Origin of the sequence: Pseudoclavibacter endophyticus (assembly GCF_008831085.1) — a bacterium.
In the GTDB taxonomy this organism is placed as follows: domain Bacteria; phylum Actinomycetota; class Actinomycetes; order Actinomycetales; family Microbacteriaceae; genus Pseudoclavibacter; species Pseudoclavibacter endophyticus.
In genome coordinates this window covers 1-115,343 of the sequence record NZ_WBJY01000001.1, presented here as the reverse complement: position 1 = coordinate 115,343, position 115,343 = coordinate 1, and the positions used below count along the sequence as shown (strand labels likewise).

The 115,343-nt window shown below is 68.5% G+C and carries 95 protein-coding genes, 3 tRNA genes and 5 pseudogenes (1 of these 103 running past the window's edge); 48 read left to right on the top strand and 55 right to left on the bottom strand.

Annotated features, from left to right (window positions below; genetic code table 11):
• Positions 1-677, bottom strand: the 5' portion of a protein-coding gene (locus tag F8O04_RS00505) for an NAD-dependent succinate-semialdehyde dehydrogenase (RefSeq protein ID WP_158027375.1). 688 nt of this gene lie to the left of the window's left edge; 677 of the gene's 1,365 nt are visible here — the first part of the coding sequence; it begins with the start codon at positions 675-677; its stop codon lies off the left edge, out of view.
• A gap of 39 nt (positions 678-716) precedes the next feature.
• Positions 717-2,096, bottom strand: a complete 1,380-nt coding sequence (locus F8O04_RS00500; protein WP_158027374.1) for a flavin monoamine oxidase family protein — start codon at positions 2,094-2,096, stop codon at positions 717-719.
• A gap of 235 nt (positions 2,097-2,331) precedes the next feature.
• Between F8O04_RS00500 and F8O04_RS00495 the strand changes: the two genes are divergently transcribed.
• Complete coding sequence (locus tag F8O04_RS00495) at positions 2,332-3,519, top strand: PucR family transcriptional regulator (RefSeq protein WP_158027373.1); 1,188 nt, start codon at positions 2,332-2,334, stop codon at positions 3,517-3,519.
• A gap of 42 nt (positions 3,520-3,561) precedes the next feature.
• On the opposite strand, the gene F8O04_RS00490 is transcribed toward F8O04_RS00495, so the two are convergent.
• Positions 3,562-4,317 carry a TetR/AcrR family transcriptional regulator gene (locus tag F8O04_RS00490; RefSeq protein WP_225734784.1) on the bottom strand — a complete coding sequence of 252 codons (756 nt, stop codon included), beginning with the start codon at positions 4,315-4,317 and terminating at the stop codon, positions 3,562-3,564.
• Positions 4,318-4,380: 63 nt separating this feature from the next.
• Between F8O04_RS00490 and F8O04_RS00485 the strand changes: the two genes are divergently transcribed.
• From F8O04_RS00485 to trhO, 4 genes and pseudogenes are all read left to right on the top strand, one after another.
• Entirely contained in the window at positions 4,381-5,463 is a 1,083-nt protein-coding gene (locus F8O04_RS00485; protein ID WP_158027372.1) for an agmatine deiminase family protein, read from the top strand.
• A complete protein-coding gene (locus tag F8O04_RS00480) occupies positions 5,460-7,187 on the top strand; it encodes an amidase (protein ID WP_158027371.1) in 1,728 nt (575 codons plus the stop codon). Before F8O04_RS00485 ends, F8O04_RS00480 begins: the two co-directional genes overlap by 4 nt.
• Positions 7,188-7,299: 112 nt before the next feature.
• A complete protein-coding gene (locus F8O04_RS00475; RefSeq protein ID WP_158027370.1) occupies positions 7,300-8,931 on the top strand; it encodes an APC family permease in 1,632 nt (543 codons plus the stop codon).
• An 87-nt stretch (positions 8,932-9,018) separates the two neighbouring features.
• Positions 9,019-9,888, top strand: a pseudogene (trhO, locus tag F8O04_RS00470) (oxygen-dependent tRNA uridine(34) hydroxylase TrhO); the annotation flags it as partial.
• 158 nt (positions 9,889-10,046) lie between these two features.
• Here the strand turns inward: trhO and F8O04_RS00465 are convergent.
• The 11 genes from F8O04_RS00465 to F8O04_RS00415 all read right to left on the bottom strand — a co-directional run bounded on the left by F8O04_RS00465 (position 10,047) and on the right by F8O04_RS00415 (position 20,914).
• On the bottom strand, positions 10,047-10,595 hold the full coding sequence (locus tag F8O04_RS00465) for a hypothetical protein (protein ID WP_158027368.1): 549 nt from the start codon (positions 10,593-10,595) through the stop codon (positions 10,047-10,049).
• Positions 10,596-10,731: 136 nt separating this feature from the next.
• Entirely contained in the window at positions 10,732-11,709 is a 978-nt protein-coding gene (locus F8O04_RS00460) for a DMT family transporter (protein WP_158027367.1), read from the bottom strand.
• 117 nt (positions 11,710-11,826) lie between these two features.
• The gene (locus F8O04_RS00455) at positions 11,827-13,341 is read right to left on the bottom strand and encodes an FGGY-family carbohydrate kinase (protein ID WP_225734783.1); all 1,515 of its coding nucleotides are present in this window, start codon (positions 13,339-13,341) and stop codon (positions 11,827-11,829) included.
• Positions 13,342-13,346: 5 nt separating this feature from the next.
• A complete protein-coding gene (locus F8O04_RS00450; protein ID WP_158027366.1) occupies positions 13,347-14,822 on the bottom strand; it encodes an FAD-binding oxidoreductase in 1,476 nt (491 codons plus the stop codon).
• A 118-nt stretch (positions 14,823-14,940) separates the two neighbouring features.
• Positions 14,941-15,738, bottom strand: coding sequence for an SDR family oxidoreductase (locus F8O04_RS00445; protein WP_188726361.1), 798 nt, complete (start codon positions 15,736-15,738; stop codon positions 14,941-14,943).
• A 91-nt stretch (positions 15,739-15,829) separates the two neighbouring features.
• The gene (locus F8O04_RS00440; protein ID WP_158027365.1) at positions 15,830-16,840 is read right to left on the bottom strand and encodes an NAD(P)-dependent oxidoreductase; all 1,011 of its coding nucleotides are present in this window, start codon (positions 16,838-16,840) and stop codon (positions 15,830-15,832) included.
• Positions 16,830-17,363 (bottom strand): formaldehyde-activating enzyme, encoded by a 534-nt coding sequence (gene fae / locus F8O04_RS00435; protein WP_158027364.1) that lies wholly within the window; start codon positions 17,361-17,363, stop codon positions 16,830-16,832. Before fae ends, F8O04_RS00440 begins: the two co-directional genes overlap by 11 nt.
• A complete protein-coding gene (locus F8O04_RS00430; protein WP_158027363.1) occupies positions 17,363-18,286 on the bottom strand; it encodes a glycine betaine ABC transporter substrate-binding protein in 924 nt (307 codons plus the stop codon). Before F8O04_RS00430 ends, fae begins: the two co-directional genes overlap by 1 nt.
• A gap of 65 nt (positions 18,287-18,351) precedes the next feature.
• Positions 18,352-19,158 (bottom strand): ABC transporter permease, encoded by an 807-nt coding sequence (locus F8O04_RS00425; RefSeq protein WP_158027362.1) that lies wholly within the window; start codon positions 19,156-19,158, stop codon positions 18,352-18,354.
• Positions 19,155-20,255, bottom strand: a complete 1,101-nt coding sequence (locus F8O04_RS00420; RefSeq protein WP_158027361.1) for an ABC transporter ATP-binding protein — start codon at positions 20,253-20,255, stop codon at positions 19,155-19,157. The genes F8O04_RS00425 and F8O04_RS00420 overlap by 4 nt, the downstream gene beginning before the upstream one ends.
• On the bottom strand, positions 20,252-20,914 hold the full coding sequence (locus tag F8O04_RS00415; RefSeq protein ID WP_158027360.1) for an ABC transporter permease: 663 nt from the start codon (positions 20,912-20,914) through the stop codon (positions 20,252-20,254). Before F8O04_RS00415 ends, F8O04_RS00420 begins: the two co-directional genes overlap by 4 nt.
• A gap of 129 nt (positions 20,915-21,043) precedes the next feature.
• Between F8O04_RS00415 and F8O04_RS00410 the strand changes: the two genes are divergently transcribed.
• Entirely contained in the window at positions 21,044-21,898 is an 855-nt protein-coding gene (locus tag F8O04_RS00410; RefSeq protein WP_158027359.1) for an IclR family transcriptional regulator, read from the top strand.
• Between the two features lie 62 nt (positions 21,899-21,960).
• Here F8O04_RS00410 and hemL read toward each other — a convergent pair whose 3' ends face one another.
• The 11 genes from hemL to hemE form a co-directional block, all read right to left on the bottom strand.
• Positions 21,961-23,322 (bottom strand): glutamate-1-semialdehyde 2,1-aminomutase, encoded by a 1,362-nt coding sequence (gene hemL / locus F8O04_RS00405; RefSeq protein ID WP_158027358.1) that lies wholly within the window; start codon positions 23,320-23,322, stop codon positions 21,961-21,963.
• Positions 23,323-23,387: 65 nt separating this feature from the next.
• Positions 23,388-24,359: a porphobilinogen synthase gene (gene hemB, locus F8O04_RS00400; protein ID WP_158027357.1), complete on the bottom strand. Its 972-nt coding sequence runs from the start codon at positions 24,357-24,359 to the stop codon at positions 23,388-23,390.
• 4 nt (positions 24,360-24,363) lie between these two features.
• Positions 24,364-25,290 (bottom strand): uroporphyrinogen-III synthase, encoded by a 927-nt coding sequence (locus tag F8O04_RS00395; RefSeq protein WP_158027356.1) that lies wholly within the window; start codon positions 25,288-25,290, stop codon positions 24,364-24,366.
• A gap of 39 nt (positions 25,291-25,329) precedes the next feature.
• On the bottom strand, positions 25,330-26,277 hold the full coding sequence (gene hemC, locus F8O04_RS00390) for a hydroxymethylbilane synthase (RefSeq protein WP_225734782.1): 948 nt from the start codon (positions 26,275-26,277) through the stop codon (positions 25,330-25,332).
• Positions 26,274-27,530, bottom strand: coding sequence for a ferrochelatase (locus F8O04_RS00385; protein WP_158027354.1), 1,257 nt, complete (start codon positions 27,528-27,530; stop codon positions 26,274-26,276). Before F8O04_RS00385 ends, hemC begins: the two co-directional genes overlap by 4 nt.
• Positions 27,530-28,285 carry a hydrogen peroxide-dependent heme synthase gene (gene hemQ / locus F8O04_RS00380; protein ID WP_158027353.1) on the bottom strand — a complete coding sequence of 252 codons (756 nt, stop codon included), beginning with the start codon at positions 28,283-28,285 and terminating at the stop codon, positions 27,530-27,532. The genes F8O04_RS00385 and hemQ overlap by 1 nt, the downstream gene beginning before the upstream one ends.
• Positions 28,286-28,391: 106 nt before the next feature.
• Positions 28,392-28,751, bottom strand: coding sequence for a DUF3618 domain-containing protein (locus F8O04_RS00375; RefSeq protein ID WP_225734781.1), 360 nt, complete (start codon positions 28,749-28,751; stop codon positions 28,392-28,394).
• On the bottom strand, positions 28,744-29,310 hold the full coding sequence (locus F8O04_RS00370; RefSeq protein ID WP_158027352.1) for a phage holin family protein: 567 nt from the start codon (positions 29,308-29,310) through the stop codon (positions 28,744-28,746). Before F8O04_RS00370 ends, F8O04_RS00375 begins: the two co-directional genes overlap by 8 nt.
• Before the next feature lie 38 nt (positions 29,311-29,348).
• Entirely contained in the window at positions 29,349-29,612 is a 264-nt protein-coding gene (locus F8O04_RS00365; RefSeq protein ID WP_158027351.1) for a hypothetical protein, read from the bottom strand.
• Positions 29,613-29,793: 181 nt separating this feature from the next.
• Positions 29,794-31,488, bottom strand: coding sequence for a protoporphyrinogen/coproporphyrinogen oxidase (locus F8O04_RS00360; RefSeq protein WP_188726362.1), 1,695 nt, complete (start codon positions 31,486-31,488; stop codon positions 29,794-29,796).
• A 2-nt stretch (positions 31,489-31,490) separates the two neighbouring features.
• Positions 31,491-32,732 (bottom strand): uroporphyrinogen decarboxylase, encoded by a 1,242-nt coding sequence (gene hemE, locus F8O04_RS00355; RefSeq protein ID WP_158027349.1) that lies wholly within the window; start codon positions 32,730-32,732, stop codon positions 31,491-31,493.
• 93 nt (positions 32,733-32,825) lie between these two features.
• On the opposite strand from hemE, the gene F8O04_RS00350 reads away from it, so the two are divergent.
• The gene (locus F8O04_RS00350; RefSeq protein WP_158027348.1) at positions 32,826-34,268 is read left to right on the top strand and encodes a glutamyl-tRNA reductase; all 1,443 of its coding nucleotides are present in this window, start codon (positions 32,826-32,828) and stop codon (positions 34,266-34,268) included.
• 77 nt (positions 34,269-34,345) lie between these two features.
• On the opposite strand, the gene F8O04_RS00345 is transcribed toward F8O04_RS00350, so the two are convergent.
• Positions 34,346-36,337 carry a M13 family metallopeptidase gene (locus F8O04_RS00345; RefSeq protein ID WP_158027347.1) on the bottom strand — a complete coding sequence of 664 codons (1,992 nt, stop codon included), beginning with the start codon at positions 36,335-36,337 and terminating at the stop codon, positions 34,346-34,348.
• 94 nt (positions 36,338-36,431) lie between these two features.
• On the opposite strand from F8O04_RS00345, the gene F8O04_RS00340 reads away from it, so the two are divergent.
• The gene (locus F8O04_RS00340) at positions 36,432-37,781 is read left to right on the top strand and encodes an MATE family efflux transporter (protein WP_158027346.1); all 1,350 of its coding nucleotides are present in this window, start codon (positions 36,432-36,434) and stop codon (positions 37,779-37,781) included.
• A gap of 83 nt (positions 37,782-37,864) precedes the next feature.
• Here F8O04_RS00340 and F8O04_RS00335 read toward each other — a convergent pair whose 3' ends face one another.
• Both F8O04_RS00335 and F8O04_RS00330 read right to left on the bottom strand, forming a co-directional pair.
• Positions 37,865-38,878: a CNNM domain-containing protein gene (locus tag F8O04_RS00335; RefSeq protein WP_158027345.1), complete on the bottom strand. Its 1,014-nt coding sequence runs from the start codon at positions 38,876-38,878 to the stop codon at positions 37,865-37,867.
• Positions 38,875-40,284, bottom strand: a complete 1,410-nt coding sequence (locus F8O04_RS00330) for a hemolysin family protein (protein WP_158027344.1) — start codon at positions 40,282-40,284, stop codon at positions 38,875-38,877. The genes F8O04_RS00335 and F8O04_RS00330 overlap by 4 nt, the downstream gene beginning before the upstream one ends.
• A gap of 328 nt (positions 40,285-40,612) precedes the next feature.
• Between F8O04_RS00330 and nucS the strand changes: the two genes are divergently transcribed.
• The 3 genes from nucS (at position 40,613) to F8O04_RS00315 (ending at position 42,650) form a co-directional block, all read left to right on the top strand.
• Positions 40,613-41,308, top strand: coding sequence for an endonuclease NucS (gene nucS / locus F8O04_RS00325; RefSeq protein WP_158027343.1), 696 nt, complete (start codon positions 40,613-40,615; stop codon positions 41,306-41,308).
• A 42-nt stretch (positions 41,309-41,350) separates the two neighbouring features.
• Positions 41,351-42,085, top strand: a complete 735-nt coding sequence (locus F8O04_RS00320; protein ID WP_158027342.1) for an HAD hydrolase-like protein — start codon at positions 41,351-41,353, stop codon at positions 42,083-42,085.
• 91 nt (positions 42,086-42,176) lie between these two features.
• Positions 42,177-42,650, top strand: coding sequence for a DUF3224 domain-containing protein (locus tag F8O04_RS00315; RefSeq protein WP_158027341.1), 474 nt, complete (start codon positions 42,177-42,179; stop codon positions 42,648-42,650).
• 88 nt (positions 42,651-42,738) lie between these two features.
• On the opposite strand, the gene F8O04_RS00310 is transcribed toward F8O04_RS00315, so the two are convergent.
• The 3 genes from F8O04_RS00310 to F8O04_RS00300 form a co-directional block, all read right to left on the bottom strand.
• Entirely contained in the window at positions 42,739-43,599 is an 861-nt protein-coding gene (locus F8O04_RS00310) for an HpcH/HpaI aldolase/citrate lyase family protein (protein ID WP_158027340.1), read from the bottom strand.
• Positions 43,596-44,807 (bottom strand): phosphoglycerate dehydrogenase, encoded by a 1,212-nt coding sequence (gene serA, locus F8O04_RS00305; protein ID WP_158027339.1) that lies wholly within the window; start codon positions 44,805-44,807, stop codon positions 43,596-43,598. The genes F8O04_RS00310 and serA overlap by 4 nt, the downstream gene beginning before the upstream one ends.
• 186 nt (positions 44,808-44,993) lie before the next feature.
• Positions 44,994-45,293, bottom strand: a complete 300-nt coding sequence (locus tag F8O04_RS00300) for a hypothetical protein (RefSeq protein ID WP_158027338.1) — start codon at positions 45,291-45,293, stop codon at positions 44,994-44,996.
• 190 nt (positions 45,294-45,483) lie between these two features.
• On the opposite strand from F8O04_RS00300, the gene trxB reads away from it, so the two are divergent.
• From trxB to F8O04_RS00280, 4 genes are all read left to right on the top strand, one after another.
• Entirely contained in the window at positions 45,484-46,587 is a 1,104-nt protein-coding gene (trxB, locus tag F8O04_RS00295; RefSeq protein WP_158027337.1) for a thioredoxin-disulfide reductase, read from the top strand.
• A 49-nt stretch (positions 46,588-46,636) separates the two neighbouring features.
• Positions 46,637-46,957, top strand: a complete 321-nt coding sequence (gene trxA / locus F8O04_RS14695; protein ID WP_188726479.1) for a thioredoxin — start codon at positions 46,637-46,639, stop codon at positions 46,955-46,957.
• 195 nt (positions 46,958-47,152) lie between these two features.
• Positions 47,153-48,469: an aminotransferase-like domain-containing protein gene (locus tag F8O04_RS00285; RefSeq protein ID WP_158027335.1), complete on the top strand. Its 1,317-nt coding sequence runs from the start codon at positions 47,153-47,155 to the stop codon at positions 48,467-48,469.
• A 33-nt stretch (positions 48,470-48,502) separates the two neighbouring features.
• Positions 48,503-49,564: a D-alanine--D-alanine ligase family protein gene (locus F8O04_RS00280; RefSeq protein WP_158027334.1), complete on the top strand. Its 1,062-nt coding sequence runs from the start codon at positions 48,503-48,505 to the stop codon at positions 49,562-49,564.
• Here F8O04_RS00280 and F8O04_RS00275 read toward each other — a convergent pair.
• The 8 genes and pseudogenes from F8O04_RS00275 to rpmH all read right to left on the bottom strand — a co-directional run bounded on the left by F8O04_RS00275 (position 49,561) and on the right by rpmH (position 60,229).
• Entirely contained in the window at positions 49,561-50,790 is a 1,230-nt protein-coding gene (locus F8O04_RS00275; RefSeq protein WP_158027333.1) for a ParB/RepB/Spo0J family partition protein, read from the bottom strand. The genes F8O04_RS00280 and F8O04_RS00275 overlap by 4 nt on opposite strands.
• 1 nt (position 50,791) lies before the next feature.
• Positions 50,792-51,694, bottom strand: coding sequence for a ParA family protein (locus F8O04_RS00270; protein ID WP_318655862.1), 903 nt, complete (start codon positions 51,692-51,694; stop codon positions 50,792-50,794).
• Positions 51,695-51,983: 289 nt separating this feature from the next.
• The gene (gene rsmG, locus F8O04_RS00265; protein WP_158029014.1) at positions 51,984-52,682 is read right to left on the bottom strand and encodes a 16S rRNA (guanine(527)-N(7))-methyltransferase RsmG; all 699 of its coding nucleotides are present in this window, start codon (positions 52,680-52,682) and stop codon (positions 51,984-51,986) included.
• A gap of 4,647 nt (positions 52,683-57,329) precedes the next feature.
• Positions 57,330-57,881: a Jag family protein gene (locus tag F8O04_RS00260; RefSeq protein ID WP_158029013.1), complete on the bottom strand. Its 552-nt coding sequence runs from the start codon at positions 57,879-57,881 to the stop codon at positions 57,330-57,332.
• 525 nt (positions 57,882-58,406) lie between these two features.
• Positions 58,407-59,351, bottom strand: a pseudogene (gene yidC, locus F8O04_RS00255) (membrane protein insertase YidC); the annotation flags it as partial.
• A 19-nt stretch (positions 59,352-59,370) separates the two neighbouring features.
• The gene (yidD, locus tag F8O04_RS00250) at positions 59,371-59,640 is read right to left on the bottom strand and encodes a membrane protein insertion efficiency factor YidD (RefSeq protein WP_225734779.1); all 270 of its coding nucleotides are present in this window, start codon (positions 59,638-59,640) and stop codon (positions 59,371-59,373) included.
• 53 nt (positions 59,641-59,693) lie between these two features.
• A complete protein-coding gene (locus tag F8O04_RS00245) occupies positions 59,694-60,074 on the bottom strand; it encodes a ribonuclease P protein component (protein WP_225734778.1) in 381 nt (126 codons plus the stop codon).
• 17 nt (positions 60,075-60,091) lie between these two features.
• On the bottom strand, positions 60,092-60,229 hold the full coding sequence (gene rpmH / locus F8O04_RS00240) for a 50S ribosomal protein L34 (protein WP_092565554.1): 138 nt from the start codon (positions 60,227-60,229) through the stop codon (positions 60,092-60,094).
• Between the two features lie 326 nt (positions 60,230-60,555).
• Between rpmH and dnaA the strand changes: the two genes are divergently transcribed.
• The 9 genes from dnaA (at position 60,556) to F8O04_RS00195 (ending at position 71,581) form a co-directional block, all read left to right on the top strand.
• Positions 60,556-62,250, top strand: coding sequence for a chromosomal replication initiator protein DnaA (dnaA, locus tag F8O04_RS00235; RefSeq protein WP_404821113.1), 1,695 nt, complete (start codon positions 60,556-60,558; stop codon positions 62,248-62,250).
• Positions 62,251-62,752: 502 nt separating this feature from the next.
• The gene (gene dnaN / locus F8O04_RS00230; RefSeq protein ID WP_158027327.1) at positions 62,753-63,889 is read left to right on the top strand and encodes a DNA polymerase III subunit beta; all 1,137 of its coding nucleotides are present in this window, start codon (positions 62,753-62,755) and stop codon (positions 63,887-63,889) included.
• A 2-nt stretch (positions 63,890-63,891) separates the two neighbouring features.
• The gene (gene recF, locus F8O04_RS00225; protein ID WP_158027326.1) at positions 63,892-65,127 is read left to right on the top strand and encodes a DNA replication/repair protein RecF; all 1,236 of its coding nucleotides are present in this window, start codon (positions 63,892-63,894) and stop codon (positions 65,125-65,127) included.
• Entirely contained in the window at positions 65,124-65,621 is a 498-nt protein-coding gene (locus F8O04_RS00220; RefSeq protein ID WP_158027325.1) for a DUF721 domain-containing protein, read from the top strand. Before recF ends, F8O04_RS00220 begins: the two co-directional genes overlap by 4 nt.
• Before the next feature lie 277 nt (positions 65,622-65,898).
• Positions 65,899-68,004, top strand: a complete 2,106-nt coding sequence (gene gyrB, locus F8O04_RS00215) for a DNA topoisomerase (ATP-hydrolyzing) subunit B (RefSeq protein WP_158029012.1) — start codon at positions 65,899-65,901, stop codon at positions 68,002-68,004.
• 56 nt (positions 68,005-68,060) lie between these two features.
• Positions 68,061-70,757, top strand: a complete 2,697-nt coding sequence (gene gyrA, locus F8O04_RS00210; protein ID WP_158027324.1) for a DNA gyrase subunit A — start codon at positions 68,061-68,063, stop codon at positions 70,755-70,757.
• A 97-nt stretch (positions 70,758-70,854) separates the two neighbouring features.
• Entirely contained in the window at positions 70,855-71,262 is a 408-nt protein-coding gene (locus F8O04_RS00205) for a DUF3566 domain-containing protein (RefSeq protein ID WP_158027323.1), read from the top strand.
• A gap of 55 nt (positions 71,263-71,317) precedes the next feature.
• Positions 71,318-71,391: transfer RNA gene (locus tag F8O04_RS00200), tRNA-Ile, on the top strand.
• Positions 71,392-71,508: 117 nt separating this feature from the next.
• Positions 71,509-71,581: transfer RNA gene (locus tag F8O04_RS00195), tRNA-Ala, on the top strand.
• A 107-nt stretch (positions 71,582-71,688) separates the two neighbouring features.
• Here F8O04_RS00195 and fmdA read toward each other — a convergent pair.
• The 3 genes from fmdA to F8O04_RS00180 all read right to left on the bottom strand — a co-directional run bounded on the left by fmdA (position 71,689) and on the right by F8O04_RS00180 (position 75,034).
• Positions 71,689-73,092 carry a formamidase gene (gene fmdA, locus F8O04_RS00190; protein WP_158027322.1) on the bottom strand — a complete coding sequence of 468 codons (1,404 nt, stop codon included), beginning with the start codon at positions 73,090-73,092 and terminating at the stop codon, positions 71,689-71,691.
• A 197-nt stretch (positions 73,093-73,289) separates the two neighbouring features.
• On the bottom strand, positions 73,290-73,883 hold the full coding sequence (locus F8O04_RS00185; RefSeq protein WP_158027321.1) for a hypothetical protein: 594 nt from the start codon (positions 73,881-73,883) through the stop codon (positions 73,290-73,292).
• An 11-nt stretch (positions 73,884-73,894) separates the two neighbouring features.
• Positions 73,895-75,034, bottom strand: coding sequence for a zinc-dependent alcohol dehydrogenase (locus F8O04_RS00180; RefSeq protein ID WP_158027320.1), 1,140 nt, complete (start codon positions 75,032-75,034; stop codon positions 73,895-73,897).
• A gap of 172 nt (positions 75,035-75,206) precedes the next feature.
• Here F8O04_RS00180 and F8O04_RS00175 point away from each other — a divergent pair, with 172 nt between their 5' ends.
• Positions 75,207-76,349 carry a serine hydrolase domain-containing protein gene (locus F8O04_RS00175; RefSeq protein WP_158027319.1) on the top strand — a complete coding sequence of 381 codons (1,143 nt, stop codon included), beginning with the start codon at positions 75,207-75,209 and terminating at the stop codon, positions 76,347-76,349.
• A gap of 64 nt (positions 76,350-76,413) precedes the next feature.
• Here the strand turns inward: F8O04_RS00175 and F8O04_RS00170 are convergent, their stop codons facing one another.
• Positions 76,414-77,052: a TetR/AcrR family transcriptional regulator gene (locus tag F8O04_RS00170; RefSeq protein ID WP_158027318.1), complete on the bottom strand. Its 639-nt coding sequence runs from the start codon at positions 77,050-77,052 to the stop codon at positions 76,414-76,416.
• A 101-nt stretch (positions 77,053-77,153) separates the two neighbouring features.
• On the opposite strand from F8O04_RS00170, the gene F8O04_RS14690 reads away from it, so the two are divergent.
• The 14 genes and pseudogenes from F8O04_RS14690 to F8O04_RS00115 all read left to right on the top strand — a co-directional run bounded on the left by F8O04_RS14690 (position 77,154) and on the right by F8O04_RS00115 (position 92,697).
• On the top strand, positions 77,154-77,669 hold the full coding sequence (locus F8O04_RS14690; protein WP_188726363.1) for a nuclear transport factor 2 family protein: 516 nt from the start codon (positions 77,154-77,156) through the stop codon (positions 77,667-77,669).
• Positions 77,666-78,868 carry a CaiB/BaiF CoA transferase family protein gene (locus tag F8O04_RS00165; RefSeq protein ID WP_188726364.1) on the top strand — a complete coding sequence of 401 codons (1,203 nt, stop codon included), beginning with the start codon at positions 77,666-77,668 and terminating at the stop codon, positions 78,866-78,868. Before F8O04_RS14690 ends, F8O04_RS00165 begins: the two co-directional genes overlap by 4 nt.
• Positions 78,865-79,998, top strand: a complete 1,134-nt coding sequence (locus F8O04_RS14685) for an NAD-dependent epimerase/dehydratase family protein (RefSeq protein ID WP_188726365.1) — start codon at positions 78,865-78,867, stop codon at positions 79,996-79,998. Before F8O04_RS00165 ends, F8O04_RS14685 begins: the two co-directional genes overlap by 4 nt.
• A 13-nt stretch (positions 79,999-80,011) precedes the next feature.
• Complete coding sequence (locus F8O04_RS00155; protein WP_158027316.1) at positions 80,012-80,857, top strand: hypothetical protein; 846 nt, start codon at positions 80,012-80,014, stop codon at positions 80,855-80,857.
• Between the two features lie 50 nt (positions 80,858-80,907).
• Entirely contained in the window at positions 80,908-82,551 is a 1,644-nt protein-coding gene (locus F8O04_RS00150; protein WP_158027315.1) for a carboxylesterase/lipase family protein, read from the top strand.
• A 64-nt stretch (positions 82,552-82,615) separates the two neighbouring features.
• Positions 82,616-84,196 (top strand): ABC transporter substrate-binding protein, encoded by a 1,581-nt coding sequence (locus F8O04_RS00145; RefSeq protein ID WP_158027314.1) that lies wholly within the window; start codon positions 82,616-82,618, stop codon positions 84,194-84,196.
• A gap of 99 nt (positions 84,197-84,295) precedes the next feature.
• Positions 84,296-85,237, top strand: a complete 942-nt coding sequence (locus F8O04_RS00140; RefSeq protein ID WP_158027313.1) for an ABC transporter permease — start codon at positions 84,296-84,298, stop codon at positions 85,235-85,237.
• Positions 85,234-86,091, top strand: a pseudogene (locus F8O04_RS15330) (ABC transporter permease); the annotation flags it as partial. The gene F8O04_RS00140 and the pseudogene F8O04_RS15330, both read left to right, overlap by 4 nt.
• A 105-nt stretch (positions 86,092-86,196) precedes the next feature.
• A pseudogene (locus tag F8O04_RS15325) lies at positions 86,197-86,724 on the top strand (ATP-binding cassette domain-containing protein); the annotation flags it as partial.
• Between the two features lie 78 nt (positions 86,725-86,802).
• Complete coding sequence (locus tag F8O04_RS15320) at positions 86,803-87,171, top strand: oligopeptide/dipeptide ABC transporter ATP-binding protein (protein ID WP_450091381.1); 369 nt, start codon at positions 86,803-86,805, stop codon at positions 87,169-87,171.
• A complete protein-coding gene (locus tag F8O04_RS00130) occupies positions 87,168-88,043 on the top strand; it encodes an ATP-binding cassette domain-containing protein (protein WP_158027312.1) in 876 nt (291 codons plus the stop codon). The genes F8O04_RS15320 and F8O04_RS00130 overlap by 4 nt, the downstream gene beginning before the upstream one ends.
• A 48-nt stretch (positions 88,044-88,091) precedes the next feature.
• On the top strand, positions 88,092-89,006 hold the full coding sequence (locus F8O04_RS00125) for an NADP-dependent oxidoreductase (RefSeq protein ID WP_308420197.1): 915 nt from the start codon (positions 88,092-88,094) through the stop codon (positions 89,004-89,006).
• Between the two features lie 110 nt (positions 89,007-89,116).
• Positions 89,117-89,911 (top strand): HAD family hydrolase, encoded by a 795-nt coding sequence (locus F8O04_RS00120; RefSeq protein ID WP_225734776.1) that lies wholly within the window; start codon positions 89,117-89,119, stop codon positions 89,909-89,911.
• Positions 89,908-92,697, top strand: a complete 2,790-nt coding sequence (locus F8O04_RS00115; protein ID WP_225734775.1) for a glycoside hydrolase family 65 protein — start codon at positions 89,908-89,910, stop codon at positions 92,695-92,697. The genes F8O04_RS00120 and F8O04_RS00115 overlap by 4 nt, the downstream gene beginning before the upstream one ends.
• Before the next feature lie 22 nt (positions 92,698-92,719).
• Here F8O04_RS00115 and F8O04_RS00110 read toward each other — a convergent pair whose 3' ends face one another.
• The gene (locus F8O04_RS00110; protein WP_225734958.1) at positions 92,720-93,601 is read right to left on the bottom strand and encodes an SDR family oxidoreductase; all 882 of its coding nucleotides are present in this window, start codon (positions 93,599-93,601) and stop codon (positions 92,720-92,722) included.
• Between the two features lie 318 nt (positions 93,602-93,919).
• On the opposite strand from F8O04_RS00110, the gene F8O04_RS00105 reads away from it, so the two are divergent.
• The 4 genes from F8O04_RS00105 to F8O04_RS00090 all read left to right on the top strand — a co-directional run bounded on the left by F8O04_RS00105 (position 93,920) and on the right by F8O04_RS00090 (position 97,289).
• On the top strand, positions 93,920-94,798 hold the full coding sequence (locus F8O04_RS00105; protein WP_158027308.1) for a MetQ/NlpA family ABC transporter substrate-binding protein: 879 nt from the start codon (positions 93,920-93,922) through the stop codon (positions 94,796-94,798).
• Between the two features lie 105 nt (positions 94,799-94,903).
• Positions 94,904-96,052, top strand: a complete 1,149-nt coding sequence (locus F8O04_RS00100; protein ID WP_158027307.1) for a methionine ABC transporter ATP-binding protein — start codon at positions 94,904-94,906, stop codon at positions 96,050-96,052.
• Positions 96,052-96,720, top strand: coding sequence for a methionine ABC transporter permease (locus F8O04_RS00095; RefSeq protein WP_158027306.1), 669 nt, complete (start codon positions 96,052-96,054; stop codon positions 96,718-96,720). Before F8O04_RS00100 ends, F8O04_RS00095 begins: the two co-directional genes overlap by 1 nt.
• A 125-nt stretch (positions 96,721-96,845) precedes the next feature.
• Entirely contained in the window at positions 96,846-97,289 is a 444-nt protein-coding gene (locus tag F8O04_RS00090; protein ID WP_158027305.1) for an NUDIX hydrolase, read from the top strand.
• Between the two features lie 128 nt (positions 97,290-97,417).
• Here F8O04_RS00090 and F8O04_RS14925 read toward each other — a convergent pair whose 3' ends face one another.
• The 3 genes from F8O04_RS14925 to F8O04_RS00080 all read right to left on the bottom strand — a co-directional run bounded on the left by F8O04_RS14925 (position 97,418) and on the right by F8O04_RS00080 (position 100,553).
• Complete coding sequence (locus F8O04_RS14925) at positions 97,418-97,549, bottom strand: putative transporter small subunit (protein WP_225734773.1); 132 nt, start codon at positions 97,547-97,549, stop codon at positions 97,418-97,420.
• A gap of 3 nt (positions 97,550-97,552) precedes the next feature.
• Entirely contained in the window at positions 97,553-99,256 is a 1,704-nt protein-coding gene (locus F8O04_RS00085; protein WP_225734957.1) for a sodium:solute symporter family protein, read from the bottom strand.
• A gap of 643 nt (positions 99,257-99,899) precedes the next feature.
• Positions 99,900-100,553 (bottom strand): DNA/RNA helicase, encoded by a 654-nt coding sequence (locus F8O04_RS00080; protein WP_158027303.1) that lies wholly within the window; start codon positions 100,551-100,553, stop codon positions 99,900-99,902.
• Between the two features lie 189 nt (positions 100,554-100,742).
• Between F8O04_RS00080 and F8O04_RS00075 the strand changes: the two genes are divergently transcribed.
• Entirely contained in the window at positions 100,743-101,291 is a 549-nt protein-coding gene (locus F8O04_RS00075; RefSeq protein WP_158027302.1) for a peptidylprolyl isomerase, read from the top strand.
• A gap of 8 nt (positions 101,292-101,299) precedes the next feature.
• Positions 101,300-102,214, top strand: coding sequence for a rhomboid family intramembrane serine protease (locus tag F8O04_RS00065; RefSeq protein ID WP_188726367.1), 915 nt, complete (start codon positions 101,300-101,302; stop codon positions 102,212-102,214).
• Between the two features lie 207 nt (positions 102,215-102,421).
• On the opposite strand, the pseudogene F8O04_RS15250 reads toward F8O04_RS00065, so the two are convergent.
• From F8O04_RS15250 to F8O04_RS00020, 8 genes and pseudogenes are all read right to left on the bottom strand, one after another.
• Positions 102,422-102,664: pseudogene (locus tag F8O04_RS15250) on the bottom strand (cell division protein CrgA); the annotation flags it as partial.
• Positions 102,665-103,445: 781 nt separating this feature from the next.
• On the bottom strand, positions 103,446-105,197 hold the full coding sequence (pknB, locus tag F8O04_RS00050; RefSeq protein ID WP_225734772.1) for a Stk1 family PASTA domain-containing Ser/Thr kinase: 1,752 nt from the start codon (positions 105,195-105,197) through the stop codon (positions 103,446-103,448).
• A 154-nt stretch (positions 105,198-105,351) separates the two neighbouring features.
• Entirely contained in the window at positions 105,352-107,241 is a 1,890-nt protein-coding gene (locus F8O04_RS00045) for a protein kinase domain-containing protein (protein WP_158027299.1), read from the bottom strand.
• Positions 107,238-108,698: a penicillin-binding transpeptidase domain-containing protein gene (locus tag F8O04_RS00040; RefSeq protein ID WP_158027298.1), complete on the bottom strand. Its 1,461-nt coding sequence runs from the start codon at positions 108,696-108,698 to the stop codon at positions 107,238-107,240. Before F8O04_RS00040 ends, F8O04_RS00045 begins: the two co-directional genes overlap by 4 nt.
• A complete protein-coding gene (locus F8O04_RS00035; RefSeq protein ID WP_158027297.1) occupies positions 108,695-110,101 on the bottom strand; it encodes an FtsW/RodA/SpoVE family cell cycle protein in 1,407 nt (468 codons plus the stop codon). Before F8O04_RS00035 ends, F8O04_RS00040 begins: the two co-directional genes overlap by 4 nt.
• Positions 110,085-111,305 (bottom strand): protein phosphatase 2C domain-containing protein, encoded by a 1,221-nt coding sequence (locus F8O04_RS00030; protein ID WP_308420198.1) that lies wholly within the window; start codon positions 111,303-111,305, stop codon positions 110,085-110,087. The genes F8O04_RS00035 and F8O04_RS00030 overlap by 17 nt, the downstream gene beginning before the upstream one ends.
• Positions 111,306-111,333: 28 nt before the next feature.
• The gene (locus F8O04_RS00025) at positions 111,334-111,894 is read right to left on the bottom strand and encodes an FHA domain-containing protein FhaB/FipA (protein ID WP_158027295.1); all 561 of its coding nucleotides are present in this window, start codon (positions 111,892-111,894) and stop codon (positions 111,334-111,336) included.
• Positions 111,891-112,604, bottom strand: a complete 714-nt coding sequence (locus F8O04_RS00020) for an FhaA domain-containing protein (RefSeq protein WP_158027294.1) — start codon at positions 112,602-112,604, stop codon at positions 111,891-111,893. Before F8O04_RS00020 ends, F8O04_RS00025 begins: the two co-directional genes overlap by 4 nt.
• A gap of 255 nt (positions 112,605-112,859) precedes the next feature.
• Between F8O04_RS00020 and F8O04_RS00015 the strand changes: the two genes are divergently transcribed.
• From F8O04_RS00015 to F8O04_RS00005, 3 genes are all read left to right on the top strand, one after another.
• A tRNA-Leu gene (locus F8O04_RS00015) sits at positions 112,860-112,946 on the top strand.
• Positions 112,947-113,021: 75 nt separating this feature from the next.
• On the top strand, positions 113,022-113,570 hold the full coding sequence (locus tag F8O04_RS00010) for a hypothetical protein (RefSeq protein WP_158027293.1): 549 nt from the start codon (positions 113,022-113,024) through the stop codon (positions 113,568-113,570).
• A gap of 340 nt (positions 113,571-113,910) precedes the next feature.
• Positions 113,911-115,343: choice-of-anchor A family protein (locus F8O04_RS00005; RefSeq protein WP_158027292.1), on the top strand; the 1,433-nt coding region annotated here is incomplete at its 3' end.

Here is a 115,343-nt window from a genome sequence, read left to right as displayed (position 1 = left end):
TTCTTGAGGTTGCGGCCGGCCACCTCGGCGACCGCCGCGCCGGCACGCTCCGAGCCCGTGACCGACACGCCCTGCACGCGCGGGTCGGCGACGATGTCGGCCGCCTGTTCGTTGGTCGCGTACACGTTCTCGTAGGCGCCCTCCGGCAACCCCGCGTCGCGATACATCGCCGCGATGGCCGCCGCCGATTCAGGGCACTGGGGCGCGTGCTTCAGCACGATCGTGTTGCCGACGGCCAGGTTCGGTGCCGCGAACCGGGCCACCTGGTAGTAGGGAAAGTTCCACGGCATGATGCCGAACAGCACCCCGAGGGGGGCGCGGCGCACGACCGCCGTGCCCTCGCCCTGGATCGCAAGCGGCTCGTCGCCCGTGATTTCATCGATGTGGTCGGCGTAGTACTCGGTGATCTCGGCAGCGAAGTCGACCTCGCCCACGGCCGCCTCGAGCGGCTTGCCCATCTCGCGCACGATGATGCGGGCGAGCTCGTCGCGACGCTCGCGGTGCAGCTCGGCGACCCGGCGCAGTCCGGCCGCGCGATCAGCGGGGCTCGTGGCACGCCACTCGGGGAATGCGGCGTGGCTGCGGTTGATGGCGGCGGCGATCTCGGCGTCGGTCGCCGTCGGGTAGTCGCTCACACGCTCGCCGGTGGCGGGATTGGTGACGGCGTAGTCGCTCATTGCATCTCCTTCATGGCACGTTTCCTCGTGGACTCGACCCTAGGCCCGCGGGCCCTGCGCGCCCTTGGCGTCCTGTTCCGCGATCTGCGCGGCGACGAGCCGCCCCATGCGGATCGCGCCGTCGACGTGCTGGTAGCCGGCCCCCGCCATGTCGCTGCACGCGAAGTGGATCGGTCCGATCGGCCGGCGCAGGTCGGCGCCGTACCGCTGCAGGCCACCGAGGTCGAAGCTGGCGGCGTAAGCGCCGCGCGTCCACTCTTCCGCACCCCAGTCGCTCTCGTAGTAGACGACCGGATGCTTTGCCTCGTCGCCGTAGTAGGTCGCGAGTGATTCGAGGATGCTCGTCCTGCGTTCCTCATCCGAGAGCCGGAAGACGTCGTCGGCGTTCTGGTCGGAGACGAAGCCGACGAGGGTGCCGCGCTCGTCGCCGTGGTTCGTGTTGTCGTACGCCTCGTGCACGAGCTGGAACGGGCTGAACGCGGTTCCCGAAAGCCCCGCATCCCGCCAGAACGGCCGCTCGTAGACGGCGTGCACCTTGATGACGAAGCCCATCGAGAGGTGCTGGTGCATCTGCTGGGGGATGCGCGGGAGAGCGGGCTCGAACGAGATGCGGTGGTAGAGCGTCGGCGCGAGGGCGAGGATGGCCCGCTTCGCGCGGACCGTGACGCTGCGGCCATGGGCGACGACGCCGTCATCGCCGTGCTCGAGGCGCAGCACCGGTTGCTCGAGGAAGAGGTCGTCGCCGAGCCGCTCGGCCAGGCGAATCGGCACCTGCTGCAGCCCGCCGATGACGCGCTTGTCGAGGATGAAGTCGGCGTCGACGAGGTGCGTGAAGCTGCCGGCACTCGCCGCCATCAGCAGCGACTGCAGCAGCGAGAACGCGTGCGCGGGCTTCGTGAGCATGGCGGCGCCCGTGAACATCGCGATGTTGGCGAGTGCTTCGGCGTCATCGGTCTGCTGCTCGAGCCACGCCTCCCATGAGATCTTGTCCCACTCGCGGGCATTCGGATGCTCCCAGGGCGCATCGGGGTCGATCTCGGCGACCATCGCGTCGAGCCGTTCGATCAGCTCGTTCATGATTCGCTCGGTCTCGGGGGCCACGGGGAAGATGTCGCCCGTGAACCGGCGTCGCTGACCCGCGGCATCGACGTAGACGCTCTCGCCCTCGCGATAGCGGCTGAACGTCTCGAGGCCGAGCTCGTCGAGGGTCTCGATGAGCGCCGACTGGTCCGGCGAGACCCACTGGCCGCCGATCTCGAGCATCGCGCCCTCGATGTCGTCGGTCCACAGGCGGCCGCCGACACGGTCGCGGGCCTCGAGCACCGCGACGGAGGCGCCGGCCTTCTTCAGCGTGGTCGCAGCCGTCAGGCCGGTCGCTCCGGCCCCGATGATGACGACGTCTCGGACGAGTTCGGTCACGGAGATTCCTTACGTTGGCGCGGCGGACGTGATTCGCACTCGTCGAGCCGATGCGAGCAATCGCGAGAGCGCGACTGTCGTTCACCTGCTCAATAGTTTGCATCCAGGACGCGACGCCCTGCGCCTCCCCCTGCGAGTGATCACAAGGATTCTATGGATGCAGGGCTCGCCGCGCACTCGCCGAGATGTACAGCCCCGCTGCATGATCTGCCAGCATGGACATACGCTTGGCCGCATGAGCGGTTCACATTCGCGCGAGAGCGACGGCGCCGCCAGGGCCGACGACGGCGGCAGGGACGCCTGGACCATCGAGGCGATTCAGGCCGTGACGCGGGCGGCCGGGCGGCCGGGCGGCATCGAGTCGGTGATCGTCGAACTCGCTCGTCGGCTCGGCGCCTGGGTCGCGCTCATCGACGCGACGGGGCGCACGCGCCGCCAGCATCCAGGCGGACTGCCGGCCGACGCCGCGGACGCACTGCGCGACGAAGTCGATGCCGTGCTTCGTCGCGGCGCTCGCGTCGCCACGACGGTCCGCGCGGGTGGGACCCCCGTTTCGCTCCAGACCCTGGGCGACGGGCGACAGCTTCGGGGCGTGCTCGCGATCGCCTCCGACGGGCTCACGCCGGAACAGCGCATGGTCGCGGCCACGGTCGCGGCCATGGCGAGTCTCGCCCTCGCCCGCCGGCATCGGCTCGGGCAGGCCGGCGCGAGGCTCCGCGCCGCCGTCGCCGAACTGCTCACGACACCCGACGCCGAGCTCACGCACCGCGCGGCCCGCGAGCTCCAGGAGTCCCTTCCACCCGCCCCGGTCGCCGTGGCGACGGCACGAGTCGGCACTCGGTCGCCGCATCCGGCGACCGACTGGCTCGACGAGCGAGCCGACGACGCCCCTCAGGCGGTGTTCTTCGCGCGGCTCGGCGAGGAACTCGTGGTCCTGACCGACGCCGCGGAGGCGGGCGCGCTCGACGAGCTCGCCGAGGCGTTCGGGCTCACGGTGGGCGCGGCCGAGGCCGACCGCTACCGCGACCTCGGGCGCGCGCTCGACCGCGCACGGCGTGCGCGCGACGACGCATCCGTGTCGGGCCTGACGGGTGTCGTCCGCGACGGTGCGCCGCATCTCGGCGCACGTACCGACACCGCCGACGTGCTGACCGCGCTCGACGGCGAGCGCGCGCTCGTGCTCGCCCGTCGACAGCTCGCGCCCCTCGTCGAGCACGACGAGGCCCGGGCGACCAGGCTCGTGCCGACGCTGCGCGCCTGGCTCGACGCGGACTGCTCGAACGACGGCACGGCCCGTGCCCTCGGCGTGCACCGCCACACGGTGCGTGCCCGCCTCGACCTCGCGCAGCGACTGCTCGGGCGTGACCTCGGATCGTTCGCGACGCGTGCCGAGCTGTGGGCCGCGTTACGGGCGCTGCCGTAACGGCGCGCGGAGGCCGCCTCGCACGGCCTCGAAGCGGTGCGGCTAGACGCCGCCCCGGTGCAGGAGGCTCGTGAGCGTGCCCTGCGGAGCCTCGACGAGCGCCTCGACCGACCGGGCGAGCAGGAACAGGCGCTGATCGCTCTCCTGCCACGAGACGAGCAGGTGCGCGTTGAGGCCGTCGATCATGCTCAGCACCTGCGCCGCGACGCTCCGCGGATCGGCGCACGCGAACTCGCCCGCCGCGACGCCGCGCTGGATGAGCGTGGTCAGGAACTCGCGCCACGCGTCACTCTGCTCGCGCACCGCCTGCGCGAGCAGCGGATTGCGCGCGCCAAGCGCCCACGCGTGGACCCAGACGAGGTCCACGTCGGCGCGCGTCACGTCGATCGAACCGTCCAAGACTGCGACGAGCGCCTCGGCGACACTCGCGTGCTCGTCGCTGCGCGCGAGCTCCTGCATCTCGGCGAGCTCCACGCTGACGACCGCCGTGAAGGTGGTCGCGACGAGGGCATCCATGCTCTCCGAGTGATGCGCGACGAGGGCGGGCGTCATCCCCGCCCGACCGGCGACAGCACGGAGCGTCACCGCATCGAGGCCCTCCTCTTTGGCGATGGCCTCGGCGGCCAACGCGATCTGGGCCCGGCGCTCGGTCGGCGAGCGGCGCACGCGAGGGACCTTGTTCTCGGCGCCCGACGCGGCACCGGAGGCCCCCGACGAGTCGGCCGAACCCGATCCATCGCTCGTCCGGACCGCCGGGGTCGCCGCCCGTGCTCCTTCGCCGCCGCCGCCTCTTGACACAGCGATTACCGTAGCCCACCATTCTCCTATTGATCACTTGATAAATACCGCAAAGGAGCGCCGATGGCCTGGTTGATGCCTGCAGAGACGGCACCCCAGCGACGCACGTGGATGGCGTTTCCCCGCGAGGGCTTCACGCTCGGCGACACCGACGCCGACCGTCGAGCGGGCTATGAGGCCTGGACGGCCACCGCGCACGCCATCGCCGAGTTCGAGCCCGTCACGATGGTCGTCGACCCGACCGAGCGCGAGCGGGCACGCCGCATGCTCGGCTCGCACATCGAGGTCGTCGAAGCGCCCATCGACGAGTTCTGGATGCGCGACGTCGGCCCCACGTTCGTGCTTGACGACGAGCGACCGGATGCCCTCGGCGCGATCGACTGGACGTTCAACGGCTGGGGTGGCCAGGAATGGGCTGAATGGGGCCGCTCGGCCGGCCTCAAGCGCATCATCGCCGAGGCCGCGGGCGCCACGCTGGTCGCCTCGACGCTCGTGAACGAGGGCGGCGGCATCCACGTCGACGGTGAGGGCACCGTGCTCGCGACGGAGACGGTGCAGCTCGACCCCGGCCGCAACCCAGGCCTGGACAAGGCCGCCATCGAGGCCGAGCTCGTCCGCACGCTCAGGGCGACAACGGTCGTCTGGCTCCCCCGCGGACTCACCCGCGACTACGAGGAGTTCGGCACGCGCGGTCACGTCGACATCGTCGCCACCATCGTCTCGCCGGGCCGCGTGCTGCTGCACGACCAGCGCGACCCCGGGCACCCCGACCACGCCGTGTGTCGCGAGCTGCGCGAGTTCTTCGCCGGCCAGACCGACGCTCGTGGCCGCTCCTTCGAGGTGATCGGCCTGCCGGCCCCGGCGACGCTTCGCGACGACGAGGGCGTCGTCGACTGGAGCTACGTGAACCACCTCGTCGTCAACGGCGGTGTCGTCGCCTGCGGCTTCGGCGAGCCCGACGCCGACGCACGGGCGCGCGACGTGCTCGCCGCCGCCTACCCGGGCCGTGAGGTGACCACGGTCGACGCGCGAGAGATCTTCGCGCGCGGTGGCGGCATTCACTGCATCACACAGCAGCAGCCCTTGACGGTCGCGGAACTCGAGGCGCACGACGGCGGCGCGCCCCTGAGGGGGCCGGGCGCATGATCGAGGTGCACGAGGCGTCGATCGCGGAGCTGCGCGCGGCCCTCGAGGATGGCCGCGCCACCTCCGTCGACCTCACGCGAGCCTATCTGCGCCGGATCGAGGCCTACGACGGGCCCGAGACCGCGACGAGGCTCAATGCCGTCGTGGTCCCGAACCTTGCCGCACTCGACGAGGCCGCGGCCTCGGATGCCCGGCGCGCGACCGGCGAGACGCTGGGCCCGCTCGATGGCATCCCCTACACGGCGAAGGACAGCTACCTCGTTCGGGGCCTCACGGCGGCGGCCGGCAGCCCAGCCTTCGCGGAGCTCGTCGCGCAGCGTGACGCCTTCACGGTCGAGCGCCTCCGCTCGGCCGGCGCGATCTGCCTCGGGCTGACGAACATGCCGCCGATGGCCAACGGCGGCATGCAGCGTGGGCTCTACGGCCGAGCCGAGAGCCCCTACAACGCCGACTACCTCACGTCGGCGTTCGCCTCGGGCTCGTCGAACGGCTCGGGAACCGCGACCGCGGCAAGCTTCGCGGCGTTCGGGCTGAGCGAGGAAACCTGGTCGAGCGGCCGTGCTCCCGCGTCGTGCAACGCGCTGTGTGCCTACACCCCGTCGCGCGGCGTCATCTCGGTGCGCGGCAACTGGCCGCTCGTGCCGACCATGGACGTGGTCGTGCCGACCGCCCGCACCATGGCGGATCTGCTCGAGGTGCTCGACGCCGTGGTCGCCGACGACCCGGAGACCCGCGGCGACTTCTGGCGCGTGCAGCCCTGGGTCGAGCTCCCCGCGGCGAGCGCCGTCCGCCCCGACGTCTACCCAGCCCTCGCGCCCGCGAGCGCCGGCGAGGCGGCCGCCGCGCTGCGCGGAAAGCGCTTCGGCGTCCCCCGCATGTACATAGGCGCCGATCCCGACGCCGGGACCGCCGTCAACCCGGGCATCGGCGGCTCCACGGGGCAGCGCATCGAGACCCGTGAATCGGTCATGGAGCTCTGGCGCCGGGCGCGAGCGGACCTCGAGGCGGCCGGCGCGGAAGTGGTTGAGGTCGAATTCCCGCTCGTCACCAACTATGAGGGCGACCGGCCGGACGCTCCGACCATCGCCACGCGCGGACTCGTGACGCCCGAGTACCTCCAGAGCGAAATCTGGGCGCTCTCGGCCTGGTCATGGGATGACTTCCTCCGCGCCAACGGTGACCCGAAGCTGAACCGGCTTGCCGGCGTCGACGGCAGCCGCATCTTCCCCCACCCCGAGGGGGCCCTGCCCGACCGCTACACGGGCTTCGACGACGACATCGCGGCGTACCCCGCCTACCTCGCCGAGCACCCGATCGACGATCCCCTGAGCATCCCCCACCTCGAAGCCGGGCTGCGCGGGCTGGAGGAGACGCGCCGCATCGACCTCGAACAGTGGCTCGACGAGCTCGGCCTCGACGCCGTGATCTACCCGGCGATGGCCGACATCGGGCCCGCCGACATGGACGTGAACCCCGCATCGGCCGATCTCGGCTGGCGCAACGGCGTGTGGGTCGCAAACGGCAACCTCGCGATCCGCCACCTCGGCGTGCCGACCGTGACGGTGCCAATGGGCACGATGCGCGACATCGGCATGCCCGTCGGGCTCACCTTCGCCGGCCGCGCCTACGACGACGCCGCGCTGCTGCGCCTCGCCGCAGCCTTCGAGGCAACCGGTCACCGACGCACGACACCACCACGCACCCCCGCGCTCGGTGACGCATGACGTCGCACGAGGCATCCGCCACCGACCGACACGCATGGCGACGGGCCGATCCCGGCCCGCCACCGCGCACCGATGCGCGTACCGCCGCGCCAGGGAGCACTGATACCCCACAATGAGCAATCATCCATACGACCTCGCCGGCGGCACGCCCGCGACCCGCACGCTCGACTCCGTGAGCGGCATCAGCAGGAAGGGCCTCCCGCAGGGCCAGGTGGGCGTGCTCGGGGCCCTCGTCATCGGCATCTCGACCTGCGCCCCCGCATACACGCTCACCTCGGCAGTCGGCCCCGCCGCGAGCGAGGTCGGGTTTCAGACCCCCGCGATCTTCCTCGTGGGCTTCCTGCCGATGCTGCTCGTCGCCCTCGGGTACCGGGCCCTCAACACGGTCATGCCCGACTCTGGCACCTCGTTCACCTGGGCGACGCGCGCCTTCGGGCCGTGGATCGGCTGGATCACGGGATGGGGCCTCATCGCCTCGACCGTGCTCGTGCTCTCCAACCTCGCCGGAATCGCGGTCGACTTCCTCTTCGAGACCATCGCGATCGTCTCGAACAATCCCGGCATCTCCGATCTCGCCGGGAACCCGTTCATCAACGTTGCCGTGTGCCTCGGCTTCATGGCGATCGCGACCGTTATCTCGTATCGCGGCCTGACGGCGACGAAGATCTTCCAGTACTTGACGGTCGCGTTCCAGGTCGGCATGCTCGCGTGGTTCTTCATCGCGCTCGTGATGGGCGCCGCCAACCCGGCGAACACCGCCGCGTCGGCGCCGGAGCTCGCGTGGTTCAACCCGTTCGAGGTCGACAGCTTCAGCGCCTTCTCCGCCGGCATCGCCGTGTCGATCTTCGTGTACTGGGGCTGGGACACGGTGCTCACGATGGGCGAGGAGACGAAGCGGTCGAAGGGCAAGCTGTCAGTCGAGAGCAAGGCCGCGACCATCCTCATCCTGCTGCTCGTGACCCTCTACGTCGGCATCGCCGCCGCGACCGTTGCCTATGCGGGGCTCGGCGACACGGGCACCGGCCTCGGCAACCCGGCGATCGCGGAGAACGTGTTCGCGGCCCTCGCGCACCCGGTCATGGGGCCGGCCGCCGCGCTGCTCTCGTCGGCGATCCTCATCAGCGCCATGGCGTCGATCAACTCGACCGCCATCTCACCCGCGCGCACCCTGCTCGCAATGGCCCACTACGGGGCCGTGCCGAAGGGCCTCAAGCGCATCCACCCCAAGTACAAGTCGCCGTCGGCGGCCCTGCTCGCGTCGACGATCGTCGCCTCGGTGTTCTACGCCATCATGCGCTTCATCAGCGAGGATGCGCTGTGGGACACGATCACGGCGCTCAGCCTCATGGTCTGCTTCTACTACGGCATGACCGCGCTCGCGAGCACGTGGTACTTCCGCCGCACCGCCGGGCGCGAAGGCGTGCGCTCAGTGATCATGAAGCTCGTGCTCCCCGGCATCGGCGGCGTCATGCTGCTGATCGTGTTCGTGCAGACGCTCGTCGACAGCATGGACCCGGCCTTCGGCTCGGGCAGCGAGTTCTTCGGCATCGGACTCGTCGGCATCCTCAGCATCGTCGTCTTCGCGGTCGGCATCGTGTTGATGCTCGTGTACTCCCGGATGAAGCCCGCATTCTTCCGCGGCGAGATCCTCGAGCGCACCGATGCGAGCCGTGACGACGCGGCCTATGTCGACCCGCTCGACGAGCAGCCGAAGGGTAAGAGGGGCGGCGCGAAGCCGGAATAGGAACGAGGCGCGCCGCCCCCGCCCCGGGCGAGCCGACGAACGAGGCTCACGAAGAGCGGGGGCGGAGCGCACGACTACGATCGCTGGGTGGCCGTCGCGAAGATCATTCTGTTCTACGTGTTCGCTCCCCTCTCCGACCCGGATGCCGTGCGCCTCTGGCAGCGGGAGGCGTGCGAGCGCGAGGGGCTGCGCGGCCGCATCATCGTGTCGCCGCACGGCGTCAACGGCACCCTCGGGGGCGAGATCGGCGCGCTGAAGCGCTACGTTCGGCGCTTCAAGGGCTACGAGCCGTTCCGCGGCGTCGACATGAAGTGGTCTGACGGCACGGGCCTCGACGCCGAGGGCCGCTCCCTCGACTTTCCGAAGCTCAGCGTGAAGGTGCGCGACGAGCTCGTCACGTTCGGAGCGCCGGGCGAGGTGCGCGTCGACGAGAACGGTGTGGTCGGTGGAGGCCGGCACCTCACGCCGCGCGAGCTGCACGAGCTCGTCGACGAGCGCGGGGATGACGTCGTGTTCTTCGACGGCCGCAACGCCGTCGAGGCCGAGATCGGCCGTTTCTCGGACGCCGTCGTGCCCGACACCGCCACGACTCGCGACTTCATCGACGAGCTCGACTCGGGCCGGTACGACGACCTGAAGGACAAGCCCGTCGTGACGTACTGCACGGGCGGCATCCGCTGCGAAGTGCTGTCGGCGCACATGATCGCGCGCGGTTTCCGCGAGGTGTACCAGCTCGAGGGCGGCATCGTCCGCTACGGCGAGGCGTACGGCAACGAGGGGCTGTGGGAGGGCTCGCTCGCGGTGTTCGACGGCCGCGAGCGCGTCGAGTTCGGCGTGCCGGGCAACGCGGCCACCATCGGACGGTGCCGCGCCTGCGGGGCCGCGACCAGCCGCATCCAGAACTGCGCCGACCCGTCATGCCACGGCCGGCTCGTCGCCTGCGACAACTGCGGCTCCGACGGCGCGCTCGACCCGTCGCTCGACGACGAGCGGCGACGCGCGCTCAGATGCGCCGAGCACTCGGCCGCAGAGACCCAGCGCCGAGCGTCCGGCGCCTCATGCGGCGCCCGCGAAGGCCGACGCCCGGGCCGAGCGACCCCGCGCCCAGCCCCGAACTAGGCCTCGACGCCCCAGGCCAGCTCGCCGATCGTGACCTCCGACAGGCCCGCGTCGCTCTCCGCGAGCATCACGGTGCACCGCGTCGCCGACTCGCCGACCGCGAGCGCCGACAGCTCCTCGTTGAGGCTCAGGCAGCGCTCCGTCGCGGCGTCGTCTGCCCCGAGGCCGACCCCGGCGATGAGGTGCATCGCGAGGGCGTCGCCCCCGTCAGCATCCTTCGCGCCGAGCACGGGCTCGTCGCCGAAGCTCATGACCGGCGTGAACGAAAACCCCTCATCGATCGACCCGTCGACGAGCTCGACCTCGTAGTGCACGAGGTACGGCGTCATGGCCGCCTCTTCCGCGTCGAGGTCGTATCCGGCCAGGAAGTCGCCGGCCTCCTGCTCGACCGCCGTAACGCTGATCGCCAGCGTTGCCGAGGTTGCGTCGTCCGACACCTCGAGTTCCTGCGCCGCTCCGAGCGGCTGGGCGTCCGACGAGCAGCCCGTAAGCAACAGCATGAGGGCAGCGGTGCCGACGATCGCGGCGCTCCGAAGGTTCTTCATTGAGAGGTGTTCACGATTCTGCTCGCAGGTACCGCTCGCGCGGGCGCCGTCGACCGGCATTCCGTCAGATCGTAGCGGCACGCGGACGCGCCGAATCGCCAATCCCGAGCGCCAGGGTCCGGATACGCCCCTCGCCTCAGCGGCGGCCCCAGCGCACCGAAGTGATGACGATCGCGACGAAGGCGAGCGCGAGGCCCACGTAGGTCCACGCGGTGACGGCCGTCGTCGCGAGGGGCAGGGTGAGATCGAGCACGAGCGAGCCGACGAGCTGCCCCGTCACGAGCGCGAGGGCGAGGCGCAGCACGCCGATCGTGCCAACGGCGACGGCTGCGATCGGCACGCCGATGACGCCGGCCACGCCGCCGAGATAGACGTACCAGGGTGCGCCGAACCAGTCGAACGGGCCGGCCACGAGGGCACCGTGCACGGCAAACACGAGCGCAAGCGCCATCGTGCCGATGAAGAAATTGCCCAGGGTGGCCGCGAAGACGTCGGTCTGCACGCGAACGCGACCGTTGAACGCCTGCTGGAACGCGACGAAGAAGCCCGAGATGACGGGCAGGATCAGCAGCCACCACGCGAATCCGCCCTCGAGGCGCCCCGCGACCGACACGAGCACGGCGACCACCACGAGCGCGCCGCCGGCGAGGCGCGGGACGGAGATCCGCTCCACGCCGCCGGCCCCGAAACCGAACCTGTCGGCTGCGAGGCCGCCGATCGTCTGGCCCGCGACGAAGGCGATCGTGAGGATGGCGACGCCGAGCACCGGTGCCACTGTGGCCTGCACGACGACGAAGAGCGCCCCGCTCAGGCCAGCGATCGTGTGCCACCACGCGAGCCGTCCCTGGCGAACGGCCGCGACGATGCGAGGGAGCGCGAGCGCGCGGCGCTTCGATGTCATTGCGGCGAACGCGAGCAGCATGAGCCCGCCGCCGAACGACACGAGCGCCGCCCACGACCAGTCGCCGCTCACGGTCGCGAGCTCGCCGTTCATGCGCGCCTGCACGCCCATGAGCGATCCGCCAAACACGACGGCGGCAGTCCAGACCACCACGGCCACGCGACGCGATCGCGGCGGCGGCGCCGCGGCCTCTGGCGTGTTCGACGTGGTCACCACACGACCCTATGCCCGCGCTGCCGTCCGCGCCCTGGTGACCGCTCGTGACCGCTCCGTCCGGCGCTCGCATCCCGGGCGTTGCGGACGCCCCGCGGGGCCCGGCGCTCGAGTCGCTCACCCGTCGGTCTCGAGCTCCTTGCCCAGGCCCGGGCCTGAACCTCGATGCGCCATGTCGTCGAGCATCCCCCGCACCCCCGCGCGGATCGCGCGGTGGCGGGCCGCGATGTCTCGGTAGGCCTCGACGAGCGCCGGCTCGGGCTCTACGACGTCGGCCACGTGCACCATCGCGTCGACGGCGTCATCCCACGTTTCATGCACGCCGGCGCCGACCGCGGCCGCGATGGCCGCGCCCATGCCGGCGCCGTCGGCGAAGCGGGTGCGGCGCACGGGCACCCCGTAGGTCGCAGCAAGGATGCGCAGCATGAGGTCGGACCGGGCCCCACCGCCCGCGACGATAAGCGCGCGGGGCGTACGTCCGAGCTCGCGCAGCAGCTCGGTCGCCGCATCGGCCGTCGTGAGGGCGAGCGCCTCGAGCACGGATCGATAGAGGTGCCCGCGGCCCTGCGACCCGTCGAAGCCCACCATGGCTCCGCGCCGCCACGGCTCGTCGGGCGGCGCGAGCCAGTCGAGCACCGTCACGAGCCCGCCCGCGCCAGGTGGCGCATCCATCGCCTCCGCGTCGAGCACGCGTTCCCGCTCGCCGTCAGCGCCACCCAAGGGTGCTGCCGTCTCCCCCGCCCGCGGCCCGAGCACGAGGTCGCGGAGCCAGCTGACCGTCCACATGCCCCGGCGCACGCCGGCGCTCTCGTAGTAGGTACCGCCCGGCACCGCGCCGAAGTTGCGCCAGACGCCCTGCACGCGCTGCGGGGCGAAGTCGCGCTCGCCCGGCGTCATCGTCGCCACGTAGGTGCCGAGCGACAGCAGCAACTCGCCGCCGTCGAGGAGACCCGACCCGAGGGCCTCGACCGCCTTGTCGTTCGAGGTCGCGTAGACGGGCAGGCCTTCCGGCAGCCCGCTAGCGGCCGCGGCCGCGGCCGTCACGCGCCCGTGCAGCTCGCCAGGCAGCAAGAGCGGCAACAATTGCTCCCGCCGCAGCCCCTCGCTGGCGATGACCGCGTCGTCGGCGCTCCACCGCCACGCGTCGTGGTCGACGGGCCACCGGCCCTCGGTGTTGCCGGCGGCATCCGTGAGCCGGCCGGTCAGCCGGCCGGCGATGTAGCCGGTCGAGGTCGACACGTAGGCGACCCGGTCGTCGCGGTGCTCGTATGGACGGGCGAGTCGTTCATCCATCCAGCTGATCACCGGCGCCGCGAGCGCGCCGCTCGCATCGAGCAGTACGCGGCAGAAGCGGATCGTGCACAGCCCTGCCGCGACGATGCGCGAGGGATCTCCACCGTACGCCGCCATGGCCTGACGGCACGCGTCGACGATCGAGTCCCAGAGATCGTCGTCCGGATGCTCCACCCGGCCCGGTGCCGGATGCTCCGGCGGGCGCAGGCTCGCCCGACCGCGCGCGACCACGCCGCCCGCGGCATCCACGATCGTGACCTTGGTGCTCTGCGAGCCGTTGTCGATGGAGAGGAGCAGGGGCCCGCCGCTCCCCGAGCCCGCATCGTCCCCGCGCGACACCACGATCACTCGACCGGGTAGATCGTGCCCGCGTTCATGACCCCGTTGGGATCGAATTCCCGCTTGAGCCCAGCCAGGATGCGGTAAGCGCTGCCGTGCTCCTGCTTCGTCCAGGGCGTGCGGTACTTGCCGATGCCGTGGTGATGCACCATCGAGCCGCCGAGCCGGAGCGCCTCGTCGACGATGATCGCGTTGATGGGCTCGTGGTACTCGTGCAGTTCGTCGCGGGGCTCGCAGTTGATGCGGTAGTCGTACACGAAGTACAGGTTCGTGCCCGTCTGGTAGCTGTGCGAGGAATGCGCGCCGAGCAGGAAGAGGTCGTCGGCCCGGGCGAATTCGGTTTGGATGCGCCGCATAACGCACTCGTAGAGCTCGTTGGTGCGCGACCAGTCGATCGCGACCTCGGTTGTGTAGCCGAGGCGCCGGTGCTCGAGCATGTCGCGCCGCTCGGCGTCGATCTTCTCGGGCCCCCAGTTGAGATGGTCGAGCCAGTGCTCGACGTAGGACGGCTCGAGCGCGCGGTGCGGAATTCCCTCGAACACCTCGACGACGCCCTCGGCCGTCGCGTCGGCGAGACGCCTGGGCCCGTCGGCCACGACGACCACGACCGGCTTGCCCTCCGCGACGTCGCTGAAGTGCTGGGCCGCGTCGTCTTCCGAGTACACGCGGCACACGCTCGGCCGGTAGCCGGCTTGCACGACACGGCGCAGGCCCTCGATGCCGTCGGCGAAGCGGTCGACGATGTAACCGAGCGCGCGCCGGTTCTGCGGTTCGTACGGGAACAGCTTGACGGTGACCTCGGTTACGACGCACAGAGCACCCTCGTTGCCGATGACGACATGGCGGATATCGGGGCCGGCCGCACGGCGGGGCACGTTCTTGATGCGCGTGATGCTGCCGTCGGGGAAGACGGCCTCGAGGCCGACGACCATGTCCTCGATGCCCCCGTAGAGCGTCGAGAGCTGGCCGATCGAACGTGTCGCGACGAGCCCGCCGAACTGAGCGAGCGGCTTCGACTGCGGCGAGTGCGCCGTCGTGAGCCCGCGGGCGCGGAGCTCGTCGTCGAGCCGCTGCAGCGGCACCCCGCACTGCACGGTCGCCATCATGTTCTGCTCGTCGATCTCGATGACCCGGTCCATGCGGGAGCAGTCGAGCACGATCGTGTCGTGCGCGGCTGTCTCGAGCCCGCCCTCTGTGCCCGTGCGGCCGGTGCGGGGCACGACGTTGACGCGGTGCCGGTCAGCGAACGTGAGCACGTCGCGCACCTGCTCGGTCGACGCCGCGTAGGCGATGGCAGCGGGGATCGGCCCATCGAAGATGCCGTGGGCGGCCTCGTACTTGTGGAATCGGTCGACGCTCGCCTCGCGGAGGCGCTGTTCGTCGGTGTCGACCTGCTCGGCGCCGAGCAGCTCGGTGAGCCGGTCGACGATGGCGTCGCGGTCGATCGTCGGCGTCGGCCGGGTGAAGGTGGGCACGACCATGTGGTCCTCGTTTCGTTCGCGGTGCGTGGTGATGGCGTGGTGGATGCTGCGGGCACGGATGCCGCGGCTGCGGCCGCGCAGCAAATGCAGCGGCGGAGGCGCGGGACGCGGCGGGAGCTCAGCGCACGAGGTAGCCCCCGTCGACGGTGAGCACCTGGCCCGTGATGTAGTCGGAGGCTCGGCTCGCGAGGAACACGACGGCGCCCATGAGGTCGGCCCGCTCACCCCATCGCCCGGACGGTACGTGCTCGAGGATGCGCCGGCTGGTCTCGGGCTCGGAGCGCGTCGCCGCCGTCAGCGCCGTCTCGAAATAGCCGGGCGCGATGGCGTTGACCTGCACGCCGCACGGGCCGAGCTCGTCGGCATAGGCGCGCGTGAAGCCGACGATGCCGTGCTTCGTCGCGGCGTAGGCGGGCGAGCCGAGACCGCCGAGGAACGAGTAGAGCGACGCGATGTTGATGATCTTGCCCGAGCCGCGGTCGCTCATGTGCTGGGCGGCAAGCCGTCCGAGCTCGAATGCGGCGGTGAGGTTGACGGCGAGCATGCGATCCCATTCGGCGCGCCCGAAGTCGCGCCAGGGTGCCACGACGTTGATGCCGGCCGAGTTGACGAGGACATCGACGCGACCGAAGGCATCCACGGCCCCCGCCATGACCCGTTCGGGCCCGCCGGGCGCCGTCAGATCAGCCAGCATGCCCGCGTGCTCCGCCCCGGCTTCCGCGACGAGCTCGGCCGTCTCGCCCCCGTCGTCGTGGACGCTCGGCACGAACACGTTCGCGCCCGCCGCGGCGAGTGCCAGCGTGAACGCCTGGCCAAGACCGCTGTTGCCGCCGGTCACGATGGCCGTTCGGCCCTCGAGCGAGAAGCTGGCGAGTGAGAAGTCGGTGATCTCCACGCGGTGGTCCTTCTTGGTCATGGGCACGGTCGCGGTTGCCACGATCGTGGGTGCGGTGGGTTCACGGGAGCGGCGCGTGGCCGCGTGACATCGACGCGCGGCCACGCTCCGGTCACGCGGCGACCGGCGTCGGCCCCTGCGGCAGCGCGCCGCTCGGCTGGACCGTGTCGCTCGGCGAGACCGCGCCGCTCGGCGGCATGGGGTCGCTCGGCGGAACGCGTCGCAGCGGGGCGCCGATGAGGTCCTCGTAGAGGCGCATCGGCGTCATTTCGCCTGCCGCATCGCCGTAGGCGGCCCGGGCGCGCCGGTACACCTGCTCGACGAGCGACGAGAGCTCGACCGGCACCCCGACGCTGCGCGCGAGGTCGACCGACAACCCGAGGTCCTTGCAGGCGAGGGCGATCGCGAATCCCTCGTCGTAGTCGCCCGAGTCGAGCACCGACAGCACGTCGCGCTCGACGAAGGCGCTGTTGGCAGGGCTGGCGATGAGCGCCTGGCGCAGCACCTCGAGGTCGACGCCGGCCCGCGCGCCCACGGCCAGCACCTCGGCCGTCGCGACGAGCTGCGAGAACCACAGCTGATTGATGAGCAGCTTGACGGCATAGCCGGCACCGGGGCCGCCCACGTTCAAGATCCGCTGCGGGTCACCCATCGCCTCGAGAACGGGCAGGATGCGCCGGAAGTCGTCTGCGTCCGCCCCGACGAAGATCTGGAGGGTGCCGTTCGCGGCTCCGACGGACATGCCGCTGACGGGGGCGTCGACGATCGTGATGCCGCGTTCGTCCGCGAAGGCCCGCACCTCGTCGGCGACCTCGGGCACCGAGGTCGACATGTCGATCCAGGTGCCTCCGTCGCGGATCCCTTCGAGGATTCCGCCCGGCCCGAGGGCGACGCCGCGGACGATGGGCGGGGTCGGCAACATGGTGATGACGAGGTCACTGCGGGCCGCGACATCGGCGGGCGTTCCGGCCCAGGATGCGCCGGCGGCCAGCAGGGCGGCGCCGGCTTCGGCGCGGGCGTCGGTGACGACGAGGGGGAAGCCGTGGTGCAGCAGGTTGCGGGACATGCCCGCGCCCATGTTGCCGAGTCCGATGAACCCGACCGTCGGGCGGTTAGCGGTCATTCGGGTCGCCTTTCAGAGGTGGTGCCGTGTAGAAGGGGTTGACGGGTGCCTGCCGCGCCTCGACGACGTCTGCGTTTGCGGGAAGCCTCGCCGCACCGGCCTCGATGGCACGGCGTGTGGCCTCTCGGTTGTTGCGGTACACGGTGTCGGCGTCGTCGGCGCCAGGGTTGACCCAGACGGCGGCGATGACGACGTGCGTGTCGGAGGCCTCATCGGGGATGGATCCGCGCGCGAGGGCGTCGGCCACCCCGGCCGCGACGCCCGCCTGCGCGGGCCCCCAGATCAGTTCGCCGTGCCGGTCGTCGATCGGGGCGGACTTCGAGACGAAGAGCGTCAGGGGCTTGACGGGCAGCGACGGGCGTAGCACCGCCACGAACGGCACGTGGCCGGCGCTCGGCGATGCGAGCGCCGTCGCCCAGGCGGTGCCGGCGGCGCCGTCACGCGGCCCGAGGACCGTGTTGATGTGCGCGGCATTCACGCCGTCGCCGATGAAAGACTCGCCGAGTTCGAGCGCGGCCGCCATCAGATGAGCCCCTGCTCGGTGAGCCAGTCGATCGCGACATCTTGTGGGTCTTCGCCCTCGACGTCGACCTGACTGTTGAGCTGCTGCATCACCTCGGTCGTGAGCAGCGGCGCCACGAGTCCGATCACGTCGGCGATCGCGGGGTACTCGTCGAGGGTCGTCTGCTTGAGCGTGAACGAGCCCTGGTAGTTGGGGAAGAACTCGAGGTCGTCCTCGAGCACCGTCAGGCCGAGGCCGGGGATACGCCCGTCCGTCTCGAAGACCTCCCCGAACGTGCAATCGTCACCGGCCGCCGTCGCCGTATAGATGACACCGGTGTCGAGCATCGCCGTGTTGTCGGCGAAGCCGTATGTGTCGCGGAGGCCGGGCCAGCCGTCGTCGCGCGTCGAGAACTCGCTCTCGATGCAGAACGTCTGCTGGTCCTCCGGCAGCGCCGCGACGTCGCTCAGCGTCGTGACACCGAGCTCCTCGGCCGTCTCCGTGAGTGCTGCGAACGCATACGTATTGTTCAGCGGCGCCGGCTCGAGCCAGGCGATGCCGTTCTCGTCGAGGTCGGCCTCGGCGACCGCCTGGTACTGCTCCTCGGCGCCCTGCACTGGCTCGGTCTCGCCGAGGTAGGTGATCCACCCCGTGCCGGTGTACTCCCAGTAGCCCAGGAACTGGTCGTTCTCGAGGGCCTGGCGCACGTTCGTCGATCCGACGAGCTCGATGTTCGCCTCGACGTCGGCGCCGTGCGCGTTGAAGAGCTCCGTGGTGATGTAGGCGAGGACATACTGCTCGGCGAAGTCCTTCGCGCCGATGACGCCCGTGAGTCCTTCGAGCTCATCGCCCTGCGAGCCGCTGGCGGCGCCTCCTCCCGAGCATCCGGTGAGGGCGAGGCCCGAGGCGGCGACGAGCGCGAGCGCGCTCCACGTCTTCTTCATGGTCGTTCCTTTCGGTGGGATGGGCGGATGCGCGGGGGCGCTTCCGCGGTCGGGCGCGTCTGGGGTCAGAGGCCCTTCGGTTTCACGAGCTCCTCGACGAGCCCGGCGAACCAGTCGATGAGCACGGCGATGGCCGCGACGAGGACGGCCCCGACGACCACGACGGGGTAACGCTGGAGCTTGAGGCCGTTGACGATCATGTCGCCGAGGCCGCCGGCATTGATGAACGTCGCGACCGTCGCGACGCCGACGGCGAAGACGAGGGCTGTGCGGAGCCCGGCGATGATGACCGGCGACGCCAGTGGGAGCTCGATGCGCCAGAGGGATTGGCCCGATGTCATGCCCATTCCGCGGGCGGACTCGCGCACGCTCGGCTCGATCTGGTCGAGCCCTGCGACGGTGTTGCGCAGCACTGGCAGGAACGAGTAGGCCACGATACCCACGAGGGCCGTCGTGAAGCCGGTCTGCCATGCGATCGCGAGCAGGATGATGAGACCCACCGCAGGCGTCGCCTGTCCGATGTTCGCGATGGCGCCGACCATTCCGCGGAAGATGCGCGAGGTCGAGCGCGACACCGCGATGCCGATTGGGATCGCGAGCGCCGCGACGAGCGCCGACGCCACGAACGTGAGCACCAGGTGCTCACGCGTGCGGGCGAGCAGGTAATCCCAGTTGAGCGTGCGCTGCTCGATGGAGTCGAGCTCGCGCGACGAGATCCACAGGGCGAGCAGGGCGAGGACGATCACGACGGCGATGAGCGGGGCGAGCCGTCGAAACCACCTGGCGGCTCCCCCGCGCGGCTCGTCGCCGGGCGTCGTGGCGGATAGGTCGACGATGGTCGTCGCCGATTCCGCGACGTGCGTGCCGGTCATAGCCGTGCCTCCGTATCCGGACCGAGCTCACGGGCCTCGTCGCCCGCCGGCGTCGCCCCTCGAACGCCCTGCCCGTCGAGGTACGCGGAGATCGTGTCGAAGTCGATCGCACCGACGGCCCGGCCGTCGCGCGTGACCCGCACGCTCGAGGCGCCCGAGCGGACGAGCATGTCGAGGGCGTCGCGAAGGGTGTCGCGCTGGTCGACCTCGAGCGATGACGTGGCGGTGGTCGCGTCGATCAGGTCGACGTGCGTCAGGTCGACGAGCGCCAGCCGCTTGAGCGCCGTTCCCTTGCCGATGAACGACGAGACGTAGTCGTTCGCCGGTGACGCGAGGATGTTCGAGGGCGTGTCGAACTGCTCGATCTGGCTTCGCTGGCTGAGCACGGCGATCCGATCGCCGAGTTTGATGGCCTCATCAAAGTCGTGGGTCACGAAGATGATCGTCTTGCCGATGTCTTCCTGGAGCCGGAGGAACTCGGCCTGCAGGCTTTCCCGCGTGATCGGGTCGGTCGCGCCGAAGGGCTCGTCCATGAGCATGACGGGCGGGTCGGCTGCCAGCGCCCGCGCGACCCCAACCCGTTGCTGCTGACCGCCGGAGAGCTGCTTGGGGAAGCGCCGCGCGTACACGCCGGGATCGAGATCGACGACGCGCAGCAGCTCATCGACGCGCTCGTCGATCCGTGCCTTCGACCAGCCGAGCAGCTTCGGCACCGTCGCCACGTTCTCGTGGATCGTGAGATGCGGGAAGAGCCCGATCTGCTGGATGACGTAACCGATGTGGCGTCGCAGCTCGTTGGGCTCGAGCGAGAGCACGTCGTGTCCGGCGATGCGGATCGACCCGGAAGTGGGCTCGATGATGCGGTTGATCATCTTCATGGTCGTGGTCTTGCCGCACCCGGACGGACCGACGAACATGACCAGTTCTCCGGGCCTGACGGTCATGCTGAAGTCCTCGACGGCGGGGCGCTCCTGGCCGGGGTACTGCTTGGTGACCCGGTCGAGCTCGATGCCGACGCCGGAGGTCGCGTCGGCGATGGCCCGGATGGCGTCGGTGCCGGACGTCGTGGTGGTCGCACTGCGAGTGGGGGCGTTCATCGAAGTCCCTTTGAGGTCGTGGAGCGGGCGAGGAGCACGAACAGGGCATCGAGCAGCAGGGCGATGACGATGGTCGCGAGCGTGCCGACGAGCGCGAAGTTGAGGGCGTTCTTGGAGCCGAGGGTCGCGAGCCCGCGGAAAATGTAGGTGCCGAGGCCGGGCCCGGCCACGTACGCGGCGATCGCGGCGACGCCGACGGACAGCTGCGTCGCCACGCGCATCCCGGTCAGAATGACGGGCCACGCGATCGGCAACTGCATCGACACCAGGATGCGGGTGCGCGACATCCCGACGCCGCTGGCGGCCTCGAGCACGTGACGAGGAACCTCGCCGAGCCCGACGGCCGTGTTGCGCACGATCGGCAACAAGGCGTAGACCACGAGCGCCACGATGGTCGCGCCCCACCCGAGACCGAGTACGGGGCTGAGCAGCGCCAGCAGGGCGAGCGATGGCACCGTGATGGCGATGGCCGCGGTCGTGACGGCGGCGCTGCGAGCCGCGGGCCGATCCCACACGATCATGCCGAGCCCGATGCCGATGACCGCCGCGATCGCCACGGAGAGCAGTACGACCGCCAGGTGCTCGCCCGCAAGCGTCAGGATCTCCTCCCAGCGCCGGCCGATGAACACGAAGAATCCCTCGACGTCGAAGCCGTCCATGCCGCACCTCACCTCCGATGCGTCGCTCCGCGTCGGTGGGGAGCGCCCGTCGTTCCGACAACGCTACGACCGAGTTTCCATTTTCACAATGGGTGTTGTCACTATGGCAACTTGGGCTAGCGTGTAGTCATGCCCGATACGACTCCCAAGCCCGCGCGGCGAAACGCGTCAGGGCTGGCCCGCGACGTCGAACTGCTCGATGTGCTCGGCTCGCCCGAGTCCCTGCGCGCCGACGGGCTCGGCGTCGTTCGCGTCGCTGAACTCACAGGGCGGGACAAGGCCGTCGTCTCTCGGTCGCTCGCCACTCTCGCCGAGGCGGGCTTCGTCGAGCGCGATCCCGCGACCCAGGCGTACCGCCTTGGTGCCCGCATCTACGCGCTCGCGGCGCACACGCGCGAGGCGCGTCTCACGTCGGCCGCGAGTCCGACGCTCCGGCGCATCGCACGAGAGACGCGCGAGACGGCCAGCCTCAACGTGCTGCGCGGCGGTCACGTGCTCACCGTCATGAGCGAGCTCAGCCCCCACGAGTTCCGGGCGACGGGGTGGGAGGGGGTGACGACCTCGGCCTGGCGCACGCCATCCGGCCGGGCTCTGCTGAGCGATTGGGACGAGATCTCACTGCGGGCGTGGTTCGAAGAGCACGCGGCCGAGTCGCCCGTCATCGGCCGCGCGCATGCAGGGTTGCTGTCGTCGCCGTTCGCCGTGATCGACGAGCCGCCGACGGGCCCCGACCAGGTGCGCGACTACGAGAGCCTGGTCGCGGAGATCACGAGAATCCGTGAGCGCCGCTACGCGCTGTCCGTCGAAGAGCTCGAGCGGGGCATCGTCGCGGCATCGACACCGATCTCCGACTTCTCGGGCGCAGTTGTTGCCGCCATCAACGTCAGCGCCCCGATCTCCCGCCTCGGTTCAGACGCGACCCGGCTCGGGGTTTACATCGCGCGCGTCGGCGCGGAGCTCTCGGCAGCCCTCGGGGCACCCTGACGACGGAACTCCGTCGCGCGGCGTCCTCGCCCCGCCGGGGTCTCAGCGAGGAGGGCGGCCACCTACTCGGGCCGGGGCGCGGCCGCCGCGGCGGCGGCGGCCGCCGGCAGCGCCGACGCGATGCGGTCGAGCGCCGCGTCGTCGTGCGCCGCCGACAGGAACCAGGCTTCGAACACGCTCGGGGGCAGGTTCACGCCGCCCTCGAGCATCGAGCGGAAGAACGCCGGCCAGCGCCACGCCTCCTGGCGCTTCACCTGGGCCTCGTTCGCGGGGCCGCCGTTCGCGCCCGTCCACCCGAGGGCGGCCCCGTCGCCGAAGGCGAACGAGAACAGGTTGCCGACGCGCTGCACGGCATGCGCGACGCCGGCCGCCGCGAAGGCCTCGGTCGTCATCGCGATCACGCGCTCGGCCGCCGCGTCGACGGCAGAATAGGCCGCGGCATCCGCCGAACGGAGCGTCGCCAGGCCGGCCGCGACGGCGACCGGGTTCCCCGACAGCGTGCCCGCCTGATATACGGGGCCCTGCGGTGCGAGGTGCGCCATGATCGAGGCCGACGCGCCGAGGCCCGCGACCGGCATGCCGCCCCCGATGACCTTGCCGAAGGTGAAGATGTCGGCGGCCCAGCGGGCGTCGGCGCCCGCTCGGCCCTGTTCGACCCCCCACCAGCCGGCCGGGCCCGTGCGGAAGCCCGTGAGCACCTCGTCGCACACGAGCAGTGCACCCTGCTCGTGGCAGAGTGCGGCGAGCCCCGCGTTGAACCCCGCTGACGGCGGCACGACGCCCATGTTGGCCGGTGCGGCCTCGGTGATGACGGCGGCGACGCGACCCGGGTGCGACTCGAAGGCCGCGCGCACGGCCTCGAGGTCGTTGTACGGCACCAGGATGGTCTGGGCGGCGACGGCCTCGGGCACGCCGGCCGACCCCGGCAGCGCGAGCGTCGCGAGGCCCGAACCGGCCGAGGCCAGCAGCCCGTCGGAGTGGCCGTGGTAACAGCCCTCGAACTTGATGACGAGGTCGCGCCCCGTCACACCGCGGGCGAGACGAAGCGCGGTCATGGTGGCCTCGGTGCCCGTCGAGACGAGCCGCACCTGCTCGACCGGCCCGACGCGGCCCGCGATCTCGGTAGCGAGCTCGACCTCGCCCGTCGAGGGCGCGCCGAACGACAGGCCTCGCGCCGCCGTCTCGCGGACGGCGTCGATGACGGCGGGATGCGCGTGGCCGAGCAGCATCGGCCCCCATCCGCACACGAGGTCGACGTACTCGTTGCCGTCGATGTCGCGCACATAGGGCCCCGACGCCGACTCGATGAACGGGGGCACCCCGCCGACTGCGCCGTACGCCCGCACGGGCGAGTTCACGCCGCCCGGCGTCACGGCGCAGGCGCGCTCGAACCAGGCCGTCGACTGCGGCTGGGAAAGGGTCATCGTGGCCTCCTCGGTGCGGGCAGGTGTGCGGGTACGCCGGCCCGCGCGGGGCCGGGATGCTGCGCCTACCCCCGCAGCGCGAGCGCCAGTTCGGTCGCGTGGTAGGTCAGCACGGCGTCGGCGCCCGCCCGGCGGATGCCGAGCACGGCCTCGGCGATGGCGGCGTCGCGGTCGATCCAGCCATTGCGTGCGGCGGCCTCCAGCATCGCGTACTCGCCGGACACCTGGTACGCCCACACGGGCACGGGCGAGCTCGCCGCCACGCCCGCGAGCACGTCGAGATAGGGCATTGCCGGCTTGACCATGACGACGTCGGCGCCCTCGGCGAGGTCGAGCGCGGCCTCACGCAGCCCCTCGCGCCCGTTAGCCGGATCGAGCTGGTACGTGCGCCGGTCGCCCTGCAGCTGCGAGTCGACGGCCTCGCGGAACGGCCCGTAGAACGCCGAGGCGTACTTCGCCGAGTACGCCAGGATCGCAATCCCCTGGTGCCCGGCCGCGTCGAGCGCCTCGCGCGCGACCGCGACCTGGCCGTCCATCATGCCCGACATGCCGACGAGCCGGCTTCCGGCCTCGGCCTGCGCGATGGCCATGTCGGCGTACCGCTCGAGTGTCGCGTCGTTGTCGACGTGACCGCGGGCATCCAGCACGCCGCAGTGCCCGTGGTCGGTGAACTCGTCGAGGCACAGATCGGTCTGCACCACGAGTGCATCGCCGACCTCCGCGACGACCGCCGCTGTCGCGACGTTGAGGATGCCGTCGGGATCGGTCGCGCCCGTCCCCATCGCGTCGCGCACGGCCGGCACGCCGAACAGCATGATGCCGCCGACGCCGGCGTCCGCGGCGTCGACGGCCGCTCGGCGCAGCGAATCGAGCGTGTGCTGCACGACCCCTGGCATCGACGAGATCTCGACGGGCGCGCCGATGCCCTCGCGCACGAACGCGGGCAGGATCAGCTCGTTCGGGTGCACGCGCGTCTGGCGCGCAATGGCGCGGAACGCGGGCGTCTGCCGCAGGCGGCGGGGGCGGATCACTGGCATTCGGTCACTCCTTTGCGGCGTCCTGCGCGTCGGTGTCCCCTCGCGCGTCGTCGTCCTCGTCGCCTTCGTCCGCACGGTGCTCGTCCTCGCCGTTCGCCGACTCGGCGTGCGATCGCTCGATTTCCATGAGCTCGCTGATGTCGACCGCGGCGGTCGCGGGCATGGCGCCGCCGAGGGCGAGCCACTCGAGCCCATCGAGGAGGGACGCGACCGTGCGCTGCTGCGCGATCACGTCGATCCGCAGGCCGAGCTCGCGCGCGTCCTTGGCCGTGCGGGGGCCGATCGCGGCCAGCTTCACCTCGGGGGGCAGTGGGCTGAACTGCCCGTGGATCTGCCCGGCCACCGACCCGGAGGTCACGAGGATGCCGCGGATGCGGCCGTGCGAGATGTCGTATCGGATGCTCTCGGCGACGGGAACGCCGACGGTGCGGTAGGCGACGACCGAGTCGACCTGGTGGCCACGGCGGCGCAGTCCCTGGGCGACGACGGGCTTGGCGATCTCGCTGCGCAACCACAGCACCCGGAGCGACGGCATGCCGCGCCGCGCCTCGACCCATTCGCTGAGCATGCCCTTCGCGGAGTTGTCGTGCGTCGGCACGAAGTCGACCCGGTAACCGCCGGCGCCGAGGCCGGCCGCCGTCGTCTCGCCCACCGCTGCGACGAGCGTCGAGTCGGGAATCGTGACGCCGTGGGAGAGGAGCACGTCGACCGCCGTCGCGCTCGTCGCGACGACCCAGTCGTAGGCGCCGGCCTGCAGGCGCTCGAGCGACGCGCTGAGGATGCGCGCGTCTTCCGGAGACGGGTTGGCGAAGTTGATGAGCGGCGCGACGATCGGGAAAGCGCCCCGGGCGTTCACCGCGTCGGCGACGTCATTGCCCCAGGTGCCGCCGCGCGGCACCAGGATCTTCCACCCCTGGAGCGGTTTGATCATCACTCTCCCTGGAAACCCGAAGGCACTCTGCGCTTCACGTTACGCCGATGCGACGAGGTCGGCCGCACCCTGCGCGAGCAGCGCCTCGCTCACCTCGGACGCCAGCGTCACGGCCGCCGCGAGGGCGGCGTTCTCGCCGTCGACGGACCGCGAGGCTGAGGCGGTGAGCACGTTCGAGCCGTCGACGGCATAAACGCTAGCCGAGCACCGCAGTTCACCGTTGGCCAGCCGGGCGGTCGCGCCGACGGGCGCGGCACAACCGGCCTCGAGCGCCGCGAGCACGAGCCGCTCGGCGGTCACGGCCGCCCGCGTCGCGGGGTCGTCGAGGTCTGCGACGCCGGCGATCGCCTCGCCCGCCCGCACCTCGACGGCGAGGCATCCTTGACCCGGCGCGGTCGGCCACTCATCGAGCTCGAACCGCTCCGTGATGACGCCAGCAAGGCCGAGCCGGTCGAGGCCCGCGCACGCGAGCACGACGGCATCGAGCTCGCCATCCGTCACGAAGCGCAGCCGGGTCTCGATGTTGCCGCGAATATCGCGCACGTCGAGGTCCGGGCGCCTCACGCGCAGCTGTGCGGCCCTGCGCGGCGAGCCTGTGCCAACCTTCGCACCGGCGGGCAGCTCCGAGAGCCGAGAGCCTGCGCCACCCCCGGCTGAGCACAGGGCGTCGCGAGCATCCTCGCGCGGCGGGTACGCAGCGATTTCGAGGCCACCCGCCGGCGCCGTCGGCAGGTCCTTCAGCGAGTGCACGGCCACGTCGCATCCGCCTTCGAGCAGCGTGGAGCGCAGCTCGGCGGCGAACACGCCCGTGCCGCCGAGGCTGCTGAGCGAGGCGCGCGAGACATCACCGTGCGTCGTGACCCGCACGAGCTCGGTGTCGCGCCCGGCGAGGTCGCCGAGCCGGTCGGCGACCGTGCTCGTCTGCGCGACGGCGAGCGCGCTGCCCCGCGTGCCGATCCGGATGCTCACGTTCGCGCCGGCGCTCACGGTTGCAGCCCCGCCGTGGCCGGTTTGAACCCGAGACGGACGTTCTCGCAGCATCCGGGCCGGCACACGTCGAACCAGGGGCCGAGCTGCGTCAGTGCGGGGCGCTCCGAGACGGGCACGCCGTCGCGTCGCTCGAGCACGAGGTCGACGAGGCCGGCAACATAGCTCGCGTGCACCCCGGGGGTCGCCGAGCGCCGGAAGGCGAGCCCGGCCTCCGCGGCGGACTGCTTCGCCTCGTTGTCGAGGTCCCAGAGCACCTCCATGTGGTCGGACACGAACCCGATCGGCACGACCACGACGGCGCGGCGGCCGTGCGAGGGCAGGCCCTCGATGACGTCGTTGATGTCGGGCTCGAGCCACGGCTGCGTGGGCGGGCCCGACCGCGACTGATAGACGAGCTGCGAGTTCAGCCGATCCGGCAGGCCGCGGGCGACCACGTCGTCGCGCTCCGCCAGCGACCTGAGCGCCGACACCGCGACGACCTCGGCGACCGCCAGGTGCTGCGCCGCGTACGCTCCGCCCTCGCCGTAGTCGACGTCACGGGCGCCAGAGCGGAGCGCATCGTCGGTCGGCACCGAGTGCGTCGTGAAGAGCACCTCCACGTCGGCGAGCGCCAGCGTCTCGTCAGCCGCGAGGAGACTCGCGAGGTCGTCGCGGAGACCGTCGATGAACGGCGTCACGAAGCCGGGGTGGTCGAAGAACTGCCGCACCTTGTCGACCTGCACGACGCCCTGGAGGCCCGTGTCCTCAAGGGCGTCCGCGAAGTCTTCGCGGTACTGGCGGCACGATGAGTACGACGAGTAGGCGCTCGTCGCCAACGCGATCAGCTTGGTGCACCCCGCGGCGTACGCCTCGTGGAGGGCATCGTTCAGGTAGGGATTCCAGTTGCGATTGCCCCAGAACACGGGCAGGTCGACGCCGCGCCGCGCGAGCTCGGCCTCGAGCGCCATCTTGAGCTCGCGGTTCTGGTCGTTGATGGGGCTGACGCCGCCGTGGTGCCGGTAGTGGACGGCGACCTCTTCGAGGCGCTCGTCCGGGATGCCGCGGCCGCGAGTCACGTTGCGCAGGAAGGGCAACACGTCGTCTTGGCCTTCCGGTCCGCCGAACGACGCCAGCAGGATGCCGTCGTACGCGACCGGCGACTCGATGTGCGGGTCGCCCGACTGCGCGGGCTCGGTGGCCGCGCTCACCAGGGCCCCCGGTTCGAGGGGCGCCGAGGTGGCCGGCGCAGGCTTGATGCCGCGCGGCGACATTACTGCAGGACCTCGATCAGTTCGGCCGAGGTGATGCGGCGGCCCGTATAGAACGGCACTTCTTCGCGCACGTGCAGGCGCGCCTCGGTCTGGCGCAGGTCGCGCATCATGTCGACGAGGTTGATGAGTTCGTCGTCCTCGAGGGCCAGCAGCCATTCGTAGTCGCTGATGCCGAACGACGCGATCGTGTTGGCGAGCGTCGACGTGAACGCGGCCCCCCGCCGGCCGTGGTCGGCCAGCATCGTGCGACGCTCCTCCTCCGGGAGGAGGTACCACTCGTACGAGCGCACGAACGGGTACACCGTGACCCACTGCTTGGGCTCCTTGCCGAGCATGTAGGCCGGCATGTGGCGCGGGTTGAACTCAGCCGCGCGGTGCACGCCGACGGCCTGCCAGGTCGGCACGAGCGGGTGGAAAAGGTCGAGCCGGCGGTACTGCCGAAGGGTCCACTGCAGGTTCTCCGGCGTCTCACCGTGCAGCCACAGCAGCACCTCGCCGTCATGCCGGAACCCGGAGATGTCGTAGATGCCGCGCAGGGTCACCCCGATCTCCGCCGCCTCGGCCGTCACTCCGTCGACCGACTCGATCGCGCGCTCGATGTCGCGCCGAGAGAGCTCGAGGTCGTTGCGGGTGTCTCGACGGAAGACCGCGTACATCGCGTACTGCGTGAGCGGCAGATCACCACCGGCGGGTGCGGCGGTGGCTGCTTCGGCACCGGCGGGGGCGGCGGTGGCTGCGGGATCGCTGTGAGTCATGGCCTTTAGTCTATGAACCTTCCTTGCGGTGGCGCACGTGCGCGAGGCACGGATGCCCCCGATCGAGCATCCGTGCCTGAATCGTTGTCGGCGTCGTCGCGGTCGCTCAGCGCCCCCGACGTGCCAGCACCACTCCGCCGACGAGGGCCCCAGCGAGCGCGAGGACCCCGCCGGCCGCGATGCCGCCCACGAGAAGCGGGTTGTCGTCCCACTGCTTTGCGAGCCTCCGCTTCGTCGCCTCGAGGTACTCCTGCCCGCGCGCGCGGAGGTCGAGCTTGTATTCGAGCGCGTCGAGGGTCTGCGCAAGCTCGTCCCGCACGCGCTCGATGTCGTGGCCCAGATCGCTGTCGCTGCGCGTATCCTTCGCCTTCTCCGGCTTCGGCTCGTCGGCCTTCTCGGATTTCATAGTGCGCGGCGGCAGCACGGGATGCCCGTAGCCGGGAGCCGTCTGCTGACCATTACTCATACCGACCGAGTCCCTTCACGGCGTTGACGTCGCGCTTCACGCTGTCGAGCGTCTCCTCCGGCGTCAGCGGCAGGCTGCGCTTGATCGCTAGGACTCCGAAGAGCACGAGTCCGAGCACGAAGATGAGGAAAACACCGGCGACGATGAGCGCCGAGAGCCACGGGGCGAAGGCCTCGTTGAGGCCGAGGATCGCGGCCGTGACGAGTACCGCCCACATCGTGAGCGCGAAGAAGGCGGCCGCGGCGAGGAGCGCGGCACCGGTGACGAGCTTCTTGCCCTTTGCCGTGAGCTCACGCTTAGCCCGCTCGAGCTCGTCCTTCGCGAGCTGCACGAACAGACGTGGCGTGTCGGCAAGGAGCGTGCCGAGCGACACCCGCTCCTTGGGGTTGCGCCTGCCAGCGAACCCCGGCCTGGGGAACGGCGCGCGCAGTGGCTCGCGGTCCGGATCTGGCGGCGTGTGTCCCGCGGCCGGCCCGCCCGGCGCGGTGTTGCCGCCGGCGGCACCGTACGCGGCCGCGCCGAGGCGGTTGTCGGCTCCTGGCGTCGAATAGTTGCTCATGGGCTCCCTCTCCTCCGCACGCGCGTGGCGTGCCGCGGCTACTTCGCCGATGGCTCGCGCAACGACTTCTTCGAGTCGATGACGCGGTTGGTGAGGTTCTTCACGCCGTCGAGCGCGGCGTCGCCAGCCATCCCGGCGACCGTCTTGAGGCTCTCCTCGGCCTTGCCGACCTGGTGCTGCACGGACGTCGACTCCCAGACGTTCTTTGCCTTCTCGGCGATCTGGTCGTACCGCCTGCGGCCCGCACGCGCCCCCAAGACGTATCCGACGATGAGACCGATGATGAACACGAGCTTCTTCATGACACTCCGATCAGCGATGGTGCGTCCGCCTTGCCCGGACGACGCTTCAAGGCTAGTGCCACGAATCTGTGTGTGACACCGTCGTTGTGCTGGACGTTGCCGGGGGTGCACGCACGTCTCGGCCGACGGGCCTTCTCCTCAGCCATTCCGCTCACGCAGGCCTCTCCCAGTCCCTCGCCGGTCAGGCGGTCTCGCGCGCGGGCCCTTCACTCGACGGGCCCAGCAGTGCCTCGGCGGCGCGCTCGGCCGCGGGTACGACGGTCGCGAGGCCCGTGCCGTCGATCCACGTGCCGGCGACGCCGAAGGCCGGAAGGTCTGCGGCGCGATCGCGCAGTGCGTCGAGTTCGTCGGCGCGACCGATGCGCGCGGCGGGGTACGGGATGCGCCACTCCCGCCGAGCGAGCGCGCGCAGGCGGGTGCGTTCCAGCGGCACGTCGAGCAGCTCCGAGGCGTCACGGAGAGCGAGGTCGGCCAGCTCGTCACCGCCAAGCCCCCTCGTGAGCGGAGCGGCGTCTTCGCGCGCGTCCGCCCCGCTCGCCCGACGCGCGGTCCCGGAGCCGGCAAAAGTGCCTGATCCACCTCCGAATCCGGCCGCGCCCCGCGCCGGGAACACCGCCGCGGCCGAATCGCTCGCCGCGCTCGAACTCGTGCGCCTGGGTCGTCTCGCGACGTGGCGCGGCAGCCCTGATCCGTACGAGAGCCGCAGCACGTGCATGCCGGCCGGCACCCGTTCGGCGAGCCAGTCCCACTTCGCCGTCACGTGCGTGAGCGCCTTTGCAGAGACCTCGCCGGGCGGATCGCCCACGAGCACGCCCGTGCCGCGCGGGAAGGCGTCGAGCTCAGGCGCCTCGACGGCGACGGCGACGACCTCAGCGGGCGTGATCGGTTCGCCGGCGCGCAGCGATTCCGCGCCACCGTCTCCGATGGGCGCCCCCGCCGTCGCCTGATCGGCCGTTCCGACGCGATCGCCCGTCGGGACGCCGAGCCCGTCGACGTCGATACCGTTGGCGGCCGGGTCCACCGTGAGCAGCACGGCGTCGGCGCGGAGCCGGCCACCGTCCGCCAGGTCGATGTTCCACGTGTGATCGAGGCGACGCAGCGACGCGACGCGCGTGCCGGTCCGCACGTCGGCGCCAAGCCGGGAGAGCTCTTCGGCGAGCGCGCCCACGATGCGCCACATGCCGCCGCGGAACCCGCGAACGGCGGCGCCCGGGGGGGCCGCCGAGCGAAGTCCGGCGACGGCGAGCCCGAGCGTGCCCGCCGTGGCGATGGCGTCGGCGAGGCCCGGCGCGATGCGTCGGTGGTCGAGCAGCGCGGGATCGGTCGAGTAGACGCCGCGCGCGACGGGCGCGACGAGCCGGTCGACGACGAGATCGCCCATCCGGACGCGCGCGAGCTCGGCGAGCGACCCGGCCTGCGAGCCGACGTCGGGCGTCAGCATCGCGTCGGCGGCGGCCCTCGCGGCCCCCTCGACGCCGAGCGCAGCGCGCACGTCGGGTGCGCCCGCGTGCGCCGGGATGCCGAGCAGCCCCGTCTTCGGCAGCGGATACGCCTCGCCGTCCGCGTACCCCCACGACCCTCGCGCCAAAGGCTCGACGGTCTCGCCGGCGAGGCCGAGCTCGCCGAGCCAGCGCTCGACCGCGCCGCCGCGGACCGCGAATGCCTCGGCGCCGATGTCGACCACGAGCTCCGGGGCGTTGTCACCGGCACCGCCACCGGTGCCGAGGGTGGCCGCCCGCAGCATCCCACCCACGCGGTCACCCGCCTCGAGCACGACGACCCGTGCGCCCGAGAGCGCCGCGCGCCGCGCCGCCGCGAGCCCGGCGATGCCCCCGCCGACCACGACGAGGTCGGCGCTGTCGGCGCTCGCCGCCACGGTCATTCCTGCCGGTCCGGCTCGGGCGGCGTGCGGCCGTCGAGGCCGTGCACGAACGCGACGAGGCCGGTGAGCACGTCGGGATCGGTCTCGGGCGGCACGCCGTGGCCCAGGTTCACGATGTGGGCGGGCGCCGAGAACCCTCGGCGCACGACGTCGAGCGCGTGCTGCTCGAGCAGCGACTGCCCTGCCCCGAGCGCGGCGGGGTCGATATTGCCCTGCAGCGGCACCTCGCCGCCGAGTCGCCGCGACGCCTCGTCGAGGGGGATGCGGTCGTCGACGCCCTGCACGTCGGCGCCGACCGCGTGCAGGTCGCGCAGGAGTTCGGCCGTGCCCACGCCAAAGTGGATCGTGCGCACCCGCTCGCCCCCGGGGGTGCGCAGCGACCGAACGCGCTCGAGCGCGGCCGCACTCGACGGGCCGACCGACCGACGGTATTGCTCGACGCTCAGCGAGCCCGCCCACGAGTCGAACAGCTGCACGATGCTGGCGCCCGCGCGGACCTGCGCCTCGAGGAAGGCGCCCGACAGCTCGGCGATCGCACCGGCGACGGCGTGCCAGGCCTCGGGGTCGGCACGCATGAGGGCGCGGGCACGGAGGTGGTCTTTGCTCGGGCCGCCCTCGACGATGTACGCGGCGACCGTGAACGGGGCGCCGGCGAAGCCGATGAGCGGCGTCGAGCCGAGCTCGGCGACCGTGAGCGCGACGGCCTCGCTGATGGGCGCGAAGAGCTCGGGAGCGATGCGGTCGCGCACGCGGGCGGCGAAGTCGTGCGCCTCGGCCGAGGTGCGGATGGGGGTGGCGAACACCGGTCCACGCCCCGGCACGATTTCGACCTGCTCGCCGGCAAGCTTGAGGGGCACGACGATGTCCGAGAAGAAGACGGCCCCATCGACGCCGTGCCGCCGCACGGGCTGCAGCGTGATCTCGGCCGCGAGTTCGGGGCGGAGGCACGAGTCGAGCATCGAGACGCCCTCGCGCACGCGACGGTACTCCGGCAGCGAGCGGCCGGCCTGCCGCATGAACCAGATCGGCAAGCGTTCGCTCCGCTCGCCGCGGGCCGCGCGGATCAACGGCGCCTCGGCCGTCGCCCCCGAGGCGAGCGGGTGCGCGAGATCGAGCGGCGCCAGCTCGTGGGCCGGGTGCTCCGGCCGGCTCGGCAGCGCTGCCGCCGATCCGGCTGCGGGAGCGCCGGCGGCTGCGGCGTTGATGGCGGCGGTGTCGTTCCCAGCGGTGTCGAGCATCCGCCCATTCTCGCGCACCCGCCCTCCGATCCGAACGTGTGGCCGATCGGCCGAATCCCACCGACTTCGATGCGTCGTAGAATGGGCCGCATCATGCTGCTGTGTCTGAGTGCGAGCCACCGGAGCGCCGACTTCTCGGTGCTCGAGAAGCTGTCCGCGGCCGACCGAACGTCGGTCGACCGTCTGCTGTCGTCGGTCGACGGCATCGACGGCGGCGTCGTGCTCTCGACCTGCAACCGCTTCGAGCTCTACCTCGAGGTGTCCGACGCCGACGAGCTCATGCCGCGGCTCTACACGGAGCTCTCGCGCGTGCTGGGCGCTCCCGTCGGGACGCTTCGGGATCAACTCGCCGTCGTTCGCGGCGACCACGTGCCCGAATACCTCTTCTCGGTCACGAGCGGACTCGAGTCGGTCGTCGTCGGCGAGGGTGAGATCTCGGGCCAGGTACGTCGGGCCCTCGACGACGCTCGCGGCGCCTCGCTCACCACGTCGCGCCTCGAGCAGCTGTTCCAGCGCGCATCGACCACGTCGCGAAGCGTGAAGCACGGCACCGGCCTGCAGACCGCGGGCCGCTCGCTCGTGCGCCTCGCGCTCGATCTCGCCGAGTCTCAGATCACCGACTGGTCACGCGCACGCGTGCTCCTCGTCGGCACCGGCAACTACGCAGCGGCATCGCTCAAGGCGCTGCGCGATCGCGGCGTGCAGCACGTCGGCACCTATTCGCCCTCCGGCCGCGCCAACCGGTTTGCGGAGCGGCAGGGCGTCGACGCGGTCAGCGACAGCGCCTACCTCGAGGCCGCCGCGAGCGCAGACCTCATCGTGACCTGCTCGAACGTCGAGGAGCCCGTGCTCGACCACGCCGGTATGCAGGCTGCGCGCATGGCACCCGGACGCGCCCTCTCAACGCTGGTCATCGACCTCGGCATGCCCCGGAACGTCGACCCGATGGTCGGCCGGCTCGACGGCGTCGACCTGCTCGACCTCGAGACGATCCGGCGCCACGCGCCGCTCGATGAGCTCACGGCCGCAGACGAGGCCCGCTGCATCGTGGCTCGCGCCGCCGCCGAGTTCCGCGCGAGCGAGGCAGAGGCCGAGGTGCACCACGCCATCACGGCGTTCCGCTCGCACGTCGTCGACATCGCCGAGCGCGAGGTCGAACGGGTCGGCGACCGCCTCGGCGACGAGGGCGCGCTGGCCTTGCGCCGCCTCGCCAACCAGATCCTGCACCAGCCGTCTGCCCGGGCGAAGCAGCTCGCGCGCGAGGGGCGCGGCCAGGAGTTCGTCGACGCCATCGAGCTGCTCTTCGGCGTGACCGTGCCCGAGCTCGAGCCCGGCGCCGCCCAGCGGCCAGAGGCACAGGCCTGTCCCTATCTCGCCTCTCTCGCGGCCACGTCGCACGAGGTGAGCGTCTCGTCGGCAGTTGCATGCGCATCCGGCAGTGTCTGCGCCAGCCACACGAGCGCCGACGATACGGCCATGTCGCTCGCCGGCGGACCGGCGGTCCGCGCCCCGCGCTGCCCGCACGCCGCCGCCTAGCTGGACGGCGCCCCCGCGTAGCCGGACGGCGCCCCCGCGTCGCGCCCCTCCGAAGGCCGTTCCGTGCCCTCCGACAGCTACCAGATGCTGACGCGCTGCTCCGGGTCGAGCCAGAGGGCATCGCCCTCGCGCAGGTCGAACGCCTCGGCGAAGGCGTCCATGTTGCGCACGATCTGGTTGCAGCGGAACTCGGCCGGGGAGTGCGGGTCGACCTGCAGCAGCAGCTTGGCGAACTCGGGGCGCGTCTTCGTGCGCCACGCCTGCCCCCAGGCGTAGAAGAAGCGCTGAGCGCCGGTGAGCCCATCGATCACGGGCGCCTCACCGCCATCGAGTGACGCCTGGTAGGCCTTCCACGCGATGCCGAGCCCGCCGAGGTCGCCGATGTTCTCGCCGATCGTGAACTCGCCGTTGACGGTCGCGCCGTCGGCGCCCTCGGGCGACAGCTCCGAATACTGCTCGATGAGTGAGCCCGTTCGCGCCTCGAAGGCGGCACGGTCCTCGTCGGTCCACCAGTCCACGAGCCGACCGTCACCGTCGCGCTTCGAGCCCTGGTCGTCGAATCCATGCCCGATCTCATGGCCGATGACGGCCCCGATCGCGCCGTAGTTCGCTGCGTCGTCAGCAGTGAGGTCGAAGAACGGGGGCTGCAGGATCGCGGCGGGAAACACGATCTCGTTCTCCCCGGGCGAGTAATACGCGTTCACCATCTGCGGCGGCATGAGCCACTCGTCGCGACGCACGGGACCGCCGAGCTTGCCGTACTCGTAGTCCGCCTCGAACACGCTCGATCGGCGCGCGTTGCCGAAGAGGTCGAGCGGCGACACCTCGAGGTCGCCGTAGTCGCGCCACCGGTCGGGATAGCCGATCTTCGTCACGAATTTCTCGAGCTTGTCGAGCGCACGGCCACGCGTCGCCGGGGTCATCCAGTCGAGCGTGGAAATGGATGCGCGGTACGCCTCGAGCAGATTGCCCACGAGTTCCAGCATTCGGGCCTTGCCCTCGGGGGCGAAGTGGCGCTCGACGTACACCTTTCCGATCGCGTGGGGCACGATCGACTGCGCGTGCGCGACACCGCGCTTCCAGCGCTCCTTCTGCTCCGGCGTGCCCTGCAGGGTCTTGCCGTAGAAGTCGAAGTTCGCGGCAGAGAGCTCCGGGCTCAACAGCGACGCGCTCTGCGCGACGATCTGCCACAGCAGCCAGTCGCGCCACTCGTCGAGCCGGTCGTCGACGAGCAGGCCCGCGACGCCTTCGATGTAACTGGGCTCGCGCACGATCAGCCGGTCGTAGGCGCCGGCCGGCGCGCCCAGCGCCGCGCGCCAGCCCTCGAGGTCGATGCCTCCGAACGGAGCTGCGAACTCGGCCCACGCCCGGGGATTGTGCGTCTTGTTGGCGTCCCGTGTCGTCACGGTGTCCCAGTGATGTGCGGCGATCGCGGTCTCGAGGAGCATGACGCGCTCGGCACGCTCCGCAGGGCTCGTGACGTCGGCGAGCTCGAGCATCCGGCCGATGTGCGCGACGTACTGTTCCCGCAATTCTGCGTACTGCTCTTCGCGGTAGTAGCTCTCGTCGGGCAGGCCGAGGCCGTCTTGCTCGACATAGAGCGCGTACCGCTCGGGGTCGTCGGCGTCGGGATACACGAAACGCGAGGTGAAACCCGCGAGCCCCTGGCGCTCGTGCCGGCCGAGCACGAGCAGCAGCTCGTCGATGCTCGAGACCGCGAGCGCCTGCGCAAGGTCGGGGGCGATCGGGGCGATGCCGAGCGTCGTGAGCCGTTCCTTGTCCATGTAGGCGGCGTAGGCGTCGGCGGCCTTCCTCGTCTCGGTGCCCTCCGGGGCCGAGGCGCCCTCCTCGAGGATCGTCCGCACGGCGACCTCGGCCTCCTCATGCAGCTTCATGAAGGTGCCGTACGACGGCAGCGACGCCGGGATCTCGGTGGTGGCCAGCCACGCCCCGTTGGCGTGGCGGAAGAGGTCATCCTGCGGCCGCACCGCCTCGTCGAACCCCGAGCGATCGATGCCCGAAACCAGCCCTGTCGTGCCCTGCGATGCAGCAGTGTCTTCCCGAGTCATACGCGCCAGCGTATTGGACTCGCGCTGGACGAGCGGGCACAGTGCCGGGGCCTGGGAGTGGCTAGTGTGCAGCTGAGCTGAAGTGGGAGGTCCCGTGTCCGAGCCCGATAAGCGACCGGCGCCGGGCCGGCGCATCCTCTCCCTCGCCGTCCCGGCCCTCGGGGCACTCATCGCAGAACCCCTGTTGTTGCTGACCGACACGGCGCTCGTCGGCCACCTGGGCTCCGAGACGCTCGCCGGTCTCGGCGTGGCCTCGACGGTGCTGCAGACAGCCATCGGTCTCATGGTGTTTCTCGCCTACACCACGACGCCGATCGTCGCGCGCCGGCTCGGGGCGGGCGACACGCCGGGGGCCATTCGCGCGGGCATCGAGGGCATGTGGTTCGGCCTCGGCGTCGGCGTCGTGCTGGCCGCCGCGGGCCTGCCGGCGGGCGAGTGGCTCATCTCCTTCTTCACGGGCGACCCCGCCGCGCGCGCCGAGGCGTGGACGTACCTGCTGATCAGCCTCGCCGGTGTGCCGGCGATGCTCGTGGTGATCGCCGCGACTGGGCTGCTGCGTGGCCTGCAGAACACGCGCACGCCGCTCATCGTGTCGATCGTCGGCGCCGCCGTGAACGCGGGCGCCAACGCGGCGCTCATCTACGCGGCCGGGCTCGGCATCGCCGGCGCGGCCCTCGGCACCGTCGCCGTGCAGTGGGGCATGGCCCTCGTGTACGCGGTCATCGCGGTCCGCGCCGCCCGCGCCAACGAGGTGTCGCTCGCGCCGGGGCTGGGACGGCGCGGCGAGACGCTGCGGGCATCGGGCTGGATGATCCTCCGCACTCTCACGCTCCGCGCATCGCTCGTGACGGTCGTCTGGATGGGCGGACGCATCGGCGTCGACGAGCTCGCCGCGCTGCAGGTGCTCTTCACGCTCTACAACCTCACGGCTTTCGCCCTCGACGCACTCGCGATCGCCGGGCAGGCGCTCGTGGGCCGGGGCCTCGGGGCTGGCGACCGGGATGAGGTGCGGGCCGTCACCACCCGGCTGATTCGATGGGCCGTGGGGTTCGGCGCCCTCCTCGGGTGCGCGTTCCTCGCTGCCTCGCCCGTGCTCGGCCGCGTGTTCACAAGCGACGTGGGCGTGCTCGCCGTGCTGCCGTGGGGCGTCGCAACCCTCGCGCTCACGCTGCCGCTGGCCGGCTACGTCTTCGTGCTCGACGGCATCCTCATCGGGGCCGGGGATGCGCGCTACCTCGCCATCGCCGGCGTCGTGCCGCTCGTCGTTCTCGTCGCCCTCGAAGCGGCCGTAATCGCGCTCGGCTCGGCCCTCGGGTGGAACGGGCCCACCTCCCTCGTCGCACTGTGGGCCGTGTTCGGCGGCGGTTTTCTCGGCACCCGGGCGCTCACGCTCTGGTGGCGATCACGCGGTGACGACTGGATGATCACCGGCGCGACCCGGTGATCCCGGGCGCGAGCCCAAGACGGGCCGTTCCGGCGGGACGCTCTGCACCGTCGCCGCGCTCGCTGCCCGCCGCGCTCGCGGCGTCAGTTGCGTACGGCCGGCGGCAGGACGTGCCTCAGGATGTCGGCGATGGTCACCACTCCGAGCCGGCGCGATTCGCTGGTGATGACCGCGAGTTGCTCGCCGCCCTGCCGCATCCGGGCGAGCGCGTGGTAGGCAGGCGTATCGTCCGCGATCGTCCGCGCGGCACGCGAGAGGCGAAGCGCCGGGGCGTCTGCCGGCTCGAGCAGGGTGTCGCGCACGTGCACGACCCGGGGAACCTGGGCGTCGCCGCCGATGAGCACGCGCATGTGCCCCGAGCGCGCAGCCGCGTGCTGCACGTCGGCGACGGTGCCGTCGACGGATACCGCCGTGAGCTCTCTCCCGTCCGGTACGAGATCGCGCACCGTCAGGCGCGCCAGGTCGATGATCTCTGACAGCTGCAGGCCGAATGACTCCTCGAGCGTGCCGACGGAGGCGGAGTGCTCGACGAGCTGACGGATGGTATCGGCATCCTGCCCGCCCACGGCCGCGCGCTCGACCGGCGTGACGCCGCTCGCCGCGACGAGCCGGTTGGCCATCGCGTTGATCCAGAGCAGGAGCGGCCGGAACACCCACGCCACGGCGCGCGCAGGCTGCGCGATGATCTTGGCGGCGAACTCTGGATGAGCGATCGCCCACGACTTCGGCGCCATCTCGCCGACGACGAGGTGGAGGAACGTCACGAACACCAGCGAGATCCCGAAGGCGGCGCCGTCCGCCAGCCACGGCGGAGCGCCGATCGCGTGGAACACGGGCCCGAGCCACCCGTCGACGGCCGGTTTGGTGACGGCGCCGAGCGCGAAGGTGCACGCGGTGATCCCGAGTTGCGCGACCGCCAGCATGATCGTCAGCTCGTTGATGCCCCGCAGCGCGGCCCTCGCTGAGGCGCTCGACGCGGCCTCGGCCTCGAGGCGGTGTCGTCGCGCACCGAGCAGCGCGAACTCGATGACGACGAAGAAGGCGCTGAGCGCGATCAGGAACACCGTGACCGCCGTTACGAGAAGTGCCTCAGTCATCGCTGGCCCCGTCCATTCCCGTGCCGGTCCGCGATCGGCCGTTCCGGCCCGTCGTGTTGGCCCTCGGCGAGGGTGATCCGCAGGCTGCTGGGCACGTGGTGCTGCACCGCGAGCGCCTCGACGTCGAGACGTCGGTGCTGCGGGCCGGTCAGCGTGGACTCGGACGGGTCCTCCGGCAGCGGCACGCTCGTGCGATCGCCCACATCCAGCAGCGCCCCGAGGTGCGCGATGACCATGCCCGCGACGGTCTCGTAATCACCCTCCGGGAGGGCATGGCCGATCACGCGCGCAGCCTCGTCGACCGCGAGATCCCCGTCGACGATCCAAGTCACCTCGTCAACCGCCTCGGCGAACGGCGCCGGCTGAGGATCGTGCTCGTCAGTGATTTCGCCAACCAGTTCCTCGGCCAGATCCTCGAGGGTCAGGATCCCGGCGAACCCGCCGTATTCGTCGATGACGCACGCGAGCTGATCACCCGTCTCGGCGAACTCGCCCAGAACGGCCGGGAGTGGCATCAGGGTCGGTACGAGCAGCGGCTCCCTCATGATCGATTGCACGGGAGCGTCGTCGGGGTGATGCTCGCGCAGCAGGGACGAGAGTTCGACGACGCCGACGGGCTGCCCACTCGAATCCACCACCGGGTAACGCGAATGCCCGCGGGCCATGCGCTCCCGCACATCGTTGACCGTCGCATCCGCGGGGATCACGTCGACGCGGGCACGCGGGATCGTCGCGTGCTCGACGTCGCGCTCGGGGAACTCGAGCACGCGCTCGATGAGCAGCGAGAGATCGGCCGGGAGATCCCCGCTCTCGCGGGAGTCCGCGATCGCGTGCTTGAGGTCCTCGCGCGTCGCGCTCGTGTCGACGTCATGGATGGGTTCGATCCGCAGCAGCTGCAGAAGTGCGTTGGCCGCGCGATCGAATACCGCGATGAGCCAGCCGAACACCGTGAGGTACACCAGCGTCGAGCGCGCCAGGCTGCGGGCGAGCGGCTCGGGATTCGCGATGGCGAGGTTCTTGGGATAGAGCTCGCCGAAGAGCATCTGCACGACGGTCGCGACAACCAGGGCCAGCACGGTGCCGACCGAGATGCTCACAGCCGGGGGCACGCCGACGTCTCCCAGGAGTTCGCCGAGCGACTCGCCGATCAACGGCTCTGCGACGTAGCCGACCATGAGGCCCGTCACCGTGATCCCCAGCTGCGCGCCGGAAAGCATGAACGACGTCCGACGGGTGACGCGCAGGGCTCGCTCCGCCGCGGCGTCGCCTGCCTTGGCCTGTGCGGAGAGGCGCGTGCGGTTCACCGACATATAGGCGAACTCCTGCGCGACGAAGTACCCGTTCACGGCGATGATCGCGAGGATCGCGATGGCGCCGAGCAAGAGCGTGAGCAGGGCCTCGATCATCGCGTGCCCGCCTCGTGCGATGCGGCCGCGTCATGGCGGCGGAATTCGATCGGGCTCGGACTATGACTCGGGTCGTCGGGTGACGACCCTGGGCTCGCGGACGAGTCCATTTGCGGCTTCACACTCCCGGAGGTGCAGTAGATCCCGCAGCTCGAGTGCGCGGGTGGAATGAGCATAGGCGATTCGAGGGTGAGATGGCCGAGATATCGGCTGGATCCGCTCCGCGACCATCCGGAATGAGAAATCGGCGGGAGTCGGTGCGCACGATCGTGGCCGCCACGGGCCGCTGAGGTGTGTGGAACGGGTGGCGGATCGGTAGGTTGTGCCCGTGAGACTCGTCGTTGCTCAATGCTCTGTCGACTATGCGGGGCGACTCAGCGCCCACCTGCCGGCCGCCAGGCGCCTGCTCATGCTCAAGGCCGACGGGTCGCTGCTCGTGCACTCCGACGGCGGCAGCTACAAGCCGCTCAACTGGATGAGCCCGCCGTGCTCGTTCGAGACGATCGAGCCCGATGAGGCGCAGGCCTCGGTCGGCGTCACCGAGGTGTGGAAGGTGACGCAGCGCAAGACGGGCGATGCCCTGATCGTGCGCATTTTCGAGGTGTTCTCCGACGAGTCGTACGACCTCGGCGTCGACCCCGGCCTCACGAAAGACGGCGTCGAGGCCCACCTGCAGGAGCTGCTCGCCGCGCAGGTCAGTGTCCTGGGCGACGGCCACATGCTGGTTCGCCGCGAGTACCAGACGCCGATCGGTCCCGTCGATCTGCTCGTTCGCGACGCCACGGGGGCGTCCGTTGCCGTCGAGATCAAGCGGCGCGGTGAGATCGACGGCGTCGAGCAGCTCACCCGCTACCTGGAGCTTCTGAACCGCGACCCGCTGCTCGCGCCCGTGCAGGGGGTGTTCGCGGCGCAGGAGATCAAGCCCCAGGCCCGCACCCTCGCGGAAGATCGTGGCATCCGCTGCGTCGTGCTCGACTACGACGAGCTTCGCGGCGTCGACGTCGGTCACACGCGCCTGTTCTGATCGGCCCTGTCGCATCCGTCCCGGTAGGCTGCCCCGGTGACCATGAGCGCGACGCGACCGCAGCCCGCCGCGACCGCGACGACCGCGCTCGTCGACCTGCCACGGGGAACGGGACGGCCCCCGTTCACCGCCGTGCTGTGGGATCTCGACGGCACCATCGTCGATTCGGCCCCGGGCATCATCTCGTCGATTCAGAAGATGCTCGCCGTCCTCGGGCTCGAAGTGCCGCCGTACGACGACCTGGTGAGTTACATCGGCCCGCCCATTCTCGATTCGTTCCGGGAGCACGGTCTCGGGGAGATCGTCGAGCTCGAGTACGCGCTCGGCGTCTACCGCGACATCTACCGCGAGGAGGGTGAGGCCAACAGCCGGGTTTATCCGGGCATGGCCGATGTGATCCGCGCCGTGCACGACGCCGGGATACCCATGTCGACGGCCACGAGCAAGAACCAGGAGTCAGCCGCTCGGGTGCTCGAGCACTTCGGGCTCCATCGCTCATTCGACGCGGTCGTCGGCGCGACGCCCGACGACTCCCGCAGCGCAAAGGCTGACGTCGTCGCCGAAGCGCTCCGTGTGCTGGAGACGCAGGGCCATGACCTCTCCAACGTGATCATGCTCGGGGACCGCTTCTACGACGTCGAGGGCTCGTCCCAGCACGGCGTCCCGTGCGTCTACGTGACGTGGGGCTACGGCACGGTCGGTGAAGAGGCCGGCTCGGTCGCGGTCGTCGACGATCCCGCGCGGCTGCCGGGCCTGCTCGGGCTCGAACCCGCCTGATCCGGCCGCCCGCGTCATCCAGGCCAGTCCGCCCGATCGCGACAGGCGCACCTTCGATGCGGCGCCCGGGTCTGCTCGGTACCCTCAGGGCATGCGCGCGATTGGAAACTTCACGATCGAGACGTGGGATGCGAACGGCCGCGAGGTCGGGGTCGAGACCGGCACGCCGCTCGGCGGAGCGTTCATCGTTCGCGACCTCACGGGGCCGGACATCACGGGGCGTGCGGAGGTGCTCTTCGCGGGGGCGTTCTCCGAGGAGCACGGCTCCGGCACCTACGTCGCCATCGACGCGTTCGACGGCGAGCTGCTCGGCCGCACCGGGACGTGCAACTTCTGGCACGTCAACACCATGACGCGCGGCCGCTCCGGTGCCGACGACGGCATTCTCCGCATCGTCCCGGACTCGGGTACGGGCGGACTAACCGGCATCACCGGCTCCGGCGAGATCCGCGTGGTCAACGGTGAGCACTCGCTCGTGCTCGACATCGCGTTCACCGACGATGACGCGGCCTTCGACGCCGAGGTCGTCGCCGAGTCGGCGGGCGAGCTCGAAGAGCCTCGGTAACCGACACCCGGCCTGGTAACCGGCACCCGGCCTCGCGAGCGGGGCCGTGGGACGACCCTGCCCTCTGATGACTCCCTGGTGCGACCCGCTACGCCTCGACGAGCAGCCCGAAGGCGTCGGCCAGCCGCAGGATCTTACGCGCGCGACCGAGCCGAGGCGGATCGGAGCCGTCGCGGATCTGGCCGCCGGCGGCCTCGAACTCCTCCAGGAACGACTGCGCCCAGAGCACGTCGCTCGCCTGCGGGCAGATCACCTCGTTGATGACGGCGCACTGCTCGACGCGCAGCGCCAGCTTGCCCGTCATGCCGTGCTCGAGGGTCCACTCCGACTGCTCGCGCAGCGTGCGCAAACTCTCGTCGGTCGTCGGGCCGTCGATCGCGCCCGGCAGCCCTGCGGCGCGGGACGCGACCGTGAGGCGGGAGCGCGCGTAGGCCATCGCCTCGCGCGACGCCCACATGCCCGTGTCGCGGCGGAAATCGCCCGATCCGAAGGCGAGGCGGAACGCCCCTTCGGCCTTGGCGATCGCGCCGGCGGCCTCGAGACCTCGGGCCGACTCGACGAGCGGCACGACGGGCACGCGCCCCCCGAGGCGGTGGAACGTGTTCACCACCTGCTCGGGTGTCTCCGCCTTGGCGAGCATGACGCCGCGAAGGCCCCGCGCATCCGCGAGCGCCTCGAGATCATCAGCCCAGAACTCGGTCGTGCAGTCGTTGACGCGCACCCACGCCGAGCCAGTCTCGAGGAAGTCGACGGCATCCTGCCGCGCCTGGGGCTTGCGCGACGTGTCGACCGCATCCTCAATATCGATCAGCACGGCGTCGGCACGCGACTCGGTCGCCGGCGCGAACCGCTCCGGCTTCGTGCCCGGAACGAGCAGCCAGGAACGCGCGTCGGCCGCCGGTACCGAATGGCCCGGCACCGACGTGGCGTGGGCGATAGCGGGGTTCATGCATCCTCCTCGACGGTTCCGATCGTCGAGAGACGAATGGTCTCGGGCAGCGCGAGGATCTCGCGGACGACGCTTCGGGTCAGCCCCGAGACGTCGGTGACCGCGTAGCCGAGGTGGTCGCGCGTGACGTACTGCTGCGCGTCGATGTTGACGCCCTTGCTCCCGAACACCGCGTTGACCTTCACGAGCACGCCGGGCACGTTCTGGTTGAGGTGCAGCAGGCGAACGCCGTGTTCGACGGGCTCGAGCTGCACGGTCGGGAAGTTCACCGACAGGTTGGTCGATCCCGCACCCATGTAGTCGGCGAGCTTGCCGGCGACGAAGTGGCCGATGTCCTTCTGCGCTTCGGCCGTTGAGCCACCGATGTGCGGCGTCAGGATCACGTTCGGGATGCCCTGCAGGACATTGGTGAAGGGGTCGCCCTGCTTCTTGGGCTCGTGCGGGAAGACGTCGACCGCGGCGCCCGCGATGTGGCCGGAGCGGAGCGCATCGGCGAGCGCGTCGAGATCGACGAGGTGCCCGCGGCTCAGGTTGAGGAAGAGCGAGCGCGGCCGCATCTTGGCGAACTGCTCGGCGCCGAACATGCCCGTGTTCGAGGCGCGTCCGTCGACGTGGAGCGTGACGGTCTCGACCGTCTCGAGCAGCTCCTCGAGCGAGTTGCATCGCTGCGCGTTGCCGAGCACGAGGCGGTCGACGATGTCGTAGAAGTACACGCGCATGCCGAGCGACTCGGCGACGACCGACAGCTGCGAGCCGATGTTGCCGTAGCCGACGATGCCGAGGGTGCGGCCGCGCACCTCGTGGGCGCCCGTCGCCGACTTGTCCCAGATGCCGTCGTGCAGCGCGGCGTTCTTCTCGCTCAGCCGGCGCGCCATCATGATGATCTCGCCGATGGCGAGCTCGACGACGCTGCGTGTGTTCGAGTACGGCGCGTTGAAGCACGCGACGGCGTGGTCGCTGGCGGCCGCGAGGTCGATCTGATTCGTACCGATACTGAACGCTCCGACCGCGGCGAGGCCGGGGGCTCCCTCGAAGACCTCGCGGGTGAGCTGGGTCTTCGAGCGAATCCCGAGTACCGAGACCCCGTCGAGCGCCTCGATCAGTTCTGCGGTGTCGAGGGCACCCTTGCGGGTCTCGATCTCGAAGCCGCGAGACCGAAGCAGGGCTTCGGCGTCGGAGTGGATGTTCTCGAGCAGCAGGGCTTTCACTCGCCCAAGTCTATGGGGCCGCGCACCTGCCCCGTGACGGCCCCGGTCGCACTGGCTCAGGACCCCATGGCCGCATTGATGAACGGGAATCGGAGCCGAGCACCGTGACCAGGAGCTCGAACGCGCCGATGGCCGCAGCCGCCGGCGCGACGACCTCCCGCTTTCTCACCCCTTCACCCGCCCGGCCTACTTCAGGCGTTCGACGAAGTCGAGCTGCATGTCGTTCGCGAACTGGGGCACGCCCTCGAAAGCCGCCGCGCGCTCGGGTGAGGCCGCGTACGCGGCGTCGATCGCGTCGAACCGGTCGCGGTCGCCATCGACCGACACGGCCCACACGAACTCCGAGCGCTCGCGGTTCGCCGCGGCGAAAGCGACGGTGAACCCGGCAGCCTCGCGGACCGGCGTCAGCCTCGTCGTGAACCACTCGACGAACTCGTCGAACAGTTCTGGCTTCACCACGTACCGGCGCAACTGCGTTGTTGTCATGGCTCGAAGCGTAGGGCAGGCGAGGTGCGCACCTCCAGCATCCGGTTGCCGGACGCCACCGAGCCCGAGGCCACGCGCAGAAGTCGGCTTTCCGCCCCTCGAAAGCGGTGGGGCCCCTCACGCGACGCCGGTGGGAATACCACATAGGCTCGAGTCGTTGTCGCCCACGTACCGATCTGCTGGAGGATCAATGCGAAACGTCGTCATCGTGGGGTCTGGCCCCGCCGGCTATACGGCCGCCATCTACGCGGCGCGGGCCGGGCTGAAGCCGGTCGTCATCACTTCGAGCGTCGAGGTGGGCGGCGAGCTCATGAACACGACCGATGTCGAGAACTTCCCCGGCTTCCCCGAAGGGATCATGGGCCCCGATCTCATGACCAAGCTGCAGGAGCAGGCGGAGCGGTTCGGCGCCGAGCTCGTCTACGACGACGTCACCGAGCTCCACCTCGACGGCGACGTCAAGCGCGTTGTCACGAGCTACTCGGGCGAATTCGAAGCGATCGCCGTCATTCTCGCAACCGGTTCGGCGTACCGGCGCCTCGGGCTCGATTCGGAGGACCGCCTGTCGGGCCACGGCGTCAGCTGGTGCGCCACCTGTGACGGCGCGTTCTTCCGGGAGCAGCACATCGCCGTCGTGGGCGGCGGCGACTCGGCGATGGAGGAGGCGACGTTCCTGACCCGCTTCGCAGACCGGGTGACGATCATCCACCGGTCCGACAACTACCGGGCATCGACGATCATGCTCGAACGTGCGAAGGCCAATCCCAAGATCGACTGGCACCCGTTCGCGACCGTGGAAGAGATCATCGGCGAAGACAAGGTCTCGTCGCTGCGCCTGCGGGACACGCGTACTGGCGAGGAATCGCAGCTGGATGTCACGGGCGTCTTCATCGCGATCGGCAACGATCCCCGCATCGACCTCGTGCGCGAACAGGTGGCGATCACGCCGGAGGGCACCATCGCCGTCGAAGGCCGGTCGTCGCGCACGAGCCTTCCCGGCGTCTTCGCCTGCGGCGACGTCATCGACCCCACGTACCGCCAGGCCGTCACGGCGGCTGGTACCGGCTGCATCGCGGCCATCGACGCCGAGCACTACCTCGCCTCCGCCCCCGCCGAGCTCCTCGCGAGGGTCGGCGAGCTCGAGGTCGTCGACACGGCCGCTGACGATGACGCGGCGGTCGGCCCTGAGGGCGCCACCGTCGAGTCGTCCACGCCGCAGATCGGCGAGCCCGCGAACGCACCCGCGTTCGCCTTCGAGGCCATCGAGGTCCCCGGCGTCGGCGGGCAGCGCTAACGCCCAGAACATCCACCCCTGTCTGTCCCACCCACGAACGGAGAACACCGTGAGCAACGCCGTCAACGCCACCGCCGCCACGTTCAAAGACGAGATCAACGAGCCCGATAAGGTCGTTCTCGTCGACTTCTGGGCCGCCTGGTGCGGCCCCTGCCGCCAGGTCGCGCCCGTGCTCGACCAGCTGGCCGGCGAGCACGACAACCTCAAGATCGTCAAGGTCGACGTGGATGCCGAACAGCAGCTCGCCATGGAGTACGGCATCACCTCGATTCCGGCCATGAAGGTCTTCAAGGGCGGCGAGCAGGTGACCGAGTTCGTCGGGGCCCGCCCGAAGGCCGTCATTGAGAAGGAGCTCGCCGCGTTCCTCTAGGCCCGCGTTCCTCGAGGTCCGCGCGCGTGCGCGCCCCGGTCGCCGACACCGTCGGGTCGCGGGCGTGGCCGGCACAGATCACCCACCGAAGCCCGGTGCCGTACCCGCGGCATCGGGCTTCGTAGTTGTCCCGGCAGCGAACACCGCGCCCTCAGTCGGCGTACCCTGGCATTTCGACGACACGGAGGACCCCACGTGACATCCGGAGAGCGCGGCCCACAGACCGGCCGCACGTTCGATCCCTGGTACTCGAGCTACGCGGAACGTACCGCGGGCCTCGCGGCGAGCGAGGTCCGGGCACTGTTCGCGGTGGCATCGCGCCCCGAGGTCGTCTCGCTCGCCGGGGGCATGCCGTACGTCAAGGCGCTGCCGGAGGAGCTCATCGACTCGGCGTTCCGGGCCATGATGCGCGAGCACGGCAGCGAAGCCCTGCAGTACGGCGGTGGGCAGGGCATCCCCGAGGTGCGTGAGCAGATCCTGCAAATCATGGCGCTCGAGGGCATCGTCGACGCCTCGCCGGACGACATCGTGACGACGACCGGCTCGCAGCACGCCCTTGATCTCGTCGCCAAACTCTTCCTCGACCCCGGCGATGTCGTGCTCGCCGAGTCGCCGAGCTATGTGGGCGCCATCGGCACGTTCCGCAGCTATCAGGCGCAGATCGTGCACGTCGACCTCGACGACGACGGGCTCATCCCGGAAGCGCTCGAGCAGTCCATCGCCCGTCTGCGGGCGGAGGGCAAGACGCTGAAGTTCCTCTACACGATTCCAAACTTCAACAATCCTGCCGCCGTCACCATGTCGCTCGAGCGACGGGCCCGCGTGCTCGAGATTTGCAAGCGCGAGCACATCCTCATCCTCGAGGACAACCCGTATGGGCTGCTCTACTTCGGCGAGCCCGCACCGCCCGCGATCCGGTCGCTCGACGCCGAGCACGTGATCTACCTGGGCTCGTTCTCAAAGATCCTCTCGCCCGGTCTCCGTGTCGGCTGGGCCCTTGCGCCACACGCCATTCGAGAGAAGCTCATATTGGCGGTCGAATCGTCGATCCTCTCGCCGTCCACGTTCAATCAGTGGGTTGTGACGGAGTACCTCCGGCAGAGCGACTGGCAGCAGCAGATCGCCGGTTTCCGAGCGGTGTACAAAGAGCGCCGGGATGCCATGGACCAGGCGCTCCGCGAGCACCTTCCCCAGCTGTCGTGGACGAGCCCGGACGGCGGGTTCTTCACCTGGCTCCGGCTCACGCCCGAGCTCGACTCGAAGGAGATGCTGCCGCGGGCGGTCACCGAGCTCGTCGCCTACACGCCGGGCACGGCGTTCTATGCGGATGGCCGCGGGCAGCAGGAGATCCGGCTCTCGTTCTGCTACCCCACGCCCGATCGCATCCGCCTCGGCGTTCGCCGCCTGGCGAACGTGATCAACGGCGAGCTCGAGCTCCTCGAAACGTTCGGTACGGCGGCCCGCAGCCGCGGCGAAGACCGCGTGACAATGCCGCCGCCCGACATCAGCTGACCCCGCACCGTGACGACGAAGGAGCCCCAGACCGTGAGCAAGCAGAACCTGCACGTGGTGGTCCTCGCCGGCGGCATTTCGCACGAACGCGATGTGTCGTTGCGGTCGGGACGTCGTGTCACCGACGCGCTGCAACGGGCCGGCATGAGGGTCGAACTCATCGACCCGGATGCCGGCCTCCTCGGCCACCTCGCCGATTCGCGCCCCGATGTGGTCTGGCCGGTACTGCACGGCGCGAGCGGCGAGGATGGTGCGTTGTACTCGCTCCTCCGCGCGATCCGACTGCCCTACGTCGGAGCCAAGCCCGGCGGGGCGAGGCTGGCGTGGGACAAGGGTGCCGCCAAGGTGATGGCGAAACGCGCAGGACTCCGCTCGCCGGAGTCGATCGTCCTCCCGAACACGGTCTTCCGTGAGCTGGGAGCATCCTCGGTCATCGACGCGATCGGCGCCGGCCTGACGCTCCCGGCCGTCGTCAAGCCGCTCGAGGGCGGTTCAGCACAGGGGGTGTCGTTCGTCGAGACCCTTGACGACTTCCGCGGGGCGCTCGTGACGGCGTTGACCTATTTCGACACCGCGCTGATCGAGCGCAAGATCGAAGGCACGGAGGTCATGGTCGGCGTCGTCGACCGCGGTGAGGGACCGTTTGCGATTCCCGCGGTCGAGGTCGTCCCGAACGGTGGCGTGTTCGACTATGGCGCCCGGTACAACGCCGGCGAGACGACGTACTACGCGCCGGCCCGGCTCGACGAGGACGTCGCCACAAAGGTCGCCGCGATGGCCCGTTCTGCGTACGAAACCATCGGCCTGCGCGATCTGGCACGCGTCGACATGATCGTCGACGATGCCGGCGAGCCGTGGTTCATCGAGGCTGACCCCATTCCCGGTCTCACCGAGACGTCGATCGTTCCCCTCGGTATCGAGGCGGCCGGTCTCGACCTGACAGCGGTCTACGCCGATCTCGTGCGCGCCGCGGCGACGCGGGGTCACGTTGAGCAGAACACCGAGACCACAGAGCCGGCATCGACGGCAGCGGTGGATGCTGCCGCGGCGTTGGAGGGCGGCGTTCCGGGGAGTACCGGGGCGCCCGATCGCTAGCGCCGGGTCGGGGGCGCCGGCTCCGCCTCCGTGCGCGGGCCGCCCGCGGGGTCGTCTCCGAGTTCCACAAGGATGCGGTTCAGATCGGCGACCGATGCGAAGTCGACGACGATCTGCCCTTTTGTGCGACGCAGCGTCACTTTCACGCGAGTATTCAGGCGATCGCCGAGCCGCTCGCTGACCTCGTCGAGGTACCCGGTCAGTCCTCCTGCTTGAGGCTTCGTACCCGCCGTCGTCGAGCGCGAGCCTGACTTGCCGGCGGCGGCCTCCGCCGCGCGGACTGACAGATCTTCATTGACGATCTTGTCGGCCAGTTGCGTCATCGCGGCGGGCTCACCGGCGCTGAGGATCGCGCGCGCGTGCCCAGCCGAGAGCACTCCGGCGGCGACTCGCCGCTGCACGTCGATCGGCAGCTTCAGCAGCCGCATGGTGTTGCTGATCTGCGGTCGTGATCGCCCGATGCGCCGCGCGAGCTCCTCCTGCGTGATGCCGAAGTCATCGAGGAGCTGCTGATACGCACTCGCCTCTTCGAGGGGGTTCAGTTCGCTGCGGTGCAGGTTCTCGAGCAACGCGTCGCGAAGCATGTCGTCGTTCGGCGTCTCTTTGAGGATCGCCGGGATACGGTCGAGTCCCGCAGCCTTCGTCGCTCGGAGTCGTCGCTCGCCCATGATGAGCTCGTACTCGGCTTCCCCGACGAGCGGGTGGTCGTCGGGGATCGGACGAACGATGATGGGCTGCAAGACGCCGAACTCCCGTACCGAGTGCGTAAGCTCCTCGAGGGCCTCCTGATCGAATTCGCGTCGCGGCTGCCACGCGTTCGGCACGATGCTCGCCGGCGGGAGGTACACCAACCTCGCTCCGGGCGTCGGGACAAGGCGCTCGTCTTCGCTCGCGGCATTGGGCTGCACGGCAGCCCCGGTCTCGGGGGCGCCCGTCACGGGCATGCCGGTCTCCGGCACGGCTGTCCCAGCGTTGCCCAGACCGGCGTTTGCTCCCTGCGCGGCGCGTCCGGACCCGTCGACGGGAGAGTCGGCCGTGGCCGCCGTGGCCGGCGCCGAAGCACGCCCGTCTCCCGCCTGGGCGGCGTCGCTTTCGGGCACACTCGTCGCCTCCTGGGCAGTTGCGCTGCCGAAGAACACGTCGACCGGCCGTTCTTTCGACTCCGTCCCCGATGGGATGAGCGAGCTGATCCCGCGACCGAGACCCGTACGCTTCTTCGCCGCCATGTCAGCGTGCTCCTCTCGTGCCGATCTCGAGCGCGGCCTCGCGATACGAGATGGCTCCCGAGGAATTGGGGTCGTAGCTGATGACCGTTTGACCGTAGCTCGGTGCCTCGGAGACGCGGATCGAGCGCGGAATCACGGCGCCCAGCGTTTCTGCCGAGAAGTGCTTTCGCACTTCGGCCGCGACCTGCTGCGAGAGGTTGGTGCGGCCGTCGTACATGGTCAACAGGATCGTGGTGAGCCGTAAATCGGGGTTGAGGTGCTCCGAGAGCCGGTTCACGTTCGAGATGAGCTGACTCAGCCCCTCGAGCGCGTAGTACTCACACTGGATTGGGATCAGCACCTCGCGCGCGGCGACGAACGCGTTGACGGTGAGGAGACCCAGTGACGGCGGGCAGTCGATGAAGATGTAGTCGAAACGGTCGACTGACTCATCGACCAGAAGGGCCGCGATGGCACGCCGCAACCGGTACTCGCGGTGATCGACGTTCACGAGCTCGACCTCCGCGCCCGCAAGGTCAAGCGTGGCCGGAACGCCCCACAGCCCCGGGACATCTGGGCTTTCGGAGATCAGTTCGGAGATCGGTTGATCATCGAGGATTGCTTCGTAGATTCCTGCGACGTCACCGCGGTGATCAATACCGAGCGCCGTGGAGGCATTGCCCTGGGGGTCCAGGTCGATGACGAGCACTCGCGCGCCCATTGTGGCCATCGCTGCCGCGACGTTGACCGTGGTGGTCGTCTTCCCGACTCCCCCCTTCTGATTGGAGATGGTGAAGATTCGGGTCTCCGCGGGAAGCGGGAACTCCGCATTGACCAGGCGTTTCTTGCGATCGGTCAGCTGCGAGAGCTCGCGCGCGATTGGCGAATCCTCAATGCTGTCCGTACGAGTACTGTCCGATGACACGCAAGTCCTTTCCGGCCGTTGAACACCCATTCTGCCTGATCTTCGGCCCCAGCGCGCCGAGTACAGCTTCGCTGTGGATGTTCCCTGCGGGCGGCTTTCCCGCAGGCCCCCGACGACGCACCATCGCGACGCGGTGGGTCAATGATGCCACGGGCGGCCTCCTACATGGGCGATGCGCGGCGCGCCGACAACGTCCGCATCGCGCAGCCAGACCGGCAGCGGTCTTCATTGCTGAGGCTGGCGTTTCACGTGGAACGCGGGCAATCGGAGTCGCCCGCAGTCGCCTTCTTCAGCGATCCTCGGTGAGGTCTTGGCTGGCCCCGACCTCCGCGTCGACCAGCGCCCGGACGACCCGAGTTGGCTCGGTGTCGAGTCCTTCGCCGAGTTCCTCGACCCGGACTTCGCTCAGTCGATACTTGCGAATCACCTTGGATGCCTTGTCGATCTCCGTCTCGGCGGCGCGCCCCTTCAAGAGGAGTAGCTCCCCGCCCGCGACCGCCAACGGGGCCGTCAGCGGTATCAATTTGGACATGGCGGATACCGCGCGGGCAGTCACCTGCTGGACCGCGACGTCGTCATGGACGTCTTCCGCACGCGCTCGGAGGATGGTGACGTTCTTCAGCGCCAGCCGCTCCACGACGTCATTGAGCCACGTTGTCCGGCGTTCCATCGGCTCGATCAGCGTGAATGCCACATCCGGCCTCGCGATCGCGAGTGGGATTCCTGGGAGACCGGCACCTGACCCGACATCGGCGACCGACTCTCTGAGGAGTGGAGCGAGAAGTACGGAGTTGACGATGTGTCGCGTCCAGAGCCGGGGATACTCCGATGGTCCAATCAGTCCCCGAAGCTCGCCGTCCTCAGCGAGGTCGGCGGCGAACCGCCGAGCCTGAACGATGTTGTCGCCAAAGAGCTGCGCTGCGATCGGCGGTTCGGCTTCCACGGCGAACGGTTGCTTTCCCGCGCCAGATGATTCGTGATTGCTCATATCGACTGTCCTCCTTTCCAAGTGTTTCACGTGCAACATCCTCCCGCGCACCGTATCCGGCGCGGCAACGCGCCCCACCGGCACGCTGAACGGCACGCCACTGTCACTTCCCGTCAGGACGTAGGGGTCGAGGGGTCGCGTCCGTGGGAGCGTCGCGTCAGCGAGGGGTGGGACCGCGTCATTCGCCGCGCGGCCCTACGCGACGCCATCGAATCTGGGGGCCGTCGAGGCGGGCCACCGTCGTGGCCGGACCGTCGTGGCTCGGCCTCCTCGAGCACAATGTCCACGATGACCGGACACGACCGACCCGACGCACCGCCGACTGGACACCCACAGCCGAGCCATTCGACCCCGCCGTTCACACAGCTCGAGCAGTGCGTGAAGCACGTTGATACCCTCGCGGCTTCGACGCGGCGATAGACCAGCACTGTGCGAGTCGCGTTCCCTCGCATCGTGGCACGAAGCGGCTCGCTCCCGTTTCACGTGGAACACCCGCGCGAACTTCTCGTACGCGGCCTCCTCGTGCTGTTGGCGGCCCTCGCGCCGAGGTACCCTGACCCGTCGCATAGAGGGCAGCGAATTGTCGATCGCTCGTCGATTGAACGGCGCGCTCGCCACCCCTGCGGACCAGACGCTCCACGCGGACCAAGGACCAGGGTCACCCCCAGCGCGCGCCACTTCAAGAGCTGTGCTCCACCGCGGCCTCGCTCAGGAGGGCGATCGCATTGTCGTTGGCTCACTTTTTGATCGGCATGACACCTCACAGGCACGAGCCGCACGGCTTCAGACCGCAACCAGCCGGCATCCCGCCCCGTTGGAGATGATGCTGGAACCTGGTCCTCCGGGATCCTGATACCTGACCGTCCCACCGTTCACCCCCAGCGGCTAACGCAATCCGTGGCGCACTCTCACACTCGTCCGTGGAATGAGTGCACGATGAGGGCACGCCGGCATTCCATCACGATGCGTAATGCCTCCGGAACCGACGCCACGTTCACCATTCGCCACGCTGAATGTTTCACGTGGAACGTGGACGCCACCCCAGTCCAACATCGTCGATCACGCACGTAGGAATCGATTGGCTCTGCCGTCTCCCGTCGTCCGAGGCACCACGGCGCCGCACCCACAGCCACAGCCCCATGTCCAGCGAAACCGGCCGCTACAGTCCGATGGAGAATACGCCGATGCGCCGGAGAGGGAGCACCTGCCTGCCCCGAACCCGCGGCGGAATCCGCCCAGGTGATGGTCCGCCGTGGTCGTTTTTGCTCGGCTTCGCGGCAACTGGGCGGCAGCGACCTGGGAGACGATGTACTGCGCATCGTTGCAATGCGCATCGTTGCGGAGCGCGCGCCGTCTGGTGCCAGTGACGTCATGCCGGTCACTCCGCTGGCGTCGTTCTCCTCCCCAGAAAACGCGGCACGTTACGTTTCACGTGAAACAACCTGTGTCCCCGACCTCTCCATACCCACACGCCTTCATGCAGTCGCCGGATCACGACGATAGGTCCGCCGAGGCGGGGGCAGGCAGAGGGCCAGAGTTGGAGACGCAGTGGCGGAGAAAGAAGAGAGGCTGAGGGAGACGCATGAGGGAATAGCCCAAGGCGGGCGTTGTATCCGTTGTCATCGCCCGAGGCGGCGGCGCGACGAGGCATCTCCGGAGGAGCGACTCGCCCACGGGATTGCGTGCGGGCGACCTCCGCCAGACTTGCCACCAAGAGCCTCCTCACTCGCCTCGAAGTTATCCACATCTCTCCACAGGCGCCGATTCTTCGCGACCACGCACCTACGGCGAGTCACCGTCCGTTTACCTCGCCAGTTCCCCGAAACCACACCTTGACCTGCATTTTCTCAAAGACTCCTCCTCACGTTGAGAAAGCGACGTCCCTCCCGTTCACATTGCATGGATATTCACAACAGCGGCGCGCCTGTGGATATGTCACAGGTCCCGCGGGTGCATGTTTCACGTGAAACGCCTTAACGCGGCCCCGAAGACAGGGAATCTCTCAACGTCACCTGGCCAGTGATCGACACCGCATGCGTCCATCAATCGCTGAACATCCTCCCCATAAGAGACACGTGCGTGACGTCTTGACAGCCCGAAACCCACACACCTATACTCCCTCCGGCTCTCACTGCCCGCAAAGTCGCCCAGGGTGAGACTTGGGTGCGGTGGAGCACCCCGCCTGATCAACCGCGGCACAGCAACCCGAGCCAGGTGGCATGACTGAGAACGGTCCGGAACCGGGAAACCCAAACGCAAGCTCCCCGCCATTCGATCGCCCTGACAGCATGCATGCCCGGCGCCCGTCGACAGCAGTCGGCCCCATACGTTCGTTCACCTCGACCACAGGCCTCCCCGGGGGAGCGAACGTGCAAGCCTGACCCAGCCAAGACTGAGAACGGACAGGAGGAGGCTCATCCCATCCCTCAGCTCCCGTCCACCAAAATCGTCCGCGATCGTCGTCCTGGCTTGCCCTTGGCCAGTTCGGTCACGCCCGCTCGCACCAAGAGCAACCCGTGTACCGGAAACAGCAGGTGCGTCCTCGGTTCGGAGGCGGGATGGGCCCATATCTCCCACCCCACCCGCAGGTGCCGCGTGGTCGCTGCTCCCATCACTCCGGGCCGTCGCAATAACTGGCCTGCCCGGCAGCTACTGAGTTACAACAGTCCCCGTTGCCACCGTTTCACGTGAAACACCGTCACCAGCCGGAGCCCTCCCATCCGTCATTCCGGCGAAATCCCATCCCTTCCTAGGTGATCCGGCCTCGGGAGCGCTGACCAAGGAACCGACGATCTGAACTTCACCATTTGCGCGGCCCGTCATCACCGATTCGAGTTCGCAGGCAAGACTGGACGGGCGAAGCAGGCAACCACACGACCGATCCAGGAGTTGGGAGCGGTCAGTGATCACGTCCCGAGCCAAGAGGACGATGGACCACTCGCCGTGCATCGACCAGACCCCGTTCGACCGGTCGTCCGGTTCGCGAGGACGCGGGAGCAGAGGATCACCAACCGAGCAGGTGTTTGCTCCGTCTCCGCAGTGTCGGGCGGAACGTATCCGAGTGTCCTCGTGCCGACCCACCCCAATACGGCCTTGCATTGCAGCGCGCCGCCCACTGAAGGGCGGATTCGTTCGCACTGACACCGCCGGTCATTGGGGGAGGAGAACCACGTGACGCTTCGCACGGACAGGGGAAAGGTGTGCTCGGAGGGCTCCTGCACGAAGAGGGAGCCCTCCGAGCTCGTCCCGTCCACGCTGCCGCAATGAACCCCGTGCCGCTGACTCGGCGGAGCGCCTGCCCACCGCCCCGAACGGCCCAGTCTGGGAAGCCCGCGTGGGCAATGAGCGCCCACAGTGCCGGTTTCACGTGAAACACCAGCGGGGCCCGATCCCCGCGGGGCCGCCCGGAGCGACCGGCCCAAACTCGCACGACGACGAAGGCCGCCCGGAGTGGCCACACGAAGGAGCAATCCGATCAATCAAGGAATCGGCTCAGCCGCCGCGCGCAGGGCCTCGGGAGCGGGCCGCGCGGCAGGCCGGAGAAGGCGACTCGACGCCAACAGCGAGGGCAACGCACAGACCACCAGCACGCAACCGCGGACACTGACGTCGACGCTCTGAACCCGCCAGTACCGTCGTCCGTACTGCCGTGTGCTTCCCAGCCCGTCGGTGTGACATGACGTCAGTGGCTCCTCGGCCGGGCTCGGTCGCGCCAGCGTCGCCCCGGGCATCCACTGAGAACACACGACAGGGCCACGACAACGGTGGACAACGCCACTGGCTTCAGCTGCCTCGCCAGCATAGGCGCCGAAGGGGCGGCGGGCAGGCCAACGACGCTTCCCCGCACGAGTCCGTGGGCTACACCGTCGGCCACGTCGGCGCCCACATCTTGATGTGGCAAACACGACCGAACGGTGGATGCGGCGGCCACCTCCAGAGAACTTCGCCCTCGCGAGACACATCTGACCTGCAGCCGTTCCACGTGGAACGCTCAGCGGGTGCAGGTGAAACACCGGGCGTTCCACGTGGAACCTCAGGCCGTGATCCTCAGTCGCGCCCGCGGCGTCCACCAAACCTCGACGCATTCACTCCTTGAAGGTCACGAAGTCCATGGGCCTTCACGCGCACCGCCACCATGGACCGGCTGCCGGCTGACGCAGCAGAGCCGCACCTCTCTGACCCGCGCTATCGAGGAGCGTATGGGTGACAGTGCCACACGTCACGAAGTAGCGAACGAATATTCGAGTGCGCGGCGACCTCACGATCGCACAGGGAAAATAACGGGCGTGTGGACCGGGCCACTTCCGCACTTGAAGTCGACCACCCGCCGGCTCCGGCGGACTCCACCTGAACGAACCACCAACGAGCCAGCCGCACATGTCGTGAGATGGCATTCGAGGGACGATCGCACCGAAAATTGACGCCTAACGAGGGATTTTCCGTGAAGAGAGTCGGCGGAGAGCATCACGAGCCGACCGAAACCACTTCACCGCACATGGCTCCACGTGTCGCGCCGCCCAGAATCTCAGGGGAGCGCGCGCCGTGGCCTCGCCCGCGAGGCAACCGCCGATAGCGAAAACATGGCGGGATGAGTCTCGAAGGAATCTTCGCGCAGCACTATGCCCGCTCCGTGTGGTAGCGGCCGACCTACGATACCGCTGGCCGGATGACGGTATGGCGATCGCGCCCCTCGCCCTCCGACTCGGAGACGTACCCGCGTTCGGCCGCGATGTCATGCACCACCTTGCGCTCATACGAGGACATCGGTGGAAGCGCCGCCGAACCTGCTCCGTCCTCAAGGCGCTCGATCGCCCGGTCCACCAGACCGGCCAACTCGCGCTTCCGTGCGTCTCGTGACCCACCGATGTCGAGGATTAGGCGAGAGAACTCGCCGGTCTCCGCCTGCACGGCGAGACGGGTCACCTGCTGCAATGCCTCGACCGCCTCAGGATTCGCCAAACGGTCGAGGCTTGCCGAACCGTCAGCGGTCACGGAGATGTACATGCGGCCATCGCGCTCTTCGATCTCGAGGTCACCGTCGATATCGCTGATGTCGAGCAACTCTTCCAAGAAGTCCGCCGCGATATCGCCCTCGTCTCGAGCCTCCTCAGACCGCTCGGGGGCGACCGTGTCGACCTCATTGTCGGCGATCACATCCGACGCGGCCGGAAGCTCACGCTCCTCGCTCGATGCCCCCATCGGTGCTGGCGCCCCGTCCGAGTGCTCGTCGCCCGTGGTCAAGCTCATCGTTGTCACGACTCCTCAGTTGTGGTGCGAATCCAAGTCACAGGCAGTCTCCCGCGCATCAGGCTACTCGGAACCCGGCTTCACGCCGGATTCGTCAGATCCCGATGGTTTCGTTCGTCCGGAACCCTGCTTTGACGGACCCGAGTTCCCCGTGCTGCCTCCACGGCCGCTCGTCTTGCTGGAACGGGGATTCGACGTTCCCGTCCCGTTCCCTCCGGCCTCCCGGGCTCCGCCCTTGCCCGAGGCAGCCTTGCCCGCGCCCGTACCCGAGGCAGCCTTGCCCGAGGCGGCCTTGCCCGAGGCGGCCTTGCCGGAAGCCGGTCCACCCGCACTCCCCTTGCGGGGCTCGGACTTGCCGGCCGCCGGCTTCGAGTTCGACCCAGACGTCGCCTTTGACCCGGCATCGCCGACAGCTTCGTCCTTCCCGGCTGCACTCGGTGTGGCGGTCGCGTCGGGCTTCTTCCCCGAGCCCGGCGTTTGTTTCTTCGCTCGTGCCTTCGACATGGGCTGGGGACGCTGCGTCGTCGATGGTGTCGGTTCCTGTCCGTTGCCAGACGAGGTGTCATCGCCAGCGTCCGGCTCGACCCACTTCCCCCGCCGCTTCAGCCGCTCCTCGCGGATCTTTGCCGCCTCCGAACCGGGCGTCGGCATGTTGCGGATCGTGATCCACTGCTGGCCGACAGTCCAGAAGTTGGAGATCGTCCAGTACATCATCAGGCCGATCGGGAAGGCGACGCCCGAGACCGCGAAGACAAGCGGCAGCGCGTACAGCAGCATCTGCTGCTGCCGATACATGGGCGACTCCTTCGTCGCAGGCGAGACGTTCTTCGACATGATCTGCCGCTGCATGAAGAACTGTGAGGCCGTCATCACGATGACCAGCACGACGGCAATCACGACGACGATCACGTTGCCCTCGTTGTTGATGAGCGTCGCGCTCAGCGGGGCACCGAAAATGTCGGCGTTGGCGAAGTGGTGAGCGAGCTCGGCGTTCATCATGCCCACGCCGGCCTGATCGCTCTGCGCTTGATTGATGACTCGGAAGAGCGCGAAGAAGATGGGCATCTGCACGAGCATGGGCCAGCAGCTCGACATCGGGTTGGACCCGGTCCGCTGGTAGACCTCCATGGTCTCGCGTCGCATCGCCTCGACCGAGAACTGGTCTTTCTTCCCCTTGTACTTGTCCTGGATCTTCTTGATCTCAGGTGCCGCCTCGAGCATTGACCGCTGAGATTTGATCTGTCGAACCATCAACGGGATCATCGCGGAGCGAACGACGATCACGAGGCCGACCAGCGACAAGATCCACGTCCATCCATCGCCTGGCGGCATGCCGAGCCAGGTCCACAGCGTGTGGAACGCGACCAGGATGAGCTCGATGACCCACTTGATCGGCCACAGGATGGTGTCCAGGAAATCCATGCGGGGTGATGCCTTTCGATCAGGGCTCGGCCACGACGAAACCCAGGCGAGTTCGTCGTGTGCGGGAAGGTGGTGCCTCGGGCACGTCGTCAATCCCACCGCGGGCCCAAGGAACGCACCGCACGAGGCGCTTCGCCGTCAGCCAGCAACCGTGCAGAAGGCCGAAGTCCTGCACAGCCCTTAAAGAGTACGCGGAACAGGTGGGGTGGTAGCGGCACACGTCGCCGTACAGCGGGGAGATGATCGCGCGGTACACGACGAGCAGCGCTATGCCGACGTTGCGTGGCATCAGCAGCAGTGTGCGCCCCGCGTACCCGACCGCGTCAACACGGGGTCGACCGGTCACGAGCGTGGGCCCTGCGAAATGGACCGCACGTCGGAGGGCCTGCGCTCCAACTTGCGCACAGCGCCACCGACACCCGCACGTGCGCATTCACGAAGCTCGCCGAACGACCATGCGGCCGCTTCCGGATGCACGCGATAGACGACGTCCAGACCGTGCGGCCTCTCCTCCAGCAGTTCAAACGAGATTGCCTTCAGCCGGCGACGGAGTCGATTCCGGACAACAGCAACGCCCACCCGCTTCGAGATGATGAATCCGAAACGCGTGGGCGCGCTGGCGTCGCTCGCCTCGGCAACGCTCACGGTGAGACCGCGAACGCCATAGCGCGCCCCGCGCCGCACGAGGTAGCGATAGTCATCGCCGCTCGTGATGCGGTGCACGCGAGCGAGCAACCTGCTTATGCGGAGAGCTTGGCGCGGCCCTTGCGGCGACGCGCAGAGAGGATCGCGCGGCCGGCGCGCGTGCGCATGCGCAGGCGGAAACCGTGCACCTTGGCACGGCGGCGGTTGTTCGGCTGGAACGTACGCTTCGACATGAGAAAACTCCGGAATTGAGGTCAACGCGCCGTCCGCGCGTCCGAGATCGGGTGCCGATGCGGCACAACTGCAACAGAATACCCATCTTCGGAGACCCGGTCAACCTCTTGTGGTGCGGCGACAGAGTATGGATCCTCGCCCACGAAATCGCTGTCACGACGCGCCAAGGGGCCAGAAACAGTTGCGACGCACCCCTGGTCACGGCGTATGCTCTCCGCACTGTGCCGAAATTCTCCCGGTAGTGCACAGTACGGCCTCGTTATCCACACCCCTATGTGGATAACTCTGTGGTCTCCTCAGTACGCTGGAGCACATCCCGAGCCGGATGACCCGGTGCTGCGGCACGGCCGTATCCACGAAGTCCACGACAGCCACCGACCGAGAGAAGCCCGCCGCCATGCCCGAGAGTGTTGAGACGGTCTGGGCCGGTGTCCTCTCGAAGCTCGACGACGATACGCGCATCACCCCCACGCTCCAGGGGTTCTTACGCATCGCCGTTCCCAAGGGCGTCATGGCTGGCACGATCTATCTCGAAGTGCAGAACGACCTCACCCGCTCCATGATCGAGCAGCGCGCGAGGGTTCCACTCACGGAAGCACTCGCAGCGCTGGAGAACGACGATGTGACGTCGTTCGCCGTCACGGTGAACCCCGACGCCGAGCATCCCCGCGCGGCAGAGTCCACCGTTCGCCCCGCCCGCGAGGAGCGTGCCGGCTACGCGAAAACAACACGCTTCGACGCCGACGCTCCCGACTTCGGCGGCGATGTGGCCCCGCGCACACCAGGTGACCACAGCCAGGCGACGGTCCCGCGTGCCGCGCATGGTCAGCATGTTGCGCCACCTGCAGGACCGGATCACCACCCCCGTTCCACTCCCGGCCCTGACCATGCGCCTCGATCGCCGCTCGACGGCACATCCAGGCCCGTCTCCGCATTCGCCTCCCCCTCCGACGCCGACGCCCGCGCCGTGGACGGCGAATCCCGACTCAACCCGAAGTACACGTTCGACAACTTCGTCATCGGGGGCTCGAACCGCTTCGCCCACGCTGCGGCGTTCGCGGTCGCCGAAGCACCCGCCCGGGCCTACAACCCGCTCTTCATCTACGGCGACTCCGGGCTCGGCAAGACCCACCTGTTGCACGCGATCGGGCACTACGCCCAGACGATGTACCCCGGCATCCGGGTTCGATACGTGTCGAGCGAAGAGTTCACCAACGACTTCATCAACGCCATCGCCAACAACATGGCTCAGGCGTTTCACGCCCGCTACCGTTCGATCGACATCCTTCTCATCGACGACATCCAGTTCCTGCAGGGCAAGGACACCACGCAGGAGACGTTCTTCCACACGTTCAACACGCTGCACGAGGCCAACAAGCAGGTCGTCATCACCTCCGACGTCCCCCCGAAGCGACTCACGGGCTTCGAAGACCGGATGCGTTCCCGATTCGAGTGGGGTCTCATCACCGACGTGCAGTCGCCGGATCTCGAGACCCGCATCGCAATCCTCCGAAAGCGCGCGCAGGCGGAAGATCTGACGATGCCGGACGACGCGCTCGAGTTCATCGCTTCACGCATCACCACATCGATCCGTGAGCTCGAAGGCGCACTCATCCGCGTGACCGCCTACGCGAACCTCTATCGCCAACCGATCGACCTCGCGCTCGTCTCGAGCGTCCTTCGCGATCTCAGCGCGGACGACGAGCCCACCGTCGTCGCTCCGGTCGACATCATCCGACACACGGCCGACTACTTTCGACTCACCGAAGACGACCTCTACGGCTCGTCGCGGTCACAGGCCATCGCCACGAGCCGCCAGATCGCAATGTACCTGTGCCGAGAGATGACGAATCTCTCGCTCCCCAAGATCGGGCAGCTGTTCGGCGGCCGCGACCACACAACCGTCATGTATGCGCACCGCAAGATCACCAAGCTGATCACTGAGCGCCGCGACGTGTACAACCAGGTCACCGAGCTGACCACGCGAGTACGGCAGAACGGCAACGGCTCGCACGCCTGAGCGTCACGCGCGCTTGCGGCGCGCAACCGGCGGCCTCGCCGACCCGGGCGAGGGAACGCAAGGCCGTCACCGCGCTCTCATGCCCTCGACCTCACCGTCTCGTGGACGCGCGTCGTCACGCGCCATTGTGCAGCGATCGCCGTCACCGAAGCCGAAGGGAACACTGTGGATAACTTGTGCACTCAACCGGCTCGACGCGCCGGACAAGATGTGGACAACGTCGCCCAGCGTGTGCACCGGCGCATGCCGCCTGGAACGGCGGTGGATAACAGGCCACAGCGGGTCCACCCGCACGACACAACTTCCACGAGTGTGGTTCCCTACTCCCGTCGGCCCCCCGTCGAGTTATCCACACCTTGCACAGCTGTTAAGAAGACGAAGGCTTAAGTTTCTCTCTCATTCAATTCCTCCCCAATGACATGATCGGCCCCCACCGCCCGACGCTGCGCCGCCAAGCACAGGCCCACTAGCATTGGCAGGCACACAACGAGAGGAACTCGCCGTGAAGTTCGTGGTCAACCGTGACGTCTTCAGCGACGCCGTGTCGTTCGTGGTCAAGCTCCTTCCGCAGCGACCGACCCTGCCGATCCTGTCGGGCGTCGTCCTCGAGGCCACGAGCGGAGCGCTCCAGCTGTCGTCATTCGACTACGAGACCTCCAGCCGCACGTCGATCGAAGCCGATATCACCGAAACCGGGGCCGTGCTGGTGCAGGGCAGGCTCCTCGCTGAGATCGCGAACCGTCTCCCGCAGGCGCCGGTGGAGCTCTCTCGTGACGAGCGCGGTGTCGTCATCCGATGCGGCCAGGCGTCGTTCCATTTGCCGATCATGCCGCTCGAAGAGTTCCCATCGCTGCCGGCAATCGAGGGGCAGCAGGGCACCGTGGATGGCGCGTCGTTCGCACAGGCCGTCGCTCAGGTCGCCGTCGCGGCGTCGAAGGAGGATGTCGCCCCCGTCATCACGGGTGTCAACCTCACGCTCGGAGCCGACTCGCTGGGCTTGCTCGCGACCGACCGCTATCGCGTCGCCGTCCGGGAGCTCGAGTGGGAGGGCGGTTTCCAGCAACCGACGACCGCGCTCGTCCCGGCGCGCACGCTTGCGGAGGCCGCGAAGTCGCTCGGTGGAGCAGGCAAGCTGACGTTGACGCACGTCGTCCAGGGCGAGCGCGAGCTCATCGCCTTCAGCTCCGACCACAAGACCGTCACCTCGCTCCTCATCAAGGGCAATTTCCCGGCGGTTGAACGACTGTTCCCGACTGAACTGCCGCACTACGCCGTGCTCCAGACGTCCGAGCTCGTCGACGCCGTCCGCCGAGTGCAGCTCGTGCTCGAACGCGAGGCGGCACTCAGGTTCACGTTCACGCAGGACGGCCTCTCGCTCGAGGCGCTCGGCAGCGAGCAGGCGCAGGCCTCAGAGCAGCTCGATGTGGTGCTCCACGGCGATGACATCGTCGTATCGCTCAAGCCGCAGTTCCTGCTTGACGGAGTACTCGCGATCCACAGCGAGTTCGTCCGAATCGCGTTCACACGCACGGAAAACCCGGGGAAGCCGGGCCCGGTGCTGATGACGGGGCACACCTCGGGCGACCAGGCAAGCGACAGCTACCGATACCTCCTGCAGCCCAACCTGCTCATGCGGTAACGGTGCACGTCGCCCATCTCTGGCTGCGCGATTTCCGGAATTACGCGTCTGCCGAGCTCGTTCTCGATGCCGGCGCGCACGTGTTCGTCGGCTCGAACGGCCAGGGCAAGACGAATCTCATCGAGGCGATCGGATACCTCGCTCATCTGCGTTCGCACCGGGTCTCGAGCGACGCGGCGCTCGTTCGTCGCGGGAGCGAAGCCGCTTTTGTCCGTGCCGAGCTCGCCCATGAGCGCCGCAGGATGCGCATCGACGTTCGCATTGCAAAGTCCGGCGCGAATCGTGCCCACGTGGGTGAACGTACGGTTCGCTCGCGAGAGCTGCCGCAATACCTTACGACCGTGCTGTTCGCCCCGGAGGATCTGTCACTTGTGCGTGGCGATCCAGGGCAGCGCCGTGATTTCCTCGACGCGCTGTTGGCGACCCACTCACCGCGCGTCGGCCGCGTCATCGCCGACTACGATCGCGTGCTCAAGCAGCGCAACTCGCTCCTGCGTTCTGGGCGGTCGGTCCCCTCGAACAAGAGTGGCTCGCAACTGAGCACGCTCGAGGTATGGGATGAGCGGCTCGTCGAGCTCGGCACCGAGATCATCGCGGAACGACTCGTGCTCGTTGAGCAATTGGCCCCGCACCTCACCGAGGCCTACGGAAGACTCGTCGGCGGCGATCACGGGGTCGGTCTCGAACTGCGGGTGACCGCGCTCGGCCAGTCTCCCGTCGCGACGATCGACGACGGCGACACGGATGGCGTCGATGCCGTCGCCGCGGGTGCGATCGAGTACGAGGAGCTCCGTGAGCGCTTCGCGAGCCGACTTCGCGACTCCAGACAGCAGGAACTGGATCGTGGGCAAAGCCTGGTCGGCCCGCACCGCGATGATGCGGTGCTCATGTTGAACGGTCTCCCCGCCCGCACGACCGCGAGCCACGGCGAATCCTGGTCGTTCGCGCTCGCGCTGAAACTTGCTGCGGCGGAACTCGTCCGAGGTGCATCGCGGGCGGGCGATCCCGTCCTGATCCTCGACGACGTGTTCGCGGAGCTCGACACCGGTCGCCGGTCGCGGCTCGCCGACGCTGTAGGCGCGTTCGAGCAGGTATTGATCACGGCCGCGGTGCTCGAGGATGTGCCGCCGGCCTTGCAAGGACGGGTCACGCACATCCACGACGGTGTCATCGGCGGCGAGTCGCCGATGACAGGCGAGCCGCCCGGGGCGGAAGCGGGGCAGGAAGGGTCGGCATGAACGAGCACGTGCGCGTCTACGCCCACTTCAAGACCGTCTTCGGCGGGGCCACGAGTTCGTTTCTGCGGCGTATCGCGCGGGAGCGCGGTGCGGACGGGGACGTCGGCGACGACGCTGAGAGTCAACCCTTCGGAGCGGGCCGCGACCCGGTGACGCTCGCCGCGGCATTCGGCACGGTGCGCCGCACGCTCGGCTGGCAGACGCCGATGGCGCAGGCAGAACTCATGAACGAGTGGAGCGAGCTCGCGGGCGAGGAGACGGCGGCGCACTCGGCGCCGATGTACGTCGACGACGGCACGCTCGTCGTGCAATGCGATTCAACGGCGTGGGCGACCCAGCTCCGTCGGATGCGGAGCGTGCTCCTCGGCGAGATCGCGAAACGGCACCCGGACGCACGCGTTGAAGAGCTTCGGTTCCTGAACCCGGGAGCGCCCTCGTGGAAACGCGGCCGCAGATCGGTTCCTGGGCGCGGTCCGCGCGATACCTACGGCTAGGGAGGGAAAATTATCCACCTGGGGCCAAAACTTCGCTGAAACGGCCGTTTGGCGGCTCTGGGCGCCGCTCAGTTGGTAGCATGGATGCTTGTGCCGATGGTACGCGCGCAACGTCGCGCAATCGGCGCGTTTTCCTGTTCAGACCCGAAGGAGCCGCCGCACGATGACTGATGCACCCGAAGAGCAGGCACCCGATGCCGGTAAGCCGGTCGGCGACACGGCGGGCGCCGCAGGGGACGCGGAGGAACTGCGCGGGGAGCACATCGAAACATCGAGGATGCCGGCGACGCATCGAGTCGAGAACGACTACGGCGCAGGTCAGATCCAGGTGCTCGAAGGCCTCGAGGCCGTCCGGAAACGGCCCGGCATGTACATCGGTTCGACGGGCCCCGACGGCCTGCACCACCTCGTCTACGAAATCGTCGACAACTCGGTCGACGAGGCGCTCGCCGGCTACTGCAGCCTGATCGATGTGCGCCTGCTCGCCGACGGGACCGTGCGCGTGACCGATGACGGCCGCGGCATCCCGGTCGCGACGCATCCCGTCGAAGGCATTTCAACCCTCGAGGTGGTGCTCACGAAGCTCCACGCGGGTGGCAAGTTCGGCGGCGGCGGATACGCCGTCTCGGGCGGGCTTCACGGCGTCGGCTCCTCGGTCGTCAACGCGCTCAGCACCTCGTTCCGCGCTCGCGTGAAACGAGACGGCTACGAGTGGCTCATGGAATTTCGTGATGGCGTGCCGACCGGGCCCATCGAGCGCGGCGAGGCCACCGATGAGACCGGCACCGAGATCACCTTCCAAGCGAATGCCGACATCTTCGACACCGTCGAGTTCGACTACGAGACGCTGCGGACTCGGTTCCAGCAGATGGCGTTCCTCAACCGAGGCCTGCGAATCGACATCGCGGACGAACGCGATCCCGCCGACCTGACATCGGACTCGATCGTGCCGATCACCGAGCTTGACGGCGAAGCTGACCGTCCCGTCATCGCGACGGCCGACGAAGTGGGTGACGGCTCGAGCGACCATGCCGCTCGCACCGAAGGCGAGAAGGCCGCCAGGGACGCCGGGCAACCGAGGCGCCAACACTCGTTCCGGTTCGAACGGGGCCTCGTCGATTACGTGCACCACCTGATCTCGCGCAAGAAGATCCCAACGGTGCACGATGACATCATTGAGATCAACGCGGAAGACACCGAGCGACGCATCTCCCTCGAGCTCGCCATGCAGTGGACGGGCGCGTACACCGAGTCGGTGCACTCGTTCGCCAACACCATCAACACGAAAGAGGGCGGCACGCACCTCGAGGGCTTCCGCGGCGCGCTGACGTCGATCCTGAACCGGTATGCCCGCGAGAAGGGGCTGCTGAAAGAGAAGGACGAGAACCTCACGGGTGAAGACGTGCGCGAGGGCCTCGCCGCGATCCTCTCGGTGAAGCTCGGCGAGCCGCAGTTCGAGGGTCAGACGAAGATGAAGCTCGGCAACACCGAGGCACGCGCCTTTGTGCAGCGCATCGTCGGCCAGCACCTGAGCGACTGGTTCGAACGCAATCCCTCGCAGGCCCGCGAGATCGCGCGCAAGGCCACACAGGCGTCGCAGGCACGCCTTGCCGCTCGGCGTGCACGCGAGCAAACGCGCCGCAAGGGCTTGCTCGAGACCGGCGGCATGCCCGGCAAGCTCAAGGACTGCCAGTCGAAGGATCCAACCATCTCCGAAATCTTCATGGTTGAGGGCGACTCGGCGGGCGGCTCGGCGGTGCAGGGGCGCAACCCGCTCACGCAGGCGATCCTGCCCCTGCGGGGCAAGATCCTCAACGTGGAGAAGGCGCGGCTCGACCGAGCACTGCAGAATGCCGAGATCCAGTCGATGATCACCGCGTTCGGCACGGGCATCGGCGACGACTTCAACGCCGGGAAGGCCAGGTACCACAAGGTCATCCTGATGGCCGACGCCGACGTCGACGGTCAACACATCACCACGCTGCTGCTCACGCTGCTCTTCCGCTACATGAAGGGCCTCATCGAGATGGGGTATGTCTATCTCGCTCAGCCGCCGCTGTACCGCCTGAAGTGGACGAACGCCAACCACGAGTACGTCTACACCGACGCCGAGCGAGATGCTCGCCTCGCGGCGGGGCGAGCGGCCGGGCGACGCATCCCGAGGGAGAACGGCATCCAGCGTTACAAGGGCCTGGGTGAGATGAGCTACCAGGAGCTGTGGGAGACCACGATGGACCCTGAGCACCGCACCCTCTTGCAGGTCAGCATGCCTGACGCCGAGGCGGCCGACGAGGTGTTCGCGACGCTCATGGGCGAAGACGTCGAGTCGCGCCGCACGTTCATCCAGCAGAACGCGCACGACGTGCGCTTCCTCGATATCTAGCCGCCGGCATCCCCAGCGCGCACGATACCTCGCCAACCGACCGCCGAAGGGCGAACATGACTGACGAACCCACGACCGACTCGAGCCCGCGAGCCGCCGACCACGTTGAGAAGGTCGACCTGCAAATTGAAATGCAGCGGTCGTACCTCGACTACGCGATGAGCGTCATCGTCGGGCGCGCGCTGCCGGAGGTGCGCGACGGCCTCAAGCCTGTGCACCGCCGAGTGATCTACGGCATGTACGACGGCGGCTATCGCCCGGACAAGTCGTTCTCGAAGTGCGCGCGCGTCGTCGGCGACGTCATGGGCCAGTTCCACCCGCACGGGGACTCGGCCATCTATGACGCCCTCGTGCGGCTCGTGCAGCCATGGGCCATGCGCTATCCGCTGGCACTCGGCCAGGGCAACTTCGGCTCGGCCGGCAATGACGGGGCCGCGGCGCCCCGGTACACCGAGACGAAGATGGCGCCGCTCGCCCTCGAGATGGTCCGTGACATCGACGAAGACACCGTCGATTTCATGGACAACTACGACGGGCAGACCAAGGAGCCGACCGTGCTCCCGAGCCGGTTCCCCAACCTGCTGGTGAACGGATCAGTGGGAATCGCGGTCGGCATGGCCACGAACATCCCGCCGCACAACCTGCGCGAGGTCGCCGACGGTGCCCTGTGGCACCTTCGCAATCCCGAGGCGCCGCGAGACGAGCTGCTCGTGCAGCTCATGGCCCGCATCAAGGGGCCCGACTTCCCGACGGGCGCTCAGGTGCTCGGCACCCAGGGGATTCAGGATGCGTACCGCACGGGGCGCGGATCCATCACGATGCGCGCGGTCGTGTCGATCGAAGAGATTCAGAACCGCACGTGTCTCGTGGTGACTGAGCTGCCGTATCAGGTCAACCCGGACAACCTGGCTCTCAAGATCGCCGACCTCGTCAAGGAGGGACGCGTACAGGGCATCGCCGACATCCGCGACGAGTCCTCGGGTCGTACCGGACAGCGCCTCGTGATCGTGCTCAAGCGCGACGCGGTCGCGAAAGTCGTGCTCAACAACCTGTACAAGCACACGTCGCTGCAGGAGAACTTCGGCGCGAACATGCTCGCGATCGTCGACGGCGTGCCTCGCACGCTTTCGCTCGACGGGTTCATCACCGCGTGGGTCGCTCACCAGATCGAAGTCATCGTGCGACGCACGCAGTACCGACTGCGCAAGGCACTCGCCGAGGTGCACATCTTGCGCGGCTACCTCAAGGCGCTTGATGCCCTCGACGAGGTCATCGCCCTCATCCGCCGCTCGCCGACGGTCGACGAGGCGCGAAGCGGACTCATGGAGCTGCTCGACGTCGACGAAGACCAGGCCAATGCGATCCTCAGCATGCAGCTGCGCCGCCTCGCCGCGCTCGAGCGGCAGAAGATCATCGACGATGCCGAGCGGCTCGAGACGCTCATCGCCGAGTACGAGGCCATCCTGGCGTCGGAGCCGCAGCAGCGGCAGATCGTCGCTGACGAGCTCACCGAGATCGTCGACCGGTACGGCGACGACCGCCGCACCGAGATCCTCGCCGGCTACGACGGCGGGATGAGCATGGAAGACCTCATCCCCGAGGAAGAGACGGTCGTCACGGTCACGCGCGGCGGGTACATCAAGCGCACGCGGAGCGACAACTACCGGTCGCAGCATCGAGGTGGCAAGGGCGTCAAGGGGGCGCAGCTGCGCGCAGACGACGTGGTCGAGCACTTCTTCGTCACCACGACGCATCACTGGCTGCTGTTCTTCACCAATCACGGACGCGTGTATCGCGCGAAAGCGCACGAACTCGTCGACGCCGGCCGCGACTCGAAGGGGCAGCACATCGCGAACCTGCTCGCGCTGCAGCCGGACGAGCAGGTCGCCCAGATCCTCGACATCTCCGACTACCGGCAGGCCCAGTACCTTGTTCTGGCCACCCGGAACGGACTCGTCAAGAAGACGCCGCTGACGGAGTACGACACGAACCGTCAAGCGGGCATCATCGCCATCAATCTCCGCGACGGCGATGAACTCGTGAGCGCCATGCTCGTCGACCCGACAGACCACATCTTCTGCATCTCGAAGAACGGCATGTCGCTGAACTTTGAGGCCAATGACGACAGTTTGCGGCCGATGGGTCGGGGCACCTCTGGTGTGAAGGGCATGTCGTTCCGCGACGGGGACTATCTGCTCGCCGCCGGGGTGGGGACCTCTCCCGAGACGTTCGTGTTCGTCGTCACCGAGGGCGGGTACGCGAAGCGCACGCGGGTCACCGACTATCGCACGCAGAATCGCGGTGGGCTCGGCATCAAGGTGGCCAAGCTCAACGGCGAACGCGGCGGTCTCGCCGGCGCTCTGCTCGTGCACGAGGAGGACGAGGTCCTCGTCATCATGGCCTCGGGCAAGGTCGTACGCTCGGCCGTTTCCGAGGTGGGGGTCACTGGCCGCGACTCGATGGGTGTCACCTTCGCCCGGCCCGACAAGGGCGACGTCGTGAGCGCCGTCGCGCGCAACCCCGAGCGCGAGCTCCGCGCCGAGAGGGACGACGCCGAGGAGAACGGCAACGGCGGCCCCGAGGCCGGGGGCAACATTTCGCTGGATGCTGCGGCCGAGGCGGCCGAGGGCGGTGCCGAAGCGGGCGAGGCGGCCGAAGCGGGCGAGACGGCCGAAGCCGGCGATGCGGCCGAAAGCGAAGCATCCGACGGCACGCTGGGTGGCGCGCCGAGCGATGCAGCGACCGAGGGATAGGGTCTCTGCGTGACGCAGGTGTGACCCGTCGGCGCGCGTGTGCCAGACTCGACGGGGTCTCCATGCGAGGCCCCATGAGCGCAAGAGGGTGTGATCAATGACAAGCGTTGCTGAGAAGCTCGCCAAGAAGTCGACGCGCAAGACCGCGAGTAAACAGGTTCGCTTGCGGCTCGTGCACGTCGACTTCTGGTCGGCGGTCAAGCTCGCGCTGCTGGTGAGCGCGTGCGGGGTCGTCGTCGCCCTCGTCACCGTTGCGTTGCTGTGGACGGTGCTCGTGCAGACCGGAGTGTTCGACTCGGTCAACAGCCTGCTGAACGACGTGTCGGGCACCGAGACGGTGAGCATTTCGAACTTCGTCGAGTTCGGTCCCCTCATGGTGGCCGTTGCCGTCGTGTCGCTGTTGAACCTCGTGGCGTTCACGGCCCTCACCGCCGTCGCGGCGTTTTTCTACAACCTCTCCGTCAAGATCACGGGCGGCCTCGTCTTCGGCTTCACCAACAGCTGACACGCGGATTTCGCCCGCCGACTGAGGATGCGCTACAGTAGCGGGGTTGTAATTCGGGGCTATAGCTCAGGCGGTTAGAGCGCTTCGCTGATAACGAAGAGGTCCCAGGTTCAAGTCCTGGTAGCCCCACAAGCGCCGGACGGTTCGAACGCAAGATCCGTCGGTGCGTGGTCCCGGGGACGTAGCTCGATTGGCAGAGCACCTGCTGTGCGAGCAGGCTTCCTCAACTCAATATGTGACCCACATGGGGGCTTAACTCAGTTGGTAGAGTGCGACCTTTGCAAGGTCGAAGTCAGGGGTTCGAGTCCCCTAGCCTCCACGTATTCCCTCGTCAGAGCCCGCCGATCTGGAGCCGGGGCGAGACGGTACGTCTCACCGTAGGGACCCGCTCCCGGGCGCGACGTGGGGACCCTGTCGCGATTGGGCTTACGCCCCGCGCCGGCTGAGGAGGTTGCGCAAACTGCCGAAGGCCGCACTGACCGGGCGTGCTGCACGCCCACCGAGGCGCCGGGCAGCCGGTAGCAGCGCGCGCTTTTGCTTGGGCACCGCCCTCAGCACGTCGGCCTCGGGAAGCAGCGAGGCGTCGGCTCGTGGCGGGTGGTCGGTGGTGGAAACCTGGTGTGGACCTGTAGTGCCGGGGCAGATGTCGAAATCGAAGATGTCGGTCGGTAGGTAGAGGGTCGCGCAGGCATTTGGGAAGTCGACCACGCTAGACAGGTGGGCCTCGATCGGGGCCGCGCCCAGCAGCAGGTAGGCCTGCTCCCTGGAGTAGCCGAAGACTGTCAGGTAGTCGACGGCGTGCAAACAGGCCTGTTGGTACGCCAGATACGGGTCGAGGTACCTCTGGCGATCGTCGCTCGTCACGGAGATCCCCGAGAACGAGATCCAGTCCTCGTGGCGCGGCGCCTCAGAACCGGGAACGAAGATTGCGTGACCGTCCACACGGTAGGTCGTCATCCCTCCGGGAATGAGATCGACGTGCAGGTCAACGTATCCGCCCATCTCGATCGCCCCGCAGAGGGTGATCTCCCCGTCGCCCTGTGAGAAGTGCAGGTCTCCCACCGACAGGTTCGCCCCCTCGACAAACACCGGGAAAAACACCCTGCTTCCGCGAGTGAGGTCCTTGATGTCCTGGTTGCCGCCGTTCTCCCGCGGCGGGGTGGTCTGGGCTGCCTCAAGCGCAAGACGGGCCGCGTCCTCGTCCGGCACCGCGCCGAGCAGGGCGCCCTTGGGCAGCGGGGGGAGGGCCAGCGGGGGCACCCGGAGCGGTCGACGGGCTGTCAGTGCGGCCTCCCGCTTGTTCCACCGGGCCAACAACTCGGCCGAGGGCGCGGTGCCCATCACGCCCGGGTGCGGTGCCCCGGCGAAGGACACCCCGGGGATGTGCCGGGAACTGGCCCGACCGTCCTGGAAGTCCCAGATCGCCTTGTAAGCGTCGGGGAAGTGCTCGTGCAGGAAACCGCCACCGTGTCCGGGGGCGAAGATCCCCGTGTAGCCCCACGCCTGGCCGGGAAGGGAGCCGGTCCGAGCGGAATCAGTCGGCCCGACGTCGACGATGTCCACGACCAGCAGGTCCCCAGGTTCGGCCCCTGCCACTCGGAAGGGCCCGGAGAGCTGGTGGCCAGCATGGAACGGGGCAGTGAGCACGTCCTCGGCGGACTCATTGTTGCCGACCGCGCCGTCGAACCAGTCGCGACACTCGACTCGGAACGTCTCTCCCGGCTTCACGGTGGCCACTGGTGGGATGTCCGGATGCCATCGGTTGTGGCCCAGTCGTTCTTGCGCATGGAAGGGCTTCGTCGCATCCAGCGGGAACAGATTCTCCGGCATGCGCACACGGTACGCGGGCTTGCTGGTGATGCAACCCTTGATCGGACGTCATTCTTTGTCTCGGGTGACGTCCATCCCAGCCCGCCTCGACGAACCGTCGAGCGCAGCCGTCGTGATCGTGGAACGGGTGGATCGCGCCCGTCCTGGAATCGCACGCCGGTACCGACAGTCACTGACCCGCTCTCGGCCGGCGCCTTCTAGCTGCGTCGTCGGCGCAATCGCAGTGCTCGGAGCGCGATGACCCCGATGCCGCCCGCGACGAGCCACGGCCACCCGACGATGATCGGGTCGAGCCACTGGTGCCGGACGTCGGACCGGTTGCTGTCGCGCCGTGCGGCGTACCCGTCGTGGGCAGCCTCCGCCTTCACCCCGGTCTCGATGATCGGGTTGTCGGGACGACCTGCGGCGAGCGATTGCACACGGCTCTCCACCACCTCGACCCGGTCGCCTGCCATCAGCAGCAGCCAGTGGGCGGCGCGGGCTTCGCTGAAGCGTGCGTAGGCGAACCGGCGAATAACTCCGGAGAGCCCGTGCAGGGGGGCGGTCGTCCCGAACACGGGCGTCAGCATCTGGTGCTCGATCGAGCGCTCGCGCGGTCGATCCTCGGATTGTCGCTCGGGAAAATCCCAATGGGCACCGGTCGGTATGAACTGCTCCTTCGGGTGCGAGGGCCGGTCCGCCAGATCGAGATCAACGCCCCATCCCGGGATGCGGGCTCGGAGTTCGTCCGGGGACGACGTCGGCGGCGCAGCGGAGGTGTAAACGGGGATCCTGTCGTCGGCAGGGCTCATATCGGCTCCTCTCAGGGGACGATGACCGGCTTGATGCAGCCGTCGAGCTTCGCGGAGAAGACGTGGTAAGCCTCGGCCACGTCCTCGAGTGGGAAGCGGTGGGTCACGATGTCGCTCGGCGTGAGGTGGCCGTTGCGGATGTGTTCGAACAGGCGAGGCCACTGCCGCTTCACCGGGGCCTGGTTCATGCGGAGCGTCAGCCCCTTGTTGAGAGCGTCACCGAACTTCACGGCGCTGAAGATCGGCCCGTAGGCGCCCACGACGGAGACTGTTCCGCCTTTGCGGACCCCGTCGATCGCCCAGTTCAGCGCAACTGGGGAACCACCCTGGAGCTTGAGCTTCGTTGCCGTGACGTGCTGGATGAAGTTGCCGTCGGCCTCGGCGCCGACCGCGTCGATGACCACGTCGGCGCCGAGGCCGTCGGTCGTCCGTTTGAGGTGCACCACGACGTCGTCGAACTCGGTGAAGTTCACGGTCTCGGCGTGGGCGAAACTGCGCGCTTTCTCGAGTCGGTACTCCAGCTGGTCGACAACGATGACGCGGCCGGCGCCCATGAACCATGCCGATTTCGCCGCGTACAGCCCGACCGGCCCGGCACCGAAGACGACGACGGTGTCCCCCTCGACGATCTCGCCGAGCTGCGCGCCGAAATACCCGGTCGCCAGGGCGTCAGTGCACATGAGGGCGTCCTCATCGCCCATCCAGTCCGGGATGACCGAGGGTCCCACGTCAGCGAATGGCACACGCACGAACTCGGCCTGGCCACCGTCGTACCCACCGCAGGTGTGGGAGTACCCGTAGATGCCACCGACGGCGGTCGCGTTGGGATTGACGTTGTGGCAGTTCGAGAAGAGTCCGCGGGAACAGAAGTAGCAGGATCCGCAGTACACATTGAACGGCACCATCACCCGGTCGCCCGGCGAGAGGTTCTGCACCGAGGAGCCCACCTGCTCGACGACGCCGATGAACTCGTGGCCGAAGGTCGTGCCCACCCGGGTATCGGGCATCATGCCGTGGTAGAGGTGGAGGTCCGATCCGCAGATCGCCGCAAGCGTGACCCGGATGATCGCATCGTTGGGATGCTCGATCGCCGGAACGTCCTTGTTCTCCACCTGCACTCTGTACGGACCGCGGTATGTCATGGCTCTCATGGGCCGGCCCTCCGCTCAGCTGCCAAGAGTTCGGTCAACCTAGCACGTGCGTTCGTGCGTGCGTCGATACGGTCGCAGGGCCGTCTCGCTCAGCGCTGCGGGCCCCTGCGCGGCGCCGCGGGAACCACCGTGGCTTCCGCCAGAATGAGCGGGCACAGGCAGGGAGGCCGCAATGTCGCTGACGCGCACGCTCACCGACCGTATCGACGCACTCGTCACCGCATCGGTTGAACGAGGCGAGGCTCCTGGCATCGCTGTTGGGGTCGAAATCGGCGGCGAGACGCATATCGCGGCGGCCGGCGTCCTCTCGATCGATGGGCCGCCGATGGCTCGTGATTCGCTCTTTCGCATCTCGTCGATGACGAAGCCGATCACCGCGACGGTTGTCCTGAGGTTGGTTGAGGAGGGCCTCCTGGGCCTCGACGATCCCGTCGACCGCCTCCTGCCGGAGCTCGCCGATCGCCGAGTGTTGCGCGACCCACGGGGTCCGATTGATGACACCGTTCCGGCCGAGCGCCCCATCCTCGTCCGCGACCTCCTCGACTTCACGTGGGGGTTCGGTCAGCAGGGGGCTCAGTTCGAGGGCGAGCCGTGGCCGATCGTTTCGGCGGCAGGCGAACGCGACCTCGAGACCATCGGCCCGCCGCATCCAGCATCGATGCCCGACCCGGACACCTGGATCGCCCGACTCGGTGAGCTTCCGCTGATGGCGCAGCCGGGCGAGCGCTGGCTCTACCACTCGGGCTCGCAGGTGCTCGGCGTGCTCGCCGCGCGGGCCGCCGGCCGGCCCTTCGACGACGTGCTGCGCTCGCGGGTGCTCGAACCGCTTGGTATGAGCGAGACGTCCTTCTGGACACCGAAGGCCGATCGCCTCCCGACCTCCTACTTCCCATCCGGTGACGACCTGTCCGTCTTCGACCCGCCCGCAGGCGAATGGTCACGTCCGCCGGCGTTCCCCGACGGCGGGGCCGGTCTCCTGTCGACCGTGGACGATTACCTGCGATTCGGCGGGATGCTCCGCCGTGGCGGAGCGCCGATCCTCCACCCAGAGACGGTCGACGTCATGACGAGCAACCACCTGACGCCCGAGCAGCGCGGCCGGGTGTGGCCGGGTGCGGACATCCTCGGTGACGTCGGCTGGGGTTACGGACTCGCCGTGCGTAGTGACGGATCGTACGGGTGGGACGGCGGCCTCGGAACGAGCTGGACGAACCTGCCTGCCCACGATGCGACGGTCGTCATGCTGTCGCAGCGCGGCTTCGACGGCGAGAGCTACCCCTGCGCAGGACTCGTCGACCTCGTGCGCGCTCACTGACCGAGTCGAGCATCGGCGGGCCGCTCGTACCCGCGGCGAAGCCGGCGTTGCGACCCGTCTGCGGCTATTTCGAGCCGAGGGCCTTCCCGGGTGCGATCTGGTTCGCGAGCGTGGCGATCGTTCGTCGATACCGCTCGCGGAATTCGGGGTCGGAACCATGCTGACCGGTGGCACTGCCGACCAGTGCGGGAAAGACGAGTGGCGACAGGGCGATGCCCACGAGTGCGACGTACAACGACTCGGGATCGATCTCAGCGTCCAGGTGTCCGGCCGCCTGCATTCGCCGGATCAGCTCGACGCGCTCGGTCGCCGCCCTGCTTCGTTCCTCTGCGTTGACCCACGAGTCGTCAGCGTCGGCCTTGTCGCTGCGGTCGAACTCGAGGGCCTCCCACTGCAGCAGTCTGGTGCCCAATGGCTGACGTGAGTACGAGTCGAAGAAGATCACCGCCAACTCCTCGAGCGTTGTCGGCGGTGTCGACATCATTTCGCGGAGCTCTGCGGCCCGGCGCCGTGAGACCTCGTGCATAACGGCCCGGAAGAGACCTTCCTTGCTCTGGAAGTAGTGATAGATCATCCGGATGTTCGCGCGGGCGTCGTCCGCGATGGCCTGGACGCGAGCGCCCGCGAACCCACGTTGCGCGAACTCGATGATCGCGCTGTCGAGAATCCGTGCCTCGGTTGAACGCTCTGTTGGGCTGGCCATCGTTCAACGATACGTCAGCTCGCGCCGGCCCTGCGGGTCCACACTTGACGGCGCGTACCGCGGGAAGTAAGTTATGACTTACATCGATTCAAGGGGGAATCTTGACGGAGGAACGAGCACTGCGGCTCGATGCGCTTCTCGCCGAGAACGCGTGCACGAAGCTGGTCATCGAGTTCTGCAACCTGATGGACCAGGGGCGTGTCGCCGACGCGGTCGAGCTGCACACGGACGAGGCCGCCATGGTCGATGCGGTCTCGGGGAAACCGATGGTCGGCAAGACGGCGATGAGAGATCGGCTAGAGCGCGTGCGCTTTTCCTACGAGGGACGCGTCACACTGCACACGCCGACGAACATCCTCGTGACCGCGACCGGCGCCGACCGAGCGACCGGCAGTTTCGTGGCTGCCCTGTACGACCTTGTCGAGGTCGAGGGCGGCCGCGGCATCGGCACCCGCGCGACGGAGCTCCTTGGCTTCGCCAGCGAAGACGTCGAGTTCGAACGCGGGGCCGACGGTGTCTGGAGATTCTCCCACCGCGTCGTTCGCTTTCTCGCGGGGGCGAAGCGCCTGCCGATCGGTCAGCTCCCGGCGGATCTTCCCTTCGGGAAGATCCAGTGACGGACGACATCGCCGGCGTCCAGGTGCAGGCCACCGGCCCGCTCGCAGGGCTCAAGGTGCTCGATCTCGGCGTACTCATCGCGGGCCCACTCGTCGGCGCCTACCTCGGCGACCTCGGCGCCGACGTGGTCAAGGTCGAACGACCGGGTGGTGACCCCTGCCGATTGACGGGCACGAAAGTCGGCGATGTCAGCCTGATCTGGAAGTACATCGGTCGCAACAAGCGCACCATCTCACTGGACTTCGGTGACGACGATGACCGCGAAACCCTGCTCGCGCTCGTGGATGCCGCGGACGTGATCATCGAGAACTTCCGGCCGGGAACGCTCGCGCGCCACGGGCTCGACCTGCCCACGCTGTCCAAGCGCAACCCATCGGCGGTGTGCGTGAGTATCAGCGGATTCGGGCAACACGGTGACTACGCGCAGCGCGCCGGCTTCGGCACCGTCGCCGAGTCGATGGTCGGCTTCGTCAACGTGAATGGGTGGCCCGACGGCCCCCCCACCCTCCCTCCGGTAGCAATGGCAGACAGCGCGGCCGCGATGTCGGCGACCATCGCCGTGCTCGCAGCGCTCTTGAAGCGCGAGAGCTCCGCGACCGGCGACGTGATCGACGTGAGCCTGCTCGAACCGCTCTTCACCTACCTGACGCCGCAGTTCCTCGACTACCAGTTCACCGGCATGGAACCGCAGCGGCACGGGAACCGCCTCGAATTCGCCGCACCGCGCGGTGCCTACCGATGCGGGGACGGCAAGTGGTTCGCCATCTCTGGTGCGACGCCGGCCGGGGCGCGCCGAATCTTCAGCGCGATCGGCCGCGACGACATGAACGAGGACGAGCGGTACCTGACGAACACCGCGAGGGTGCAGCACTACGACGAGATCGACGACATCATCGGGGCCTGGGCCGGCGAGCGCACGCGCGACGAGGCGATCGACGCGCTCGCGGCGACGGGCGCGGCGGTCGGCCCGGTCTACGGCATGTCCGACGTGCTCGAAGACCAGCACTTCGCGCAGCGGCAGGTCTATGTCGATCTCCCCGACGACGATGTCGGCCACCTCAAACTGCCCAACGTGTTCGCCCGGTTCACGAACAGCCCCGCGGCGCACCGTCACGCGGGGCGACCGGAGAATGCCGACGCGACCGCGATCAGGAACTCATGGATCGGTGAGCGATCGACGGAAGGGACTCGCCAATGAGCGCCGGGTCCGTCCTCTTCATCGGCGGCGGGGGCCCCACCGGCCAACCCGTGCTCAACGGGCTTCTGCATCGAGGCTGGAACGTCACGATGCTCAACTCTGGGCGTCGCGAGATCGAGCTCGACGGTGAGGTCGAGCGGATCGCCGCCGACCCGAACTTTCGGGAGCCGATCGAGCAGGCCGTTGCCGGCCGCAGCTTCGACCTCGTCATCGCACAGTATGGACGCCTCCGCCACATCGCCGACGCGCTTGCCGGCCGGACAGAGCGGTTCATCGCACTCGGCGGCATGTTCTACCCCGGCTGGATCGACCCCTCCGCGACGACCCGACCGACAGCCGAGACGGGAAGTGCCAAGGAGTGGCCTATCCAGTACTTCGACGGCGCCGAGCGGCCATCGGAGAGCGTGCCGCTCGAAGCCATCGGCGGGCTGGGCTCGCGCGTCGTTCAGACGGACACGGAGCTCCGGTGGCGACAGCTGCGCGGGGACTTCGCCGTGACCCTGCTGCGATACCCGCGCGTTTACGGGCCTCGACAGCCCGGGGCGGCAGAGTGGAGCATTGTGCGGCGCCTACTCGACGGGCGTGATCGGATCATCCTGCCCGAGGCCGGTCTCGCCGCCCACAGCCTGCTCTACGCCGAGAACGCCGCTCGAATCGTGCTCGCGTGTGTCGACCAGCCCGAGCTCACGTCCGGCCGCGTGTTCAACTGCGCCGACGACGAACCGGTCACGGTGCGCCGATGGGCCTCGATGATCGCGATGGCGATGGGGCGAGACGACGTCGAACTGGTGTCGGCGCCGGCCGACCAGGCGGTTTCGGCGTGGCCGTACGCGCGGTTCCCCACGACGATCGGCCACCACATGCTCGACACCACGGCGCTTGACGCCCTCCGGCTGAGCCTGATCGGTACCCGTACGGGCATCACCCGGACGGTCGACTGGTTCCTCGACGATCCCGAGGAACGAGGGCGCGCCGTTGAGCCGCAACTCAAAGACCCGTTCGACTACGACACGGAAGACGCGATCCTTCGCATCCTCGACCGCGCCCGCGCTGACGTCGCGGCGCTCGGCATCGCGCCTCCCGACATGTCGCATCCCTATTCGCATCCGAAGACGACCACCACCAGCTGAGAAGGAGACAACCATGGCCAGAGACATCGAGGTCGTCGACCCAGAACGCCTCGAGTGGGAAGGCGCTTCGGCGCACCGCTCGGGCGGCGTGCGATTCAAGACGATCTTTACCGGCGAATCGGGCGAACCGGACAACTACTGGTTCACCCTCACCAACGTCGATGAATACTCGACGCCCCGCCACCGCCACAACTTCGACCAGTTGCGCATCATGCTCGACGGTTCGTTCGGGTTCGGCGAACGCGTGCAGCCTGAAGGGTCAGTCGGCTATTTCCCGGCCGGTCAGTACTACCAGCAGAATTCAACCGGCCCGAGTACGCATATCTTCCTTCAGTGCGAGGGTGGGGGGCGCGACCCGTACCTGGCGCCCCAGGCGTCCCGCCAGGCCGCGGCGAAGCTCGCCGAGATCGGAGAGTTCCGCGACGGCCTTTACTATCCGCCGGATGGCAGCGAGCCGAAGGACGGGTTCGAGGCGGTGTGGGAAAGCGTCGTCGGGCGCCCCATTGCGTACTTCGAGCCCCGCGTCGACGAACCCATCATCATGCAGCCGGAGCGCTTCAGGTACGTGGCCGACCCCGATCAGCCGGGCGTGGCCGAGAAGCACCTGGGCACCTTCACCGAGCGACGCCTCGGGGTGTCGATCCTTCGCATCGATGAGGGCAGCACGGCCTCCATCGAGGCGGCTCCAGCGCCTGCCACGCTCTTCTTCGTGCTGAGCGGTACCGGCACGCTCACGCCTGCCGAAGGTGAAGCGCGCGAGCTCGCCGACCGTTATGCGTTCCGGATGCTCCCCGGGGATCGGGCGGTTGTCACGGCCGCAGCGCGCCTGGAGCTCCTCCAGATCAGCCTGCCGCGGTAGCGCGCCCCTCGCGACAGCAATCCAACGCAGCTACTCACCAGGAGACGCACGTGACCGCATCCCACACCATTCCCGCTCCGCCGTTCGCGGGCCCACACGGCGAAACGATGTCGCCGAGCCGCGTGGTGCAGACCACGCACGCGCCCGTGCAAGGGCTCGACGTCGACGGAATCTCGACCTATCGGGGTATCCGCTATGCCGCGCCACCGGTGGGGGAGCTGCGCTTCCGCCCGCCTACTGATCCCGAGCGGACGACCCGCGTACAGGAGTGCCTCGGTTTCGGACCGCCGGCCATGCAGGGCATCGACGGGGCGTGGCTGAGCCCGGACAGCGATTTCGCCCTCTCGCGAATGACGTACGCCTCGTCGGCATCCGATGTGAAGCTGCAGAACGAGGACTGCCTCTACCTGAACGTGTGGACGCCGGGTGCGGACGACGCGCGTCGCCCGGTGCTCGTGTGGCTTCATGGGGGCGGCTTCGCATACGGCGCCGGTTCCGACGCGTTCTTCGACGGCGAGAATCTCGCCCGTCGCGGCGACATCGTCGTGGTCACCCTCAATCACCGACTCAACCTCTTCGGGTTCATGGCCCTGGACGGCGTCGACGACCACTACGCCGACTCGTCGAACGTCGGCATGCAGGATGTCGTGCATGCGCTGCGGTGGGTGCACGACAACATCGCGTCGTTCGGGGGTGACCCCGCCAACGTGACGGTGGGTGGCCAGTCGGGCGGCGGTGGCAAGGTGTCGCACCTCATGGGCATGCCGTCGGCGAAGGGGCTCTACCAGCGTGCCATCGTGCAGAGCGGTGCGGCCCTTCGCGGCATGGAGCACGGCGACATGGTCGACCACACGCGCGCCATCCTTCGGGCGGCCGGCATGGGTGACACGTTCGACCGCAACTGGTTGGAGTCGGTGCCCGCGACGCACCTGCTGCACGCCGCAATCGGCTCGTTCCGTTCGCAGGACCCGGAGCACGAGGCCCGATTCAAGACGGTCAAGGGAATGACGGGTGACCTCGCCGCGCGCCTGCGCACGGCTGTCGACGGCAACGTGCTCCCCGCGCATCCGTTCGATCCGGAAGCGAGTTCGGTCGCCGCCGACGTGCCGCTGCTCATCGGCTGGGTGAAGGATGAATGGACCTTCATGCTCGCGGGTGTCGACCCCGATTTCGTGAGGTCCACGGCGGAGGATGTCGAAGCGGGCGTCGCGCCGATGTACGACGGCCGGGGCCGCGAGCTGCTCGAGCTCGCCAAGGGCCTGTACCCGCACTATTCACCCGGTCACCTCGCGTCGCTCGTGAGCGGCGCCGAGATCTCGTTGCACACGACCTTGCTCGCCGACCGGAAATCGGCACAGCCAGCTGACGTGTTCGCCTACGAACTCGCCTGGGAGACCCCGGTCGGCGATGGCATCTTCCGCACGCCGCACTGCCTCGATCTCCCCCTCGTCTTCGACAACGTCGAGAAGGCGCGCGCGTTCGTGGGCCCCGGCGACGAACCGCAACGCATGGCCGACCAGATGAGCGATGCCTGGGTCGCCTTCATCCGGTCCGGTAGCCCGGGCACGCCCGCACTCCCGTCCTGGCCCGCCTACGAACGCGAGGCTCGCAACACGATGGTGTTCGACCTCGACAGCCGGGTCGTGAGCGACCCGCACGGTGCGCTGCACGAGGTGCTGCGGAACGCCGAGTGACCCCTCCGAATGCCACCGGGCCACGAACCGGTGACAGACCATCGCGCTGCAAAGGAGCACGCACATGCCGAACCCACTCATTGCGCTGAGGCGGGGCGCCGCCATAGGCGCCGTCGCCATACTCACCGCCACGCTTGCCGCGTGCGGTGCACCCGACGAAGCAGGCGGATCGCCGGCGACCGGTGGTGATCTCAACCTGCAGTTCAACGGGTCGCCGGTCAGCCTGAACCCCGCCCTCGCCGCCTCGGGCGGCAGCACGGTGTACACGCACCTCGCCTACGACCCACTCATCTATCTGGACTCGGACGGCGAGTACGTGCCGAGCCTCGCCGAGTCATGGCAGTACACGAATGACGACAACACGACCTTCGAGCTCGTCCTCCGCGACGGTGTCGAGTTCGCGAGCGGCGCCCCCCTCGATGCAGAGGCAGTGAAGGCGTCGATGGAGTACTTCCTCGAAGCCGGCGGCATGATGGTGCCACGCGTCGGCCCCATCGAATCGGTCGAGGCAGTCGCCGACGACACGGTGCACATCCACTACTCGGCACCGTACCCCGACGCGCCCCACTCGCTGACGCAGTACTTCCAGCTCGGCGCGATCATCGGACCGGACGGTCTCGCTGACCCCGACTCGCTGCTGACGACGAGTGACGGCACCGGTCAGTACATCTACGACGCGTCGCGTTCGGTCGTCGATGCCTCGTACGTCTACGAGCGCAATGCCAACTACTGGGCACCGGATGCGCAGATGTTCGACACCGTCACGGTGCACGTGATGGCCGAGCCCAACGCCGTGCTCTCGGCGATCTCGACGGGCCAGATCGACTACGCCATCGGTGACCGTCTCACTGCGTCGGCCGCCGAACAGGCGGGACTCGACGTACTGACCGCGCCGTACTACATCTGGGCCCTGCAGATCCTCGACCGCGACGGGGAGCTGAACCCCGCACTCGGCGATCAGCGTGTGCGGCAGGCGATGCAGATGGCGCTCGATCGAGACGCGATCGTCGACGCGATCGGAACCGAGTTCGCCGTGAAGAACGGCCAGGTCGTGAACGAGGGCGCGCAGGGCTACATCCCCGGCCTCGGTGAAGAGCACGACGTGGAGGCGGCGAAGCAGCTGCTCGCGGAGGCCGGATACCCGGACGGCTTCACGCTCCAGCTCGCGACGACACCGTCGATGGATCCGCAGAGCGTCAACGCCCAGGCGATTGCTTCGAGCCTCGAGCAGATCGGCGTCACCGTGGACATCGTGGTGGAGTCGACCGGCCTGCCACAGATGCTGCAGCGCAGCGAGTCGAAGGAGTTCGAGGCGATGGCCCTGCCCGTCACCGGCACCCACGTCGGTGAGGCGGTCCAGGATCTGAACGGTCGACTCAACCTGAACCCGTGGCAGGTCACCGACCCGGAGGTCACGGAGCTCTACAACGCGTCGCTCACCGCGTCGGAGGACGAGCGTCCCCAGGTATTCGAGCAGCTCAACGAGCGTTGGAACGAGCTCGCTTGGGTGCTTCCCGTCTACGCGCAGCAGCAGCTCTTCTACGTATCGGACGGGGTCACGAACGTCGTGGCGACGGCGGGGAACGCGAATCCTATGCCGGTCGGTCCCGCACCCGAGCACGTCTGGCAGCCGGCAACCGGCTAACACGAGGCACTCCGGAGGCTGGTCGGGCGCGGACGTGCTCGGCCAGCCGCCGGTGATCGGGTCGCGCACGGTGCCGGCTCGCAATGGAAGGGAGCAACGATGCTCACGCTGGTGCTTCGGCGCTTGCTCATGGCGATTCCGCTCTTACTCGTCGTCACGAGCGTCATGTTCGTGCTGACTTCGTTCATTCCGGGCGACCCGGCGCGCATCATTCTCGGCGAGAGCGCGTCTCCCGCCGCCGTCGAGGCGTTGCGAAGTCAACTCGGCCTCGACAAACCGCTCGCACAGCAGTACTTCGAGTGGCTCGCGGGGGTTCTCGGGGGCGATCTCGGAACGTCGATCTACAGCGGCGAGTCGGTCACGAATCTGCTCAACGGGCGCCTCGCGGCGACGGGTTCGCTCATTCTTCTTTCGACGATCGTGGTCTCGGTCATGGGCATCGCGCTTGGTATGGCGAGCGCCGTGAAGGGCGGGCGTCTCGGGCGTCTGCTCGACAGCATCTCGCTCGTGGGGCTCGCCCTGCCCAGCTTCTGGGTCGCCGTCGTCGCGGTCGCTCTGCTCGCCGTCGCCATCCCGCTCTTCCCCGCGACGGGCTATGTGCCGTTCGCCCAGTCGCCGGGAGGTTGGCTGCGGTCGCTCGTGCTGCCCGTTTTCGCACTGAGCCTCGTCGGCACGACGATCGTCGCCAAGCAGGTCCGCGATTCGGCGCTCGACGTGATGGGCAAGGACTATGTCCGCGTGCTGCGTGCCAACGGCATCGCCGAGCGGTCGATCCTGTTCCGTCACGTGCTTCGCAACGCGTCGATACCCGCGGTCACGATGATCGGTCTCGGGGCCATCGCATCGCTCACGGGCACCGTGTTCGTCGAGAACGTGTTCGTCATCCCCGGCCTCGGTCAGACCGCGGTATCGGCGACGCTCACGAAGGACCTGCCGCTCCTGCTCGGTCTCGGACTCTACTTCTCGATCTTCGTCGTCCTCATCAACCTCGCCACCGACCTCGCGTACGGCGTGCTCAACCCCAAGGTGCGTGCTGCATGACCACGTCGACGACCGCGCAAATCACGACGGCGACGCAACGCGACCCGTCGACGGGGCACGCCGGGCGGATGTTCGCGTCCCTGCGACGCAAGCCGCTCGGCGTCGCGGCACTCGCCTACCTCGCCTGCCTGGTCGTGGTGGCGATGTCCGCACCCGTGCTCGCCACCCACAATCCCGTCGGCGCGGATCTGACGGCCGTGCTGCAGGGTCCGTCGTCGGAGCACCTTCTCGGCACCGATGCCCTCGGGCAGGACGTGCTGAGCCGTCTGCTCTTCGGCGCTCGCGACTCGCTGATCGGCGTTGCGCAGGCACTCATCGCGTGGCTCCTCGTGGGCCTGCCGCTCGGCATCGCTGCCGGGTACCTCGGAGGCACGGCCGACCGTGTGATCATGCGCTTCGTCGATATCGTTCTCGCGGTGCCCAGCATCATCGTGACGCTCGCCGCCCTCGCGATCTTCAGCAACAGCATGCCGGCCGCCATGATCACGTTCGGCGCGCTCGGGGCCGCGAGCCTCGCCCGAGTCGCACGCAGCGCGGTGCTCGCCGTGCGCGAAGAGCTCTACATCGACGCCGCCCGCGTCACGGGGCTCCCCACGGTCCTCATCATGGTGCGGCATGTGCTGCCGCGAACCGTCGGGATCGTCATCATTCAGGCATCGCTCTTCTGCGCAATCGCGCTGGGAGTGCAGACCGGCCTCGCGTTCCTCGGATTCGGTCCGCCGCCCCCCGCGCCGACCTGGGGCGGAATGGTCGCCGAGGCCACCACCATGCTGCAACGTCATCCGTGGTTGCTCGTGCCCTCGGGGGCCGCCATCGCCGTGACCACGATGGCGTTCGGTCTGCTCGGCGACGCTCTGAGGGACGCCAATGCCGAGAAGCACGTGGCGGCGCCCACTCCGGCACGTCGGCGCGCGCGGGTGGCCGCGCCGGTCGAAGCGCCGGCCCCGACGGATGACGAGCTGCTCTCGGTTCGCGACCTCACCGTTGCGTTCACGAGCGAAGGGGTGCAGACCACCGTGCTCGATCGCGTGGGATTCGACGTGCGACCAGGCGAGACGGTCGGCCTCGTCGGTGAGTCCGGCAGCGGTAAGAGCCTCACCTCGCTCGCGGTGCTCGGCCTCCTGCCCTCGGGCGCCGAGATCACGGGCGGATCGATTCGCTATCGGGGCACTGAGCTGCCGTCGCTCGGTCCCGAAGAATATCGCCGGATGCGCGGCAGCGAGATCGCGATGATCTCGCAGGAGCCGATGGTCGCCCTCGACCCGTCGTTCCGCATTGGCACGCAGGTGGCCGAGGTCGTGCGAACGCACGACCGATGCTCACGGCGTGAGGGGCGCGAACGCGCCGTCCACCTGCTGGACCAAGTCGGGCTCACGGACCCCGAGGGTGTCGCCCGGAAGTTCCCGCACGAGGTCTCGGGCGGCATGGCCCAGCGCGTCGCGATCGCGCAGGCGCTTGCGGGCCGGCCGAAGCTCCTCATCGCCGACGAGCCGACGACCGCGCTCGACGTCACCGTACAAGCGGGCATCCTCGATCTCCTCGTTCGATTGCAGCGTGCGCACGGCATGTCAGTGCTGTTCATCACCCACGATTGGGGCGTCGTCGCCGACGTGTGCGAGCGCGCCGTGGTGATGTACGCCGGGCAGGTCGTCGAACAGGCGAGCGTCATCGACCTGTTCGAGCGACCCCAGCATCCCTATACCCGCGCGCTCTTGCGATCGAGCCCTCACCATGTCGCCAAGGGCGAGCCGCTGCCGGCGATCGGCGGCACCGTGCCGTCGCCGTCGGCGTGGCCAGAGGGATGTCACTTCGCCCCGCGCTGCCCGCTCGCGACCGCCGCCTGCACCCATGGGCCGATTGCGGAAGTGACGCTGCCGGGCGGGCGGACGAGCCGCTGCATACACGTCGATCAACTCAGGGAGCAGCCGGCATGACCGCGATCCATCAGGCCGACGCGACCGGCACTGGGGCGGCGGACCCCGCCGGGCAACCGCTGCTTGAGGTGTCGCGGCTGACCGTCGACTACGGCCGTGGGCGCCGTCGCTTTCGCGCGGTCGACGACGTGAGCCTGCACATCGGCCGTGGCGAGACCCTAGGACTGGTCGGTGAATCGGGCTCCGGCAAGTCGACCATTGGCCGGGCCATCCTCGGCCTCGTCAAGCTCGCGGAAGGCCGCATCCAGTACGGGGGCAGGGACCTCGGCGCGATGGGGCGCCGCGAACGCCGGACGCTCGGGAATCGCCTCCAGGTGATCTTCCAAGATCCCTATAGCTCACTCGATCCGACCAAGACCATCGGCTATACGCTCGCCGAGCCCGTTCGCCTGCACGAACGCGCGTCGAAGACCGAGGTGCGTCGGCGCGTGCACGAGATGCTCGCCCGCGTCGGTCTGCCGGACTCGGCGGCCGAGCGATACCCGAGCCAATTCTCCGGCGGTCAGCGGCAGCGCATCGCGATCGCCCGGGCGCTCATGTGCAGACCCGAGCTCGTGGTGTGCGACGAGCCCGTGAGTGCGCTCGACCTGTCGATTCAGGCCGAGGTGATGAACCTCGTCGCAGAAATGCAGCGCGAACTGCGCCTGAGCGTCCTGTTCATCTCCCACGACCTGAGCGTGGTGCGACATGTCTCGGACCGCATCGCCGTGCTTCGTCGAGGTCAAGTGGTCGAGGAGGGCGACGCGAACGAGCTCTCCCGTTCTCCGAAGCACGAGTACACGCGAGAGCTCCTCGCCGCGGCGCCCGTCCCGGATCCCTTGGAACAGCGACGCCGTCGGGAACAGCGCATGCGGGCGGCGCTCGAGGCCTGACATCGGAATGCCGACGGAGCGCCGGATGTTGCACCCGGCATGCGCGCGATGACGTATTCCCAGTATGGCGACCCGAGCATCCTGACCCTCACCGATCGGCCGCTGCCGAAGGTGGCGCCCGGCGCGGTGCGTATCAACGTGATGCGCGCGGCCGTGAATCCCGTCGACTGGAAACTCATGGGTGGCGGGCTCGATGCCGTGCTCGATGTGCTGTTCCCCGTCATCCCCGGATGGGACGTCGCCGGCGTCGTGGATGCCGTCGGTGCTGATACCCCCGAGTTCTCGGTCGGCGACCGGGTCGCCTCGTACGCCCGCAAAGACGTCGTGAGCGGTGGCACGTTCGCCGAGTACGTGTCGGTGCCGGCGACCTCGGTGGCGCGGATCCCCGAAACCGTCAGCTTCGACGAGGCCGCCGGCCTGCCCCTCGCCGGGCTCACGGCGCTGCGTATTCTCGAGACGCTGGAGGTCACGAGTGACGACACGCTGCTGATCCACGCCGCATCGGGCGGTGTCGGCACCTTCGCGAGTCAGCTGGCCGCCGCCCGCGGCGCGACGGTGATCGGCACCGCGTCGCCGAAGCACCACGAGCGTCTGGCCGGCCACGGGATCACGCCGGTCGAGTACGGCGACGATCTCGCCGATCGCGTGCGTGAGCACGCCCCCGACGGCGTGACGGCTGTCGCGGACCTCGTCGGCGGTCAGCTTGAGACGACGCTCGCGGTGCTCGCCGATGGCGGTCGGCACGCGTCGGTCGCCGACCCGTCGGTCGAGGAGCACGGCGGGCGAATCATCTGGGTACGCCCCGATGGCGAGCGGCTGGCGCGCCTGCTCGCTCTCGTCGCCGACGGAACGGTCGCCGTGCCGGTCGCCGGGCTCTATCCGCTCGCCGAGGCGGCTTCCGCGCTCGAAGCGAACCGCACGGGAGCGGTCAGCGGCAAGGTGCTCATCGACGCGTCGCGGTAAGAAGCTCCCGGCGCGTCGTGTAGGGCGCGGTCGGACGCCGCGCAGGGGCGTTCCGGTGGCGCGCACGACACGGTCACGACAGTGAAACGTGCGTCAGCGACAATATGCGCGTGAACGCAATACAAGCAGTGCCAGCCACCGACATCCGAGCACTCCTTCTGGACCTCGACGGGGTCGTCACCCCGACCGCAGAGGTGCATCGGCGGGCGTGGGCCGCGCTCTTCTCGAACGAGCTCCGCGCGAGGGGTGCATCCCCCGACTACTCCGACGACGACTACTTCACGTACATCGACGGGAAGCCGCGCCATGACGGCGTGCGCGACCTGCTCGCGTCGCGTGGCATCGCCCTCCACGACGGCCTGCCGACCGACGCACCCGATGCGGAGACGGTGTGGGGGCTCGGCAACCGCAAGAACGACGAGTTCGCGCGAATCCTCGCCGAGGAAGGCGTCACGCCGTATCCGGGCTCGATCGCACTCATCGATGCGGCCGAGGCCGCCGGTATCGCGATGGCCATCGTGACCAGCTCGCGCAACGGCAAACGGGTCTTGGAGGCGGCCGGTCTCGCCGACCGTTTCCCGGTCGTCGTCGACGGCGTCCGCGCCGCGCAGCTGCAGCTGCCGGGCAAGCCGTCCCCAGCGACGTACCTGCGCGCCGCCGAGGAGCTCGGGGTCCCGGCGGCCGACTGCGCCGTCGTGGAGGACGCCATTTCGGGGGTGGCCGTCGGAGCGGACGGCGACTTCGGGCTCATCATCGGTGTCGATCGCGGGGTTGGCGAGCACGCGCTTCGACGTGCCGGCGCGCACGTGGTCGTGAGCGACTTGGCTGAGCTCGTCGAGCACGTCCAGACTGGGGCGTTGCGCTGGAAGCAACCGAACGACCGAGGAGAGGAGGCGACGTCGTGAACGACGACACGATGCGTCAGTGGGTGAGCACGCTGCCGAGCGATGACAACTGGTTCGATGAGCCGCGGCCACGCCGGGCGGTCGAGCCAGGCGACGACTCGAGCGCGCCAGATCCGTCGGGGCGACACGGCGACGCTGCGACGGGCGATGTGCCAGATGGCGACGGCATCGACCGACTCAACTTCCCCGTTGACGAGTGGGCGCTCGTCGAGCGGCACTTCGACCGCGACCTGCAGGGGCGTACGGAGACGATCTTCACGGTCGCGAACGGGTACATCGGAATGCGTGGCAACTCACCCGAGGGCCGGTATGCCAGTGAGCACGGAACCTACATCAATGGATTCCACGAGACGTGGCCCATTCGGCACGCCGAGGAGGCCTTCGGGTTCGCGCGCGTGGGTCAGACGATCGTCAATGTTCCCGACGCGAAGATCATCCGGCTCTATGTCGACGACGAGCCGTTCGTGCTCGCGACCGCCGAGATCGAGTCGTACGAGCGGCGGCTCGACTTCCGCAAGGGCATCGTCACACGCGACCTCGTGTGGCGGACCCCCGGCGGCAAGCGCGTGCGGATCTACTCCAGCCGGCTCGTGTCCTTCAGCGACCGGCACCTCGCGCTGCTCGAGTACGAGGTCGAGGTGCTGGGCGACGAGGCGTCGGTTGTCTTCTCGAGTCAGCTGCTCAACCGTCAGGACGGTGTCGACGAGTACCGGTCGGCCAAAGGATCGAAGAACGGTGGGAATTCCTTCGGCAGCGGCGCCGACGAGCGCTTCGACCCCCGCCAGGCCGAGCAGTTCGTCGAGCGCGTCCTTGACCCGCGCATCCAGGACACCAGCGGGGACCGCATCATCCTCGGCTATCAGACCCGCAATTCGGGCATGACGATCGCGTGCGCGGTCGACCACCGGCTCACCATCAACGGCGTCGATGTTGCCAGCGACCTCGCGGCACTCGACGACACGATCGACGTGGCGAGCGACACCGAACTCGCTGAAGACCTCGCCAAACGTGTGTACCGGATGCGAGCAAGGGCCGACACGCCGATCAAGCTCACGAAGTACGTGAGCTACCACACGGCGTCATCGGTGCCGACGCGTGAGCTCGCCGACCGGTGCAACCGCACGCTCGATCGGGCGCTCGATGAGACCGTCGAGACGCACCGCGCGCGTCAGCTCGCGTGGTTGGAGCAGTTCTGGGAGAGCTCGGATGTCGTTCTGCGCGGGCAGCCCGATCTGCAGCAGGCGATGCGGTGGAATCTGTTTCAGCTCGCGCAGGCGTCGGCGCGCGGTGATGGCCTCGGGATCGCGGCGAAGGGCGTGACCGGTTCCGGTTACGGGGGGCACTACTTCTGGGACACAGAGGTCTTCATGCTCCCCTTCTTGACGTACACGCAGCCGCAGATCGCTCGCAACGCGCTGCGCTTCCGGCACACGACGATCGACGCCGCGCGCGAGCGCGCCGCCGAGCTCAACGAGCGCGGTGCGCTGTTTCCGTGGCGAACCATCAATGGCGAGGAGTCGAGCGCCTACTACGCCGCGAGCACGGCGCAGTACCACATCGACGCCGACATCTCGCACGCCATCGCCCAGTACGTCGCCGCGACCGGCGATACGTTCTTCCTGATCAACGAGGGAATGGACGTTTTGGTCGAGACCGCACGCATGTGGTCGGATCTCGGGTTCTGGCGCCGCGGCGATGCCGCGTCGTTCCACGTCCACGGTGTCACGGGACCCGACGAGTACACGACCGTCGTCAACGACAACCTCTTCACGAACGTCATGGCGCAGGAGAACCTGCAGATCGCGGCCGACGCGGTGGAATGGCTCCGTTCGCGGCACCCGGACGATTACGACCGGCTCGCGGCACGCCTCGACCTGCGGGAGGACGAGCTCGGCGAGTGGCGTCGGGCCGCCCGGCACATGCACATTCCCTATGACGAGAACCTCGGCGTCCATCCTCAGGACGCCTCGTTCCTCGACAAGGAGGTATGGGATCTCGATCACACGCCGGATGAGCAGCGACCGCTCCTGCTGCACTTCCACCCGCTCGTGATCTACCGGTTCCAGGTCATCAAACAGGCCGACGTCGTGCTCGCCCTCCTCCTGCGCGGGGATTGCTTCACCGCGGAGGAGAAGCTGCGCAACTTCGAGTACTACGACGTGCTGACGACCGGCGATTCGAGCCTTTCCGCCGTCGTGCAGTCAATCGTGGCGGCCGAAGTCGGGCACATGCGTCTCGCCCTGAAGTACTTCCGGCACGGTGCGTTCGTCGACCTCGGCGACCTGCACGGCAACACCAATGCCGGTGTGCACGTCGCGTCGGCCGGTGGCATGTGGATGGCGGCGGTCAATGGCTTCGCTGGGATGCGCGACCACCGCGGCATCATCTCGTTCGATCCGCGCTTGCCAGATGGTTGGCAGGGCATCGACTTCAAGCTGCGGCTGCGCGACTCGCGCATCAGGGTCGAGCTTCGCACGGAGTCGATCGCGTTCACGCTGGAGTCGGGCGACGCCGTGCGGGTGCAGGTGCGCGGCGAGACGGTCACGGTCGAGCCCGGCGAGCCGCGCATCGTGCCACTCGCGCATCAGGGGGAGCGCCGTACGCGCGAGCTGAGCATCGACACGATCACGGGCGCCTACCGGTCCGACGGGTCGCCGCTCACGGCCTCGGTGCCCGTGGTGACGGGCGCCATCCCGATCGGCGAGTCGTCCCCGGTGATGAGTCACGGTGCCGCCGGACATCCGCTCGATCATTCGGATGCTCGGAGCGTCCCCCCGGGCGCGTAGCGGGCGCTCCGCCGCGGCTTCGTCACACGAACGCGTCGGGGAACAGCGACGACTCCTCGACGCCGGGGGAGTAGGCGGCGAGGTCGGTCACTCCGGCCTCGGCGAGCACGTCTTCGCACAGCAGCGTTTCGCCGTTGCGGGCGCGCCCCGTCAGGAGCTCGTACGCGGCGTCCGCATAGAGCTCGGGCGATCTGCTGCGCCGCATGAGCTCGTCGCCGCCGATCACATTCGCGACCGCCGCCGTCGCGATCGTCGTCCGTGGCCAGAGCGTGTTCGCCTCGAGCCCGCGGTCGGCGAACTCGTGAGCGTGGCCGAGCGTCGTGAGCGTCATGCCGTACTTCGCCGTCATATAGGCGGGATACGCCGCGAGCCACTTCGGTGCGAGGTTCAGGGGCGGCGAGAGGGTCAGCACCCGGGGGCGGCTCGAGTCGAGCAGATGAGGCATGGCCGCGCGCGTGAACAGGAACGTGCCGCGCACGTTGATCTGGTGCATGAGGTCGTAGCGCTTGGCAGCGACTTCGAGCGAACCGTCGAGTGAGATCGCGCTCGCGTTATTCACGACGATATCGATGCCACCGAACGTGTCGACCGCAGCCGCAACGGCTCGGTCGATGTCGGTCTCTTCGCGCAGGTCCCCTACGACCCCCACTGCGCCACCGCCGGCGGCGCGGATCTGCTCGGCCGCGGTGTGCACCGTGCCTTCGAGCTTGGGATGTTGCCGATCAGTCTTGGCGAGGAGCGTCACGTTCGCGCCGTCCCGCGCTGCCCGGAGCGCGATGGCGAGCCCGATGCCGCGCGAGCCGCCCGACATCACGATCGACACTCCTCGTAGGGAGGCCGCGGAGTTCCGTGTGTCGTCCGTCGCAGGTGCGGGCGTGGCGGAGGGGGTGGGTGGATCCGACAGCGTCGGCTCGGTTGCGCGTGCTGAAGGTGTGGCGTCGGTCATGTCATCCCATCGTTGCAGCGCCGCCTGTGCGGCGCACGGCGTGGAGGCGAGGTGCGTACGGAGATCCTCCCTCCTCCGAACGGATCGGGCGCGAGTGTTGGCACCACGATCCAATGAATCGCCGGCATGGGCGACGCATGCGGTCACCATCGCACCACGAGCCGCCGGGTTTCGTTGTGTGTCGGCGGCGATTGGCGGCAGCGGGCGCGATCTCTACGCTCGTCGATCGTGGCGCGGCTGACCCGCGCCTGTTCGCTGTTTCCGGAAAGGACCACCATGCCCCGATTCACCAAGGCGCTCGCCGCGCTCGGCGCCGCAGCGCTCGTCGGCACACTCGCCGCCTGCGCGCCCGCGGGCGACGACGACGTCATTCGCATCGGCGTCGTCGGCGCCGCGGACCCCGAGTGGGCGCTCTTCACCGAGGCTGCTGCGGCCGAGGGCATCACCGTCGAGGTCATCGACTTCGGCGAGTACACGCAGCCCAACCCGGCGACGACCGCGGGCGATATCGATATCAATCAGTTCCAGCACATCCAGTTTCTGGCCCAGCACAACGTCGACTCCGGCGACGACCTCCAGCCCCTCGGTTCGACGGCCATCTACCCGCTCGGTCTCTACTCGGACAAGCACGACGACGTGGCCGCGATTCCCGAGGGCGGCCGCATCGGCATCCCCAACGACATCGTGAACCAGGCCCGTGGCCTGCTCGTGCTGCAGTCGGCCGGCCTCGTCGAGCTCGAGGGCGGCGGAAACGCCTACTCGACGGTCGACGACATCGATACGGCGGCGAGCAAGGTCGAGATCGTGCCCATCGACGCCGACAAGATCGGCACGTCGATGCCCGACCTTGAGGCCGCGATCATGAACAACGACTTCCTCGAGGCCGCGGGCTTCCAGGCGGCCGACGCGATCGCGGAGGACGACCCGGCCGACCCCGCCGCGCTCCCGTACGTCAACATCTTCGCCACGACCGCCGACAACGTCGACAACGAGACCTACCTCAGGTTGGTCGAGCTGTACCACGAGTCGCAGGACGTCCTCGACGCCGTGCAGGAGGGCGCCGGCGGCACGGCCGAGTTCGTGAACCTCCCCGCGAGCGAGCTGCAGGCCTCGCTCGAGGAGACGCAGGCGGCCTACGCCGAGACCAAGGAGTAGCGCCTAACGGCGAACCGGCGACCGATTAGGCTCATCCGGTACACGCGTCGCGGGGCCCCGTTCGGGCCCCGCGACGGCGCGCGAATGCTGATGAGAGGATCTCGCATGGCCCTGATGAGCCTTCGCGATGTCGTGAAGCACTACCCATCGGCACGGAAGGGTGGCGGGCCGATCCGTGCCATCGACGGCGTCTCGCTCGACATCGAGGCCGGTGACATCTACGGCATCATCGGTTACTCCGGGGCCGGGAAATCGACGCTCGTGCGGCTCATCAACGCCCTCGAACGGGTGTCGAGCGGCTCCATCGAGATCGACGGTACCGACATCACCACGTTGCCTGAGCCCAAGCTCCGCGCAGTGCGCGGCGGCATCGGGATGATCTTCCAGCAGTTCAACCTCTTCAACTCTCGCAACGTGGCTGGCAACGTCGCCTACCCGCTGCGGGTCGCCAAGTGGCCGAAGGCGGACCGCGAGCAGCGCGTAGGCGAGTTGCTCGACTGGGTCGGCCTCAGCGACCGGGCCCGCAACTACCCGGATCAGCTGTCCGGCGGCCAGAAGCAGCGGGTGGGGATCGCCCGCGCGCTGTCGACGAAGCCGCGCATTCTGCTGGCCGACGAGGCCACGAGCGCCCTCGACCCGCAGACGACCGAGGACGTGCTGGGACTGCTCCGCCGTGCCAACGAGGAGTTCGGGGTCACGATCATCGTGATCACGCACGAGATGGATGTCGTGAAGTCGATCTGCAGTCACGTCGCGGTCATGGAAGAGGGCCACATCGTCGAGCGAGGCGAGGTCTTCGACGTGTTCTCGTCGCCGCAGTCGCCCGCCACGCGCCGGTTCGTCTCGACCGTCGTGCAAACCGTGCCGAGCGCACAGGAACTCGCCGAGCTCCGCAGTCGCCACGACGGCCGGCTCGTGAGCGTTGGCGTGAAATCGGGCGAAACCAACCAGGCCGAGATCTTTCGACGCTTCGGGGACGCCGACGTCGACGTCGAGCTCGTCTACGGGGGCATCACCGAGATCTCGGGAAAGTCGTTCGGGCAGTTGACCTTCTCCCTCAGTGGCAACGCCGAGGATATCGACCGGGCGATCGCCGGCGTGCGTGAGATCGCCGAGGTCGCCGACACGGAACGCCTCGTCGATGAACTCGCGACCCCCGACAAGCGCACGGGGAACCGCATCGGAAGCGCAGGCGACCATCCCCCGGAATCCGATGGAACGCCCGGCATGGGGCTTGGACCGGGGGCCCTCTGATGTTCGGGGGAGCAGAGCTCGGAGACTTCCTGCTCACGCTCGCGGATGCGACGTGGCAGACACTGTTCATCGTCCTCGTCAGCCTCGCGGGTGGCGGCGTCGGCGGGCTCGCCCTCGGCCTCGGCGTCTACCTCACCCGGCCGGGCAACCTCTACGCGAACGCCCTCGCGCACACGGTGCTCAACATCGTCGTGAACTTCGTGCGGCCGATCCCCTTCCTCCTCCTGCTGGTGATCCTCGTGCCGTTCGCGCGCGTCGTGGTCGGGACCGGCATCGGAAACCCGCCCGTGATCTTCGCGATCTCCGTCGCCGCCGTGTTCGGCATCAGCCGCATCGTCGAGCAGAACCTGCTCAGCGTCTCACCCGGCGTCGTTGAGGCGGCGAGATCGGCCGGTGCAGGGCGGTTCCAGATCGTGTGGAGCGTCATCATCCCCGAGGCGCTCGGACCACTCATCCTCGGCTACACCTACATCTTCGTCGCGCTCGTCGACATGTCGGCGGTCGCGGGCTGGATCGGCGGGGGAGGCCTCGGCACCTACGCGGTGCAGGACGGCTTCCGCCGCAACGAGTGGACCATCATCATCGCCGCGGTGGTCGTCATCATCGTCATCGTCCAGGCCGCGCAGTTCCTCGGGAACTTCGTCGCGAGGAAGGTCCTGCGTCGGTAGACCGGCGAGTGGGGCGGTCGTGCTCGACACGCAGCCGGGTGGGCCCGCGCGGGCGGGCGGCGCTGGCCGCGTAGCATCGGTTCGACACACGTCCGTCACCGCGCAGGTCAGCAAAGGAGGTCCGCGTGCATGTCCGGCTCGCCTCCTACGGCGTCATCATCCACGAGGAGCGGATCCTGCTCGCGCACTGGCGCGACCGAGGCCGGAGCGGCTGGACCCTCCCTGGCGGCGGGGTCGAGCCCGGCGAGGATCCCGTTGAGGGTGCGGTGCGCGAGATCTGGGAAGAGACAGGCTTCCACGCGTCGATCGACGAGCTGCTCGGGATCGATTCGATGATCATCAAGACCTCCGACCGGCTCATCGGCGGCCGCGGACCCATGCAGGCCTTGCGCATCATCTACAGAGCGTCGATTCTTGGCGGCGAACTGCGCTCCGAAGTCGGCGGTTCGACCGACGAGGCGCGCTGGTTCGACCTCGACGAGCTCGCCGACCTGCGCACCGTTTCACTCGTCAGGGCCGGTCTGCGCCTGTTCACCGAGCGCCCCACGAACGGCCGTCTCATCGACTGACGTCCGCCGGGCAGCCGGCCTGAAACGACGGCGCCCGCCCACTCGTGCTGCACTCTGACGAGCAGGCGGGCGTCCCCGCGTCGGGGGGCCGGGAGGCGTGCACGTCGCACGGCCCCCGGGAGCCGTGGTCAGATCAGGCCGCGCCCGTTCCTGTGCGCATCGATCCACTCCTTGATGAATGCGCGGCCGATGACGATCATGACGCCGAGCACGATGACCGGGAAGGCCAGGACGTACACGGTCAGGGCAATGGTGCTCATTGGTTACTCCTTCGTGGTGGAATTCGCGGTGCGGGCGCCAGCGGGGCCGGACACGGTGTCGGCCGCTTGGGCGGTTTCGTCCGTTTCCGGGTCATCGCCGAGCGCATGCCGATGCTCGGTGTCGAAGTCGCCCGTGCGCTCCTTGATGACGCTGAAGTCGAATTCCCGCTTCGACCGGAACGAGAGGAAGAAGCAGAGGATGGTGCTCGCGGAGTAGGCGACGAGCGAGCCGCTCAGGGTGGCGTACTCGTGGAGCGTGCCGATCGCGAACGGCGCAGCGGCGACGGCTGTGACGACGCCGACGATGTACGCAGTGCGCAAACCGAAGAACCCGAACGCCATGAGGCCGAAGATCACGCCGATCCCGAGCACCGCCAGCACGTCGACCGCGATCGCGAGCGCGAAGAATCCACCCCCGTAGGGGAACAACTCGAACCGAACGGGAATGAAGATCGCGATGCCGGCGAGCGCGCCCACGACGAAGCCCACGTTCGTGACCTTCTTCCAGTAGAAGCTCGCGATGACCGGGAACACGAGCGCGCCCCACAGGGCACCGACGAAGACGAGCAGGTCGAGAATGCTGAACTCGAAGCTGGCGAACACCACGGCGAGCGCCGTCGCGGCGATCATCGTGATACGGCCGACCCAGATCATCACGGCCGGATTCGCACGTTGCTTGCCCGCGATGTTCTGGCCGTAGACATCCGCCATCACGATCGACGACATCGCCGAGAGGTCGGAGTCGGCCGTCGACGCGAGGGCACCGATGATCATGACGAATACGAGGCACAGCAGCGCGAAAGGCAAGTAGCTCGCGGCCATCTCGGGGATCAGGTTGTCCGTGTTGCCGCCCGTCGGCTCGAAACCCAGGTACAGGGCGAGTACGCCGAGCATGCCGACGCCGATCACCATGGCCCCGTATCCGACGGTCGCCGTGATGAACGTGGGCCGGATCAGGTCTTTCCGCACGGCGAAGAGCCGCTGAGCGATCGTCTGGTTGCCGATCGCGTAGGCGAGCACCGCCGCGATGTACGGCGCTCCCTGGTTCATGAAGGCCTCGGACGAGAAGAAGTTGCTCTGCTCGGGGGTGAGGTTCGCTGCGCCGGTTTCGAACGCCGCAGGGAAGTCGGCGGCGACGAAGATCACCGGCACCACGATCACGACGGTCGCGAGCATCGCCATGACTTGGATGAAGTCGGTCAGCACCGAAGCTCGGAACCCCGACCACAGCGTGTAGAGCAGCACTCCCGCGGCGATGGCGATGACGCCCTGCACGAAGTTGAAGGGCGAGAGCATCGAGATCAGCACGCCGCCGGCGATGAAGTTCGACATGAGGCTGATGAGACTGCCCACGATGTTCGAGCTGGCGAGCATCAGCTGGCTGCCGCGACCGTGCCGGGCGTACATGACCTCCGCAAGCGTGTGCGCCTTGGGCGCGACCTCGCGGATCCGCTTGCCGAACGGGTAGATGAACAGAATCATCAGGGCGCCCCAAAGCCCGTAGTGGATGGGTCCAGAGATGCCGTACGTGTAGCCGGAGCTGGCCGATGCGTACATGGATGAGGCCCAGATCCAGGTCGCTGTCATGCTCGCTGCGGAAATGCCGAAACCGATGCGGTTTCCCGCGGTCATGAAGTCGTCGGCGTTCTCGCGACGGCGCCGGATGCGGAAGGAAATCAGGAAGGTTCCGCCGAAGAAGACCACCATCAGCGCGATGACGGCGACGGCCCCCAACTGTATTGGCTCAGTATCGCTCACGTTCGCTCTCCACTCTCTCGTCGTCGAATTGTCGGCGGCACGGGGGCGAACCGGATGCTCGCTCGCGCCGGATCCCGGCGTTCGGTGCATCGATGGGGGCGGAGAAGCAAGCCGTGGAGTACCCGCACGGCAACCCAGGCGGCAGCCACGCGCGGTCGCTCGCCCACCGACATTCGCTCGCGCCATGGCGCGGCCGCCCGGGATCAGGCGCTGACCTGATTGTCAGCGGATCGGCGGTCGCGCGACGGACCGAGGGTGCCCGGATTGCGGGCACGCCACGCGGCACCGTCAGGCGCGGAGCGGGATGGCCCGGAAGGCGAAGACACTGATCAGGTGTCCGCGCGCGGTTCCCCGACTTTGCACGGGCCGAATCCTCGAACGGTCCACGACCATAGCATGAAGAGAATTCTCAGGAATGTCACGGTCGGAGACGGAGACACCGGGCGGGCGTGACAGGGATGGCTGTGGCGACGCGTGCGGCGGGCGTGCCGCCAGGCGTGCGTGTGAGCGAGCAGTGGGACAAAAGACGCGCGGGGACGGCGCACCGTGTCGGTGCGCCGTCCCCGCGCGAGGGAGTGGTTCGGGTCGTTCCCTAGTCTGAGGTCGACGGTGTGACGGTCGACGGTGCCGACGCGGACGCCCCCGAGGTCGACGACGACGGTGAAACCGTCGTCACGGGCGCGTCAAGCTCCTCGTCGGCGATCCAGAGGTCGTCGTCGGCGCGGAAGGTCTGCCAGAGGGCGTAGCCAACGGCCGCGACCGCCGCCACGCCGGCGCCGATGAGGAACCAGCCGCCGACGCCGATGCCCTTCTTGTTGTACTTCTTGTCGTACTCCTTGAGCGCCGACTTCGCTCGGCGGTCCAGGGTCTTCGAGAGACCCCGGGCCTTCTTGGCCGCACCCTTGTAGTCGGACTTCTCGCTTGCGAGGTTCGCGAAGGTCCCGGCGATTGAGCCACCGATGGTGGCGGCGGCCGGAACGACACGACCGTTGAACCGCACGCGAGCGTCGTCGGCCGCGTCCCGAGCGATGCCGAGGCCTCGGTCGACGTTCGGGCGAACCCGAGCGTTGTACTCGCCCTGCAGGTAGGGGAGGAGCTCGGTGTCGCGCAGCCGCTTGGCATTGTCGCCTGCCTCCGACCGCAGCTCGCGGGCGTGCTCGAGAACCGCCTGCTGCTCGGCCCACAGCGAGCTTGCGTGCTTTCGCAGGCGCTTCAACTGGCGCTGGTTCTTCTTCGAGAGGGCCATGCGTGCCTCCATAACTGTGATCAGGTCTACGTCAATCTTGGCACGCGCGACCGGGCGCCAACCTGAATTCCCCGCATCCGTTGCAGGATGCGACGCTCGAACGCCGGGAAATTGTGCGCGGCGCGAACACTCGCCGGGGCATTTGGGTGCATGAGCCGCCGCGCGTGCTCATCGTGGAAGGATTGCCGCATGTCTCTTGCTACCGCAATCGCGACCATCACGACGAACGTCGGCCCCATCACGATCGAGCTCTACGGCAACCACGCCCCGAAGACCGTCAAGGTCATCACGGGCCTCGCTACGGGGGAGCTCGAGTGGGTCGACCCCGAGACGGGTGAGAAGCGCAACGACCCGTACTACGACGGCGTCGCGTTCCACCGCATCATTCCCGACTTCATGATTCAGGGTGGCGACCGCACCGGGACGGGCGCTGGCGGTCCCGGCTTCACCTTCGACGACGAGATCCACCCGGAGCTCACGTTCCAGGATCCTTACATGCTCGCGATGGCGAACGCCGGCAAGCGCGGCGGTCAGGGCACCAACGGCTCGCAGTTCTTCATCACGACCGGTCCGACGACATGGCTGCAGGGCAAGCACACCATCTTCGGCAAGGTCACCGACCCCGCTTCGCAGCAGGTCGTCGACAAGCTCGGACGGGTCGAGACCGACCCGCGCGACCGTCCCCTGAACGACGTCGTGATCCAGAGCTTCACGATCGAGCCTGTCGCCCAGGGCTGATCCCGACCGTGCCCGACTATGGTCAGCGCGCTGAGCAGCGTGCCGACAATTCCTGTTACCGGCACCCGGATCGGCAGAGCTTCGTCCTGTGCCAGCGCTGCGGCAAGACGATCTGCGGCGACTGCCAGACGCCGGCGCCGGTCGGGGTGATCTGCCCTGGCTGCGTGGCCGAGGCGAAACGTGCCCACAAGGGTTCACGGCCCGGCCTCGGCACACGCCTCAGCCGCGCCGCGGCGCTCGGCCGGCCGGTCGTGACGTACTCGATCATCGCCGTCACGTTGCTCGTGTACGCCGTGCAGTTCGTGACCGGCGGATTCGTCACCAATCTGCTGCTGTTCAATCCCGTCACCCTCTGGGTCGACGGCGATCGGTTCGAGCCATGGCGAGCGCTGACCGTCACCCTCGTGCACGGTGGCATATGGCACGTGCTGTTCAACATGGTCACGCTCTGGCTTTTCGGGCGCGTGCTGGAGCCGCTCTATGGGCGTCTGCGGTTCGGCCTCGTGTGGGTTGCGGCGGCGCTCGGCGGATCCCTCGCCGTCGTCATCGCGACCCCCACAGGGTCGGTGATCGGAGCATCCGGTGCCGTCTTCGGCCTGTTCGGCGCATACTTCGTGGTGATGCGGCAGGCGCGGATGAACACCACCTCGCTGCTGGTGCTCGTCGGCATCAACGTCGTCATGGGGTTTATCAACCCCGGCGTCTCATGGCAGGCACACATCGGCGGCCTGTTGGTCGGTCTCCTCGCGGGGTGGCTGGTCAGCCGCGACGTACGGGGCCCGCGGGCGGTATCGACGGACGGCCGCAAACGGCCTCCGGCCTCCGGTGCCGTACTCGTTGGCGTGCTGGCGCTCGCGCTCTTCGGCGCGTGCCTGCTCTGGGCCAACACGATCGGCGTGAGCACGGCCGTGGCGGGAGGCTGAACGGCGCCCGCACAAGCGGGCGTCGCCACGAGGAGCGTCATCGTGCGCTTCACCGGTGATCACACGCGTGTAATTACACACCTGTGAGCAACCCTGTGGACAACTCCGGGCCGCGGCCCCGGGCGACACCCGCGGCGGAAACGAACGAGGGGGCGCATCCGTGTCGGATGCGCCCCCTCGTTGGTGCGTGTGCGTGACGTAGTGCCGCTACGACTTCCAGTTCGTCGTCATCAGGAAGCCGACGAAGGCGATGCCGAAGCCAACGAGGATGTTCCACGACCCGAGCTCGGCGATGGGGAATCGCCCGCTCGACAGGTAGTAGACGATGATCCAGAGGAACCCGATGGCGAGGAAGCCGAACATCAGCGGCTTGAACCACACGGGGTTCGCGCCTTCCGGGCGCGCCGGGCGGCGACGGCGCTGCTTCTCGGCTGCGGCGGCAGCGGCCGCCGCAGCGGAAGCGGCCGAAGATGTGTGCTTGCGCGAACCGGACGGCGTCTTGGTGCGCTCCGCCTTCTTCGCGGCCTCGCCCTTGGGGGCGTTCGCGGCGCCCTTCTTCGCCAACCGCTCCTGACGCCGTTGCTCCTTCAACGCGGCGCGGTCGGCGGCACGCTGCTCGGCTGCGCTCAGCTTGCGGCCGCCAGAACGCTTCTTCGCAGCGGAGGACCGCTTCCCGGCCGAGGCTCGCCCGTCAGAGCGAGTCGTCGACGTGCCGCCCCGTTTCGACGAGCGCCCGCCTCGGGGGCTGGTGACGGGCTCGCGGACGTCGCTGTCGTCGTCCCGCTCGTCGTCGAGGTCGTCATCGTCGAGTTCCTCGTCCTCTAGGTCATCCTGGTCGAGGTCGTCGTCGTCGTCGAGACCGTCATCGTCGAGACCGTCATCGTCGAGGTCGTCGTCTTCGTCGATCTCGTCGTCGTCGAGTTCCTCGTCGTCCTCAAGGTCGTCGTCCTCAGCGTCGTCGTCGAGGTCGTCGTCCTCAAACTCGTCGTCCTCGAGGTCGTCGTCGTCCGTCACGTCCTCGCCGGCCGTGCCGTCGTCCTCGGGGTCGATGTCGTCGAGGTCTTCGGTCTCCGTGGGGTCGATGGCGTCGATCTCGTCGTCGCGCTCGTCACGACCCTTGCGGGCGGGCGTCTCAGCAGGCATGGCGGACAGTCTATCTTCACGCGGGCGCCTCTCCACGCGCCGCCGCGGAGCCGCTGGACGCGACGTTCGAGGGCGGACCCGGTCGCCCTCAGGGTGCGGGCGAGTCGGTGGGCGTCGGCGTCGGCGCCGGGTTCTCGGCCGAACCCGTGCAATAGGTGATCGTCACGTCGGAGTGCTGCTCGACCGGGCCGGCCGCGAGCGACATGCTGACGATGGGATCACCCTCCTCCGCCGGACAGTTCGGGTCTGACTCGACGATGCCCCGAAGGCCGAGCGATTGCAGGGTCGAGGTGGCCTCCTCGAGCCCCGTGCCGACCAGGTCGGGCAGCTCGACGAGCCCCGACGAGACGACGACGTCGACGGTCGAGTCCGGCCCTACCTGCGACCCCGCCACGGGCTCGCTGCGGATGATGGTTCCCTGGGGCGCCGATGGCGAGTTCTCGGTGGTCACGGTGCCGAGGGCGAGCCCCTCGCCCTCGAGGACCGACGTCGCCTGCTCGACGGTCATACCGTTGATGTTCGGAAGCTCGACGGAGGAGGGGCCAGCCGACACCGTCACCGTCACGACCTGGCCCACGGGCACCGTGAGTCCGACGTCGGGCGAAAGCGACATGACGATGCCAGCCGGGACCTCGTCGCTCGTGGCCGTCTCGCGAGAGGGAACGAGCTGCAGCTCCGTGAGCTCGGCATCGGCCTCCTCCCACGTCGCGCCGACGACATCGGGGATCTCGACCCCCGCCTGCGGAAGCTGCGACTCCCTCGGGAGCGTCGCCACCCAGAAGATCACGGCAGCGACGATGGCGAGTATGAGGGCGGCCGCTCCCCAGATCCACATGGCCGGAGGGCGACGCTGCACCGTCGGAGCGCGCTCGTCGTTCTCCGAGAGCGCCGCGAACGCCGACTCGGTCTGCGCGACGGCCGTCGGCGCGGGACCGAACAGCTGCGTGTCCTCAGTCTCGTCCGCCTCGACCCCGAAGGCGGGCATGATGCCCTGCACCGCGAGCTCGAGATCCCGTCGGAACTCGCTCGCCGACTGGAAGCGGTCGTCGGGGCTCTTCGCGAGCGCGCGAAGCACCACGGCATCCATGGCTGGAGAGACGTTCGGATTGAGCTCGCTCGGCGGAACAGGGCGCTCGGTGACGTGCTGATAGGCGACCGCGACCGCCGAATCGCCTTGGAACGGCACCTGGCCCGTCAACATCTCGTAGAGGACGATGCCTGCCGAATACAGGTCGCTTCGGCCGTCGACGTTCTCGCCTCGCGCCTGCTCCGGCGAGAAGTACGAGGCGGTTCCGAGAATGGCCGTGGTCTGCGCGATCGTGCCGGCTGTGTCGGAGATGGCGCGGGCGATGCCGAAGTCCATGACCTTCACGGTGCCGTCGGGCGTGACTTTGATGTTGCCCGGCTTGATGTCGCGGTGCACCACGCCGGCGCGGTGCGAGTACTCGAGGGCGGTGAGGATGCCGGACATGTAGCTGGCGATCTTGTCGTTCGCCAGTGGCGCATCCAGCATGAGGTCGCGCAGCTGGTCGCCTTCGACGTACTCCATCACGATGTACGGCACGATGAGCTCGTGGCCGTCGGCTCGGACGAACGTGTCCTCGCCAGCGTCGAAGACTCGCACGATCGTCGGGTGCGTCATCCGTGCCGCGGCCTGCGCCTCAGCGCGGAAACGGAAGCGGAAGTCGGGTTCCCCGGACAGTTGCGTGTTCAAAAGCTTGACGGCCACGCGGCGTCCCAACCGCTCGTCGAGGCCGAGATAGACCTCGGCCATGCCGCCGCGACCGATCCGACGACCGATCTCGTAGCGACCGGCGAGGGTGCGTTCGCCCTGAATCACGTACTGCACTCCTCACTTGCATCGGCTCGTATGGCACGCCGGCGCACTATAGGGATCGATGGTAACCGCAGCGACATCGTCAGTCGCACGGAGACGTCCGCTTCGTAACCGAATCGAGCGATACGGATGCGAGGTCGCGTCCGCGCAGGAGCGCTCAGTCGCCGATGCCCTCCGGGGGTGCGTCCGTCTCCGTGCCGTCGTCGCCGTTGTCCGGTGGCAACTGCGCGACCGAGGCGGTGCCGGTCGGCGAGTAGCCCGATGCCGTGCCGCCGCAGAAGTACTGGTAGGCGAGCGTGACCTCCGTTGCCCCCTCGTCGATCGCGATGGTGACCGAGTTCGTGCCAGGGCGGCCGCCACCCTGCACGGAGCCGCCCGACACCTGCACCTCATAGCCCTCGAACGACTGACCCGCGGGGCAACTGTTGGCCTGATAGGTCCAGTTCGCCGTGGCCTGCGTGCCCGAGCCGTTGACGGTGATGGCGGGCGTATCGGTCGGGGTGGTCGGGTCTGCGATGTCGGTGTAGACGGTCAATTGCACGGTGGAACCGATGGGAACGTTGCCCGTCGGGTTGACGCTCTGCACCGTGCCGACCTCGCCCTGGCTCGGGGCCGACTGGCCATCGACGCGTTCCGGCGTCAGGCCGAGGGCTTGCACGGCCGCCGCCGCCTCGTCGTACGGCAGGCCGACGAAGTCGCCCGCGTTGACCGCCACGGTCGTCGCCGTCGGCGACGCGGTCTGCGTGGTCGTCTGCGTGGTCGTGGCGGTCGTGGTCGCCGTCGGTGTCGGGGTCGCGTCCTCGGCCGAATTGGTGTTGAACAGCTGGATGCCGAGGAACGTGACCGCGATGAGGAGGAGGACCACGACGCCGATGAGCACCCAGAGCCAGACCGATGGCCGCTTCCGGGGCTCGGCGTCATCGGGCTGCGCGACGAGCGTGCCCTCCTGGTCATCCCCACCGGGCTCGTCGATGGCGAGCAGGGAGTTGAGATCGCCGCCGTACCGCCCGGTCGACTGATCGCCGGGCCCCATGACGCGCGTCGCATCCCCGTCGGACTGCCCGGCACCCGCGGCGGCACCGGCCGCCGCTCCGGCGGCCGTGCCGAACACGGTCGTTCGCCCGTCGGCGACCTGGCCCTGCACCGCGGTGCGGTCGAGGGGTGCCGTCGCAGGGCCTGCGGGACGGTCGCCGAGGATCGCGGGCACGAAGGTGGCGGCACGGCGCGTGTCGCCGTCACGGAGGGCGCGTGCAGCGCGCCCCAGTGCCTCGGCCGTCGTGGGGCGCGAGTTCGGCTCCTTCTCGAGAGCGTTGAACACGAGATTGCGGACCGGTTCGGGAACCGTCACCGGCAGGGGCGGCGGCGCGTCGTTGATGTGCGCCATTGCGATCGCCACCTGCGACTCGCCCGTGAACGGGCGCCGCCCGGCGAGCGACTCGTACGCGACGATGCCGAGCGAGTAGATGTCGGTCGACGGCGAGGCGGCATGGCCCGAGGCCTGCTCGGGCGACAGGTACTGCACGGTGCCCATCACCTGACCGGTCGCCGTCAGCGGCACCTGATCCGCAATGCGGGCGATGCCGAAGTCGGTGATCTTCACGCGGCCGTCGGGCGTGATGAGGAGGTTTCCCGGCTTGATGTCGCGGTGCACGAGGCCGGCGCCGTGCGCGGCGTGGAGGGCCGACGCCGTCTGCGCGACGATGTCCATCACCTGGGCCGCCGGCAGCACTCGTTCGCGTTCGAGGATGTTCGAGAGCGCCTCGCCCGGAACGAGTTCCATGACGAGATAGGCGGAGCCGTTGTCCTCGCCGTAGTCATAGACGTTGGCGATGCCCTCGTGGTTGACGAGCGCCGCGTGACGGGCCTCGGCGCGGAAACGCTCGAGGAAGCCGGGGTCGCCCATGTATTCGTCTTTGAGGATCTTGATGGCGACGGTGCGCCCGATCACCTGATCGGTCGCGTCCCAGACCTCACCCATCCCCCCGATCGCGATGCGGGAGTTGAGCTGATACCGATCACCGAGAGAGACACCCTGGGAAGGTCTCATCGCCCTTGCACCGCCTTCATCACTTCCTGGCCGATTGTTGCTGCAAGCCCGTTGCCGGTGCCCGATTGGCCCATGCCGCCACCATCCTCGAGAACGACCGCCACCGCGATCTCTCGGTCACCAGAGGCCGCGAAGCCCGTGAACCAAAGTGAATACGCTTCATCGGGACCGTTCTCGGCTGTCCCGGTCTTGCCGGCAACATCGACACCGTCAATTCTGGCATTACTCGCGACCCCGCTGTTCACGGAGGCGATCATCATCGACGCGAGCGCATCCGCCGTCTGCTGGCTGAACGCCCGGCCGTACTCCGAGACCTGCTGGCTCTGCAACTCCTGCAGCTCGGGCGTGAGCACCTGCTCCACGGAGGTGGGATTCATGACCACGCCGCCGTTGGCGATCGCGCTCGACACCATCGCGATCTGCAGCGGGGTCGCTCGCACGTCGAACTGGCCGAATCCCGTCAGCGCGGTCTGCGCGTCGTCGAGGCCGCCCGTGGGATACACGCTGGCCGCCGAAGTCTGCGGCACGTCGAACTCGTGGTTGAAGCCGAGCGCCTCGGCCATGTCCCGGAGCCGGCCGGCACCGAGCTGCACGGCCAACTGCGCGAAGGGGATGTTGCACGAGAACTCGATCGCCGTGCGCAGCGTCGTGGTGTCGCCCGGGCCGCATGGCGACCCGTGCGTCGGATTGTTCACGACGGCCGTGCTGCCCGGCAGGGTCCAGGTCGCCGGGTTCGGCAGTTCCCCGTCCGGTGTCGTGATCCCCGACTCGAGTGCCGCCGCCGCGACGACGAGCTTGAACACCGATCCGGGCGGGTTCATGTTGCCACCGATGGCCGAGTTCACGAGCGGCGAGCCGTCGGCGTTGAGCAGTGCGGTGTAGTTGGCCTCGACCTCTTCGAGGTCGGTGCTCGCGAGCACGTTCGGGTCGTAGGCCGGCTTTGACACCATGCCGAGGATCGCCCCCGTGCTCGGCTCGATCGCGATCACCGATCCGCGCATATCACCGAGGGCGTCCCATGCGACCTGCTGCACGATCGGGTCGACCGTCAGCTCGACCGCCGCGCCCGCCGGCGTCTGCCCCGTGAACAGGCCCGCGAGCCCCGAGAAGAACTGCGCGTCGCTGCTGGCCGAGAGTTCGGGGTTCATGGCGTGCTCGATGCCCGCCGACCCGAGGCCGTACGTGTAGTAGCCGGTCAGCGCCGAGTAGAGCTCCCCCTCAGCGTACGTGCGCTGGTACTGGTAGTCGCTCTCGATCGGCACCGAGTAGGCGATGGGCACTCCGTCGACGAGGATCGGGCCGCGCTGGATCTCGTAGTTCGCGACCACGGTGCGGTAGTTGCGCGGGTCCTCGTTGAGTTCGCGCTCCGCGACCACCTGGATGATCGTCGTCGACGTGAAGAGCGACAGGAACATCACGAGCACGACGGCCCCGACGATCCGCAGATGCTGACTCATGCGTGCACCTCCGTGGGTGTGCGACGGACCGTATCGCTGAGGCGCAGCAGGATCGCCACGATGATCCAGTTGGTGAGCAGGCTCGATCCGCCGGCCGCCATAAACGGCATCGTGAGACCGGTGAGCGGAATCACGCGCGTGACCCCGCCGACCACGATGAAGACCTGCAGGGCGATGAGGAAGCTCAGGCCCGACGCAAGCAGGCGCCCGAAGTCGTCGAGGCCCTGGTGGCCGATGCGGAAGCCGCGGGCCACGAGGATCGCGAACAGGCTGAAGATGACGAACAGACCCGCGAGCCCGAGCTCTTCGCCGAGCGCCGCGACGATGAAGTCGCTCGACGCGAGCGGGGTGTCACCGGGGCGGCCCTGCCCGAGGCCCTGACCGAGCAGCCCGCCGTTCGCGAGCCCGTACAGCCCCTGCACGAGCTGGAAGCTGCCGCCGTCGGCGTCGATCATGGCCTGGTCGAAGGGATCGAGCCACGCGTGCACGCGGAACTCCACGTACCCCATTGTCGAGTAGGCGAACCAGCCGCCGACCGCGATAAGCACGACGCCGATGAGGATCCAGCTGAAGCGACCCGTGGCGACGAACATCATCACGAGGAACAGCCCGAAGTACAGCAGCGCGGTGCCGAGGTCACGCTGGAACGCGAGCACGCCGAGGCACAACAGCCACACCACGAGGATCGGACCGAAATCGCGGATGCGGGGGAAACGCATCCACAGGAACTTGTGGCCGACGACCGACAGGGTCTCGCGCGCCGTCACGAGATATCCCGCGAAGAAGATCGCCAGCGCAACCTTGGCGACTTCGCCCGGCTGGAAGCTGAAGCCCGCGATGGTGATCCAGACGTTCGCGTTCACGTCTTGCGCCCCGAGCCCGGGTACGAGCGGTAGCAGCAGCAGGACGATCGCGAGCGCCATGAAGATATACGTGTAGCGCTGCAGGATGCGGTGATTCTTGAGGAAGAGCAACACGATGATCGCGAAGCCGACCGCGACGGCCGTGAGGATCATCTGGTTGGTCGAGGGCGTCAGGAACGCGCCCCCGAGATCCTCGTCGAGGTCGAGCCGATAGATCATGGCGATGCCGAGCCCGTTGAGCACGGCCGAGATCGGCAGGATGAACGGGTCGGCCTGGGGGGCGCGGAAGCGCAGCACGAGGTGCACGCCGATCGTCAGCGCCGTGATGATGCCCGAGAGCGTGAGCACGTTGAAATCGAAGGTGCCGCGCACGCCGAGCTGCACCAGCAGGATCGCCGCGAAGTTGATGAACGCGGCGAAGACGAGCAGGCCCAGCTCCATGTTGCGCAGGCCCTGGGAACCGGGGCGCCGCAGCACGCGCTCGCTGCCGGTCGAGCGCACGTCCGTGCCCTGCGCCGGCGCACTACCCGCTTGCGACATTTTGCAACCTCTCGACGATCGCGAGCGCTTCGTCATAACCTGGAGCACTGATCGTCTGCAGCACTTGGATCTGCTGGTACGTGGGGAGCGTACCGACCGGGATGTCGGTCACCTCCACGACGTGGTGGAGTTCGAACGGACCGAGGTTCTGTTGCACGCCCTGGTAGATCGCGACGTTGCCCTCGTGCTCGGCGACGAAGTATTGCGTCTGCGTCCATTCGTAGGCGAGCCAACTCGCGCCCGCGATCGCGCCGACGAGCAGGATGACGGCGGCCAGCCACGTGAGTTGCCTGCGCCGCTTGCGCTGACGGTCTTCCTTGATGAGCTGCTCGAGGAACTCGTCCGACGGCGGGATGAACTCCTCGTCTTCCGGCTTCGGCTGCCGGCGCAGGGGATGCAGGATCGACGGCAGCAACTGCGAATGCCGCTTCTGCCGCCGTGAGGTGTAACGCAGCGGGTTGGCGGCCGATCCGACCATCTTCGGTTGCAGGTCCTCGACCGGGGTCTCACCGACCTCAACCACGACGACCGTGACGTTATCCGGCGCGCCGTTGTCGAGCGCGAGCTGGACGAGATCGTCACAGGTCTCGCGGCTCGACTGGCCCGCCCGCGAGAGCACCTCGACGATGTGCTCGTCGTCGACATAGCTCGAGAGTCCGTCGGAGCACAGCAGCCACCGGTCGCCCGGCACGGCCGGGGCGACCATGGTGTCGACCTCGAGGTCGGTCTCGACGTCGCCGAGCACGCGCATGAGCACGGAGCGGCGCGGATGGACGAGCGCCTCCTCCGGCGTGATTCGACCGGCGTCGACGAGGCGCTGCACGAAGGTGTGGTCGACGCTCTCCTGGGTGAACTCGCCGTCGTGCAGCCGATAGATGCGGGAGTCGCCGATGTGGCCCATGACGATCGAGTCGCCGACGAGCGTGATCGCGCACGCGGTCGTTCCCATGCCCCGCAGCTCGGTGTGCTCGTCCACGGCGTCGGCGATGAGACGGTTGCCCTCGGCGAAGAGGTTGGAGAGGCCGACCTCGGCATCGTCGATGGTCGGGAAGTCGCGCTCGTGCTCGGCGACGTGCTTGACCGCGATCGCGCTCGCGACGTCGCCGCCCGCGTGGCCGCCCATGCCATCGGCGACCATGAAGACATGGTTGCCGACGTAGGCCGAGTCCTGGTTGTTCGACCTGACCCGACCGACGTGTGACACGGCGTCACCGCGGGAAATGACCGGCATGTCAGCGCAGCTCGAAGGTGGTCGTGCCGATGCGAACCGGCGTGCCGGCGGGGAGCTCCGCCGAGCCGGTCACGCGACTGCCGGCGAGGTAGGTGCCATTCGTGGAGTCGAGGTCGACGATGCGCCAGGCGGTTCCCTGGCGCTCGATGCGGGCGTGCCGAGTCGACGTGTAGTCGTCCTGGATGACGAGCCCGCTATCCGGCGCACGACCGATCGTGAGGGGCTCGTCGCCGAGCAGCACTTCGGTGCCTCGCTTGGGGCCGGAGGTGAGGTGGATGCGGGCCTTGCGCGGAGGAGCAGCAGTCGCATTCCCCTGAGGTCGCGGTGCACCGGCCGGGGCCGGCGCCGCTGCGGGTGCACCGCCCGCAGCGGCGGGCAGCGGCCTGTTCTCGGCTCCCGCGAAGGTCTGCTGGCGCGATTGGGCCTCGACCCGGCGCTGGTACTCGCTTGCGCGGGTACCGAAGAGGTCGCTGCGAAGCGCGTAGATGATCGAGAACACGAAGATCCACAGCACGGCGAGGAACGCGAGCCGCAGGACCAACAGGGTCAGTTCACTCGTCACTGTCGTCCTCGCTGGCTGGGGATGAACCCGGTCTCGTCGCTCGGCGGCGCCTGCGGCACCACACGGAATATGAGGCGCTGCCCCGCGATCTCGATCACCGCATCCGGTTCAAGCGTCGCGCGCGAGACGCGACGCCCCGCCAGCAGCGTGCCGTTGGTCGAGCCGAGGTCGCGGATACCCGCCCGCTGCCCGTCCCACACCACTTCGGCGTGCCGCCGAGACGCGCCCGAACCGGCGAGGGTGATGTCGGCCTCGGCGCCACGGCCGATCGTGGTCGACCCGACGCGCAGGTGGAAGCGCTCGCCGTCGACGTCGAGCACGGGCGTCCACACCACCTGGCCCTGCACGCTGCGAGACTCGATCTCGCAGCGGCCGACCGAGATCGAGTCGTCTTCCAGGAGCTTGATGCTGAGGCCGCCGGTGAACTGGTACCCCTGCTGCTGGGCATGGCGTTCGACGACGCGGTAGAGCTCGTCGGTCAGGGCGGACCCGTGGCTCGACATGCGTTCGTAGTCCGCGGGATTCAGCAGCACGTGAAAGCGGTTCGGCGCGAGGATGCGGTCACGCGTCACGACCTGCGCGCGCGTGTCGAGCTCCCGCTTGAGCGCCGCCGTGATCTCGACCGGCTGCAGCCCGGAACGGAAGGTCTTTGCGAACGCCCCGTTGAAGAGGCGCTCGAGACCTCGCTCGAGCCGATCGAGAATTCCCACGTATCTCCTGGTCTTGCACGTGTTGCCGGGCGATGGCGTGGACGTCCTCGTCGAACTCCTGTCGACTCGGCTGTCCCCTCGTGCCCGGTGCGGGTGCGCGACAGGGCGCCGAACAGCCCGCGGAGGCTGAGGGCATCGTATCCGCAACGCGCCGAAATCGCAGTTTCGGAGCGTGCGGGGGAGCCCGCGGGCGGGAGTCGGCGCATCGGCTGCGTCGCGCGGCGGGCGGGTTCGTGCTAGCCTCTCGGGGTTAGCGCGCAAGTGGCGGAATAGGCAGACGCGCACGGTTCAGGTCCGTGTGCCCGAAAGGGCGTGGGGGTTCAACTCCCCCCTTGCGCACCACTGTCCTGAGTCGCGACATCGTTGAGAAGCGAGTCGCGGCCCAGGGCTTTTCGTGTATGCCAACGACGGCGCGACGTGCCAGGCATTGATCAGCCCGGCCGGCATGTCGAGGGCGTCAAGGTTCACTGCTGGCGGATGGGTGCTGGTCAGGCCGGCCACGACGTCCGGTTCGCGGCCCTCGAGTCTGGCGACGATGCCACTCCGTATCGCCGGTGGGCGGAATCGTCGCGTCCGCGCGTCGACGTGTGTCAGGAGCGCGCGCAGAATGGCCATTGCACCGGACGCGCCACCCTCGGCCAGAAGCCAGCCGAGGCCCAGGATCCAGACGCCTTCAGCTGTGACCAGTGTGCAGAAGCCCACCAGCGCCACGACCGTCGCGAATGCGGTGATTCCCCACCGTCGTTGCGGGGTCGCGCGGCAGCGATCTGCCGCGAATCCGAAAGCGATAGCACCGGCGACGGCGCCGATGGATCCGAGCGCTCCGACGGTCCCGACAACGGCGACTTCCGAACCTGGTGCGATGAGACCCGCGCGTTGCGCAATGCCGACAGTCGCCGGCGGGACGAGCGCGGCAAGCACGAACAATTTCGCGACGTTGATCTTCGTGACCTGCCACCGAGATAGCACGGTATTCCCTTCGAGCTCGTGCGCCAGCGTCCCCAAGAATCGGCGCCAACGCTCGTCACGGTCGACGGTGACTCATGCAATGTGACGGCCTGACGATATCGGAGTTGCGCGGCACTTCTGGCGTACGTTTCCTTGTCTCCGACGGGACGCAGAGACGGAGCACCCACCGTGCCACGAGCGGCTCGCGGCGACGCCGAACTGGTTCGAGGTGCGCCGAAGGGTGAGGGGCGGGTGAGAAACGCAGATCCACCGTTCGGTTCGGCTATTTTCAGCATGAAGGCCGCGTCGGGCATGAAAGTCGCCGCGGCTCCTCGATACGCCAGAAAAGGAAAGAACCATGCCACAGTTGCAAAGTCGCCGACTGCGTGTCAGGCGAAATCTCGGGGGGATACTGGCCGCGTCTATCGCGGCCGTTGCGGTGCCACTTGTCAGTCCTATCCAGCTGCTCGGCGCCGCGCCCGTGAGCGCAGCTGAGTCCACGCAGTGCCCGGCAAACCCCGTCTGGGGCGGCATTGAGACGCTGACGGGGCGGGATGCGAACGTTTCATTGTACTCTGGCGGAAATCTGACGATATCGGGCCGGACCTCTGAGACGGAGGGCCTCACGGTAGTTGTCGGGGATGTCGATGCGACCGGCATTGCCGGGGGGTTCTCTTTCGGGCAGGTCGGAATGGGGTCGGGTCAATGGCCGTATCCGGACGCGGACGCTCTCGCCGTTGGTGGAAATACGCGCACCGACCCGGGCCAGACCCCGCCGTTCGTTTTCTCGGGGAGCGACTTCATGGACGTCCCGGCAAACGGTCGCGTCGGCGGAGTCGCCGAAGGTCCTGAATTCCGTCGCGGGCTGAACGCCGCGGCCCCGATACAGTACGGGCTCGGAGACGCGGCTCTTCAGGCCGTGTACCCCGGCAATGGTGGCGCTCCTGTCGACTACACGCAGTTCAATGAACGGGTCGATGCTCTCTCAACAGAACTGATGAGCGTTCCGGCGACGGGATCCACCGTCATCGGGGATGCACCTGACGGCGACATCACGTCGACCTGGTACCCAGGCGAGGTCGTGAGCACCGTTCATGTCGAAAACGAAGCCATGGTGACATTCACTGGAGATGGAACATCGTCACTTCAGGTGTTCAATCTCGACGGCGAAGCACTGACTCAGTACGCGCAGAGCAAGAGCGGTGTCTCGTTTGCTTTCGAAGGAATCCCTGCCGGTGCATCCGTGGCGGTCAATGTGACAGGAACGGACATTTCCTTTCGGCAGGGGTGGCGCACCCTCTTCAACGGGGTAGACGTCCATGACCCGTTCGCGACACCTACCGAGTTCGCCACCGCGTCAGCCGCTGTTCTGTTCAACTACGGCGAAGCGAACTCCCTGACGATCGCGGGTGGGACCGGAACCGAGACCAGCCGTGTCGACGTCAACGGTGACACGGTGCCGGGCATCGGACCTTTCCAGGACGAAGCCGCAGCACAGAGCCTCGGGTCGATTATCAGCCCGAACGCGGACGTTACACTCAACGTCAGCACCAACGGCAGGCTGCTGACCGGTGGAGATGTTTCGCTCATCGCAATCGACACACAGCTTGGACTAGCGATCGAGCACCATGCCTTCCCCTGGAGCGGTAGTCGCACCACCTCCTGTCAAGGCGTCGGTTCGGTGGTGTGGTCGAAGGTCGATGGTGTGTCGTCCGACCTGCTCGCGGGTTCGGTCTGGAGGCTGACCGGTCCTGATGGGTTCGACGAGGTCGTCGCCGACAATGGTGATCT

What these genes read in the sequence shown, in the direction of transcription:
- F8O04_RS00495 (WP_158027373.1), top strand. Translation starts at nt 2,332, where the DNA reads ATGAGCGGTTCACATTCGCGCGAGAGCGACGGCGCCGCCAGGGCCGAC.
- F8O04_RS00485 (WP_158027372.1), top strand. Translation starts at nt 4,381, where the DNA reads ATGGCCTGGTTGATGCCTGCAGAGACGGCACCCCAGCGACGCACGTGG.
- F8O04_RS00480 (WP_158027371.1), top strand. Translation starts at nt 5,460, where the DNA reads ATGATCGAGGTGCACGAGGCGTCGATCGCGGAGCTGCGCGCGGCCCTC.
- F8O04_RS00475 (WP_158027370.1), top strand. Translation starts at nt 7,300, where the DNA reads ATGAGCAATCATCCATACGACCTCGCCGGCGGCACGCCCGCGACCCGC.
- F8O04_RS00465 (WP_158027368.1), bottom strand. Translation starts at nt 10,595, where the DNA reads ATGAAGAACCTTCGGAGCGCCGCGATCGTCGGCACCGCTGCCCTCATG.
- F8O04_RS00450 (WP_158027366.1), bottom strand. Translation starts at nt 14,822, where the DNA reads ATGGTCGTGCCCACCTTCACCCGGCCGACGCCGACGATCGACCGCGAC.
- F8O04_RS00445 (WP_188726361.1), bottom strand. Translation starts at nt 15,738, where the DNA reads ATGACCAAGAAGGACCACCGCGTGGAGATCACCGACTTCTCACTCGCC.
- F8O04_RS00440 (WP_158027365.1), bottom strand. Translation starts at nt 16,840, where the DNA reads ATGACCGCTAACCGCCCGACGGTCGGGTTCATCGGACTCGGCAACATG.
- fae (WP_158027364.1), bottom strand. Translation starts at nt 17,363, where the DNA reads ATGGCGGCCGCGCTCGAACTCGGCGAGTCTTTCATCGGCGACGGCGTG.
- F8O04_RS00430 (WP_158027363.1), bottom strand. Translation starts at nt 18,286, where the DNA reads ATGAAGAAGACGTGGAGCGCGCTCGCGCTCGTCGCCGCCTCGGGCCTC.
- F8O04_RS00425 (WP_158027362.1), bottom strand. Translation starts at nt 19,158, where the DNA reads ATGACCGGCACGCACGTCGCGGAATCGGCGACGACCATCGTCGACCTA.
- F8O04_RS00420 (WP_158027361.1), bottom strand. Translation starts at nt 20,255, where the DNA reads ATGAACGCCCCCACTCGCAGTGCGACCACCACGACGTCCGGCACCGAC.
- F8O04_RS00415 (WP_158027360.1), bottom strand. Translation starts at nt 20,914, where the DNA reads ATGGACGGCTTCGACGTCGAGGGATTCTTCGTGTTCATCGGCCGGCGC.
- F8O04_RS00410 (WP_158027359.1), top strand. Translation starts at nt 21,044, where the DNA reads ATGCCCGATACGACTCCCAAGCCCGCGCGGCGAAACGCGTCAGGGCTG.
- hemL (WP_158027358.1), bottom strand. Translation starts at nt 23,322, where the DNA reads ATGACCCTTTCCCAGCCGCAGTCGACGGCCTGGTTCGAGCGCGCCTGC.
- hemB (WP_158027357.1), bottom strand. Translation starts at nt 24,359, where the DNA reads ATGCCAGTGATCCGCCCCCGCCGCCTGCGGCAGACGCCCGCGTTCCGC.
- F8O04_RS00395 (WP_158027356.1), bottom strand. Translation starts at nt 25,290, where the DNA reads ATGATCAAACCGCTCCAGGGGTGGAAGATCCTGGTGCCGCGCGGCGGC.
- F8O04_RS00385 (WP_158027354.1), bottom strand. Translation starts at nt 27,530, where the DNA reads ATGTCGCCGCGCGGCATCAAGCCTGCGCCGGCCACCTCGGCGCCCCTC.
- hemQ (WP_158027353.1), bottom strand. Translation starts at nt 28,285, where the DNA reads ATGACTCACAGCGATCCCGCAGCCACCGCCGCCCCCGCCGGTGCCGAA.
- F8O04_RS00375 (WP_225734781.1), bottom strand. Translation starts at nt 28,751, where the DNA reads ATGAGTAATGGTCAGCAGACGGCTCCCGGCTACGGGCATCCCGTGCTG.
- F8O04_RS00370 (WP_158027352.1), bottom strand. Translation starts at nt 29,310, where the DNA reads ATGAGCAACTATTCGACGCCAGGAGCCGACAACCGCCTCGGCGCGGCC.
- F8O04_RS00365 (WP_158027351.1), bottom strand. Translation starts at nt 29,612, where the DNA reads ATGAAGAAGCTCGTGTTCATCATCGGTCTCATCGTCGGATACGTCTTG.
- hemE (WP_158027349.1), bottom strand. Translation starts at nt 32,732, where the DNA reads ATGCTCGACACCGCTGGGAACGACACCGCCGCCATCAACGCCGCAGCC.
- F8O04_RS00350 (WP_158027348.1), top strand. Translation starts at nt 32,826, where the DNA reads ATGCTGCTGTGTCTGAGTGCGAGCCACCGGAGCGCCGACTTCTCGGTG.
- F8O04_RS00345 (WP_158027347.1), bottom strand. Translation starts at nt 36,337, where the DNA reads ATGACTCGGGAAGACACTGCTGCATCGCAGGGCACGACAGGGCTGGTT.
- F8O04_RS00335 (WP_158027345.1), bottom strand. Translation starts at nt 38,878, where the DNA reads ATGACTGAGGCACTTCTCGTAACGGCGGTCACGGTGTTCCTGATCGCG.
- F8O04_RS00330 (WP_158027344.1), bottom strand. Translation starts at nt 40,284, where the DNA reads ATGATCGAGGCCCTGCTCACGCTCTTGCTCGGCGCCATCGCGATCCTC.
- F8O04_RS00320 (WP_158027342.1), top strand. Translation starts at nt 41,351, where the DNA reads ATGAGCGCGACGCGACCGCAGCCCGCCGCGACCGCGACGACCGCGCTC.
- F8O04_RS00315 (WP_158027341.1), top strand. Translation starts at nt 42,177, where the DNA reads ATGCGCGCGATTGGAAACTTCACGATCGAGACGTGGGATGCGAACGGC.
- F8O04_RS00310 (WP_158027340.1), bottom strand. Translation starts at nt 43,599, where the DNA reads ATGAACCCCGCTATCGCCCACGCCACGTCGGTGCCGGGCCATTCGGTA.
- F8O04_RS00300 (WP_158027338.1), bottom strand. Translation starts at nt 45,293, where the DNA reads ATGACAACAACGCAGTTGCGCCGGTACGTGGTGAAGCCAGAACTGTTC.
- trxB (WP_158027337.1), top strand. Translation starts at nt 45,484, where the DNA reads ATGCGAAACGTCGTCATCGTGGGGTCTGGCCCCGCCGGCTATACGGCC.
- F8O04_RS00275 (WP_158027333.1), bottom strand. Translation starts at nt 50,790, where the DNA reads ATGGCGGCGAAGAAGCGTACGGGTCTCGGTCGCGGGATCAGCTCGCTC.
- rsmG (WP_158029014.1), bottom strand. Translation starts at nt 52,682, where the DNA reads ATGAGCAATCACGAATCATCTGGCGCGGGAAAGCAACCGTTCGCCGTG.
- F8O04_RS00260 (WP_158029013.1), bottom strand. Translation starts at nt 57,881, where the DNA reads ATGGGGGCATCGAGCGAGGAGCGTGAGCTTCCGGCCGCGTCGGATGTG.
- yidD (WP_225734779.1), bottom strand. Translation starts at nt 59,640, where the DNA reads ATGCCACGCAACGTCGGCATAGCGCTGCTCGTCGTGTACCGCGCGATC.
- rpmH (WP_092565554.1), bottom strand. Translation starts at nt 60,229, where the DNA reads ATGTCGAAGCGTACGTTCCAGCCGAACAACCGCCGCCGTGCCAAGGTG.
- dnaA (WP_404821113.1), top strand. Translation starts at nt 60,556, where the DNA reads ATGACCCGGTGCTGCGGCACGGCCGTATCCACGAAGTCCACGACAGCC.
- F8O04_RS00220 (WP_158027325.1), top strand. Translation starts at nt 65,124, where the DNA reads ATGAACGAGCACGTGCGCGTCTACGCCCACTTCAAGACCGTCTTCGGC.
- gyrB (WP_158029012.1), top strand. Translation starts at nt 65,899, where the DNA reads ATGCCGGCGACGCATCGAGTCGAGAACGACTACGGCGCAGGTCAGATC.
- gyrA (WP_158027324.1), top strand. Translation starts at nt 68,061, where the DNA reads ATGACTGACGAACCCACGACCGACTCGAGCCCGCGAGCCGCCGACCAC.
- F8O04_RS00205 (WP_158027323.1), top strand. Translation starts at nt 70,855, where the DNA reads ATGACAAGCGTTGCTGAGAAGCTCGCCAAGAAGTCGACGCGCAAGACC.
- fmdA (WP_158027322.1), bottom strand. Translation starts at nt 73,092, where the DNA reads ATGCCGGAGAATCTGTTCCCGCTGGATGCGACGAAGCCCTTCCATGCG.
- F8O04_RS00185 (WP_158027321.1), bottom strand. Translation starts at nt 73,883, where the DNA reads ATGAGCCCTGCCGACGACAGGATCCCCGTTTACACCTCCGCTGCGCCG.
- F8O04_RS00180 (WP_158027320.1), bottom strand. Translation starts at nt 75,034, where the DNA reads ATGAGAGCCATGACATACCGCGGTCCGTACAGAGTGCAGGTGGAGAAC.
- F8O04_RS00175 (WP_158027319.1), top strand. Translation starts at nt 75,207, where the DNA reads ATGTCGCTGACGCGCACGCTCACCGACCGTATCGACGCACTCGTCACC.
- F8O04_RS00170 (WP_158027318.1), bottom strand. Translation starts at nt 77,052, where the DNA reads ATGGCCAGCCCAACAGAGCGTTCAACCGAGGCACGGATTCTCGACAGC.
- F8O04_RS14685 (WP_188726365.1), top strand. Translation starts at nt 78,865, where the DNA reads ATGAGCGCCGGGTCCGTCCTCTTCATCGGCGGCGGGGGCCCCACCGGC.
- F8O04_RS00155 (WP_158027316.1), top strand. Translation starts at nt 80,012, where the DNA reads ATGGCCAGAGACATCGAGGTCGTCGACCCAGAACGCCTCGAGTGGGAA.
- F8O04_RS00145 (WP_158027314.1), top strand. Translation starts at nt 82,616, where the DNA reads ATGCCGAACCCACTCATTGCGCTGAGGCGGGGCGCCGCCATAGGCGCC.
- F8O04_RS00140 (WP_158027313.1), top strand. Translation starts at nt 84,296, where the DNA reads ATGCTCACGCTGGTGCTTCGGCGCTTGCTCATGGCGATTCCGCTCTTA.
- F8O04_RS15320 (WP_450091381.1), top strand. Translation starts at nt 86,803, where the DNA reads ATGTCAGTGCTGTTCATCACCCACGATTGGGGCGTCGTCGCCGACGTG.
- F8O04_RS00130 (WP_158027312.1), top strand. Translation starts at nt 87,168, where the DNA reads ATGACCGCGATCCATCAGGCCGACGCGACCGGCACTGGGGCGGCGGAC.
- F8O04_RS00125 (WP_308420197.1), top strand. Translation starts at nt 88,092, where the DNA reads ATGACGTATTCCCAGTATGGCGACCCGAGCATCCTGACCCTCACCGAT.
- F8O04_RS00105 (WP_158027308.1), top strand. Translation starts at nt 93,920, where the DNA reads ATGCCCCGATTCACCAAGGCGCTCGCCGCGCTCGGCGCCGCAGCGCTC.
- F8O04_RS00100 (WP_158027307.1), top strand. Translation starts at nt 94,904, where the DNA reads ATGGCCCTGATGAGCCTTCGCGATGTCGTGAAGCACTACCCATCGGCA.
- F8O04_RS00095 (WP_158027306.1), top strand. Translation starts at nt 96,052, where the DNA reads ATGTTCGGGGGAGCAGAGCTCGGAGACTTCCTGCTCACGCTCGCGGAT.
- F8O04_RS14925 (WP_225734773.1), bottom strand. Translation starts at nt 97,549, where the DNA reads ATGAGCACCATTGCCCTGACCGTGTACGTCCTGGCCTTCCCGGTCATC.
- F8O04_RS00085 (WP_225734957.1), bottom strand. Translation starts at nt 99,256, where the DNA reads ATGGTGGTCTTCTTCGGCGGAACCTTCCTGATTTCCTTCCGCATCCGG.
- F8O04_RS00080 (WP_158027303.1), bottom strand. Translation starts at nt 100,553, where the DNA reads ATGGCCCTCTCGAAGAAGAACCAGCGCCAGTTGAAGCGCCTGCGAAAG.
- F8O04_RS00075 (WP_158027302.1), top strand. Translation starts at nt 100,743, where the DNA reads ATGTCTCTTGCTACCGCAATCGCGACCATCACGACGAACGTCGGCCCC.
- F8O04_RS00045 (WP_158027299.1), bottom strand. Translation starts at nt 107,241, where the DNA reads ATGAGACCTTCCCAGGGTGTCTCTCTCGGTGATCGGTATCAGCTCAAC.
- F8O04_RS00040 (WP_158027298.1), bottom strand. Translation starts at nt 108,698, where the DNA reads ATGAGTCAGCATCTGCGGATCGTCGGGGCCGTCGTGCTCGTGATGTTC.
- F8O04_RS00035 (WP_158027297.1), bottom strand. Translation starts at nt 110,101, where the DNA reads ATGTCGCAAGCGGGTAGTGCGCCGGCGCAGGGCACGGACGTGCGCTCG.